This window comes from Bacillus sp. 03113, assembly GCF_006546985.1.
GTDB lineage: Bacteria > Bacillota > Bacilli > Bacillales > Cytobacillaceae > VATK01.
This window is the reverse complement of sequence record NZ_VATK01000004.1, coordinates 1-115,343: the sequence shown is the minus strand read 5'-3', so window position 1 is coordinate 115,343 and position 115,343 is coordinate 1. Positions and strand designations below refer to the sequence as shown.

The window sequence follows — 115,343 nt, the reverse complement described above, 5'->3', positions numbered from 1 at the left end:
GAAGTCCATAGAGATTAAAAAGAAATGGCCTAATACAGTCATCATTAATGTTACAGAATTTAGAAAAATGGCATATGTAATTAAAGAAAAGCATTACATGCCTGTATTAGAAAATGGGAATATTTTAACCGAAGAAAAAATCAGTGCGGTACCTGTGAATGCTCCTATACTATTTAATTTTTCCGAGGGCTCCTATACAAAAGAAATGATTAATGCATTAAAAAAATTACCTGTTGAAATAGCTAACTCTATATCTGAAATTCACTATGCTCCTAAAAAAACAGATGCTTATCATATCACACTTTTTATGAATGATGGGTATGAGGTCAGCGCAACAATCAGAAGCTTTTCTGAAAAAATGTCTTTATATCCTTCCATCGTTAGTCAGTTAGATCCGAAGGAAAAGGGAGTTATTGACCTAGAGGTAGGTTCTTATTTTAAAGCATATGCGAATGATGAAACAAAAAAGGATGAAGAAGATCGTGAAGAGTAGCTATATCATCTTCTTCTTTATTTTCCTTTTGCTCGGTTATATGATTGCCTTTTCGTATCAAGAGGTAAAACAAACGAAGAAAAACACAACGATGTCAAATAGCCAATATGAAAGAGACTTAATCTTACGCAATGAATTAATAGATCAAGAACAACACAACCTAGAGTTACAAAAGGAACTGAAAAAGAAGCAGGATCAAGTATTCAAAAATGAAAAAGAACTTTCAAATGAGGCACATGCATATTCTAAGCTTGTTGAGGAAGCTGAGCGATATAGAATGTACTTAGGAAAGGTTAAGGTTAAAGGAGAAGGGATTCAAGTTACATTGGAGGATGGAAACTATAACCCTGAAAAAAACGCAAATCAATATATTGTTCACGAGCAGCATGTTTTTAAAGTAGTTAATGAATTATATATTTCAGGGGCAGCTGCAGTTGCTATAAATGGGCAAAGATTGTCTCACAGCTCTTATATATTATGCAACGGTCCTGTAATTGAGATTGATGGCTTTATGCACCCAGCTCCATTTGTCATTACTGCTATTGGAGATGCAAATGTCCTATCTTCTGCTATAAATATCCCAGGAGGGATTAAAGACTCCATAGTAAACGACAATATTCAATTTACTGTTGAGAAAAAAGATGAAATCGTTCTTAATCCTTTGTTAGCAAATTAATTTATTGATAAGGTTCCTTTTTGGAGATGCTATGTTAAATAACCTTGTTGATTATTGAATCATTCGTGGGAAACTTGTTCCCCACGAATGATTCAATAATCGCTTTTATCAACAGTACTCTTTAACAAAGCCTTTGGAGAAAATTCATTTTAAGGTAAATTGGACGAGTTCTTAACGAGTGTCGATTAACTTTGAGTTCAGAATAAGGTGAAGTACGTGAATCAAAAAAATATTAGCATGATGTTCATTCTATTAATCATTGGCTTTATGTTAGCCATCCAGTACAAAACAGTAAAGGAACCAGAGGTAAGAGATACTCGAGATAGTTGGGAACTTAGGGAAGCGTTAACAAAGGAAAAAGAACGTCAAATGAAACTAATAAATGAAATTAGCTCTACTGAAGAAAAACTTGCCCAATATGATACGAAGCGTGCACAAAGTAAAGAGCAGGCATTAGCCGATACATTAGAGGAATTAAAAGTAGAGGCGGGCTTAAAAGATATACATGGACCTGGAATTATATTATCGATTCAATCAGCTGATGAAGAGCAGTTAATGGGGCAATCGATCATTCAAGTCTCACCTGATTTGTTAAAGAGACTTGTTAATGAATTAAACCTCTATGGTGCAAAAGAAATCTCTATTGAAAATCTACGATATATAAATACAACTGTTATCCGAGATATAAACAATGAAACAAAAATGAATGGGCATTCACTTAATAAGCTTCCTTTGGAAGTAAAGGTCATAACAGACACAATTGAAGCAGCGGAAAAGCTGCAAAAACAGATGCAGGTATCAAAATCAGCTGATGAATTTTTTATGGAGAATTTAAGGATATCAGTGTCCGCACCTTTATTAGAATTAACGATTCCAGCTTTCCAGGACTCTATTCGAATACGAAATATGAAGCCAGTGGAACTAGACAAAGGAGGAAAATCATAATGTGGCTTCCTCTATTAGGATTGGTCGTTGGAGTTGTTTTAGGAACACTAACCGAGATAAAAATTCCGGAAGATTATGCGAATTATTTTTCCATTGCGATTTTGGCTGCTTTCGATACGCTTTTCGGTGGCATTAGAGCAAAGCTTCAAAATATATATGAAGAAAAAGTGTTTGTTTCTGGTTTCTTTTTTAATATATTATTAGCTGCAAGTTTAGCTTTTCTAGGCGTCCATCTTGGTGTAGACTTGTATTTAGCGGCAGTGTTTGCCTTTGGAGTAAGGCTTTTTCAAAATATTGCAGTTATCAGAAGAATCCTCCTTACGAAATGGACAAGCAGCCGAGAAAAAAATAAAGAAAAAATTAACTCATAAAAAAGGGAATAAATTAATTTTGACGAATAATTTTAAAATAATCTAAAAATATCAATATTATTTATTTCTCTAAAAAGAAGAGTGATTTATTTGTTGTTCAATAATTGTTTAGTTGCTAAAGGAGGTGCCAAAGAATGAACAGCAATGAAATTTTTGTAAGTCTAGACATCGGTACATCCAATGTAAAAGTAATCATTGGTGAAATGGTTAACGATGCTTTAAATGTCATAGGTGTTGGCAGTGTGAAATCAGAAGGGTTAAGAAAAGGGTCTATTGTTGATATAGATGAAACCGTTCATTCAATTAGAAAGGCAATTGAACAAGCTGAAAGAATGATTGGAATGGAAATTAAACAAGTGATTGTCGGGATTACCGCAAACCAAGTTTATTTACAATCTTCTCACGGTGTAGTAGCCGTATCAAGTCCTAATCGAGAAATCACATATGAGGATGTTTCACGAGTAATCGATGCAGCTCAGGTTGTATCTATAGCTCCGGAGAGAGAAATTATTGATGTCATTCCTAAACAATTTATTGTTGACGGCTTGGATGAAATTAACGACCCGCGCGGGATGATCGGTGTCCGACTTGAGATGGAAGGCACGATCATTACAGGTTCAAAAACACTTTTACATAATACACTACGCTGCGTAGAAAGAGCAGGACTCGAAATATTAGACATAACCTTGCAGCCATTAGCAGCTGGAGCATTTGCATTATCTAAAGATGAAAAAAATCTTGGTGCAGTCATTATAGATATTGGCGGGGGCTCAACTACCATTGCTATTTTTGAGCAAGGAGTATTAAAAGCCACATCCGTTCTTCCTATCGGCGGAGATCATATTACTAAAGACTTATCCATCGGTCTTAGAACAACAACTGACGATGCAGAAAATATAAAAATTAAATATGGCTGTGCCCTATACGATCAAGCTTCTGAAGAAGAGGTGTTCAGCGTCCCAATTATAGGAAGTGACCAACACCAACAGTTTAATCAGCTGGAAGTTGCAGATATTATAGAAGCTAGATTGGAAGAAATTTTTGAATTAGTTTTAAAAGAAACAAAGTCATTTGGTATATATGACCTGCCAGGAGGAATCGTTTTAACTGGTGGTGTAGCGAATACCCAAGGAATTCTTGAGTTAGCGCAAATGGTGTTTCAAAATCGTGTTCGAATTGCCATTCCAGATTATATTGGAGTGAGAGAGCCACAATTCACGACAGCAGTTGGTCTCATAAAATTTTCATATAAAAATGCAAGAATTCAAGGAAAGAAAATGGAAAGTGTAGCAGTAGCTAGTGAAGGTAAAGATAAGCAACCAAAAAAACAATCTCAACCTAAAACGAAACAAGATAAACATCCAGATGAAAAAATGAAATCTAAATTTAAGAAATTCATAGGATACTTTTTTGAATAGCTTGTTAAATTATTTTGAAAGATAGATAGCTTCTTAGAAGATGAATGGAACGCATTCCTTTCTTTAATCGTTTATATACTTTTTTCAGAGTAGGGTTTTCCATTGTCTTTTTCTCTTTAGCTACGCTATCAATATATATTGTTAACAAATTAGTCCGAGTTGTAGTGCTAGCACGAATAACGACGAATTAGGAGGATTTGTCATGTTGGAATTTGATACAAATTTAGATACATTAGCTACGATAAAGGTCATAGGAGTAGGCGGTGGAGGCAACAATGCTGTAAATCGTATGATTGAACATGGTGTACAAGGCGTAGACTTTATCGCTGTCAATACAGATGCTCAAGCGCTGAATCTTTCAAAGGCTGAAATAAAAATGCAAATTGGCGCTAAGCTAACAAGAGGTCTTGGTGCTGGTGCAAATCCTGAAGTTGGGAAAAAAGCAGCGGAAGAAAGTAAAGAACAGATAGAAGAAGCTTTAAAGGGTGCTGACATGGTTTTCGTTACTGCTGGAATGGGAGGCGGTACAGGCACAGGGGCAGCACCAGTCATTGCTCAGATTGCTCGTGATCTTGGAGCGTTAACTGTTGGCGTTATCACTCGTCCATTTACTTTTGAAGGTAGAAAACGTGCTACTCAGGCCGCTGGAGGTATTGCCTCTATGAAGGAAGCGGTGGATACCCTCATTGTTATTCCAAACGACCGTTTGTTAGAAATTGTGGATAAGAGTACACCAATGCTTGAAGCATTTAGAGAAGCTGACAATGTCCTTAGACAAGGTGTTCAAGGTATTTCAGACTTAATTGCTACTCCAGGTTTAATTAATCTAGACTTTGCAGATGTGAAAACCATTATGTCGAATAAGGGTTCTGCACTAATGGGAATTGGTGTAGCGGCAGGAGAAAATCGTGCTGCTGAAGCTGCAAAGAAAGCAGTTTCTTCTCCATTACTCGAAACATCTATTGATGGAGCTCAAGGTGTATTAATGAATATTACAGGCGGATCAAACTTAAGCTTGTATGAGGTGCAAGAAGCAGCTGACATTGTAGCATCTGCATCCGATCATGATGTAAATATGATTTTTGGCTCAGTTATTAATGAGAGCTTAAATGATGAAATCATTGTGACCGTCATCGCTACAGGTTTTAAGGAAGAGGTCGCACAACCAAAGCCTAGCAATAGACCGCAATTTGGGCAAAATAAGCCGAATACCGGGGCGGTTAAACGTGAACCAAAAAGAGAAGAAGCTACTGTTCAAGAACAACCAGCTAGAGGTAACATATCTCAAGAAGACACACTAGATATCCCAACTTTCTTACGAAACCGTAATCGTAAAAGATAAAGGAAGAGTGTTAGAAGCTCTCATCCTTAGACTTTAAGTCTATGGATGAGAGCTTTTTTTGTTAGTTAAATAGTGACAAAAACTGAAAGGAAAGGTGAAAAAAATCTCCAAAATGAATTACAGAAAGTGACACACATTTCTAGGGGATAACGTTATACTTTTTCCTAACAGATTACTAGAATATGGTTTGACCTTATGTGAATGGAGGCTATTTTTACAATTAAACTGAAGATGGAGGCGGAGAAGTTTGATTGTTTATTTAGATGTTATTTGGGTGCTGAATTTGTTATTTGACTGTTTCCTCCTTTACCTAACAGCCATTATCTTAAAGCGAGATATCCGGATATGGAGACTATTACTCGGAGGATTGATTGGCTCTCTCATTATTTTATTAGCAGTTACTCCTTATTATATCTATACCAGCCATCCTATATCAAAATTACTATTTTCAGTTCTGATGATATTTATTGTATTTGGATATAAAAGACTATCTTATTTTATCAAAGGATTAATCACTTTTTACTTTACAACCTTTTTAGTAGGTGGTTCGTTAATTGGTATACATTACTTTATGAAATTTGATGTCAATCTTTCTTCATCCGTTCTGTTGGCTAGTGTAAAAGGATTTGGGGATCCGATTAGCTGGTTATTTGTTTTGCTTGGATTTCCAGCTGCCTTGCTTTTTACCAAAAGAAATATAGATGCGATTGAAGTTACAAAAATACATTATGATCAAATAGTGAACATTTCAATTTCCATGAATGGATTTACACTTCAATTGAAGGGATTAGTAGATAGCGGGAACCAGTTATATGATCCAATCTCAAAATCGCCTGTTACGTTTGTTTCTTTAAAAAGCGGATATGAGAATGTCCCAGAAGTGATTCGGAGAATTGCTGAGGATCCAGATTACTTGATATTAGGTAAAAATTATGATGGGGCAAGTCTAGAATATAACATGCGTATTATTCCATATAAAGTAGTTGGTCAGGATCACCAGTTAATTATTGCTTTTAAGCCCGATCAAATCTATATCGAACAAGAGGATAGTTTTGTTGAAGTAGAAAAAGGACTCATATCATTTACAATGCAACAGTTATCATCTGATGATCGTTTTCAATGTATCGTCCACCCTAAAATGCTATCAGGTAAAAAGGTACTGAAGGATGTTGTCAGCTAATATTAATGTACTCAGTAAAAGAACCTTTTAGAAGGAGGACAAATAATGAAAAAATTAAAACTTCGCATCACTTATTATTGGTATAAATTACTAATTAAATTACGTTTAAAATCGGACGAGATTTTTTACATTGGTGGTAGTGAAGCTTTGCCGCCTCCTTTAAGTAAGGAGGAAGAACAAATATTATTAGAAAAGCTTCCTAAAGGTGATAAAACGGCTCGTTCCATATTGATTGAAAGAAATTTACGATTAGTCGTTTATATTGCAAGAAAATTTGAAAATACCGGAATAAATATTGAGGATTTAATTAGTATTGGAACAATAGGTTTAATTAAAGCTGTCAATACTTTTAATCCTGAGAAAAAAATAAAATTAGCTACATATGCCTCCAGGTGCATTGAAAATGAAATTCTTATGTACTTAAGAAGAAATAATAAAATTAGATCAGAGGTTTCGTTTGATGAGCCGCTAAACATTGATTGGGATGGAAATGAACTTCTTCTTTCTGATGTTTTAGGGACAGAAGACGATATCATTACAAAGGACCTTGAAGCTAGTGTGGATAAAAAGCTTTTGATAAAGGCTTTACATCAGCTTTCAGATCGTGAAAAGCAGATAATGGAATTGAGATTTGGTCTTGGATCAGAGGATGAAAAAACGCAAAAGGATGTAGCGGATATGTTAGGCATCTCTCAATCCTATATATCTCGTCTTGAAAAACGCATTATAAAAAGATTAAAAAAAGAATTCAATAAAATGGTTTAAAAAATGTTGCGCGATAGATAATAAAAAATTTTTTTCAATAAAAAATAGAATATACTTGAGTGTTCATGACTTTTTGATACATGTAGGTTTGAATGATCAAATTGTCCATGCATATTTTTCCTTGCAGGGGAGATACTGTTTTTTGTACAGCAGCTCCTGTGAGGAGGGAATGGATTGACTCGAAATAAAGTAGAAATTTGCGGAGTGGATACATCAAAGCTTCCAGTACTAAAAAATGAAGAAATGAGAAAACTCTTCAAGCAAATGCAAAGTGGGGACATATACGCACGGGAAAAGCTTGTAAATGGCAATTTGCGTCTTGTGTTAAGTGTAATTCAACGATTTAACAATAGAGGCGAATTCGTAGATGACTTATTCCAGGTTGGCTGTATCGGTCTCATGAAATCTATTGATAATTTTGATCTAAGTCAAAACGTGAAATTTTCCACCTATGCTGTTCCAATGATCATTGGAGAAATTAGGCGTTATCTACGTGATAATAATCCAATTCGAGTATCAAGATCCTTGAGAGATATTGCATACAAGGCTTTGCAGGTAAGAGAACGTCTGATGAGCAAAACTTCACGAGAACCAACGGCAGAGGAAATTGCAAAAGAGTTGGATGTTACTCATGAAGAAATAGTATTTGCACTTGATGCGATTCAAGACCCTGTTTCACTTTTTGAACCGATCTATAATGATGGGGGCGATCCTATTTATGTGATGGATCAGCTCAGTGATGAAAAAAATAAAGATATTCAATGGATTGAGGAGCTCGCTTTAAAAGAAGGAATGAGAAGACTCAATGAACGTGAAAAATTGATTTTACGTAAAAGATTCTTTCAGGGGAAAACCCAAATGGAAGTAGCAGAAGAGATCGGCATTTCACAAGCACAAGTCTCTCGTCTAGAAAAAGCAGCTATTAAACAAATGAATAAAAACATTCAAAGTTAAAAGAAAAGCGGAAAGTGCCTGTCACACTCTAATAAAGAGGTGGCGGGCATTTTTCTTTTGTCCTTCTTTTTCTGTAATTTTATGTAGTTGCTTACATACATATTAAGTATGAACCTTTTGTGGGAGTGATTACAGATGGTGAAAATCTCTGATTTTCAAATAAAGGATATTGTAAATGTTGCTAATGGAAAAAAGCTTGGGAATATTGGTGACATCGAAATTAATATTGTAACAGGGAAAATCGAAGCGATTATTATTAATGGTGCAGGTAAGGTTTTGGGTTTTTTTGGACGCGAAGAAGATATCGTCATTCCTTGGAATAACATATTAAAAATTGGAGAAGACGTTATTCTTGTTCGTTACAAGGATAATTTTGATTTAACTGAAACTGAAGAAAAAGAGTAGCACTCACATGTTTGTAGTTCCCTTTCATTATTTCTATGGTAAACTATATAAAAGCGCTTAAACCTTGTTGGAATATGGTAAAAAAGGTCAGGATGAATATTACATGTTTATCACAAAATAGAAGCTAACCTGCTTTTTGATTACTCATGTTTAAACTTAAAAAAGGGCACCAGGTAACAATTATTCTAAAAAGCAATGAGGTTTAATGTATATGGAACCATTTAAGTTAACTCATAACCAATATTTCAGTATAAATGATTGGGAAACTCGATTTCCTGGATTAATAGCAGGATTTACGACAAAAAATGGAGGCAAAAGCACAAATGCCTTTTCGAGCTTAAATGTCGGTTTTCATGTTCATGATTCTACAGAAAAGGTCTATGAAAATCGTCAAATTCTTGCAAATTTACTTGATATGCCATTAACTAATTGGGTAGGGGCTGAACAAACCCATTACATTCATATTCAGCCAATTACGAAAGCTGAAAAAGGAAAGGGTGCGTCTAGATACGATCAATCCTTTAAGCAGACAGACGGATTTTTTACCTTTGACAAAAACATTCTTCTGACTTTATGTTTTGCCGACTGTGTTCCTTTATACTTTATCCATCCAAAATCAAAGGCGATTGCAATCGCACATGCAGGCTGGAAGGGAACAATTCAAGGAATTGGCAGAGAAATGGTCCAACAATTCAACAAAAATGGAATCCATGCAACAGAGCTTTTAGTGGTTATAGGTCCTTCTATATGTGAGAAATGTTATGTTGTAGATGATAATGTCATTGATTTAGTCCGAAATAATCTAGCAGATGTCGAAAAAAAGCCCTATACTTTCATAAAGGAACATGAATACCTTTTAGATTTAAAGGAGCTAAATAGACAAATTCTTTTACATTCGGGCGTCTTAAAAGAAAATATCGTAAAAACGCAATTTTGTACCAGCTGCCATCAAGAGTATTTTTACTCTCATCGGAGAGATCGAGGAAACACCGGAAGAATGATGAGCTTTATTGGCTGGAAGGAGGAAGAATCAGTTTAAATGAAAGTGAAAGATAATCTTGAAAAAATTAAAGCAAAAATAAAAGAAGCATGTGAGAAAGCGAATAGACAGCCTGATGAAATTACCATCATTGCTGTGACTAAATATGTTACTACTGAAAGGGCGCTTGAAGCTGTTGAATCAGGGGTTACTGATTTAGGAGAAAATAGAGATGAGGGTTTACTTTCTAAGTGGGAAGTTTTAGAGGACAAGCCAAAATGGCATTTTATCGGAACGCTCCAGACGCGGAAAGTTAAGAATATTATTGATAAGGTTCAATATATTCATTCTTTAGATCGATTTTCTCTTGCGCAGGAAATTAATAAGCGTGCAAAAGACCGAATCAAATGCTTTGTTCAAGTAAATGTGTCGCAGGAAGAGTCTAAGCATGGATTATCTCCAGAAAAAGTGATTGATTTTATTGTATCCTTAAAGGAATTTTCTAATATTGAAATTGTAGGATTCATGACGATGGCACCACTAACAGAGGATGAAAACAAAATACGTGCTTGTTTTCGCAAGTTAAAAGAAATACAGATGCAAGTACAAAAGCTAGGACTTACATATGCACCTTGTCATGAACTTTCTATGGGAATGTCAAATGATTTTATGATTGCAATTGAAGAAGGAGCCACAATGATTAGGGTTGGTACAGCTTTAGTTGGAAATGACCAATAGGAGGTTCAGATAGGTATGGGAATTAAATCGAAAATTAAAACATTTTTTTTCCTTGATGATGACTATGAAGATCAAGAAGAGGAAACGATGGAAGAAGAATTGGAACCAATTAAAACGCATAAACAGTCAGTTCCAAAACAAAATGTTGTAAGCTTGCAAAGTGTTCAAAAATCTTCTAAAGTTGTATTATCAGAACCTCGTGTGTACGCTGAAGCACAGGATATTGCTGACCAATTAAAAAACCGTAGAGCGGTTGTTATTAATCTGCAGCGCATTGAACGAGATCAAGCTAAGAGAATTGTAGACTTTTTAAGTGGTACCGTTTACGCTATAGGGGGAGATATTCAAAAAATTGGTTTAGATATTTTCCTTTGTACCCCGGATAATGTTGAAGTTTCGGGGAATATATCACAAATGCTACAAGAGCAAGACTTTGAAAATTCGAGGTGGTAAGTTTTTTATGGATATCCTTTTTAGTATTATCGTGCAACTCCTTTATTATTACTCATGGGCATTGATTATTTATATATTATTGTCATGGTTTCCAAATGCGAAGGATTCAGCCATTGGACGGTTTTTAGCAAGAATTTGTGAGCCGTATTTAGAGCCGTTTAGAAGAGTAATCCCGCCAATTGGAATGATTGATATTTCGCCAATCGTTGCGATCTTTGTCCTTAAATTTGCATCTACTGGGCTTCGTCAGTTATTTTTTTGGATATCGTAAAGAGGATAAGGGAGCTTAAATAGTCCCTTTTTCTTTTTTCTCGTATATAGTGTTGTTGAAGGAGCAGAAGCATGTCTATTTATCAGCATTTCCGACCGGAAGAAAAAGAATTTATTGACCAAGTCATCCATTGGAAGGACTATGTTGATCACAAGTATACTCCTAAGCTAACTGATTTTTTAGATCCTAGAGAACAAAGAATCGTAGGAATGATTATCGGTCAACAAAATGTAAAATGGGAGCTAAATGGAGGAAATCCATTGGCTGAAAGAAAGCGAGCTCTAATTTTTCCAGATTACTATGAACCGAATGAGGATGATTTTCAAATCAGCTTGTATGAAGTTGAATATGCAAGTAAATTTGTGAAGGTTGAGCACCCTCATGTTTTAGGAAGTTTAATGTCGCTTGGACTTACTAGAGGAAAATATGGGGACATTTTAAAAAATGGAGATCGAATCCAGTTTTTTATAGCAGCTGAGGTGGAAGACTATGTTAAAATGCAATTGGATTCAATAGGGAAAGCAAAGGTCAGCTTGCAAAAAATTTCCACTTCAGATACGATCATTTCAGATATAATTTGGAGCGAAACAGCTACAACAGTGTCTTCATTACGATTAGATACGATAGTAGCGGCTATTTTTAACCTTTCCCGTCAAAAATCTCAAGCTTTAATAAGTCAAGGTGTAGTAAAAGTAAACTGGACGAATATAGAAAATCCTTCCTTTGAATGTCAAGAGGATGATATACTATCTGTTCGCGGACATGGAAGATCAAAACTTTTGTCCATTGAAGGAAGAACAAAAAAAGATAAATGGCGAATCATTATAGCAAAACAAAAATAATTTAAAAATTTTGCAGGATTTTTACAGATTGTGTCGAATAGGTGTTTAAGTACATAATGAAAAGCTTAAACTTTGAGCATGGGAGGTGGCATAAATGCCATTAACACCGTTGGATATCCATAATAAGGAATTTAGTAAAGGGTTCCGTGGATACGATGAAGATGAAGTAAATGAATTTCTTGATCAAGTAATTAAAGATTATGAGATGGTTATTCGTGAAAAAAAGGAACTTGAAGAGAAATTGCGTGATTTGAATGAACGAATAGGTCATTTTAATACAATAGAAGGTACCTTAAATAAATCCATTATCGTTGCGCAAGAAGCTGCGGAAGAAGTGAAAAGAAATGCCCAAAAGGAAGCAAAGCTTATTATTAAAGAAGCAGAGAAAAATGCGGACCGAATTGTAAATGAATCACTCTCTAAAGCACGAAAAATTGCGTTGGAAATTGAAGATTTGAAGAAGCAATCGAAAGTGTTTCGTACCCGTTTTAAAATGCTGATCGAAGCGCAATTAGATTTGTTAAATAATGATGATTGGGATCATCTTCTTGAGTATGAATTAGATTCTTCAGAATTAAAATCTGCGAAAGAAGAAGATACATTCGCTTGACGAAAACAAAACTTATGAATATAATTTCATATATCATAAGTACATAGTATGTATACGGTGAGAGGGACAGTACAATTTTTAATGCTTTTAGCAGCGATCCAGGGACGGTGTAAGCTTGGAAAAAGCGAAAAATTGGAAAATCACCCTTGAGTACTTCGTTGAACGTTTTAACAGACTATTAAACGATAGCGAGTCATTCACGTTATGGAATGCTTAAGCGGATAGATATATCTATCTATTAGGGTGGTACCGCGGGATTTTAAAACCTTCTCGTCCCTTATTGGGATGTGAAGGTTTTTTTGTATTTAACCGGAATATGCCAACTCTATTCAAGAATAGAATCAGGAGGAAATCAAATGGATTACAAAGATACGTTATTAATGCCGAAAACAGAGTTTCCGATGCGAGGAAATCTTCCGAAGCGTGAACCGGAAATTCAAGAAAAATGGGCAGAAATGGATATTTATAAAAAGGTTCAAGAACGAACAAAAGGCCGTCCGATGTTCATTCTTCATGATGGACCTCCCTACGCAAACGGAGATATTCATATGGGGCATGCGTTAAATAAAATATTAAAAGATATGATCGTTCGATACAAATCAATGACGGGTTATCATGCTCCTTATGTTCCTGGATGGGATACGCATGGTTTGCCAATTGAGCAAGCATTAACAAACAAAGGGGTAAAGCGCAAAGAAATGACTGTTGCTGAATTCCGTACACTTTGTAAAAAATATGCTTATGAACAAATCGATAATCAAAGAACGCAGTTCAAGCGTTTAGGCGTCCGTGGAGATTGGGAGAATCCATACATCACTTTAAAGCCCGAATACGAAGCACAGCAAATTAAAGTGTTCGGAGACATGGCGAAAAAAGGATATATTTATAAAGGGAAAAAACCAGTTTATTGGTCTCCATCAAGTGAATCAGCTCTAGCTGAGGCAGAAATCGAATACCAGGATAAGCGTTCCCCATCTATTTACGTTGGATTTAAGGTGAAGGATGGAAAAGATGTTTTAGAAACAGATGTGCAAATTGTTATTTGGACAACAACGCCTTGGACGATTCCAGCAAACCTTGGAATTGCTGTACATCCTGACTTGATTTACGTTGTAATTGAAAACGAAGGAGCAAAATATTTAGTAGCGAAGGAGCTATTAGAAGCTGTTTCGAAAGAAATTGGATGGGAATCGGCCCATGTTTTAAAAAGTGTTAAGGGTAGTGAGCTAGAATATATAGTAGCAGAGCACCCAATTTATAAGCGCGATTCACTAGTCATTCTTGGTGATCACGTTACGACAGATGCAGGTACAGGCTGCGTTCATACTGCTCCTGGACATGGTGAAGATGATTTCTATGTAGGCCAAAAATACGGACTTGATGTTTTATGTCCAGTTGATGACAAAGGTGTATTAACCGAAGAGGCTCCTGGTTTTGAAGGTTTATTTTATGATCAAGCGAATAAGCCAATAGCAGAAAAGCTTGAAGAGGTTGGCGCATTGTTAAAGCTTAACTTCTTTACTCACTCTTATCCTCATGATTGGAGAACAAAGAAACCTGTTATCTTTAGAGCAACAGCTCAATGGTTTGCGTCTATTAAAGATTTTAGAGAAGACCTTTTAACCGCTATTAAAGAAACAAAATGGGTACCTGCATGGGGAGAAACAAGATTATTTAATATGGTTCGTGACCGTGGAGATTGGTGTATCTCAAGACAGCGTGCATGGGGCGTACCGATTCCGGTATTTTATGCGGAAAATGGAGAGGCTATCATCACAGATGAAACAATTGATTACGTTTCTGAGCAATTTCGCCAGCATGGTTCAAATATTTGGTTTGAACGTGACGCAAAGGATTTATTGCCGGAAGGCTTTACACATCCAGGAAGTCCGAACGGTACTTTTACAAAAGAAACGGATATTATGGATGTTTGGTTTGATTCAGGCTCTTCTCATCAAGGTGTGCTTGAAGAACGAGAAGATCTTGTTCGACCAGCTGACTTATATTTAGAGGGGTCAGACCAATATCGAGGCTGGTTTAACTCATCTCTTTCTACAGGTGTTGCTGTCACAGGAAAAGCTCCTTATAAAGGCGTTTTAAGTCACGGTTTTGCTCTTGATGGTGAAGGAAGAAAAATGAGTAAATCACTGGGGAACGTTGTTGTACCTGCAAAGGTAATGAATCAATTAGGAGCTGATATCCTTCGCTTATGGGTGGCTTCTGTAGATTATCAATCAGACGTTCGTGTGTCAGATCCTATATTAAAGCAGGTTGCTGAGGTTTATCGTAAAATTCGTAATACATTCCGTTTCTTGCTCGGAAATCTTGATGATTTTATTCCTGAAAAGGATGCAATCGCCTATCAAAATTTAAGAGAAGTGGATCAATTTATTCTTGTTAAGCTTAATAAATTGGTAAAGCAAGTCAGAGAAGCGTATGAAAACTATGAATTTGCCACTATTTATCATTTAGTGAATAACTTCTGTACACTTGATTTGAGTGCGTTTTATCTTGATTTTGCCAAGGATGTTCTTTACATTGAAGCGAAAGATCATCAAGATCGTCGCGCCATCCAAACGGTTTTATATGAGAGCTTACTTACATTAACGAAATTAGTAGCACCAATCTTGTCACATACGGCTGATGAAGTATGGAGCTATATTTCTTCTGTTAAAGAAGACAGTGTTCAATTAACGGATATTCCTGAATATCAAGAACTAGAAAACGCTGAAGCTCTTGTAGAAAAATGGTCCGCTTTTATGAGCCTAAGAGATGATGTGTTAAAAGCATTAGAAACAGCCCGTAATGAAAAGGTGATTGGAAAATCGTTGACAGCTAAAATTACTTTATATGCAAATGAAGAGACAAAGAATCTTCTTGATTCCATTCAAGAAGACTTAAAGCAGCTCTTTATTGTGTCTGGATTTGAAGTAGCTGGAGCATACAATGAAGCTCCAGAACAGGCTGTAAAATTAGAATGTGCAGCAATTGTAGTCTCAAAAGCATTGGGTGAAACATGTGAACGCTGCTGGATTGTAACACCTGAAGTAGGTAAATCTGAGGATCATCCAACCCTATGTCCTCGTTGTGCAGAAGTTGTAAAAGAAAATTATAAGCATCTTGTATAATCGCTTTCGTATAAAAAAAGAGAGATCGACCCTAAACATTTTTTCGGGTTGATCTCTTTTTCATCTTTAATATATTAGAGCGAATCACAAAACAAATATTAATAAATTCCACCTTCACTATTTCTTGATTTTATTGCTAAATGTTTATTGGTTTTTCATAACCATCCTTCGTAAATACTATTTAAAAACAAACGCGGAGTGTGATGCTTGTGAATACAGATGAAGAAAAGTTTTTTTCAGAGCTGTGTGTCATGAAAAAGGAGCTAAAAGAAAGTTTAAATATTCATTCAGGATCACAGAAAATCAAGCATTTGATTATAGAGGAACTTCTAGACGTTGAATTAAGCATGGATAAATTAACAAATGGTGAATATGGAATATGTGAAAATTGCGGAGAACCTATGCCCTTGGGTGTGTTAGAAATGATCCCAACGTTAAAATCAATGAAAGACATTGAACAAGTTGAAGGCTTTTACCGAAAACAAATATATACGTAGGACATGATCTTGTATTGGATGGCTGTAGTTTTTATGCCGATTATGTTAAAATTCAAAAGGTACTTATTTGAAAAGTGGGGGGACCTTTGTGCTTTATTACATAATCGCTTTATTTGTTATTACCTTAGATCAGCTTACAAAATGGTTAATTGTAAAAAATATGGAAATTGGAGAGAGCATAACGATCATTGACCATTTTCTTTACATCGTATCTCATCGTAATCAAGGGGCTGCTTGGGGGATACTTCAAGGGAAAATGTGGTTTTTCTATCTGATAACGGTTGTGGTTATCATTGGAATTATTTATTATATTCAAAAAGCAGCCAAAGGGAAACGTCTTTTAGGAGTTGCTCTTGGAATGATGCTAGGGGGAGCCATCGGTAACTTTATTGATCGTGTCGTTCGAAAAGAAGTAGTAGATTTTATTAATACATACATTTTTGGGTATGATTTTCCCGTTTTTAATATTGCAGATTCATCTTTAGTTATTGGTGTAGGACTATTAATGATTCAAATGTTAAAAGAAGAGAGGGAAGCGAAAAAGGAGAAAAAATAATGGAGAAAATTGAACATATTGTAACAGAAAATGAAAAGAATGAACGAATTGATAAATTGATTTCTTCGATCAATGGTGAATGGTCAAGAACACAGGTACAGCAGTGGATTAAAGATGGCTATGTGTTAGTAAATGAGAAATCAATTAAAACAAATTATAAAGCGAATATAAATGATCATATCTCTATTTCAATTCCAGAACTAGAAGAACTAGATGTGGTTGCTGAGGAAATGGATCTAGATATCTATTATGAAGATAAAGATGTTTTGGTCGTGAATAAACCAAAGGGGATGGTTGTTCACCCGGCTCCCGGTCATACAACTGGAACATTAGTAAATGGGTTAATGGCTCATTGTAAGGACCTTTCGGGTATTAATGGAGTTATGCGTCCAGGGATCGTCCATCGAATTGATAAAGATACTTCAGGACTTCTTATGGTTGCAAAAAATGATGCTGCACACGAAAGCTTAGTTAATCAATTGGTAGAGAAATCGGTTACTCGTAAATACAAAGCTGTCGTTCACGGTACGATTCCTCACGATCATGGAACTATTGACGCACCTATTGGACGTGATCCTAAGGATCGACAAAGCATGACTGTAGTTGATCATGGGAAAAATGCTGTTACTCATTTTCGTGTCTTAGAGCGTTTTAATGATTTTACATTTATTGAATGCCAATTAGAAACAGGAAGAACTCATCAAATTCGTGTCCATATGAAATACATTGGGTTTCCATTAGCAGGAGATCCTAAATATGGCCCGAAAAAAACGATTGATTTTGGAGGACAAGTTTTACACGCAGGTGTACTTGGTTTTATTCACCCAAGAACATCTGAGTATCTAGAGTTTGAAGCACCTCTACCGGAAGATTTTCAAAAATTACTACGTACACTATAGAAAAGCGGCCGATTAAATACGCCACATCCTGTGGCAACATCGCCACTAGTACTTCCTGTACGTCGGAAGTGGCTTGATCAGCCCTGAAGAAAAATGTTCATTTGGCTCATAAAGCGCTTTTTGCTTTAAGAGACAAAGGGTTATTTTTCACAAGGGCTAGACACTAAAGCTGGACAAATAGAAATAGATCATTGACAAAAAGACCATTCTGCATTAACATTATTTTAGTTTAATAAGTCCTTTAAGAGCAGTCCCGTGAGGCTGGGAAGGAAACGGATGACCATTTTTTGGAAATGGTATAAAAATATGGAATTCGTCTACCCTCTCAACCTTCTCGGTGAGAGGGTTTTTATTCGCTTAAATACCAGTCTATTTCCAATGTTGTTCTTATCAAAAAAAAGGGTGAGTATGTTGTTACAGAAAGCGATTGTCCTAGATGAACAAGCAATGAGAAGAGCACTAACAAGGATAGCACATGAGATTATTGAAAAAAATAAAGGAATCGAAGACTGTATGCTTGTAGGCATTCGAACAAGAGGGATTTATCTCGCCACTCGTCTGGCAGAGCGAATTCAGCAGATTGAAGGCAAAGAAGTATCAGTTGGGGAGTTAGATATAACGTTATATCGAGATGATTTAACAATAAAGACAATAAATCAAGAGCCTGTTGTTAGAGGAACGGATATTCATAAGGATATAAAAGATTTGAAAGTCATCTTGGTTGATGATGTTCTTTACACAGGAAGAACAGTTCGAGCTGCTTTAGATGCTCTCATTGATATCGGTCGACCATCTTCCATCCAGCTTGCTGTATTAGTCGATCGTGGTCATAGAGAGCTGCCAATAAGAGCAGACTATGTAGGGAAAAACATTCCAACATCAAGCTCTGAAAAAATTGTCGTTGAGCTGAATGAACTGGATCATATTGATCAAGTAAGCATTTATGAAAATTAGGCTAATGATACACAATAAAATAGGAACGCCTTTTAAAAAAGTCCAGAGAGGCTTTAAGGGTGTTGAAAGTAGAGGGCATTGCATGGCAATGTCGAAGATTTTGTACGTCTTCATACCAAGTCTACTACATGTTCTTTTCAACACCTTGAATTTCGGATCAAGGTGTTTTTTTTACACATAATTAGAAAAGTATAACTTTCTGAAGGTAGACTAATGTCTAGCTTCAGCGCCCAGCCCCTAGAGTCATAAGCCAAATCACTCCAGAAATCAGGATTTCCTGCGTGATTCGTCTTATGCTTGTCGGGGATGAACAGGGCGCTTACGCATTTCTTATAAAAACGATGAGGAGGCAATATTATGAAAAATTTATTAACAACTTCACAATTGTCCATCCAGGAAATAAAAGAAATATTAGCAGATGCTGAACTTTTTATGAATGGTCATCGTTGGACCCCGAATGAACAAACCTTTGTAGCAAACTTGTTTTTTGAACCAAGCACAAGAACAAAATGCAGCTTTGAAGTAGCAGAAAGAAAGCTTGGCTTGAGTGTCATTCCATTTGAAACAAATGCATCTAGTGTATTAAAAGGGGAAACCTTATATGATACAGTTAAAACGTTGGAAGCAATCGGCGTAAATGCGGTTGTCATTAGAGATAAGCAAGATCGTTATTTTGATGAGCTTGTCGGCAGCATTAACATTCCAGTTATCAATGCAGGAGATGGCTGTGGACATCATCCAACACAATCGTTATTAGATATATTAACCATTCAACAGGAATTTGGAACCTTTGAAGGAATTAAGGTGGCCATTATTGGTGATATCAGGCACAGTCGAGTCGCTCATTCGAATGCGGATACATTAGGAAGACTTGGAGCAAATGTTGTCTTTTCAGGTCCAAAGGAATGGTTTGAAGAAGATATGTTGAACAATGGGCAATATGAAGAAGTGGATCAAGCGATTGAAACAGCTGATGTTGTGATGCTGCTTCGCATTCAGCATGAAAGACACGCAGTGAAAAAGAGAGGAACAGCTGAGCAATATCATCAGGAATTTGGCTTAACGATTGAACGAGAAAAAAGAATGAAGAAAGGCAGTATCATCATGCATCCAGCGCCAGTCAATCGGGATGTAGAAATTGCAGATTCTTTAGTAGAATGTGAACGATCACGAATATTTAAACAAATGGAAAATGGTGTTTATATTCGAATGGCTGTACTAAAAAAATCAATTGAATCAATTCAAGGGGGACAAAAGGATGTCGTTAATCATAAAAAATGGCCAATTGCTTACTGAAAATGGTGAACAGGTCCGTGCAGATGTATTGATTGAAAATGGTAAAATTACGAAAATTGATCAAGAGATTCAAATTGAAGCAAATGAAATTATTGATGCAAAAGGTTTATTGATTGCACCAGGTTTCATCGATTTACATATCCACCTTCGTGAGCCTGGTGGTGAGAAAAAGGAAACAATTGAGACAGGTACGAAAGCAGCGGCAAAAGGTGGTTTCACAACGGTTGCAGCGATGCCAAATACAAGACCGGTGCCGGACACGAAAGAACAGCTTGAATGGCTCCAAAACCGAATTAAAGAAACAGCTTCCGTAAATGTGCTACCTTACGCCTCCATAACGGTTAGACAGCTTGGAGAAGATCTTACGGATTTTGCCGCTTTAAAAGAAGCTGGTGCTTTTGCTTTCACAGATGACGGAGTTGGTGTTCAATCGGCAGGTAAAATGCTTGAAGCGATGAAAAAAGCAGCCGAACTGAACATGGCTATTGTCGCTCATTGCGAAGAAAACACGTTAATTAACAAAGGTTCTGTACACGAAGGGAATTTTTCAAAAGAGCAAGGCTTAAATGGTATTCCTTCCGTCTGTGAGTCTGTGCATATCGCAAGAGACGTACTGTTGGCTGAAGCAGCTGGCTGTCATTACCATGTTTGTCATATTAGTACAAAGGGATCCGTACGTGTCGTGCGTGATGCTAAAAAAGCAGGTATTCGTGTAACTGCTGAGGTAACCCCTCACCATTTATTATTAAATGAGGATGACATCCCAGGTCTTGATACAAACTACAAAATGAATCCTCCATTAAGAGGAAAAGAAGATCATGCCGCTTTAATAGAAGGTTTATTGGATGGAACGATCGACTTCATTGCAACAGACCATGCCCCGCATACGGAAGCGGAGAAAAGCGAAGGGATGCAGCTTGCACCATTTGGGATTGTTGGATTAGAAACAGCTTTTCCGCTTTTATATACTCATTTTGTACAAAAAGAAATAATTAGCTTAAAGCAATTAATCGACTTTTTAACAAAGAAGCCGGCTCAAGCCTTTGGATTAAATAAAGGGAAATTAGAAGAAGGAGCCGTTGCGGATATCGTGATCTTAGATCTAGAAACAGTAGAAAGCATTAATAAAGAAAACTTCCTATCTAAAGGGAAAAACACTCCATTCAATGGCTGGGAATGTGCTGGCTGGCCAGTTACAACGATTGTTGAAGGGAAAATAGCATGGAAAAAAGGACGTGTACAAGCATGAAAAGACAATTAATTCTGGAGGATGGAACTGTTTTTGTTGGAGAAGGCTTTGGCAGCACTGAGGCAACTGCTATCGGTGACGTTGTCTTTAATACTGGGATGACTGGTTATCAGGAAATTCTCTCAGACCCATCCTACTGCGGTCAAATTGTTACCTTAACGTATCCTTTAGTAGGAAACTATGGTATTAACCGAGATGATTTCGAATCCATCACACCTGCTATTCAAGGTTTTGTAGTAAAAGAAGTGTGTGATTTCCCTTCAAACTGGAGAAATGAATTATCTCTTGATGAATATTTTAAAATCAAGAATATTCCTGGAATTGCAGGGATTGACACGAGAAAATTAACTAGAATTATTCGTCAGCATGGGGTCCTTAAAGGAACGATTTGCGGAATGGAAGTAAATGTTGACGAAATCGTAAATCAATTAAGAGAACATAAAATATTTAATGAACAAGTAAAGCGAGTTTCAACAAAAACACCTTATCCAAGTCCTGGAAGAGGTCATAGAGTAGTCATGGTTGATTTTGGAATGAAGCATGGTATTTTACGAGAATTAAACCAAAGAGATTGTGATGTAATTGTTGTCCCATACAATACAACAGCTCAAGAAGTATTAAATTTAAGTCCAGATGGAGTCATGCTTACAAACGGACCTGGGGATCCAAAGGATGTACCAGAAGGAATCGAAATGATAAAAGGAATCCTTGGAAAAGTACCTGTTTTTGGGATCTGCCTTGGTCACCAACTGTTTGCTTTAGCATGTGGAGCAGATACTGAAAAAATGAAATTCGGTCATAGAGGCTCAAACCATCCTGTTAAAAACCTTCAGTCTGGAAAAGTGTTTTTAACTTCTCAAAACCATGGCTATACGGTTCAAGTAGAGTCTATTAAAAATACTCGTCTTGAAGTAACGGAAATTGCGTTAAATGATGGGACGATCGAAGGACTTAAACATGTAGATGCAAAAGCTTTCACTGTTCAGTATCATCCAGAAGCTTCACCTGGACCAGAAGATACAAACTATTTATTTGACAGCTTTATTGAAATGATTGAAACGGAGAAAAAAGAGAAACAGGAAGGTGCAAGCAAATGGCAAAGCGTACAGATATAAATAGCATATTAGTAATTGGATCAGGTCCGATTATTATTGGTCAAGCAGCAGAATTTGATTATGCAGGCGCCCAAGCTTGTATCGCATTAAAGGAAGAAGGATATCGTGTTGTTTTGGTTAACTCAAACCCTGCGACGATTATGACAGATACGGAAATGGCAGATGCTGTCTATATTGAACCACTTACACTGGAGTTCGTAAGCAGAATTATTCGTAAAGAACGCCCAGATGCCATCCTGCCTACACTTGGAGGTCAAACAGGATTAAACCTAGCTGTTGAACTATATAAATCTGGTGTATTAGAAGAATGTGGAGTTGAAATTCTAGGAACGAAGCTTTCAGCGATTGAACAAGCAGAAGACCGTGATCTTTTCCGTAATTTAATGAATGAATTAGGTGAACCGGTTCCACCAAGTGATATTATTCATACCCTTGATGAAGCTTATACTTTTGTTGAAAGGATCGGATACCCTGTCATCGTTCGTCCTGCTTTTACACTTGGCGGTACTGGCGGCGGAATTTGTCATGATGAGGAAGAATTAATTGAAATCGTGACAAGTGGATTAAAAAATAGCCCTGTAACGCAATGTCTCCTTGAGAAAAGTATTGCTGGCTTTAAAGAAATTGAATATGAAGTAATGCGTGATTCAAACGATAATGCGATTGTTGTTTGTAATATGGAAAATATCGATCCAGTTGGAATCCATACAGGAGATTCGATAGTTGTAGCTCCAAGCCAAACATTAAGTGATCGTGAATACCAAATGCTTAGAAATACTTCTTTAAAAATTATTCGTGCATTAAAGATTGAAGGCGGATGTAATGTCCAGCTTGCCCTAGACCCTGATAGCTTTCATTACTACATTATCGAGGTAAACCCGCGTGTAAGCCGTTCTTCAGCCCTTGCGTCAAAAGCAACTGGATATCCAATTGCCAAGCTTGCAGCGAAAATTGCTGTTGGATTAACATTAGATGAAATGCTAAATCCTGTAACAGGTAAAACATATGCATCCTTTGAACCTGCTCTTGACTATGTTGTGTCAAAAATTCCACGATTCCCGTTTGACAAGTTTGAGTCAGCGAAGCGTAATCTTGGTACGCAAATGAAGGCGACTGGGGAAGTTATGGCAATCGGCCGCACATTCGAAGAATCATTATTAAAAGCTATTCGTTCACTTGAAGCAGATGTGTATAAGTTTGCTTTAACAAATGGAGAACAATTTAGTGATGAGCTTGTTGAAAAAAGGATTCGTAATGCAGGGGATGAGCGCTTATTTTATGTCGCGGAAGCTCTTAAAAGAGGCGTTACCATCGAAACGATTCATGATTGGAGTAAAATAGATCTTTTCTTCTTGAAAAAAATGGAAAGTTTAGTTCTTTTTGAAGAAAAGTTATCTGCCTATCCTTTTGATAAAGAAATCGGTAAAAAAGCAAAAGAAAAAGGCTTTGCTGACAAGCAAATCGCAGAGCTTTGGAATTCAACAGAACTTGAAGTCTATCAATGGCGCAAGGAAAATGGAATTGTTCCTGTGTACAAAATGGTTGATACGTGTGCGGCGGAATTTGAATCTGAGACACCTTATTTTTATGGAACGTATGAAGATGAAAATGAGTCGATTGTGACAGACCGCAAAAGTGTTGTTGTTCTAGGATCTGGTCCAATTCGAATTGGTCAAGGAATAGAATTTGACTATGCAACAGTACATTCAGTTTGGGCTATTAAAGAAGCTGGTTTTGAAGCAATTATCGTTAATAATAATCCTGAAACAGTCTCAACTGATTTTAGTATCTCGGATAAATTATATTTTGAGCCACTTACGATTGAAGACGTTATGCACATTATTGATTTAGAGCAGCCAGAAGGAGTAGTCGTTCAATTTGGTGGACAAACAGCGATTAACCTTGCTTCTCAATTAGTGGAGCGTGGAGTGAAAATTCTAGGAACTTCACTAGAAAACTTAGACCGTGCAGAGGATCGAGATAAATTTGAACATGCTCTAACTGAGCTAGGTATCCCTCAGCCAAAAGGAAAGACAGCTTTATCAGTTGAAGAAGCTGTTGAAATTGCTACAAATATTGGATACCCGGTTTTAGTACGTCCATCCTATGTATTAGGTGGAAGAGCGATGGAAATTGTCTATAAAGAAGAAGAACTGCTTCATTATATGAAAAACGCTGTAAAAATCAATCCTGAGCATCCAGTATTAATTGATCGCTATTTAACTGGAAAAGAGATTGAAGTAGATGCGATATCAGATGGTGAAACTGTTGTGATTCCAGGGATCATGGAGCATATTGAAAGAGCAGGGGTCCATTCAGGAGATTCAATTGCTGTGTATCCGCCTCAAAGCCTTTCAGATGAAATTAAAGAGAAGTTGATTGACTATACGCAGCGATTAGCAAAAGGCTTAGGTATCATTGGTTTATTAAATATCCAGTACGTTATTTCTAAAGGAGAGGTTTACGTTATTGAAGTAAACCCACGTTCAAGTAGAACAGTTCCATTCCTAAGCAAAATTACAAATGTTCCGATGGCTAAAATCGCAACGAAAGTAATCTTAGGTCAATCATTAATTCAACAAGGCTATCAAACAGGGATGGTTCCAGAGAAAAATGGAGTCTATGTTAAGGTTCCGGTATTCTCCTTTGCAAAGCTAAGACGTGTAGATATTACGCTTGGCCCTGAAATGAAATCGACTGGTGAAGTAATGGGGAAAGATTTAACGTTAGAAAAAGCTTTGTATAAAGGCTTAGTAGCTTCGGGAATGAAGATTCAAAAGTTTGGAACAGTTTTACTAACAGTAACGGATAAAGATAAAGAAGAAGCACGCCAGCTTGCAAAGAGATTTTCAAGCATCGGTTATCAAATTATGGCAACGAGCGGTACAGCTCAATATTTAAAAGAAGAAGGCATTCCAGTTGAAGTAGTAAATAAAATTGGTGCAGCTGAACCAAATCTTTTAGATGTCATTCGAAATGGCGAGGCTCAATTTGTTATTAATACTTTGACAAAAGGAAAGCAGCCTGCACGTGACGGCTTTAGAATAAGACGCGAATCTGTTGAGAATGGCATCCCTTGCTTAACCTCACTAGATACAGCGGAAGCTATTTTACGAGTAATAGAATCGATGACATTCTCAAGTGAACCAATGGAACAATCGACTCAAATTGAGGAGGTTATTCATTCATGATTAAAAATGAACTATGCACGGTTATTTCTCAAAAAGAAATTGCAGCATCTATTTACGAGCTCACCTTAAAGGGTGAGCTTGTTCATGAGATGAAGGAGCCTGGTCAGTTTGTTCATATAAAAGTTGGCAGTGGAATGGATCCACTTTTGAGAAGACCAATCAGTATTGCTAATATTGATAAAGATAAAAAAGAATTTACCATGATCTACCGTAAAGAAGGAAGGGGTACTTCCATTCTCTCTGAAAGAAGTGAAGGAGAAGAAATTGACGTACTTGGACCACTTGGAAACGGTTTTCCGATTAGTGAAGCATCTGCAGGAGACGTTGCTTTATTAGTAGGAGGAGGAATTGGTGTTCCGCCACTTTATGAACTTTCAAAGCAGCTTACTTCAAAAGGCGTAAAAGTGATCCACGTACTCGGATTCCAAACGAAATCAGCAGTGTTTTATGAAGAAGAGTTTGCAGCACTTGGGGAAACCTATATTGCCACAGTTGATGGAACTTACGGGACAAAAGGTTTTGTTACAGATGTTATTAATCAAAACGAAATCGATTTTCACATTCTTTATTCATGTGGACCAACGCTTATGCTAAAAGCTTTAGAAGCATCCTATGGTCATAAAAAAGTTTATCTATCTTTAGAGGAAAGAATGGGCTGTGGAATTGGTGCTTGCTTTGCATGTGTATGTCATACAGGCGATGATCCAAATGGATTTACGTATAAAAAAGTGTGCAGTGACGGACCAGTCTTTAAAGCAGGGGAGGTTGTATTATGAGCATGCTAAAGGTTGAATTACCCGGACTATCTTTAAAAAACCCAATTATGCCTGCATCCGGCTGCTTTGGATTCGGTAGAGAATTCAGCAATCTCTACGATTTGAGTCAGCTTGGTGCGATTATGATTAAAGCGACTACTTTAGAACCTCGTTTTGGCAATCCGACCCCGCGTGTTGCTGAGACGTCTGCTGGGATGTTAAATGCAATTGGTTTGCAAAATCCAGGTCTAAAAAAAGTGATGTCTGAAGAACTGCCATGGCTTTCACAGTACGATGTTCCAATTATTGCGAATGTAGCGGGTTCGCTTGAAGAGGATTATGTAGAGGTTGCAAAAGAGATTTCAAATGCGCCAAATGTCCATGCTCTTGAACTTAATATATCCTGTCCTAATGTGAAAACGGGTGGGATTCTTTTTGGAACCATTCCGGAGGTAGCAATGGACTTAACAAGGAAAGTAAAGGAAGTCTCTCAAAAACCTGTGTATGTAAAGCTATCTCCTAATGTAGCAAACATCGTTGATATGGCGAAAGCAGTAGAGGAAGGCGGCGCAGATGGAATTACGATGATTAATACATTATTAGGAATGCGCCTAGATTTAAAAACGGGAAAACCAATACTAGCAAATAAATCTGGCGGTCTTTCAGGTCCAGCTGTTAAGCCAGTAGCTATTCGAATGATTTATGAAGTAAGTCAAAAGGTTTCCTTGCCGATCATTGGAATGGGAGGCGTCCAAACCGCTGAAGATGTTATCGAATATTTGTATGCAGGAGCAAGTGCTGTAGCAGTTGGTACAGCGAATTTCGTCGATCCATTTGTCTGTCCGAGAATTATTGAAGAACTGCCAGTCCTCTTAAAGAAATTAGGGTATGACCATGTTTCGGAATGTGTAGGAAGGAGCTGGAAAGCAAATGAAAAACTCACTCATCATCGCGCTTGATTTTGCCAATCGAAATGAAGTCTTTCAATTTTTAGATCATTTTCATGATGAAAAACTATTCTTAAAAGTTGGAATGGAATTATTCTATCAAGAAGGACCATCCATTATCCACGAATTGAAAGAAAAAGACCACAATATTTTTCTAGACTTAAAGCTGCATGATATTCCCAATACCGTAAAAAGTGCGATGAAAGGATTAGCGCGCTTAGGTGTGGACCTTGTTAACGTGCACGCAGCCGGTGGAAAAATCATGATGGAAGCCGCGTTAGAAGGCTTAGAAAGCGGAGTTGCTGCAGGAAAAAGCAGACCGTATTGTATTGCAGTCACTCAATTAACGAGCACCTCTGAGGAGCAAATGAAACGAGATCAATTAATCCAAACATCTCTTCTTGATTCTGTCTTACACTATGCAAAATCAGCTAAAGAATCAGGCTTAGATGGAGTCGTTTGCTCGACGCATGAAGCAGGACAAATTCGACGTGCACTAGGAGAGTCATTTTTAACAGTTACACCTGGCATTCGTTTGAAATCTGATGATGTTCAAGATCAAAAACGTGTTGCGTCTCCTGATGAAGCGAAGGCGGCTGGTGTTTCTTCGATTGTTGTTGGGCGCTCCATTACAAGGTCTGAAGATCCATTCAAAAGCTACCAAATTTTTAAAGAGAAATGGGAGGGCATCTTGTTATGAAAAGAGATATAGCAGGATTATTATTAGAAATTAAAGCTGTTTTTTTACAGCCAAATGATCCGTTTACATGGGCATCAGGAATGAAGTCGCCGATTTACTGTGATAATCGCTTGACACTATCTTTCCCTCATGTTCGTAAAGCGATTGCTAGTGGATTAAAAGATATTGTATTAGAAAAATTTCCTCAAACGGAAGTGGTTGCAGGTACTGCAACAGCAGGGATTCCACATGCCGCTTGGGTTAGTGAATTATTAGATTTGCCAATGTGCTATGTACGTTCTAAGCCAAAGGGTCATGGTAAAGGGAATCAGATCGAAGGAAAAGCGGAGAAAGGTCAAAAAGTCGTTGTGATTGAAGATCTGATTTCAACAGGCGGAAGTGTAATTACAGCTGTGGAAGCTTTAAGAGAAGCGGGTTGTGAGGTAGTAGGTGTTGTATCGATCTTTACATATGAATTAAGCAAGGGTAAAGAGCTATTGAAAGAAGCAAATATCGAAAGCTATTCCTTAACAGACTATACAACTCTCGTTGATGTAGCAAAGGAAAAAGGCTATATTCAAGAAGAAGATTTGGATAAGCTGACGAATTGGAAGAAGAACCCTGCAGAATGGGGAGCAACAGTAAATTAATAACTAAATGGTCGCACATGTGCGACCATTTTTTTGAAGGTAAGTATGGATCTCATGCTTACCTTTTTTATCTTATAAGCTAAATGCAATTTTTAGGAGTATAATAGTTTGAGAGAGCTCCAGATGATTTGGAAAAAGTAAAAATCGTTACATACTATAATGATTAGGAGAAAGGTTGTTGCCAGATGATTCAATCAAATTCCGTAAAGCTCACTTCATTATCCTCAAAAGGAGGATGTGGCTGTAAAATTGGGCCGGCAGATTTAGCAGAGGTGATCAGAATGCTGCCCCCAACAACGCTGAATTCAGATTTACTTGTTGGACTTGATACAAGTGATGATGCAGGGGTATATCGACTTAACGATGATTTAGCATTGGTGCAAACTGTTGATTTCTTTACTCCAATTGTAGATGATCCATATTCATTTGGCCAGGTGGCAGCAGCCAATGCGATTAGTGATATATATGCGATGGGTGGTAAACCACTTACTGCTCTTAACATTGTTGCCTTTCCTATCGCCACTTTAGACAAACATATTTTGGCGGATATATTGCGAGGTGCTGCTGATAAGCTAAAAGAAGCAGGCGCAACTCTCGTAGGGGGCCATTCAATAGATGACAAGGAGCCAAAATTTGGACTTGCTGTTACAGGTCTTGTTCATCCTCAAAAGATAAGAACTAATACAGGTGCAAGACCTGGAGACAAGCTTATTTTAACAAAACCTATTGGTGTCGGTATTTTAACTTCCTCCATTAAAAAAGGCTTGCTTACAAGCAAGGAAATTGCCAGAGTTACAGAAGTGATGGCGACATTAAATAAAAAAGCGGCAGAAACAATGGAATCGTACGATGTTCATGCGTGCACAGACGTGACAGGATTTGGTTTACTTGGTCATGCTTTAGAAATAGCTAAGGGAAGTGGTGTAGGCATACGAATGATCCAAAAACAAGTACCTATACTTGAGAAGGTAAGAGAGCTTGCAGAAAAAGGGGTCATTCCTGGTGGTACAAAAAATAATTATGCACACATAAAAGGATCGGTGTCTTTTCCAGAAACCATGGATCAAGTTGATCAATGGGTTTTATGTGACGCGGTTACATCAGGTGGACTATTAATCGCTGTAGAAGTAGAACAAGCTGAAAAGCTTTTATCAGAGCTTCATCAAGTAGGGGTTGAGGCTGGTTTAATTGGGGAAGTAATTGAAGAAGAAGCTGGACGTATTGTTGTAATATAAGGATCTTTTTCATAATGGTTGAGAGGTGGAAAAACAATTGTTCAAGGATATTACCATTCATCAATTATTGCATTTAAAAGATAAAAAAGAGATGGTGCTGATTGATGTAAGGTCGCCATCAGAATACAAGGATTCCACGATACCTGGAAGCATGAATATTCCATTGTTTAATGACGAAGAAAGAGCAGAAATTGGTACTATTTATAAGCAGATTAGTGTCCAGGCAGCGAAAGAACGCGGTCTTGAGATCGTATCTGCTAAGCTACCTAGTTTTATTAAGAAATTTGGTCAGATTGAAGCGGAAAAGACGGTATTTTGCTGGCGAGGAGGGATGCGAAGCAGGACAACGGCGACCGTCCTTGATTTAATGGGGATACATGTTTATCGACTAGAAGGCGGGATCCGTGAATATCGGAAATGGATAGTGGAACAACTAGAAAACTTGGAGTTTCAGAAGAAAGCTTTCGTTTTAAACGGATTCACTGGGACGGGAAAAACCTTGATTTTACGGAGACTACAAGAGAAAGGATATCCAGTTCTTGATTTGGAGAAAATGGCTAACCATAGAGGCTCTATTTTTGGACAAATTGGTTTAGTGCCATATAATCAGAAAACTTTTGAATCCCTCTTTGTAAATTGCTGGCTCCCTATCCGAAATTCACCTTATGTCCTATTTGAGGCTGAAAGCAAAAGAATTGGAAAAGTTGTTCTCCCTCCTCTGCTTATTCAAAAAAAGGAGAAAGGGATCCAGCTCATTGTTGATATGCCAATAGAAGAAAGGGTTCAACATATTTTAGAGGACTATCAGCCTTGGGAGCATCATGCTGAATGTATTGAGGCTTTTCTGAAAATAAAAAAGCGAATTCATACACCAGTTGCGTCTCAAATTATTTCCGATCTCAAATTAGGCCATTTTGCATCAGCAGTTCGATTATTACTAGAATATTACTATGATCCATTATATAAATATACAGAAAATCAATTTTCTGAAAATCAAAGAGTCATTTTGAAAGTAAAAAATGTGGATGAAGCTGTCCTTCTGATCCAGGATATTCTCAAAAATGAAGAAACCAAAATAAGGTGAAAGTAAAGCTAAAACCAAAAGGATAGAAAATAGTTTACTATTCCTATCCTTTTGGTTTTAGCTATTGTTTCAAACTAATAACAGTTTCCTCATCAGGTGTTACATAGATCGTTTGCTGATGGTCATAAATGACAAATCCAGGCTTAGCTCCGCTTGGCTTTCTTACATATCGTACAAGTGTAAAGTCGACAGGAACGGAGCTTGAGCTTCGTGCTTTACTATAATAAGAGGCTATTTTTGCGGCCTCTACAATGGTTGCATCATTTGGTTCTTTACTGCGAATAACAACATGTGAGCCAGGAATGTCTTTTGTATGCAGCCAAATATCATCACGGGCAGCCAATTTATTCGTTAAATAATCATTTTGTTTATTGTTTTTTCCGACCAATATTTCTGTTCCGTCCGTTGCAATATAGCGATCAAGGATTGGTTTTTGATTTTGCTGCTTTTTATTTTGGCGTTTTTTTCGATCCTTTAAATAGCCGCCTTCCACTAACTCCTCTCTTATTTCAGCAATGTCCTTCGGTGAAGCGGCAATAACCTGCTGCAATAGCGCCTCAAAGTAACGAATTTCTTCTGCAGCAATCCTTATTTGTTCTTGTACAATATCGATTGCATGCTTCGCTTTTTGATATTTTGTAAAGTATTTTTGAGCATTCTCTGATGGAGTTAGCCTCGGATCAAGAGATATAATGACGCTGCTCCCATTCTCGTCATAATAATTAAATACTTCTATTTCCTTCATTCCTTTTTGAACGGCAAAAAGATTTGCTGTTAAAAGCTCACCCATTAGCTGATATTGATCAGCGTTTTTAGCATCCTTCAAGGTGAGATTTAACTTCATTATTTTCTTTTCATTTTTCTCTTTCTCATTTCGAATATAACGCTCAAGATCGCTTGATTGCTGCTTTACTCGATCTCTTTCAGCTTTTCCAAAATAATAGCGGTCAAGCAGAGCACTTAAAGTTGGGTAGGTCTTCACTTCTCCTTGAATATGCTCTAAAGGATAGAGATAAAAACTTTCTTTGTTTGGTGAAATCGTAATAGCTGGTGAATATTCATGCTTTTCGATTTGTTTCATTATGGAAAAGAAAGCTTTTGGTAAGGTAATTCGATTTGCTATACCTGCTCGTGCGATAATTTCTTTAGCCATTAATGGTGACATCCCGGAAAAATGCTCTACAAGTTGTCTATCTAGTTTACCGCCGTTAAAATCCAGTATGCTTAATAAATCATCCTCTGTGAGTTGAAGAGGATTTTTTTTATGCTGCTTAGGAGGGGAAATATATTCATGCCCTGGAAGAATCGCTCGATGACTGTTAATAGAAAAAGAAATATGTTTAACGCTATCAAGAATCATGTTTCTCGTTTTATCAACCAAAATAATATTGCTGTGCTTTCCCATAATTTCAACGATCAACTGTTTATAGGAAGGATCACCAATTTCATTTCGACCTCTCACTTCAAAAATAATGATTCGATCTAATTCATCTTGATAAATTTGATCAATAAAATATCCCTCTAAATGTTTCCTTAAAAGCATACAAAACATAGGCGGTTCATTTGGGTTATCGTATGCTTCCTCCGTAAGTTGAAATCTAGCATAGCTGGGATGAACAGAGAAAAGAAGCTTATGATTTTTTCCTTGTGCCCGTACAACCAAGACGATTTCATTTTTATAAGGCTGGTGGACTTTATTGATTCTGCCTCCACTAAGTGTATTGGCTATTTCATTGGTCATTGCTCTTGTAAATAAACCATCAAATGACATGTTAATACATCCTTTACTAAATATCTAAATGTGCTTCTTAGCTGCCTGAGAGGATAGAGAAGCCTATCTTTTCTTTTATTATCATAGCATTTTTTTATTTATGGTTGAATAAGCTTTCTTTAGAGCAAGGGTTGGACAACTTTCCTTACAGTCCATCTACATTAACCATAACGAAGAAAAGTTTATTTTATCATGAGTTTGCTTTCACGCAAAAGTTGTTTATTTTCTTCGTACATATATTTATATAAAGGAAGTGAACCGTCCGAATGAAATTCCATGAAATGGATATCAATGAAGTGGAAAATGCCTTACAAACTAATTATGCAGCAGGATTAACGGAAGAGGAAGTACGAATTCGGAGGAAAGAGTTTGGCTATAATGAATTGGATGAAGGGGAAAAGCAATCTGCATTGCTCTTGTTTTTTAGTCAATTTAAAGATTTTATGGTTCTTGTTCTTTTAGCAGCAACTTTAATATCTGGATTATTAGGTGAATATGTTGATGCAATTGCCATTATTGCAATCGTTGTTGTAAATGGCTTTCTTGGTTTTTTTCAAGAGAGAAAGGCAGAGAAGTCGTTGGAAGCCTTAAAAGAATTATCTGCTCCTCAAGTGTATGTTCTAAGAGATAATGAATGGATAAAAATTCCATCTAAAGAGGTTGTTCCTGGTGATCTTATTAAATTTTCTACTGGTGATCGAATAGGTGCTGATCTTAGATTAGTAGATACAAAGAGCTTAGAAATTGAAGAGTCTGCATTGACTGGAGAGTCGGTTCCGGTTCAAAAGAGCACAGGAGCTATTTCTCTTTCGCATATTGAACTAGGTGATATGGAAAATATGGCATTTATGGGAACAATGGTGACAAGGGGAAGCGGTGTTGGGGTAGTCATTACGACTGGTATGAAAACGGCGATGGGGCAAATCGCAGGGTTGCTTCAAAATGCCGAAGCAACGGTTACTCCGTTGCAAAGACGGTTAGAACAGCTTGGCAAAATATTAATTATTGTCGCGATACTATTAACGATTTTAGTTGTTGTTGTTGGGATCCTCGGTGGTCACGAAATGTATACGATGTTCTTGGCTGGGGTCTCTCTAGCTGTAGCAGCGATTCCAGAAGGATTGCCTGCTATTGTAACGGTCGCTTTATCTCTTGGTGTTCAACGGATGATAAAGAAAAATGCGATTGTTCGAAAGCTCCCTGCTGTTGAAACACTCGGATGTGCTTCAGTGATTTGCTCAGATAAAACAGGTACGATGACACAAAATAAAATGACTGTTACCCATTTATGGAGCGGGGGGAAAACTTGGACTATTGATGGTATTGGCTATGAACCAAAAGGATCTTTTTATCAAGGAACAATTCGGACTTCCCCTTCAAATGAAAAAGCCATTTTACAAATGCTAATGTTTGGAATGCTATGTAATCATGCAGAAATCAAGAATAGGGAAAATGAATATATCATTGATGGAGATCCAACAGAGGGGGCTTTGCTCGTTGCCGCAATGAAAGCTGGATTAAATCGGGAGAATCTAGCTACGCAATATGATATCATTCATGAGTTTCCTTTTGATTCAACGAGAAAGATGATGAGTATCATTGTAAAGGATCGAAATGGACGGCAATTTGTTATTACAAAAGGTGCACCAGATGTACTGCTAGATCGAAGTAAATTAATTCTTTGGGATAATAAAAAACAGTCGATATCAAAAGACAATAAAGGTGAGATACAAGCCGCTATTCACCAGCTTGCTTCACAGGCATTAAGAACGATTGCGATCGGATTTAAAGAAATTTCTTCGCAATTATTTATTATGGATGAAGGAGAAGCTGAAAAGGATTTAGTTTTTCTTGGCTTACAAGGAATGATTGATCCTCCAAGGCCCGAGGTAAAAAAGGCCGTTAAGGAATGCAGGGCGGCGGGAATTAAAACGATTATGATTACCGGTGATCATGTGATTACTGCTCAAGCAATTGCTAAGCAGCTAGGGATTCTGCATCAACATTCAAAGGTGATTGAAGGTAAACAATTATCAAAAATGTCGGTGGACGAATTGGAAAATGTAGTGGAAGAGGTGTCTGTTTTTGCGAGAGTCTCACCTGAGCATAAATTGAAAATAGTAAAAGCGCTTCAAAATCGAGGACATGTCGTTGCAATGACTGGAGATGGAGTTAATGATGCACCTGCGATTAAATCTGCTGATATCGGTGTTGCAATGGGGATAACAGGAACGGATGTTGCAAAGGAGGCTTCTTCTTTAGTTCTTTTAGATGATAATTTTGCTTCTATTCAAGAAGCCATAAAAGAAGGAAGGAATATTTATGAGAATATTCGAAAGTTCATACGATATTTGCTAGCCTCCAATGTAGGTGAAATTTTAGTAATGTTTTTTGCGATGTTGCTTGCTTTACCGCTGCCGCTCGTACCGATTCAAATATTATGGGTCAATTTAGTTACAGATGGGTTGCCGGCAATGGCTCTTGGATTAGACAAACCAGAGGAAAATGTCATGCAGAGAAAGCCTCGAAGTCCAAAGGAAGGAGTCTTTGCTAGAAGTCTAGGCTGGAAAGTGATTTCGAGAGGCTTTCTAATCGGGATTGCTACTTTATTGGCTTTTATAATCGCTTATAAAGCTCATCCTGATCAATTAGCTTACGCCCAAACTGTCGCCTTTGCTACTTTAGTTTTAGCGCAGCTTATTCATGTATTTGACTGTAGAAGTGAGAAATCAGTCTTTTCTAGAAATCCGTTTGGCAATATATATTTAATTTGGGCAGTTCTTTCTTCATTATTACTCATGTTCATTGTCATCTATCATCCAGCCTTACAGAACATTTTTCATACCGTTCCGATACGGACAAAAGATTGGCTATTGATTACTGGGTTAGCAGCTATTCCAACTTTTTTACTAGCTGGATCATTTTTCGCAAGAAAAACAAATTGAAGTATGATATAATCCAAAAGGTAGTAGGGAAAAATCTCTATTACTTTTCTTTTGTTCGTCTAGCTTCGACGTACAGGACGTACTAGTGCCGATGAAGACATGCGGATGTGGCGTTTTTTAATCGGCCAGAGCCCAGCCCCTCGAGTCATAAGTCAAATCACTCCAGAAATCAGGATTTCCTGTGTGCTTCGCCTTATGCTTGTCAGGGCTAAACAGAGCACTTGCGCTTTTGTTCTAAACTTAGCAGTGATAGAATGAAAGGAAAGTGAACACCTTTGGGCACGACTTTTTTCAAGATTGGAAGTGAAAGAAATGGTCGTAAGCATGACAGGATTTGGAAGGAGCAAAAAAGAGTCAGGTTCTTGTTCCGTAATCGTTGAAGTGAAAACGGTTAATCACCGCTTTAGTGAATATCATTTTCGAATGCCAAGACAATTTTTGAAAATGGAAGATAAGCTAAAGAAGAAGCTTTCAAATTTCATACATAGAGGAAGAGTTGAAGTTTTTGTAACAGTTGAAGGTGAAGGCTTGGTTCACCAAAAGGTAAAGGTTGATTGGGATCTGCTGCAAAAATATGTGGAAGCAGTAACTGCGATTAGAGAAAAATTCCAGTTGAAAGACAACGTTTCTTTACATGAATTACTAAACAGAGATGATTTAATTCATATAGAAGAACAGGAAGAGGATAGCCCTGAGCTGAATTTGCTCCTACTTGAAGCAGTTGAAGAGGCAGCTAAACAGCTGAAGAAAATGAGATTGATTGAAGGGGCACATTTAGAGAAAGATATTTTACTTCATCTACATACACTGGAAAAAGGAATTGAAACTTTAAAAGAATTTTCCCCGCAGGTTATTTTACAGTATGAAGAGAAGCTAAGAAAGAAAATGAATGAGTTTTTAGATGAGATGGTTGATGAGGCAAGAATTTTATCTGAAGTTGCTATTTTTAGCGATAAAGCAGACATAAATGAAGAGTTAACAAGGCTTCTTAGTCATATTAAGCAATTTTCAAATACGCTATTATTAAATGAACCAATTGGACGTAAAATGGACTTTCTTTTACAAGAGATGAATCGAGAGGTCAATACAATTGGGGCGAAAGCAAATCATGCCACGATTGGAAATGAAGTCGTAGAAATGAAAAGCTTACTAGAAAAAATGAAAGAGCAAGTGCAAAATATCGAATAAAAATCGTTTAGAATTAGAAAGACAGGGTCAAAATAAGGATCTAATGACTGGAGGGCGGCTATGCCAATTAAGCTTATTAATATCGGATTTGGCAATATTGTTTCAGCCAATCGAATCATTTCAATTGTTAGTCCTGAATCAGCACCAATTAAGAGAATTATTCAAGACGCAAGAGATCGTGGTACGTTAATAGATGCAACGTTCGGAAGACGTACCAGAGCAGTCATCATCATGGATAGTGATCATATTATTCTCTCAGCGGTTCAGCCAGAAACGGTTGCTCACCGGCTAAACGATCGGGATGAAATCTTGGATGAAGGGTAGGATTAAGGAATGCACGAAAAAGGTTTACTAATCGTTTTATCTGGGCCTTCTGGAGTGGGGAAGGGAACCGTTAGAAAAGCAATATTTTCACAAAAAGATTTAGCATTTGAATATTCCATTTCAATGACGACAAGAAAGCCTCGTGAAGGAGAGGTTAATGGAGTCGATTATTTTTTCAAAACAAGAGAAGAATTTGAGCAGCTAATTAAACAAGGTAAGCTGCTGGAATATGCTGAATTTGTTGGAAATTATTATGGGACGCCTGTTGATTACGTTCGGGAGACTTTAGATAGAGGGAAGGATGTTTTCCTTGAGATTGAAGTTGAGGGTGCGAAACAGGTCCGTGAAAAATTCCCTGATGGCTTATTTATCTTTTTAGCGCCGCCGAGCTTATCCGAGTTAAAAAACCGTATCGTAACAAGAGGGACGGAAACAGAGGATGTCATTAAAAATCGTATGACTGCGGCAAAGGAAGAAATCGAAATGATGCATTTATATGATTATGTCGTTGAAAACGATCGTGTAGAAAATGCATGTGAAAAAGTAAAGGCCATCGTAATTGGTGAGCACTGCCGCAGAGAACGAGTTGAACCAAAATATAAAAAAATGCTGGAGGTTGATTAACGATGTTAAATCCATCAATTGATTCTTTATTAACAAAAATAGATTCCAAATATTCATTAGTTTCTGTCGCTGCAAAGCGTGCGCGAAAGCTTCAACTGAATGATAAGCAATTGTTAAATAAATATATTTCCCATAAAAATGTGGGAAAAGCTCTTGAAGAAATTAATGCAGAAAGACTGTATTATAGATTGGCAGATCGCAAAGAGGATGGAATAGAAGAATAATGAAGGGGCTGACTTTGTCAGCCTTTTTCTTGCACATAATGATAGGTTAGTTGTAAAAAAGAGATAAGAGTTTTGATCATAGTGGGAGATGGTCTGAAAATGCTGACTGGAAAAAAGATATTACTATGTGTCACAGGAGGAATCGCTGTTTATAAGGCTGCAGCATTAACTAGCAAAATTGTTCAAGCAGGTGCTGAAGTGAAAGTGCTATTAACAGAAGCAGCTGCTAAATTTGTCCCTCCGTTAACGTTTCAAGCCTTATCGAAAAATGATGTTTATATTGATACGTTTGATGAGAAAAATCCAAAAGTCATTGCGCACATTGATTTAGCGGATTGGCCGGATTTAATAGTAGTCGCTCCAGCTACTGCTAATACGATTGGGAAGCTTGCAAATGGAATCGCGGATAATATGGTTTCTACCACCTTGCTTGCTGCGACAGCCCCAGTTTGGATCGCACCTGCCATGAATGTGCACATGTATGATCATCCAGCTGTGAAAAAAAATATTCAGACATTATATGAATATGGCTACCGTTTCATTGAACCAAGCGAAGGATATTTAGCCTGTGGCTATGTTGGAAAAGGGAGACTTGAGGAACCAGAAAACATTGTTTCTATACTACAAGATTTTTTTTCAAGTTCTCCTATTGATTTATCTGGACAAACGGTATTGATTACAGCGGGTCCTACAAGAGAAAAGGTCGATCCTGTACGATTTCTTACAAATCATTCAACTGGAAAGATGGGCTATGCCATTGCAGAGCAAGCGAAAAAGGCAGGAGCGAAGGTGATCCTTGTAACTGGGCCGACTACCATTTTACCTCCTGCCGATGTAGATGTTATTCAAGTCGAAAGTGCTGAGGAAATGTATCAAGCTGTTATGAATCATTTTGAGCTAGCAACGATTGTCGTGAAAACTGCAGCTGTAAGTGATTACCGACCAAAAGTAACATTCACACACAAGGTAAAAAAAGAACCAGGAGATAAGCTGCTTGAGCTTGAAAGAACGAAAGATATTTTATTAGAGCTGGGGAAGCGCAGGGATCATCAATTATTAATTGGATTTGCTGCAGAGACGGATCATGTAGAGGAATATGCGAAAGAGAAATTAAGGAAAAAGAATGCTGATATGATTGTTGCTAATAACGTTAATTCCAATGGAGCAGGCTTCGAAACGGATACGAACATTGTGACTATTTATAAGCGAGATGGGCAAATCATAGAACTTCCTATTCTATCTAAAAAAGAGGTTGCATGGAACATATTGAACGAGGCTGTAAAATGGATTGAGGAGCATCAGAAATGAGAGTAGCTCAAGTTATTGTTGATGTTCCAACCAAGCAAACGGATAAACCTTATGATTACCTCATTCCAGTGCATTTTGAAGATACCATTCAGCCTGGAATGAGAGTCATTGTTCCCTTTGGCCCGCGAAATATACAGGGCTTTGTTGTTTCAGTAACCGAATCTTCGACTTTTAATAAACTAAGAGAAATCATTGAACCCATGGACTTGGTGCCCATATTAAATGAGGAGCTTTTGTCCTTAGGAAATTGGTTAACAGAGCAAACGATGTGCTTTAAGATCTCTTCTTTTCAAGCAATGCTGCCAGCTGCATTAAAAGCAAAGTATGAAAAGAAAATAAAACTTGTTCATCCCGATGCAATAGCTTCACTGCCGAAGGAGTTAGGACATTGGTTTAAAGAAGCTCATACGAGATCTTGGGAGGAAGCTGTTAACGCTGATTATTTACACTTACTACAAAAGGAAGCTAAGCGTGGAAAAGTCGAGGTTCTTTATGAGGTAAGGGAACGTGTAAAGAAAAAAATGAAAAAGCATTTACTCCCTGCTCTTACAGTAGAGGAGTTGATAGAAAAGAAACGCAGCCTTTCCCCTCAAGCATCCAAGCAACATATGGTCCTCGATTTTTTTATCATTCATCATCAGCCTATTGAGCAAAGTGAGCTTCTCTCCACTCTTATGATTACCACTTCTGTTATTAAAGGGCTTGTTCAAAAAGGCATTCTTATTGAAAACGAGCAAGAAGTTTACCGAGATCCTTTTGCTAATCGACTATATGAAAAAAAACAGCCGTTAGAGTTAAGTAAACCGCAAAATGAAGCAATAACACCTATATTAAGTTGTATTGACAATCATCAGCACAAAGTCTTTCTTTTATATGGGGTAACAGGCAGTGGAAAGACAGAAGTTTACCTGCAATCGATCCAAAATGTTTTACAAAAAGGCAAGGAATCGATTGTACTGGTACCTGAAATCTCTTTAACTCCACAAATGGTCACAAGATTTAAAGAAAGGTTTGGAGATTTAGTCGCTGTTCTACACAGTGGATTGTCAGCAGGTGAAAAATATGATGAATGGAGAAAGATTCATAGAAAAGAAGTAAAAGTAGTTGTTGGAGCAAGATCTGCTATATTTGCTCCATTTGACAATCTTGGAATTATTATTATTGATGAAGAACATGAAACAAGCTATAAGCAAGAAGAAAACCCAAAATATCATGCGAGAGATGTAGCGATAAAACGGGCGATAAGTCATCAATGTCCGGTTGTGTTGGGAAGTGCTACTCCTTCTTTAGAATCTTTTGCCCGCGCAAAAAAAGGAGTTTATGAACTTTTAACACTTTCGAATAGAATAAACAATCGGGCTCTTCCAAATGTTGAAATCGTTGATATGAGGGAAGAGCTTCGAGAGGGAAATCGATCCATGTTTTCTCGCTCTTTATTAGAAAAGCTAAAACTTCGTATAGACAAAAAAGAACAGACGGTTTTGTTTTTAAATAAAAGAGGTCACTCATCTTTTGTCATGTGCAGGGATTGTGGTCATGTTGTCAATTGTCCACATTGTGATATTTCGTTAACGTATCATCGGTTTCAGGATCAAATGAAATGTCATTATTGTGGGTATGAAGAAAGAGTACCAAGTATTTGCCCTATTTGTAATAGCGAGCATATACGTTATTTTGGAACAGGTACTCAAAAGGTGGAAGAGGAGCTTGGAAAGATACTTCCTGAAGCGAAGGTCATTCGAATGGATGTCGATACCACCACTCGTAAAGGATCCCACGAACGATTATTGAATGAATTTCAAAAGGGAAATGCAGATATCCTTTTAGGGACACAAATGATTGCGAAAGGGCTTGATTTTCCAAATATTACACTGGTCGGTGTTTTATCTGCAGATACGATGCTTCGACTGCCAGATTTTCGCTCCTCAGAAAAAACATTTCAGTTATTAACTCAAGTAAGCGGACGGGCAGGCAGGCATAAGCTTGCTGGAGAAGTTGTTATCCAAACATATTCACCAGAGCATTACAGTATCGAGCTAGCAGCTGATCAAGATTATGATCTCTTTTTTGATAGAGAAATGATGATGAGAAAGGTTCATAAATATCCTCCTTTTTATTATATTTCACTTATTACGGTTAGCCATGAACAACTTTTAAAAGCTGTATCTGTTACAGAGAAAATTACAGCATTTGTACGTTCTAAGCTATCAGAACAAACGGTTGTGTTAGGACCAGTGGCATCGCCGATTTCTCGGATAAAAAATAGATATCGATATCAGTGTTTGATAAAATACAAGCATGAACCTGATCTTGCAAAAGTGCTTAAAAGCATTGTCGATCATTATCAAAACGAATTTACGACAAACGGATTGCAAATCTCAATAGATGTAAATCCTTATCTATTAATGTAAGTTATTATAGGTGGATGATCGGGAGTATGAGGTAGATTTCTACTCCACTGATTTTGAATCACATCTGTAAGAAAATGAGATATAGTAGCCGTACTCACTAAAAAGGCTACTCAAATGTTTTCATCTTAGGAGGTTAAACCAATTGACTGTTAAAAAAATAGTCACCTTTCCAGCTACGATCCTTCAAGAAGTTTGTGATCCAGTTACGGTTTTTGATCGAAAGCTGGGGAAACTATTAGACGATATGTATGATACCATGATTGAATTTGATGGAGTAGGATTAGCAGCACCACAAATTGGGATAAAAAAAAGAATTGCGATTGTCGATATTGACGATGAATCTGGAACGATTGAATTAATAAATCCTGAAATCATCAAAACAGAAGGAGAACAAACAGATCCTGAAGGATGTTTAAGTTTTCCAGGTTTATATGGTAAAGTGTCAAGACCTAACTACGTCAAAATTAAAGCTCAAAATCGAAAAGGGAAGAGCTATACTCTTGAAGCAGAAGGATTTTTAGCAAGAGCCATTCAGCATGAGATGGATCATTTAGAAGGAATTCTTTTTACATCAAAGGTTATTCGATATATTGAAGAAGAAGAGCTAGAAAGGTTGGAAAATGAATGACACGAATCGTCTTTATGGGTACACCTGATTTTTCAGTTCCCGTTTTAAAACAAATTATTGAGGATGGCTTTGAAGTTATTGCTGTAGTGACTCAGCCTGATCGACCGGTTGGGAGAAAAAAAATCCTTACTCCGCCACCTGTAAAGGTAGAAGCATTAAACCAAGGAATTCCTGTCTATCAACCAGATAAAATTCGAGAAAAAGCTGAATTGGAAAAGATTATCGCTCTAGAGCCCGACTTAATTGTAACAGCTGCTTTTGGACAGATTTTACCAAATGAGCTATTGGAATATCCAAAATATGGTTGTATTAATGTCCATGCTTCTTTGCTTCCAGAGCTAAGAGGTGGAGCGCCAATTCATTATTCTATCCTTCAAGGAAAAGAAAAAACAGGGATTACGATTATGTACATGGCTGAAAAACTAGATGCTGGTGACATATTAACACAGGTAGAAGTACCGATAGAAGAAAGAGATACTGTGGGAATTTTGCATGATAAATTGAGTTTGGCTGGTTCTAATCTTTTATCTGAGACATTGCCAAAGCTATTGGCAGGACAGTTAACAGCAATTAAGCAGGATGAAGAACAGGCAACCTTCGCTTCAAATATTAAAAGATCAGATGAAAAAATTAATTGGTCAAGATCTGGAGAAGAGATATATAACCAAATTAGAGGCTTAAATCCATGGCCGGTAGCCTATACTACTCTTCATAAAGGAATTGTAAAGGTATGGTGGGCAGAAAAATCACATACTTCAGCAAATCTTTCTCCAGGAACGATTATAGACATTGATGAAGAGAGCTTCACGGTTGCAACTGGGAATGATACAGCTTTGAAAATTATAGAGCTACAACCATCTGGAAAGAAAAAGATGACAGCCGCAGAATTTCTTCGTGGGGCTGGCTCTCAGCTAGCGATCGGAGATCAGTTAGGAGATCTAAATGAATAAGAAAAAAAACAATGTTCGAGAAACAGCACTAGATCTTCTAGAAACGATAAGTAAAAATCAATCATACAGCAATTTGTTATTAAACAATGCTATTAATAAACATAAGGTGGATGCAAAAGATATTGGTTTATTAACTGAACTTGTTTATGGTACGCTGCAAAGAAAAATGACACTTGATTTCTATTTACAGCCCTTTCTAAAAAAGAAGAATAAAATAGAGAGCTGGGTTTTAAATTTATTAAGATTAACCCTTTATCAAATGGTTTACTTGGATAAAATACCGGATAGAGCGGCTGTTTTTGAAGGGGTAGAAATTGCTAAGAGAAGAGGACATAAAGGGATTACATCCATGGTAAATGGTGTGCTTAGGTCCATTCAAAGAGAAGGTCTTCCTTCATTAGAAGATGTGAAAGATCCAATAGAAAGGCTCTCAATTCGTACAAGTCACCCTAGCTGGCTTGTAAAGAGGTGGGTCGAACAGTTAGGATATAATGAAACTGAAAAAATGTGCGAACTGAACTTAACTGCACCTTTTCAGACAGCAAGAGTCAATGTGACGAAAATATCAAGAGAGAAATGTTTAGAAAAACTAATAGAAGAGGGCTATCAAGTAGAACCAAGTCCTATTTTGAAAGAAGCGATTAAGTGTTTAAAAGGAAATTTAGCTCATTCACAAGCTTTTAGGGAAGGACTGTTGACGATCCAGGATGAAAGCTCTATGCTTGTAGCTTATGCTCTTCAATTAGACCATTCTTATGCGGTTCTAGATGCATGTGCAGCCCCAGGAGGGAAGTCCACTCATATAGCAGAGAAAATGAATCGAAATGGACAGGTTATTTCATTAGATTTGCATGATCATAAAATAAAACTAATTCGTGAAAATGCCGAGCGGTTAGACCTTCCCAATATAATAACGAAGGCATTAGACAGCCGGAAAGCGAAGGAACAATTTGAAAAGGAAACCTTCGATCGAATTTTATTAGATGCACCATGCTCAGGCTTAGGTGTTATGAGAAGAAAGCCTGATATGAAATATACGAAACAAGCAGAAGACATTTTTCAATTACAAAAGATACAGCTAAGTTTATTGGAATCCGTTTCCCCTTTGCTAAAAAAAGGTGGTATTCTTATTTACAGTACTTGTACGGTAGATCGTATAGAAAATCAAGATGTCATAGAGCAGTTTTTAAGCAAACATACAGAATTTGAAGAGGATCGATCAATGCCACTTCGTTTACCTGATAGCATCCGACCACTCGCCAAAGAATTCGACATGCAAATACTTCCGCAGCACTTTGGATCAGACGGCTTTTATATAGCTGCTATTAGAAAAGTGGAGACGCCTTGATCAGCCCTGAAGAAAAATGTTCATTTGCCTCAAAAAGTGTTCTTTACTTTTAGAGGCAAATGGTTATTTTTCACAAGGGTTAGGCGCTGAAGCTAGACAAAGAAAAGTGGCCGATTAAAAACGCCACGGCCTTATGCCTTTATCGGCACTAGTACTTCCTGTACTTCAAAACTAGATAATAAAAGAAAGAAGGTGTAAGATAATGGAACAAACAACCAAAAACGAAAAGATTAAAACGATCGCATCAAAACCTTCCATCTATTCTTTACAACTACACGAGCTTAAAGAATGGTTAAAGGAGCAAAATGATAAAGCTTTTAGAGCGGAACAAATTTTTGATTGGCTTTATAAAAAGCGTGCGCATTCGTTTCAAGATATGACGAACCTGTCTAAAGGATTAAGAGAAAAATTAGAAGAAAGCTTTACTATTACAACTCTTAAAACTATTGTGCAGCAAACATCCTCTGATGGAACCATCAAATTTTTATTTGAATTACAGGATGGCTATTCGATAGAAACTGTTTTAATGAGACATGAATATGGGAATTCTGTCTGTGTAACGACCCAGGTTGGGTGTAGAATTGGCTGTACATTTTGTGCATCTACGCTTGGTGGTTTAAAAAGAAACTTGGAAGCTGGAGAAATTGTTGCTCAAGTAGTGAAAGTGCAGCAAGCTTTAGATGAAAGCAATGAACGTGTTAGCTCCGTTGTTATTATGGGAATTGGAGAACCTTTTGACAATTACGATCAAATGATGTCATTTTTGAAAATTATTAATCATGATCAAGCATTAAATATTGGTGCTCGCCACATTACCGTATCGACGAGCGGCATTATTCCGAAAATTTATCAATTTGCAGATGAAAAGCTGCAAATCAATTTTGCTCTATCTCTTCATGCTCCAAATTCAGAGTTGCGAGGAAAGCTTATGCCGATTAACCGTGCTTATAAACTCCCAGATTTAATGGAGGCAATCCGTTATTATGTCAATAAAACTGGAAGAAGAGTAAGCTTTGAATATGGATTATTCGGTGGTGAAAACGATCAAGTTGAGCATGCAGAAGAGCTTGCGCAGTTGATAAAAGGGATAAAATGTCACGTTAATTTAATCCCAGTAAACTATGTACCTGAAAGAGATTATGTGAGAACACCTAGAGAGCAAATCTTTTTATTTGAAAAAACATTGAAAAACCACGGGGTAAACGTAACCATTCGCAGAGAACAAGGTCACGATATTGATGCAGCATGCGGTCAATTGCGAGCAAAGGAGCGTAAAGAAGAAACGAGGTGATAAAATGAAGGCGGTTTTTATGACTGACCAAGGGAGAATTCGTCAGCATAATGAAGATAATGGTGGTATTTTCAGTAATCAATATGGACAACGCCTTGCCATTGTAGCAGATGGCATGGGCGGCCACCGTGCTGGAGATGTTGCAAGTGAAATGGCTCTATTAAATATGCAAGCTTTATGGGAAAAAGCAGACAAGATTGAAACGGCAGAACAAGCTGAAGTTTGGTTAATGACTAGCATACAAAATGTAAATAAAATTTTATTTGACCATGCAAAAACCCATACGGAATGTGAAGGAATGGGGACGACCATAGTCGCCGTCATATGTACAGATCATTTTGCAACGATTGCCAATATTGGAGACAGCAGATGCTATCTGTATAATGAAGATGGTTTTAAACAAGTTACTGAAGATCATTCGCTGGTGAATGAGCTTGTTCGATCTGGTCAGATTACGAAGGAGGATGCAGAACATCATCCGCGCAAAAATGTTTTATTGAGGGCATTAGGGACGGAACAATCCGTCGATATGGATATTAAAACGATTATTTTTGAAGAAGGTGACCTTCTTTTATTATGCTCAGATGGATTATCAAACAAAGTTGCGGACGCTAATATGGTCGAAGTTTTGAAAACAGATCTTTTGTTGAATGAGAAAGCATCGATTCTGATTAAATTAGCAAACGAAAACGGAGGAGATGATAATATCACCATTGTCATTATCGAGTTTGTTGATGGGCAGCAAGCAGGTGATAATTTATGATGATTGGCAAAAGAATTAGTGGCCGATATCGAATTTTAGATATGGTTGGCGGCGGTGGAATGGCGAACGTCTACCTTGCACATGATATGATTTTAGATCGTGATGTAGCCGTTAAAATGCTTAGATTAGACTTTGCCAATGATGAAGAGTTTATTCGTCGTTTTCATAGAGAAGCACAGTCTGCGACAAGTTTAGTTCATCCAAATATTGTGGGTATTTATGATGTTGGAGAAGAAGATTCTATTTATTATATTGTCATGGAATATGTTGATGGCCAAACACTAAAACAATACATACAGCAAAATTCACCGATAAACATTGATGAAGCACTTAACATCATGAGACAGCTTACATCTGCTATTTCTCACGCTCATCAAAATCACATTATTCATCGAGACATAAAACCGCAAAATATACTTATTGATCATAATGGCAATGTGAAAATAACGGATTTTGGGATCGCCCTAGCACTCAGTGCGACAAGCATAACTCAAACAAATTCTGTTTTGGGATCTGTCCATTATTTATCCCCAGAGCAAGCTAGAGGGGGAATGGCGAACAAAAAGTCAGATATATACTCACTTGGGATTGTCATGTTTGAGCTGTTAACAGGTCGATTACCGTTTTCAGGAGAATCGGCAATCTCCATTGCTTTAAAACATTTACAATCAGAAACCCCTTCATTAAGAAGGTGGAACCCATTAATACCACAAAGTGTAGAAAATATTGTGTTAAAGGCAACAGCGAAAGATCCATTTCGCCGCTATACAAGTGTTGATGAAATGGACGAGGATTTATGGACTGCTCTAGACCCTAGTAGGATGGATGAAGAAAAATTCATAGTTCCGATCGATGATGAGGTAACAAAAGCTGTTCCAATTATTACCAATGATCAAGAGTATCCGAACCTTGATGAAACGATTGTCCATGGTAAAGGAACAAAACCGTTTAAGCCATACCAAGGGGAATCTAAAAAAAGTCAACAAGAAAAGAAGCCAAAAAAACGGAATAAAATGCTTATTATTTTATTTACAAGTTTACTAATAGTAGCTACTTTATCCTTACTGGCTTTTACGTTACTCCCTGAAATCATGGCACCAAAAGAAATAAAAGTCCCAGATGTTTCCCATATGACAACTGATAAAGCCATTACAAAACTGCAATCAAACGGATTTATTATAGGGAAAACCATTCAAATGAATGATGAATATATCGATGCAGGGAAAATTATTAGGACAAACCCGTCAGCAGGAAAATTTGTTGATGAAGGTACAGAAATTAGCTTGTACGAAAGCAAAGGTAAAGAAAAATTTGAGCTTTCTGATTATCGGAGCAGACAATTTGAGGATGTTGAAGCTTTATTAGATGAGCAGAATTTTAGATCCATTCGAACAAAAGAAGTATTTGATGAAAATCAATCTCCTGGGACTATTCTTGAACAAAGCTTTTCAAAAGGGGATCAAGTTGTTCCAGAGGAAACCGATCTTGAATTTACTATTAGCAAAGGGCCTGAGTTAATAAGACTGAAGGATTTAAAAGGAAATTCAAGGCAAGCCGTTAATGAATATGCCAATTTAACAGGTTTAAATATACGTATTGCTTCAGAGGAATATAGTGATCAAATTTCTGAAGGATTTGTTATTTCACAATCTCCTGAGCCTGGAACAAACTTAAAAAAAGGATCTGATGTCTCTGTTGTTATTTCCAAAGGAAAAAACAATCAACCTAAACAAGTTAATGAAGATATCACGATCCCTTATGAGCCTTCTGTTGAAGGTCAAGCACAACAAGTACAGATTTTTATCGAAGATGCTAATAGGGACATTACTGAGCCAGCTGAGACGTTTACGATAACTGAAACGACCCAAAAAAGAATTCAATTAACGATCCCATATGGAGGTCAAGCTGAGTATAAGGTCATTCGTGATCAAAATGTCATTATTGATAAAGTCGTTCAATATCAAGAATAAAGCAAGGAGCGTTGCTATGCCAGAAGGCAAAATTATTAAAGCGTTAAGCGGCTTTTACTATGTTTTTAGTGAGAATAAAGTGACTCAATGCCGAGGCAGGGGTGTATTCCGCAAAAAAAAGATTACCCCACTAGTTGGAGATGAGGTCGTATTTCAAGCTGAAAATGAAACAGATGGATATATACTCGAAATCAAGGAAAGAAAAAATGAATTAGTACGTCCGCCTATTGCCAATGTAGATCAAGCAATTCTTGTTTTTTCTGCTGTTGAACCAGATTTTAGCACGACTTTATTGGACCGATTTCTTGTCTTGGTAGAGTTTAATCATATCCGGCCTATCATTTGTATTACGAAAATGGATTTAGCTAGCGTTGAGCATTCCATGCAGATTGAACAATTTGCAGCTAATTATAGACAAGCTGGGTATACAGTTTTACTAACTTCATCAAAGACCGAGGATGGAATAGAAGAGCTTTCTCCTTATTTAAAAGGAGTCATTTCCGTTTTTGCAGGTCAATCAGGTGTCGGTAAATCGTCGTTATTAAATGCTTTACGTCCTGACTTAGAGCTGAAAACAGATGATATATCTTCTTATTTAGGAAGAGGGAAGCATACGACAAGACATGTAGAGCTGATAGAAATAGGAAACGGTTTAGTAGCTGATACACCAGGTTTTAGCTCTCTTGAATTTATTGATATGAATGCAGAGGATTTAAACGAATGCTTCCCTGAAATATTAGAAGAAAGCGAAAAATGTAAATTTAGAGGCTGCCTTCATCTTTTGGAACCAAAATGTGCTGTGAAAGAGGCTTATACGAATGGAAGTATCCCTTCCTATCGTTATGAGCATTATAAAGATTTTCTACAAGAAATTAAAGATAGAAAGCCGAGGTATTAGAAATGGTTAAAATTGCCCCATCCATATTATCTGCTGATTTTTCAAAGCTTGGTGAAGAAATAAAAGATGTTGAAATTGGGGGAGCGGATTATATCCATGTTGATGTGATGGATGGTCATTTTGTACCAAACATTACAATTGGGCCATTAATTGTAGATGCGATCCGCCCTGTGACAAAACTTCCGTTAGATGTTCATTTAATGATTGAAAATCCTGATCAATACATTGAAGCATTCGCAAAGTCAGGTGCGGACTATATTACTGTTCACGTTGAAGCCTGTCCTCACTTACACAGAACGATCCATTTAATTAAATCCTACGGAGTAAAAGCAGGTGTGGTTTTAAATCCAGCTACTCCTGTTGAATCCATTCAACACATTATTGAAGATATTGATATGGTCCTCTTAATGACCGTTAACCCGGGTTTTGGTGGGCAATCATTCATTACTTCCGTTCTTCCTAAAATTGTTAAGGTGAAAGAGATGGTTCAAGAGCGAGGTTTATCAGTTGAGATTGAAGTTGATGGTGGAGTTAATAAGGAAACAGCTAAAGCTTGCATCAAAGCAGGTGCAACTGTTCTTGTTGCAGGCTCCGCTATTTACAACGAAAAAGACCGACAAAAAGCAATTGCAGAATTAAGAGGATAATAGATTTAATAAGAATTGGCTTTCTGTTCTAGCCACCTTAAGAATGATAAAATAAAGGTGTCTAGAACAGAATATTTTTTTTGGAGTTGTTTCTCATGGATATACATATCGTTGGTAGTGGACCAGAAGATTTAATGCCAAAACTAATTGATTTTCATCATGAAGATTGTATTTGGGTTGGAGTAGATCGAGGAGTCAAAACCATTTATCAAGCTGGGATTATTCCTGAAATTGCTTTTGGTGATTTCGATTCCATTTCTGCAGAGGATTTAAGTAAATTAGAACAGCAGCTAAAATCGATAAAAAAATATAAATCGGAGAAAGATGAAACCGATATGGAGCTGGCATTAAATTGGGCTTTAGATCAAAATTCATCCTGTATTCGACTCTTTGGAGCTACAGGTGGACGAATTGATCATTTCTTAGCAAATATTCATTTAATGCTAAAGCCTCTTTTAGCTGGAAACTCCAATAAAATTTATATGATTGATCAAAAAAACATCGTTTATCTTGTCGGTCCAGGAACTTATTCTATTTTAAAGAACGATGAAAAGAAATATATTTCATTTCTCCCTATTGCATTCAATATTAAAGGTCTCACTTTAAAAGGCTTTAAATATCCACTTACTGATAGTCATATTCCAATAAGTTCAACACTATGTATTAGTAATGAACTAAAAAATGATTCTGGTACTTTTTCATTCGAAGAGGGCATATTAATGGTTGTAAGGAGTCAAGACTAAACAATTGTTAAAAAAAGAACTTATGAACATCATTTGAATATGTATGGAAGAGGAAGAAGGATGTGTAAGGAGGGACATCATTCATGAAATTTTATACGATTAAACTGCCAAGATTTATTGGAGGACTTGTCCGAGCAATGTTAGGTGCTTTTAAAAAATAAATAATACATTATTTAGAGATGAGGGTTATCCAAAAGTGGTGATCCTCCATTTTTTTAAACAATGAAAAAGGGTGCCCAATCGTATTTCTGTTTGGGCACCCTTACTCATGTCTAGATCCAGCGTCCAGCCGTTCTAATCAACGTACTGGAGCTTTTTCTAAATTAAACTCGCTCTACTTTTCCAGATCTTAATGCTCTTGCAGAAACCCAAACACGCTTAGGTTTACCGTCTACAAGAATACGCACTTTTTGAAGGTTTGCACCCCATGTACGTTTATTTGCGTTCATCGCATGGGAGCGTGCATTACCTGTAGTTGTTTTTTTACCAGTTACAACACATTTACGTGGCATAATAATTCCCCTCCTTATAAACAAAGCTGAATTCAGCTTCAAGCTTTCATTTCAATTGTCAGATTACCCAATCTGAGAAACGTGAAAAACAATCAAAGGAAGTTTTTCTACATTAAAAGATACTTTAATAATTTATCATACTACTCATCCTATTGCAATAGGAAAGCATAAGCTTTCAAGAATAATTACTTGACATCTTCTTTACGACAAAATGGATGGAAATAGAATGGCTTTCAAAATAAAAAGCGTTATAGTAAAATGTCTTTAGCAAAGGAGCAATTTCCAAAGGGGGAACGACTCATGTCCATTGAACTAAAAACGGCATTCGGACAAATTGATATATCAAATGAAGTAATCGCAATACTTGCAGGTGGTGCTGCTGTAGATTGCTATGGAATCGTCGGAATGGCCTCAAAAAATCAAATTAAGGATGGCCTTACAGACATACTGAGAAAAGAAAACTTTACTCGAGGTGTGATCGTTCGTCAAGAAGGTGAAGAGGTCCATATTGACATGTATATCATTGTTAGCTATGGAACGAAAATTTCAGAAATCGCTCATAATGTACAATCGAAGGTGAAGTATACGCTTAATAAAACCGTTGGGCTTTCGGTAGAATCAGTTAATATTTTCGTTCAGGGAGTTCGTGTAACGAACCCATAATTAGGGAGGTAAGCGTTGTGTCTATAACTGTCTTAGATGGAAAGCGTTTCGCTGAAATGATTATTCAAGGAGCAAACTACCTATCCTCAAATGCTAAATACGTTGATGCATTAAACGTATTTCCGGTTCCAGATGGTGATACAGGAACTAATATGAGCTTGTCCATCACTTCAGGAGCAAAAGAGGTTCAAAATAATGTTCAAAATCATATAGGTGCAGTAGCAAAATCACTTTCAAAAGGATTGCTTATGGGAGCAAGAGGGAATTCAGGTGTGATTCTCTCCCAATTATTCAGAGGTTTTGCAAAAGCTATTGAGCAGAAATCGGTTCTTAATGGAAAGGAGTTTGCAAAAGCTTTACAGGGTGGAGTTGAAACGGCATATAAAGCGGTTATGAAGCCTGTAGAAGGAACGATCCTAACAGTTGCTAAAGATTCTGCACGGGCAGCTGTTAAAGCGGCTGAGAATCAAGATGATATCATTTATATTATGGAAGAGGTTGTGAAAGAAGCAAAGGCATCTTTAAATCGAACGCCTGACTTGCTCCCTGTGCTAAAAGAAGTAGGGGTCGTTGATAGCGGGGGTCAAGGGTTGGTTTTTGTTTATGAAGGTCTTTTAGCAGAGTTAAAAGGGGAAGAGCTTCCAGATGGAAAGCTTTCTTTATCTTCCATGGATGAGCTTGTGAATGCTGAACACCATAAAAGCGTGCAAAGCTTTATAAATACAGAAGATATTGAATATGGCTATTGTACAGAATTTATGGTTCGGTTTGAAGAGAAAAAACTTAATAATCATCCTTTTAATGAGGAAAAGTTTCGTAATGAAATGAGCAAGTATGGTGATTCTTTGCTTGTCATTTCGGATGATGAGATTGTTAAAGTACATATTCACTCAGAGCAGCCAGGTGAAGTATTAAACTACGGTCAACAATATGGCAGCCTTATTAATATGAAAATTGAAAATATGAGAGAGCAACATTCAACCATTGTTGGAAAGCCATTAATAGAAGCCCCTGTTCCGGCCCAATTAGAAGAGCAGGAATATGGAATTATTGCTGTATCAATGGGAAGCGGGATTGCTTCACTGTTTAAAAGTATGGGAGCTCATGTGATCATTGAAGGCGGGCAAACGATGAATCCTAGTACTGAGGATTTTGTGAAAGCGATTAAAAATATTAAGGCAAAAAAAATCATTATACTACCAAACAACAAAAATATTATAATGGCTGCGGAACAAGTAGCAGAAGTATTAGATGAAGAAGTTGCTGTTATTCCAGCAAAAACGGTTCCTCAAGGGCTTTCTGCATTACTATCTTTTCATCCTGACCTTGGTATGATAGAGAATAAAGAGGCGATGACAGAGGCTATTAAGCATGTTAAGTCCGGCCAAATTACTTTTGCCGTTCGAAACACTTGCATTGATGGTTTGGAAATTGAAAAAGATGATTATATGGGGATTGCTGAAAACAAAATAATCGTGAAGAATAAAGATAAAGTACAAACTGCCTATGAGCTATTAACGAAAATGCTAGACGAAGATTCTGAAATCTTAACCATCATTAAAGGGGAAGATGCATCAGAAGCTGAAACAGCCGAATTGATTAAGAGAATTGAAGATGAGTATGCTGAGCTTGAGATTGAAACACATGCAGGCAATCAGCCGCTTTATTCATTTATTTTTTCTGTTGAATAACATTGTTAAACGAAATAGAAGGGGCATCCCTTCTATTTCCTGCTATCTATAGCAATTTAACGAGGCTTACAAAGTAATACTAAGGGAGGCTTGGGATGAAATTTAAGAGTGTTTTTGATATTATCGGCCCTATTATGATTGGCCCATCAAGCTCACATACAGCAGGTGCAGCACGAATCGGAAGAGTGGCAAGAAGTTTATTTGAACGAGAACCAAAGTGGATTAAAATCTCATTTTATGGTTCATTTGCAAACACATACAAAGGTCATGGAACAGATATTGCCATTGTTGGTGGACTGCTTGATTACGATACGGATGATGAAAGAATCATACAGGCTATTGAAATTGCAAAACAAAAGGGGATTGAGGTCACCTTTTTGATCGAAGATGCGATTATGGATCACCCGAATACAGCTAGAATTCAAATGGGGGATGAGCGTGGTGAACTTGAGCTAGTGGGAATTTCTATTGGAGGTGGAAAAATAGAGATTATAGAATTAAACGGCTTTCAATTGAAGTTATCTGGGAATCATCCTGCTCTGCTCATTGCTCATAACGATCGATTCGGTACCATTGCCAAAGTATCCAATGTTCTAGCAAAATATGAAATCAATATCGGACATATGGAGGTTTCAAGAAAAGAAGAAGGAATGCAAGCGCTGATGACCATTGAAGTTGATCAGAATGTAGAAGATTTTTTATTAAGGGAATTAGAAGGGGTAGAAAATGTGTTAAAGGTCACCAAGATTATTGATTAAGGATAGGAAGAGTACTTGTGTGAATTTTAATCAAAAAAAAAGAGATGATTTGGAGGGATGATTACGTGTTTCGGAATGTAGCAGAGTTAGTAGAACTTGCAAATCTAAGAAAGAAGAAAATCTCAGAAATTATGATTGAGCAAGAAATGGAATTAACGGGGCGATCGAAAGAAGAGATTTTAGCGCAAATGGAGCTGAATTTGACTATAATGGAGCAAGCTGTTGAAAAAGGCTTAAGGGGTGTTCAATCCCACTCAGGCTTAACGGGCGGTGATGCAGTTCTTTTACATGAATATATTAAAAAAGGGCAATTTTTGTCTGGGGAAACCATATTAGATGCAGTTAGCAAGGCTGTTGCAACAAACGAAGTAAATGCTGCAATGGGGACCATCTGTGCAACACCAACAGCTGGCTCTGCTGGTGTTGTTCCCGGAACTTTGTTTGCTGTTCAAAATAAACTGAAGCCATCCCGGGAGCAGATGGTCTCTTTCTTATTTACAGCAGGAGCATTTGGATTTGTTATGGCAAATAATGCATCAATTTCAGGGGCAGCAGGAGGGTGTCAAGCAGAAGTAGGATCCGCTTCTGGGATGGCAGCAGCAGCTATTGTTGAAATGGCAGGGGGAACACCCGAACAAAGTGCTGAAGCAATGGCGATAACACTAAAAAACATGCTTGGTCTCGTTTGTGATCCTGTTGCTGGTCTTGTAGAAGTGCCGTGCGTCAAAAGAAATGCGATGGGAGCTGCGAATGCAATGATCGCGGCTGATATGGCGCTTGCAGGGATTACAAGTAGAATTCCGTGTGATGAAGTAATAGAAGCCATGTATAAAATTGGCCAAACAATGCCTGTTGCATTAAGGGAAACTGCACAAGGAGGTTTAGCGGCAACACCGACTGGCCGATCGCTTGAAGCGAAAATATTTGGTGTTTCGCAAAGTTAGGGTGAAAGTGAATTTATCGCAATCCATTACAAATTTAAGTGGAGTTGGTATTGAAACAGCAGAAGCATTTGCTGCGATGAATATCCATACCATTCATGATTTGCTAGAATATTTTCCTTTTCGCTATGAGGATTATCGCTTAAGGGATTTGGCAGAGGTAAAGCATGATGAAAAAGTCACGGTTGAAGGAAATATACACAGTGAGCCTGTCTTGATGTATTACGGTCGAAAGAAATCTCGTTTAACATTTCGATTATTAGTCGGAAGATATTTAATTCAAGTGATCTTTTTTAATCAGCCTTATATAAAAAAGAAATTATCTATAAACGACGCAATTACAATAACTGGAAAATGGGATCAACATCGACAAACTATCACGGCAAATGAATGGCAACAAGGATCGAATACAAAGAGCAATGATTTTGAGCCGGTTTATCTCGTAAAGGGGAAGTTAACAGTTAAAGGAATTCGCCGATTCATTAGTCGAGCTTTGTCCCAATATGGGGAAGAAATCGTAGAAGTTCTACCTGTATCGCTCTTATCTAAATATAAATTATTAAATCGTAAGGAAGCATTAAAATATATTCATTTTCCTGAGGGGCAGCAAAGCATCAAACAGGCTAGAAGAAGGTTTGTGTATGAAGAATTTTTAATGTTTCAACTTAAAATGCAAGCATTAAGGAAGTATGAAAGAGAACAAACAAAAGGGATTGGTCAAGATTATCAACTTGAAAAGGTGAAGGATTTTATTGATCACCTTCCTTTTCCGTTAACAGGTGCACAAAAAAGAGTAGTAAATGAAATACTAAAGGATATGAAAAGTCCTTTTCGAATGAACCGTTTGCTGCAAGGAGATGTTGGATCTGGAAAAACTGTTGTAGCTGCAATTGCATTATATGCAAGTGTAACTTCAGGCTACCAGGGTGCATTGATGGTGCCAACTGAAATTTTAGCAGAGCAGCACGCCTCCTCTTTAAAACAATTACTAGAACCTTTTGGTCTAATCTGTGTGCTTTTAACAAGCTCCGTTAAAGGGAAGAAGAGAAAGGAAATCTTATCACAATTAAGACTTGGAGACATTCATATCATCATTGGAACGCATGCGCTTATTCAGGATGAAGTGGAGTTCAAACATTTAGGATTGGTGATCACGGATGAGCAACACCGTTTTGGGGTAGAGCAAAGGAGAATTCTCAGAGAAAAAGGCGAGCATCCTGATGTATTATTTATGACTGCTACACCAATTCCTCGAACATTAGCAATTACAGCCTTCGGTGAAATGGATGTATCGATTATCGATGAAATGCCGGCTGGGAGAAAAATCATTGAAACCTATTGGGCAAAGCATACGATGCTCGATCGGGTATTAAGTTTTATGGAGAAAGAATTGCAAAAAGGGAGACAAGCTTATGTCATTTGTCCTTTAATCGAAGAATCTGAAAATCTGGATGTTCAAAATGCCATCGATGTTCACCAAACGCTCAGTCACTATTTTCAAAATCGATTTAATGTTGGATTAATGCATGGGCGACTTTCTTCCTCTGAAAAAGAACTAGCCATGAAAGAGTTTAGCCAAAATGACACTCAAGTGCTTGTTTCTACCACCGTTGTTGAGGTAGGTGTTAATGTTCCTAATGCTTCTGTTATGGTCATATATGATGCAGAAAGATTTGGGCTTTCTCAGCTTCACCAGCTTCGAGGAAGGGTTGGCAGAGGCAGTGAACAATCCTATTGTATTTTGTTAGCGGATCCCAAATCAGAGGTTGGGAAGGAAAGAATGAAAATTATGACTGAAACAAACGATGGATTTTTATTAAGTGAAAAAGACTTAGAGCTAAGAGGACCAGGAGATTTTTTTGGCAAAAAACAAAGCGGTCTTCCTGAATTTAAAATAGCTGATATGGTTCATGATTATCGGGCATTAGAAACAGCGAGAAATGATGCTGCTGCTCTTATCCAATCGAAAGTGTTCTGGGAATCAAATGAATATTCTTATTTAAGAACAATGTTAGAGAAATCAGGTGTCCTAAGAGGAGAAAAATTGGACTGATTTTACCAAAAAAATTGAATAAAAAATATTTGCTCTCTTCATAACCGCAATTTACATTTATTAAAGAAGGGAGATTACAAGATACAATCGTGTCTTGCAATCTCCTTTTTTTAATTATATACTACTATTAGTACCTAGTCTTAATAGCTCGGACGGTGTATATAATATGAGAAAAAACAAAAAAGAGCGTCAAAAATTATTAAAGGAAACGATCAAAACGAATCCTTTTATCACGGATGAAGAATTAGCGGAAACCTTTTCAGTAAGTGTTCAAACGATTCGATTAGATCGATTAGAATTATCGATCCCTGAATTAAGGGAAAGAATAAAGAATGTTGCTGAAAAAAGGTTTGAAGATGAGGTTAGATCCTTGCCTTTAGAAGAAATTATTGGAGAAATCATTGATATAGAATTAGATCATACAGCCATCTCCATTTTTGATGTAAAGGAAGAGCATGTTTTTAAGAGAAATCAAATTGCTCGAGGGCATCATTTGTTTGCACAAGCTAATTCTCTAGCTGTAGCAGTTATAAATGATGAGCTAGCATTAACAGCGAAAGCAACGATTCAATTTACACAGCCTGTCAAAGAAAACAATCGAGTTATTGCAAAAGCAAAAGTGTTGAAAATTGATCATTTGCATGGGAGAACGCTTGTAGAAGTCAATAGCTTTGTCAATAATGATTTAGTTTTTAAGGGTGAATTTGAAATGTATCGTTCAAAAAAGTAAATTCCCTTAATGCTTTGCTTTTAAAACTTCTTAGCTCTATTTGTCCTTCTTTTTGAACATGTTCTATTAAAAATAAATGGTTGAGGGTGAGACAAAATGAAAATAGCCATTGATGCAATGGGCGGGGATCATGCCCCAAAGGAAATCGTTCTTGGTGCGATGAAAGCTGTCAGCGCTTTTGACGATGTACATATAACACTCGTAGGAAATGAAGAACAAATTAAGCCTTTTTTAACAAATACTGAGAGAATAAGCATTTTACATACGGATGAAGTTATTTTAGGAACAGATGAGCCTGTAAGAGCTGTGCGAAAGAAAAAAAATTCATCGATGGTATTGAGTGCTCAGCAAGTAGCAGATGGTAAAGCAGATGGATGTATTTCTGCAGGAAATACAGGTGCACTTATGGCAACAGGACTATTCGTAATCGGACGTATTAAAGGAATAGAACGACCTGCGTTAGCTCCTACACTACCGACAATTGGGGGAGAAGGCTTTTTATTATTAGATGTTGGTGCTAACGTTGATGCAAAGCCTGAGCATTTGCTCCAATATGCTATGATGGGTTCCATATACGCAAATAAAGTTAGAGGCATTTCTAATCCAAGAGTGGGTCTTTTAAATATTGGTACTGAAGAAAAGAAAGGCAATGAATTAACAAAAAAAGCATTTGAGTTATTGGAAAGTTCGGATTTGCAGTTCATCGGAAATATAGAAGCTAGGGATCTGCTAAATGGCGTTTGTGATGTTGCCGTTACTGATGGCTTTACTGGAAATATGGTTCTGAAAACTGTTGAAGGTACAGCGCTATCGATGTTTAAAATGTTAAAATCAGCCTTAACGAGTAGCTTGAAGAGTAAATTAGCAGCAGCAGTATTAAAGCCCGATCTGTTGAAATTAAGAGAAAAACTAGACTATTCTGAGTACGGTGGGGCAGGCTTATTCGGTTTAAAGGCTCCTGTAATTAAGGCACATGGATCATCTGATGCCAATGCGATTTATAATGCCGTTCGGCAAACAAGAAATATGATTCAAGCTCAAGTGTCTAGTACAGTACAATCTGCAGTAGAAAAATCTTCTGAAATGTTCATTAAATCAGATATAGAAGTGAAAGGTGAATGAAAATGGGGAAAATAGCTTTTTTATTTCCAGGACAAGGTTCTCAAGCAGTTGGGATGGGACAATCCCTTGCTGAAGCAAATAACGACTCAAAAGAAATTTTTGAAAAAGCAAATCAAGCTTTAAATATAGATTTATCAAAGCTGATCTTTGAAGGTCCAGCAGAAGAATTGACCATTACGTATAATGCACAGCCAGCCTTGTTGACAACAAGCATCGCTGTGTTAGAATATTTTAAGCAATTTGATATAAAGCCTGATTATGTAGCTGGTCACAGCTTAGGGGAGTATACAGCACTTGTTGCTGCAGGTGTTTTCTCTTTTGAGGATGGGGTAAAGGCTGTCCGAAAAAGAGGAGAGTTAATGGATGAAGCTGTTCCTAATGGGGAAGGTGCCATGGCTGCAGTTTTAGGGTTAGACCGAGACACACTTCGATCTATAACAGATGAAGTAACAGAAGATGGACATTCAGTTCAACTAGCGAACCTAAATTGTCCTGGTCAAATTGTCATATCAGGAACAAAACAGGGAGTTGAGGATGCATCTGAAAAAGCTAAGCTAAAAGGGGCAAAACGAGCTATTCCACTACAAGTTAGCGGACCATTTCACTCAGAGCTGATGAAGCCTGCTGCAGAAAAATTTAAAAACGTATTAAATGAAATATCGCTTCAAAATGCGAATATACCAGTCATTGCGAACGTGACAGCTTCTATTATGTCTGATGCAGTTGATATCAAAGTAAAATTAGTAGAACAGCTCTATTCTCCAGTATTATGGGAAGACTCTGTCCAAAAAATGCTTGAGCTGGGCGTTGATACCTTTATTGAAATTGGCCCTGGTAAAGTATTAACGGGGTTAGTGAAGAAAGTGAATAGATCGGTTAAAGTTTACAATGTATCAGATATCGAAACATGCCAAGCAGTCGTAGAAGCCTTTAAGGAGGAATTAAAATGAGACTTGAAGGTAAAACAGCTCTTGTAACTGGGGCTTCAAGAGGAATAGGAAAAGAAATAGCGCTAGAGCTTGCAAGACAAGGGGCAGATGTAGCTGTTAACTATGCTGGAAGCGAAGCCAGTGCTTTACAGGTTGTAGAAGAAATTAAAGGCCTAGGAAGAAATGCTTTTGCAGTGCAATGTGATGTTTCTAATAGTGATTCTGTTTCGAATATGGTAAAAGAAACGATTGATACTTTTGGAAAGCTTGATATACTCGTTAATAATGCAGGGATTACGAAAGATAACTTATTAATGAGAATGAAAGAGGAAGAATGGGATCAAGTCATTAATATTAATTTAAAAGGCGTTTTCTTATGCACAAAAGCCGTTACAAGACAAATGATGAAACAAAGAAGCGGAAGAATTATAAACATATCTTCAATTGTAGGTGTGAGCGGGAATGCAGGGCAAGCTAATTATGTTGCTGCAAAAGCCGGGGTTATCGGACTTTCTAAAACTTCTGCAAAAGAACTTGCATCTCGTGGAATCACAGTAAATGCTGTGGCGCCTGGTTTTATCACTACAGATATGACGGATAAATTAACCGATGAATTAAAAGCAGAAATGCTAAAACAAATACCGCTTGCACGACTTGGAGATCCTGCTGATATCGCTCAGGCAGTTGTCTTTTTAGCGTCTGATGAAAGTCGTTATATGACAGGTCAGACTTTAAACATTGATGGCGGAATGGTCATGTAAGCGAATAAGAAAAAATTTATAAAGATCATTTATTAATTTGAAGAAATCATCTATAATGTCCCATGAGGGGAGGTGAACGAGAATGGCAGATGTATTAGAACGTGTAACGAAGATCATCGTTGACCGCTTAGGTGTTGAAGAATCACAGGTTTCTCTTGAAGCTTCATTTAAAGATGATCTTGGTGCTGATTCCCTTGACGTAGTAGAACTTGTTATGGAATTAGAAGATGAGTTTGATATGGAAATCTCTGACGAAGATGCTGAAAAAATTGCAACAGTGGGTGACGCTGTTAATTACATAAAAGGTAGTCTTTAATCGTTGGATCCGAATGAAAAGAGAGGGAGACCCTAACAAAGTATCTAACACTCCAATGGCCTGTATAGTTTTCAAAAAACAGTTTGAACACTATATTTATTAACATTAGGAGGATGTAGGTGCCATGGGTCGCCCTCTTTCTTCTGTTATTTGTACTTGGTGAATGAACGCATTTACCAAGTTTCTTTGCATTTTTATAAATGATTACGTACACTTAAATGGATGGTAAATTAAAGCAAGGTGGATGCATGATGCGAGGGAATGGAAAAGAAAAAAAAATCAACCGTTCAAATGATAAATTGTTAAAAGATTTGCAAGTGAAAATAGATGTTCACTTTCATAATATAAAATTATTGAAACAAGCTTTTACTCATTCATCCTATGTGAATGAGCATCGTAGAAAGCCTTATGAAGATAATGAAAGGCTGGAATTTTTAGGAGATGCTGTACTAGAACTCACTGTTTCTCAATTTTTGTTTAAAAAATATCCGATGATGAGTGAAGGAGAATTGACTAAATTAAGAGCAGCTGTTGTTTGTGAACCTTCCTTAGTTTCCTTTGCAAATGAACTCTCTTTTGGAGAATGTGTTTTACTTGGAAAAGGTGAAGAAATGACTGGAGGAAGAGAAAGACCTGCTTTGCTTGCGGATGTTTTTGAAGCTTTTATTGGTGCTCTTTATTTAGACAAAGGAATAGAGACAGTTGTTCATTTTTTAGAAATAGTTGTTTTTCCAAAAATTAATGCCGGTGCTTTTTCTCATGTGATGGATTTCAAAAGTCAGCTCCAGGAGCAGGTGCAAAGAGACGGGGCTGGTGTGCTTGAATATGAAGTAATATATGAAAAAGGACCTGCACATAACAGAGAATTTGTTTCAGTTGTGTTATTAAATGGAACGAAGCTCGGATCTGGCAAAGGCCGTTCGAAAAAAGAAGCTGAACAGCACGCAGCACAAATGGCACTGTCAATGTTAAAATCTCATATTCAAGACATAACCAACAACGAGTAATAACATACTTAGAGAATAGGGGGACTTAGAAGAGTGTTTTTAAAACGATTAGAGATTATCGGTTTTAAATCCTTTGCTGAGCGCATTGACGTTGATTTTGTCCCTGGAGTTACGGCTGTCGTAGGACCGAACGGAAGTGGGAAAAGTAATATTATTGATGCCATAAGATGGGTACTAGGTGAGCAGTCAGCAAAATCTTTACGTGGAGCAAAAATGGAGGATATTATTTTTGCTGGCAGTGACTCTAGAAAGTCTCTTAATTTTGCAGAGGTCTCATTAATACTAGATAATGAAAAAAAATTGCTGCCAATTGAATATAATGAAGTAAGTGTGACAAGAAGAGTCTATCGATCAGGTGATAGTGAATTTCTAATTAACAAGCAAAATTGCAGGTTAAAGGATATTGTTGATTTATTTTTAGACTCGGGCTTAGGGAGAGAGGCATTCTCCATTATTAGCCAAGGAAAAGTAGAAGAAATCCTTAATAGTAAGGCAGAAGAGCGAAGAACGATTTTTGAAGAAGCTGCAGGGGTCCTTAAATATAAAACAAGAAAGAAAAAAGCTGAAAGCAAGCTTCTGGAAACACAGGATAATTTAAATCGTGTACAAGATATCCTTTTTGAGCTTGAAGGGCAGGTGGAGCCTCTTAAAATCCAAGCTTCGATCGCAAAGGATTATCTTGAAAAAAAAGAAGAGCTAGAGAAAATCGAAGTGGCTTTAACTGTCTATGAGATAGAAGAGATTCATGGAAACTGGGAAACATTATCTAAACAGTTTGAGCAGCATAAAAAGGATGAAGAAAATCTTTCAGCGAGACTTCAAGAAAAAGAAGCTAAGATCGATGAAGCAAGAGATCAAATAAAAATCCTTGACGAATCTATTAGTGACATGCAAAATGTTTTACTGCATGCTAGTGAAGAGCTTGAAAAACTAGAGGGCAGAAAAGAAGTTTTAAAAGAAAGAAAAAAGAATGCTTTTCAAAACAAAGAACAGCTTCAGCAATTGATTATTGATGTAAAGAAAAAGGTAGATTCATTAATAGAACAAAAAAAGTTCGAAGAGGCTTTAACAGAAAGGCGTACATTTGAAGCAAATGAATTAAGATTTCAATTAAAGAAAAAAGAAGAGCAGTTCCAGCTATTAAGCGAGAATTTGGAACAAAAGATTGACTCATTGAAAAGTGACTATATCGAACTCCTAAATGAACAGGCAGCATCAAAAAATGAATTAAGAAATATTTGTCTCCAATTAGATCAGCAGCAGGTTAAATTTACGAAGCTTGAAGAAACAAATATCAGATATGTTGATGAGCGGGAAAAAATTGTTGATAAGAAAAATATGATTAAGAATAAGCTGAAGAGTGCTCAAGAGAAAATCGAAAAGCAAATTCATCTTTTTCAGTCGGAGCAAGCGGAAATAGAAAAATCAAAAGCTCGTTATCAAAAACAAGAAACAGCTTTATATCAAGCCTATCAATATTTACAGCAAGCAAAATCAAGAAAAGATATGTTAGAAGAGATGGAAGAGGACTATTCTGGCTTTTTCCAAGGAGTGAAAGAAATCCTTAAAGCTCGTTCAGGGAAGCTGCAAGGGATTGTTGGTGCTGTTGCAGAACTAATTCGTGTTCCTAAAACATATGAAACAGCCATTGAAATTGCACTTGGTGGAGCAACTCAGCATATTGTTGTAAATACGGAAGAAAGCGGAAGAAATGCCATTCAATATTTAAAGAAGCATTCATATGGACGAGCTACCTTCCTCCCATTAACTGTTGTCAAACGTAAAGCTATTTCTTCTCATCAATTAGCCGAAATCAAACAGCATCCTTCCTTTGTAGGCATCGCTGCTGACCTTATTCAATATGATGCACAATTTATTGAAATCATTCATAATCTTCTTGGATCCGTTGTCATTGCAAAGGATTTAAAAGGGGCAAATGAGATGGCTAAGCAGCTTCTTTATCGATGCCGTTTCGTTACGCTTGATGGTGATATTGTCAATCCTGGTGGATCGATGACTGGGGGTGCCATGAAACAAAAATCATCCTCTTTGTTATCGAGAAAAGGAGAGCTAGAAGAGTTAAAAGGTAAGCTTGAAGAAATGAAGGATAAAACCGTTTTACTTGAAGATAAAGTGAAGCAATTAAAAAAAGATATCCAAAGTAAAGAAGATGAAATAAATACGTTGAGACAAACAGGCGAAGAACTGCGGATACAGGAGCAATCCTTCTTGGGAGATTTAAAGGAAGTTGAAATTGAAGAAAGAAATATAAATGAACGATTGTCTATTTATGATATGAACACAGCTGAATTCAAGGAAGAAAATGAAAAATTAAAAGATCGTCAAAATGAGTTAGAAATCCTTCTAAAGGAAAAAGAAAGTCAAATTTCTACTTTAGATATGGAAATAAATCGATTCATTGAGCAAAAAAACAACCAAGAGCTTTCAAAGGAATCACTTTCATTAGAAATCAGTGAGCTAAGAGTGCAATCAGCTGCAAAGAATGAACAATTCATCCATGCTCAAGAAAAATTAGCTTTGATAAAAAATGAATTAGAAGAACAAGAGTCAAAGTTCTCAATCTTGGAGGAAGATCTTGAATTACTTTCTAATGAAATGTCTGACAGCACTTCTGGGGAAGAGTATTTAGAGAAAGCTGCCAAACAAAAGCTGCATGATAAGCAGGAGACAACGGCATTTATTTCAAATAAAAAAAATAACCGTGTTCATTTACAGGAAGTACTTGGGCAGCTTGAGCTAGAAACGAAGGAGCTTAAAAGGCAGCATAAAGGAATGCTGCAAAATTTAACGGATGAAGAAATAAAAATAAACCGATTAGATGTTGAGCTGGAAAATCGTTTGACTCATTTAAGAGAAGAGTATTTGCTGTCCTATGAAGGGGCAAAGGAACAATATCCTTTAACAATTCCAGTAGATGAAGCACGTAAAAAGGTTAAGTTAATCAAACTTGCCATTGAGGAATTAGGAACGGTTAATTTGGGCGCAATTGAAGAATATGAAAGAGTATCTGAAAGATTTGAATTTTTATTAGAGCAAAAAACGGATTTACAGGAAGCTAAAGATACTTTATTTAAAGTGATTGATGAAATGGATATTGAAATGAAAAGACGTTTTGAAGAAACCTTTAAAGGCATTCAATACCATTTTGAATCTGTATTTCAAGCCTTATTCGGCGGTGGAAGAGCAGATTTAAGGCTGACAGATCCAGACGATTTGTTGCGAACGGGTGTTGAAATTGTAGCTCAGCCGCCAGGGAAAAAGCTTCAAAATCTTGGCCTGCTTTCAGGTGGAGAAAGAGCACTTACAGCAATTGCTTTGCTTTTTTCGATCCTTAAGGTTCGCCCAGTTCCATTTTGTATTTTGGATGAAGTGGAAGCAGCTCTCGATGAAGCCAATGTTGTTCGTTTCAGCCAATATTTAAAACATTATAGCTCTGAGACGCAGTTTATTGTCATTACTCATAGAAAAGGTACGATGGAGGAAGCAGATGTGCTGTATGGTATAACCATGCAGGAATCAGGAGTTTCCAAAGTAGTATCAGTTAAGCTTGGAGATACAAATGAGCTCATTGCCCAATAGAAATAGAACAAATGAAGGAATGTGTTATTGAGAACAAAGGATGTGACAGGATGAGTTTTTTTAAAAAACTAAAAGATAAAATTTCACAGCAAACGGATTCGGTTTCAGATAAATTTAAGCATGGCTTAACGAAAACGAGAGATAATTTTGCCAGCAAAGTAAATGAGCTTGTAGCAAAATACCGTAAAGTGGATGAGGACTTTTTTGAAGAGCTTGAGGAAATCTTGATTCAAGCGGATGTTGGTTTTGATACCGTCATGGAACTAGTAGAAGAGCTAAAAAAGGAAGTCAAGCTAAAAAATATTCAAGATCCAAAAGAAGTACATTCTGTTATTTCTGAAAAGCTCATCTCGATTTATGAAGGTGGAGACTCTTCAAGCTCCAACATCAATCTTCAACCAAAGGGGTTAACCGTTATTTTGTTTGTTGGAGTAAACGGTGTAGGGAAAACGACGACTATTGGGAAGCTTGCCCACAAATACAAAAATGAAGGAAAAAAAGTTCTATTGGCAGCAGGAGATACGTTTCGAGCAGGAGCCATTGAACAACTAGAGGTATGGGGAGAGCGATCTGGAGTCGATGTCATCAAGCAGGAAGCTGGAACTGATCCAGCTGCAGTTATGTTTGATGCGATACAAGCGGCTAAATCAAGAGAAGCAGACATTTTACTTTGTGATACAGCTGGCCGATTGCAAAATAAAGTGAATTTAATGAAAGAACTAGAAAAAGTAAAGCGGGTCATTCAGCGTGAAGTACCTGATGCACCCCATGAAGTTTTGCTCGTTCTAGATGCGACGACAGGTCAAAATGCGCTGATACAAGCAAAAACCTTTAAGGAAGCGACAAATGTAAGTGGAATTGTGTTAACAAAGCTGGATGGAACAGCAAAGGGTGGAATTGTTATCGCCATCCGCAATGAATTAAACATTCCAGTAAAATTTGTAGGATTAGGGGAAAAAATGGATGATCTTCAAGCCTTTGATGCAGAAAAATATGTTTACGGACTTTTTGCAGATATTATAGAAGAAACTGAGGATTAAGGGAGACTTTAATAGGATAAAGGTGATAATCATGCAAGATTATTTACATCAAAAGGATGGGATATTTCCTTCTGTATGCTCACTTGATTGTCCAGACCAATGTGGGTTACTCGTTCATAAGCAAAATGGGAAAATCATAAAGGTAGAAGGGGATCCGAACCACCCGGTTACTAAAGGGAATATTTGTAATAAAGTAAGGAATATGGCTGAAAGAATTTATGATCCGAATCGTCTTCAATATCCAATGAAACGAGTCGGCAAAAAAGGGGAAGGCAAATTCGAACGAATTAGCTGGAACGAAGCCGTTTCAACGATCACAAACCGCTGGAAGGAATTGATCGAGGAATATGGGCCAGAAAGTATTCTGCCTTATAGCTTTTACGGGAATATGGGGGTATTAAACGCTGAAGGGATGGATCGGCGCTTTTTCCATCGACTTGGTGCAAGCAGGTTAGATCGCACCATTTGTCAAGCAGCGGGTTCGATAGGCTATAAATACACAATGGGTGACAGCATCGGGATTGACCCTGAAGAAACAACCGATACAAAGCTGTTTTTGTTTTGGGGAATTAATGCAGTCAGTACAAATATGCATCAGATGACAATCGCTCAAAAAGCAAGAAAAAATGGGGCGAAAATCGTCGTTATTGATGTTCATAAAAATCATACGGGTCGGGTAGCGGATTGGTTTATTCCTATTTTACCAGGAACGGATAGTGCACTTGCATTAGGACTTATGCATATTCTATATGCAGAAAATATGGTGAATAGAGATTTTTTAAATGAATATACGGTTGGAGATCATGAATTACAAAAGCATGTCCTGCAATATGATCCTCAAACCGTATCGGGCATAACAGGAGTGCCAGTCGAAGATATTTACAAGCTTGCGCGGATGTATGGGAAGACATCTCCTTCTTTCATAAGAATTGGCAATGGGCTGCAGCATCATGACAATGGGGGAATGTGCGTAAGAACCATCTCTTGTCTTCCTGCTTTAACTGGTCAATGGCTTGTTAAGGGAGGCGGGGCTATAAAATCAAATTCAGGGTATTTAGCTCAAAATACAGATGCTTTGCAAAGACCAGATTTATTAAAGAACCAGCAAACTCGAATAATTAACATGAATCAAATTGGGCAGGAATTGCTGCAAAACGATCAGCCAATTCGATCCATGTTTGTGTATAGCTGCAATCCTGTTGTAGTGGCTCCCAGTGCGAATAAAGTAAAAGAAGGATTAATGAGAGATGATCTTTTTACCGTTGTCCATGATTTATTCTTCACAGAGACGGCTGCATATGCAGATATTGTTTTGCCGGCAACGTCAGCATTTGAAAATATGGATATTTATACTTCTTATTGGCATCAATATATGCAAATTCAACAACCAGTTATCGAAAAGTACGGTGAATCAAAATCAAACGTTGAAGTGATGCGTCTATTAGCAAATGGAATGGGTTATACGGATTCCGTTTTTCTAGATTCAGAGGAAGAAATGATTGAACAGGCGCTTGATTATGAAAATAATCCATATATTGAGGGGATTACATTACAAGCACTGCTTGAAAATCAATATGTAAAAGCAAGCTCAAAATCCTTATTTCCACTTAAAACACCAAGTGGGAAAATTGAGCTTTATTCGAAAAAAATGGAGGAAGACGGGTATCCTTCCCTTCCTACCTATATTCCGCTTGAAGGTGAAACGGATGGAACTTATTTGTATATCCCAGCACCAAATCACAACTTTTTGAATTCAACCTTTTCAAACAATGAAAAGCATGTCTCTATGGAGAAATATCCAAAGCTATTTATGAACGTTCAGGATGCTAGTCTTAATGGCATTGAAAATGGTGACCTAGTCAAGGTGTGGAATGACCGAGGAGAGTGCGAAATCATTGCATCCGTAGGTGATAACGTCCTGCCTGGAGTGGTTGTAACCCAAGGCTTATGGGCAGATGAAAAAGACAAGAAGCAGCTCGTGAACAGCCTTACTCCTGACAGAATTGCTGATATGGGCGGCGGAGCAACCTTTTTTTCAGGTAGAGTAAATGTGAAAAAAGTGCACAAAACGATATAATTTCATGAAAAAAATATGAACCTTTATAAAACAAGAGAGTGTCAAAACCAAAAATAATGACATTCTCTTGTTTTTTTTACATTTTCTGTAGGGATTAATTCGTTCTATTTCGTCTAATTATCTATAGAAGGAAGTAGTAGACTTTCGTCAAATAGTATACATAGAAAGAAAAGGGGGAATTTTTTTGATCAAGAGTATAAAGATCACAATCTTAAGTATGCTAGCTCTGTCATTTTTTTTATGCTTAATGACAGATATGGCAACAGCAGAAAACAACCCAATGATTAAAATTAAATTAGAGGCTGGAGTAAATGGAAAGGTTTCACCTGGAGTAGGATTTCCTGTTCAAGTATCCATTGAAAATGATGGGCCTTTATTTAGAGGAGATCTCACTATTGATTTTTATCCATCCTATCAGACTGGAGGCTCCAAAGTTATCCAGATTGAACTGCCCGAAAAAAGCTCCAAAACTTTTCACATATCTTTACCGGGGGTTACGGAAGATCATCCTTCTTTATATCAAAATAAACCTACCATTCACTTATATAAAGGAAGCTGGAAGGATAGGGAGGAAGTTCCGTTTACAGGGGATAAGTCATTAAAGGTTAGTTTTATTACGAGTAATTCCTTAGGGATTCTAAGCAGCCAATATGATCAATTAAAAGAGTTGAGGATTCTTCCTGATGCCACAATTGAATCCATGCAATTGAAAAAAGATACCGTTCCTTATGAGTCTCAAGGATTAAAAATGTTTGATTATCTGATAGTTGATCAATTTTCATTAGCCGAATTAGATAAAGAAAAGCAGAAGGCAATCGAGGATTGGATAAAAGAAGGCGGTGTCTTAATAGCTGGAGCTAGCTCAAATGCAAGCCAAGCCTATGGAGATTTATACTCCTTATTGCCAATGAAGCCAGAAGCCGAAATGACTGTGTCTACCGATTTTTTAAAGAATGGAAATAAACAGCCTTTAGAAAAGAATATTCATATATTCACAGGATCAATTGATTCTTCTAGTCAAGTTATTGCAATGAGTGACTCAACGCCCGTTATTTTTAGTAAAAAAATAGGAGAAGGACAAATTATTCAAACGGCCTTTTCATTAAGTGATCCTGCTATTTCTACATGGGATGGATACGGAGGCTGGTTTGAACAGCTTCTTAATCAAAATAGTTATGTGGAAATAAATAGTAATAAATATAGTGGGAATTTATTAGATGACCTATACTATCAATTTGCGGAAGTGAATGAATACTTTCCAGGAAGTCAATTCTCTATTGGTCTTTTTATTTTAATACTTACGGTCTATTTAATTTTAATCGTGCCAGTTCTCTATTTTGTGCTAAGAAAAATAGATAAAAGAGAGCATGCATGGTGGTTAATTCCTTCATTCGCTTTACTTGTATCCGTTGTAATGTTTGGCATTGGGGCGAAAGATCGCTTAGGAAAGCCACAATTGAATCAGTTAGGAGTATACTCGGCGAATCAAGGATATCTCTCAGGCTATCAAGCTACAACCTTGCTTTCCAATACAGGAGGTAATTATCAATTAAGTGTACCTAAGAAAGATTTTGAAGTTATTCCATTGACGAATGACCAAACAAGTAGTAAGAAAGCTGTCATTTCTGAAAATCGTAATGACTATTTTATTTCTCTCCCAAAGGTTGAATATTGGTCGACGCGAACGTTATATGGAAAGTCCCATAAAAAAATCTCTGGGCAATTTGAAACAAATTTGTCAATTGAAAATCAAACGCTTAAAGGCAGTGTTACAAATAAATATCCAATTGACTTCTCAGAAGTATTTATTTGGTCTGGGGATGAGAGGATATCACTAGGAAATGTAAAGGCAGGAGGAACGATTCATGTAAATCATAAAATGAAAAGTGCTTATTTACATAGTCCTTCGTATAAAGAATGGATGGGCATGAATGGTCCTCATGCAAATAAAGATTTTTCAAAAATGAAAAAAGAAAGCTTAGAAAGTGCTGTGAGCTCTTTATTATTGTCAAAGCTGCAAAATAGTAATGATCCTGTCATTTCTGGCTATACAAAGAGCCCAGTTGTAGATGTAAAAGTAATTGATAAAGAAGCGAAGAAGGAAAGTTTAAATCTTATCATCTCTCCGCTACAAGTATCTGGAAATTATACAGGTCCTTTTACATTGAAAAGTGAAGAGCTGCAAACACACATTAATGTAGTAAAAGGAGCTATTATTGAAAAAATGGCTGGACCAAAGAATGAGATGCTGCTCGAGGACGGGGAATATGATTTCAGCGTTGCACTTCCAAAAACGTTCAATGTGGGTAAGCTTTCGTTAAATGAGATTCGCATTAGCCTAAACGGTTCATTTATTGACAGTCAATTGTACAATCCTACAACAGGTGAATATTTAAACGTTGAAAGTAATCGATTGATATTAGAAGCAGAGGACAACCCGCAGCAATACTTATCAAAAAATGGTGAGCTAATCTTAAGACTTAAAAAAGAGTCAAAGGGTGACGATCCATATGTCCAAATGCCAACGATTACGCTAAAAGGAGAGGTGTCACCATGATTGAAATCTTAAATTTAACAAAAAGATATGGAAAATTTACAGCGTTAGAGTCATTGAATTTGCAGATTGAAAAAGGAACTGTCTTTGGTTTTGTTGGCCAAAATGGTGCTGGAAAATCTACTACCTTTTCCATTTTAGCAACTTTGCTCTCTCCAACCTCTGGAACAGCATATGTAAATGGCTATGATATTTTAAAAGAACCAAAGCTTGTTCGTAAGCAAATAGGCTATATGCCTGACTTTTTTGGTGTTTATGATCAGCTTAAAGCAGAGGAATATTTGGATTTTTATGGGGCTAGTTATGGAATTAGTTCATCAGAAAGAAAGAGACTTATTCCTCAGTTGCTTGAGCTTGTTAATTTATCGCATAAAAAAGATGCTTATGTTGACTTGCTTTCAAGAGGAATGAAGCAAAGGCTATGTTTAGCAAGAAGCTTAATTCATGATCCGGAAGTCTTAATTTTAGATGAACCAGCATCAGGTCTTGATCCAAGAGCTAGAGTTGAAATGAGAGAAATTCTGAAGGAATTAAAAAGTATGGGAAAAACGATCTTGATTTCATCGCATATATTGCCTGAACTCGCAGAAATGTGTGATGTGATCGGAATTATTGATGAAGGAAAATTAGTAGCAAAAGGAACAGTTGCTGATATTCAACAGCAATTAAGAGCGGAAAAAACGATTACGGTTAAAACAATCGCGGATGTTGAGAAGGCAGTCTCCTTTTTTGAGGATGATCATCTCGTCATAAAAGCAACGATTATGGATGAAGCCAACACATGTCAATTTATTTATCAAGGAACACTTGAACAGCAAAGGGAGCTTCTAAAAAAAGCTATTCTAAACGATATTTCGATCATCAGTTTTTCTGAAGAAGAAAGCAATTTAGAAGATGTGTTTATGGAAATTACAAAGGATCAATAAAATAGTAGGCAAATTTATAGACAAATAGATCGAAAAGTGGTCACTTGTCTTTTCGATTTATTCTATTTTATTGCTCTCCACCCTTAGTGAGTGTGAAAAGTTGAAAAATTTCTTGCGTGATGAACTACGTTGATAAGTCAGGTAAACACACACCCTCGGATGTTCTCGTCAGTCCGTTGCTCTGTGAGTGCAAAGGAAGAAACTATACTCATGACCTGTATAGACAACACCAACACACATGTCCTCTTATTGACATTGGGTAGACGAATGATACTCCGAAAGGAAGGTTAGTCAGAAATGGCTGTCTATTGTTTTGTATTAGATCAAAATGGAAAACCATTAAGTCCTACTAAAGAAAACAAAGGTTGGTACTTAATAAGAAAAGGAAGAGCGATTCTTGTCAAAAAATACCCAATGGTGATTCAACTCAAAAAAGAAGTAACCGATAAAGAACAAGGCAAATCGGAATTTGTTTGTGGAATAGACGACGGTTCCAAATATGCGGGAATTGCAATTGTACAAAAAGGAAAATCAAAGAATATCGCGGTATTCAAAGGGATTATTGAACAGCGTCATGATGTCAAAAAGTTAATGGATGTTCGAAGAGCATATAGACGGTACAGAAGGAGTCATAAAAGGTATCGTCAAGCAAGGTTTCAGAATCGTTCTTCTTCTAAACGAAAAGAAAGAATTGCTCCTTCCATTAAACAAAAGCGAGATGCTATATTGAGAGTTGTTCAACAATTAATGAAATGGATCCCCATTCACCAGTTTAGATTAGAAGATGTACTACTCGATGTGCGAAAATTGACAGAAGGTAGAACGCTTTATAAGTGGCAATATCAAAAATCTAATCGTTTAGATGAAAACCTTCGTAAAGCAACGTTATTAAGAGATCAATTTCAATGCAAAAAATGCGGGGCAAAAGAATGTAGATTAGAAGCCCATCATATTACACCAAAAAGATTTGGCGGGGCAAATACAATCAGTAATTTAATCACACTATGTTCAGATTGTCATTCTTTTATAGGGAATCATGAAATGAACTATGCAGATGAATTTTATTCGATAATCAAGGGAAAAAACATTCGATTCGATTATGTCCAACATGTGATGCAAGGGAAAACCTATTTAAGAAATGAACTTTCAAAACGAGCAAGCTTAGAATTGACAACAGGATGCGATACAGCGAATAAAAGGATTGACTATGAAGTAGAAAAGACACATTCAAATGATGCGCTAATGATTGCAAATTTAAATGGAAATAACGTGGATATTAAAGAGTACAAAATTCGGCCGATGAGAAGAAAAAGGCAGGGAAAAACAAAAGAAGTAAAGGGCTTTAATCATAGAGATATTGTAAAATACACAAAAAGGAATGGAGAATTTTATATAGGCTGGATTACTGCTTTATATCCAGACAAAAATCAGTGTAATATCACTACTTTTAATGGAGAAAAGTTGAAAAGATACGGCATGAATAGATTAAAACTATTATGGAAATGCAATAAGATTCAATGGTTTGTATAGATTTTTTTATAAATTAACATATTTTTGGTAGGAGGTTGAAACTTCTTGAAAAATCAATTGATGAATCCGGTGTTAAATAAAGAATTTAAATTGCGATTTCGGTCGGGAAAGAGCTTTCTCGGAGTTTTATTTTATATATTAGCTTTTAGTATTTTTATTATCGGCTTTATCTCCTTGGTGATGGTTGCAAGCGGGCAGCGATTTTTTAAGCCAGAGGAAAGCAGAACGATGTTTATGATTCTTTCTTATTTACAGCTTGGATTAATTTTATTTATAACTCCAGGATTGACGGGTGGAGTAATAAGCAGTGAAAGAGAAAGACAAACGTTGAACATTCTTCTCACAACCACACAAAGCTCAACAAATATTATCATAGGCAAGCTTGTTTCTTCTCTCTCATATCTTGTTCTTCTTATGCTTGCGAGTTTGCCTTTATATAGCTTTGTGTTTTTATTCGGCGGGATCTCACCTGGTCAGGTGCTAATGACTTTAGGATTTTTCATTTTTACCATCCTAGTATATGGTAGTTTAGGTGTTCTGTTCTCTACTTTAATAAGAAAAACAATCGTTTCGATGGTTACTTCCTATAGCATGACTCTTTTTCTTGCGGGTGGGACAGCCATCTTAACCTTAATACTTATGCAATTAACCCAAGGGTTTTCAGGTACACAAGTGACGTCACCCTTTCCATATTTTACTGCCATGCTGAATCCGCCTATGATTATGACAATGCTACTGCAGCCAGAATTTTCGGAGGAATTTGTTCGGTTAACAGGTATTCACTTTCCAGTGTGGCTAGCTTATTTGGTATCTTACACGTTGATCTTCGCCGCAGCTTTATTAATCAGTATTCGAAAATTAAGGCCTATAATGAAAGCAAAGAAAATATAGATTCATTTAAATGATCAAAGGATTGAAGGGAGAAATATGGACGAAAAGAAACAATTTTATTCTCTGCTCAAGCCAATTCAAAGAGAATTATTTTGGGAGCAATTATTAAAGGAAGTGCAACTCCTGCTAATGATAGCAGGAGGGTTGTTCCTTATTATGCGATTAATAGCTAGTGTATGGATCATTCCCTTTTTTTTCACCTTCTTTTTCATTGGCTGCATCCTTCTTATCGGCTTCATCTGTTTCCGTCTATGGTACAGTCGCCCTGATGTCTCAGCAGCTGCTCATGTCTTTAATGGATTTGTAGAGGAGGATGATGTGGTTACGGCATTTTCGTTCTTAAATCGAAATGGGGCAATGGAGAGACTTCAATTATTGAAAACCGTACGTTTAATGAAAAAACAGATGCCACTCGTTTTACAACGAAAAAAAATATATTTTTATCCGAAGTGGATTGTTCTTTTTTTCCTTTTCCTCTTCTCATCCACACTATTGCATCAATTTTCCTTTGAAAAATGGGACTTGGCCAAGAAAAGAGAAACTGAGATCGAACTCTTGTCAGACGCAAAAAAAGAGTTAAAAAAAGAAATGAAAAAAGTAAAGGAGCCCTCAGTTAAGGAAGAGCTGGCAAAAACAGTTCATGAATTGAATCAGGCAAAGACACCGCGGGAAGCTCTAAAGACAATGGAGAAACAAGTCAAGCAGCTGGAGTTAAAACAAATAAAAGAGCAAGAAAACAAAAAGAAATGGAATTCGTTTCAACCTGTGCTCAATGATAAAGAATTTCAAAATCTTTCCGAATCATTAAAAAGTCAAAACATCTCTGAGATCGAAAATGCATTAAGAGAGGCAAATAAAAATTGGAATCAATTCTCTGATCATCAAAGAAATTCATGGAAAAATCTTACGAATCAAAACCGTTCCTTAACGGAAAAGGAGCTTGAACAGCTTGCAAAAGAATTAAAAGCAGCGGCTCAAGCAGACAGACAAGTACAAGAGCTGGCTCAAGCGGAAACAAGCTTAAAAAATTCAGCTCAAAATCTACAGGAGCAAATGGCTGCAAACGGTCTTGAATCATCTTCACTAGCCCTTTCGAATGCAAATGGATCACAAGAAGGCGGTCAAGCAAGCTCTGGTCAAAGCAATAATCCTTCTAATTCTAGCGGAAATCCGTCAACAACGCCTAACACTAGTAATAATGGCGGAAACACAAGCGAAAACCCTAATAGCAGTAATAATCAGAATGGGCAAGGAGCAGGAAATGGAAGTAGTAACAGTAATGGTACAGGTCCAGGCAACAGTGGCAATGGTTCAGGAACGGGAAGTGGATCAGGTTCAGGCGGCAGTGGTAATGGTTCGGGATCTGGAAACGGGAATGGCTCTGGAGCAGGGCTTGGGTCGGGCTCTAGAGAGTTGCTAACGATTCCTGAATATGCAAAGGGAGAAAATCGAACCGAACAGGATACTGGCGAGCTAGGTGCAGGGACTCAAGGCCAACAAATGGATGGAGATGGCCTCGTGCTTAAAGGCAGTATCAGACCGTATCAAGAAGTGTATGGTGAATATGAAAAGGCATATCGTGAAAGTACAGAAAGATATAAACTTCCGACAGATTTAGAAGATATGGTTAAAAATTACTTTTCAAATATAGATCCAGATAAGGAGTAGGTATGGTATGAAAGATGAGGTACAACTAGAACAGGATATTTTAAATGCTTATGAAAAGCTGCAATTAATAAAAGAAGAAATTCACACATTTATTGTCGGGCAAGAAACGGTGATTGAACAGGTGTTGTGGAGTATTCTGTCAGGTGGACATGTTCTGTTAGAAGGACTGCCGGGATTAGGAAAAACGATGCTTATCCGTACCCTTTCCGAAGTATTAGATTTATCGTTTTCGAGAATACAATTTACACCTGATCTTATGCCATCCGATATTACTGGGACGATGCTCCTGCAGCCTAGTCTGGATGGAAAGCAAAGCTTTGTTTTTCATCCAGGTCCCATTTTTGCGAATCTTGTGTTAGCGGATGAAATCAATCGGGCAACACCGAAAACACAGAGCTCCTTGCTTGAGGCAATGGGAGAGAAAACGGTTACCGTTATTGGGGATACAAAAAAAATAGAAAGCCCCTTTTTTGTAATGGCCACCCAAAATCCAATTGATATGGAGGGAACCTACCCGCTTCCAGAAGCACAAATGGATCGATTTCTTTGTAAGGTGAAAATGGTTTATCCTTCAAAAGCTGAACTTAAAGAGATTATTAACAGAACGACTGGAACGAAAAAAATTGATCTACGAAAAATAGTCGATTCAACCGAAATCAATCACTACCAACAGCTAGCAAAAAAGATTCTCGTTTCCGATGAGGTTTTGCAAATAGCCGTGAATATTATTTCTGCAACTCATCCTAGTTCAGAAGAGTCTTCAGAGGATGTAAAAAATTATGTTCAGTATGGAAGCGGTCCAAGGGGTTTGCAAAGCATGATCCAAATGGCTAAAGCTAGAGCTTTATCTCAAGGAAGATACCATATTTCAACAGGTGATTTAAAGCAAGTATCCATTCCAGTTCTAAGACATCGTATCTGGCTTAATTTTGAAGGAGAGGCAAGCGGAATCACAGTAGAAGCATTGATTAAAGAGATCGTAGAAAGATCGACTTCTTTAGCGGCAGGAAAAAGACGATGAATCAGCCTCATTACTTGCTTAGTAAACTTCAAAAGAAAAGACTCATAGTGAAAAAGAAGCAAACGGGCTTGCACAAAGGGCTGCGGAAATCGACTTCTTTTGGTTCTTCATTGGAGTTCTCTGATTTTCGTGTCTATCAGCCTGGAGATGATGTAAGACAAATTGATTGGAATGTATTTGGAAGAACGCAAAAGCATTATATAAAAAGATTTTTAGACGAACAAGAAATTTTTGTATCCATTTTTTTAGATGCAACATCTTCAATGAGAGCTATACAGTCAAAATGGATGATGGCCAAACAACTAGCTGCAGCTTTAAGCTTTATCACTCTCCATCATGAAGATCGGCTATCTTTTTTTCCTATCAGTTCTCCAAGCTCTTACCCAATACAGAAACAAGGAGCCAATCAAAGCAGGAAGGTATACCAACAAATCATTCAGCTTACAGAAACCATGAATACAGAGGGTTTTTCAGAAAATACCAAACAGAAAATAGGGAAGAATCAACAATTATCAATTCTTATCACTGATGGGATGGAAAAAATAAATGAGATTGAGAGTCTATTAAAAAAGGTAGGTTCAAGGATACAGGATGTTTGGTTTCTCCAAGTAATGAGTCAGCAAGAACTTTTACCTGATTTTTCTGGAGATGTAAAACTAAAGGATAGTGAAACAAATGCGGAAGTAAATGTTAGTGTCAATCAAAATTTAATTACAGCTTATCAGCAACGTCTTCAACAGCATAATAAAAAGCTTGAGCTACTTTGTTTAAAGTACGGCATTACCTACCTTCTAGTTGAAGACTCAAAGGAACTATCCCATTTGTTTTTTCATGAATTTCCTTCCAAAGGCTTATTGAATTGAGGTGATTTCATGCATTTTGCTTTTCCATTCTATTTTTTATTTACTATTTTCATTGGTGCTGTGATCGTTTTCTATTTTTTTCGAAAGCAATATAAACAAGTCCCCATTTCATCTAACATGCTTTGGAAGGAAGTCTTAAATGAATGGCAGGCTTCTCCATGGCTGAAAAAACTACAGCATAATCTATTATTTTGGCTGCAAATTTTGGCTTTATTACTTCTTATGCTTGCATTAGTTAGACCATTTTGGCATGTAGAAGGATTGAAAGGAGAGGAGATCATCTTTATAACAGATACTTCTGCTTCAATGTCTGCCCTCCATCAAAATCGAAGTCGATTAGAGATGAGCAAGGAAAGCATGCTCGAAATGGTAGATCAATTAAAAGAAAACCAAACAGTAACCATTATCGAAGCATCAGAAAAACCAAACATGATTTTAACAGGAGAAAGTGATCTCAAAAAAATCAGAAAAAAAATAGAACAGCTTCACTTATCTTATGGTCATGAAAACATGAATAAGTCTTTGCAAATGGCTTCTTCTCTTTCAAATGGAAAAGAGACAAGCATACATGTATTTACTGATTCCGTATCAAAGTCGGATGTTTCATCTGTTATTCGAAATCGATATATTGAAATACATACTGATGGGGAGAAGGAGGACAATTTTTCTATACTATCTTTTGGAGTAAGTGAACAAAAGGGAGTCATTTCAGGAGCTGCCATGATTGAAAATCAGTCGGTAGATGAACAATCAGTTCTATTACAAGTAATAAGTCAAAAGAATATACTATTTGAAAAAGTTGTCACCCTTAAAGCACATGAAAAACAATTTGTGCATATTCCAACGTTAATGAAAGAACCTTATTATGAATTGACGATTAAGGCAAAAGATCCATACGAAGCAGATAATCATCAAATTGCCCTTTACCAAGAAAAGGCATCAAAATTATATACACTTCAAAACACGAACCCATTCGTCACAAGAGCTTTACAAACGATAGGTGCTGATCTTATTCAATTACCATCAGATAGCCAAGAGCTCCTCGAAACAGATGGTGTTTTAGTAGGAGAAGGCTCTTCTATTTCTTCGGATTTAAAGCATCCGCTGTTATTTTTTAATCAGAATAAAGCTTCGAAAATAACATTAAAGGAACCGCTAAAGATGGAAGAGGATCCGATATTACAGTATGTAAATTTGGCACCTATTTACATTGATTCAGCTTCACAGGAGATGAAAGGTGATTGGACAACACTTGTCCACAGCGGGAATATTCCGTTAATACAGAAAGGATTCATTAACGGACAGCCAGTGATCGTTGTTAATTTTTCGGTTGAACAAACAGATTGGCCGCTTTCACCGAGCTTTCCGATTTTTTTATACAATAGCTTTCAATGGTTATCGGAACGTTCAGATTTCCTAGGAAACTTTGAACCTGGGGAGAAAAAATGGCTAAATTTAGACTCTGCTTCTACGAATTGGGAAATTTTTGATCATGAAGGAAGTTTAATTGACTCATATCATTCTGAGAAAGAGAATTTTACAGCTCCTTTAAAACCAGGATTATATCAAGCAGTCTCGAATGACCAGGTAAGATATTTTTCCGTAAGCTTAGATGAACGAGAAAAAAATATTGATGTAAAACCTTCTTTCCATCTCAATGATCAGAAGCAACAAGAAAAAAATCTTGTTCAAAAACAAACAGATTTTATCTGGATCTGGTTAGCCAGTCTAGCATTAATTTTATTATTCATTGAATGGGAGGTGTATCGACGTGGATATTGAGTTTGAATTTCCGTATCTCCTCCTTTTATTTATACCTGCATTGATTTCTATTTTTTTCTTTTTGAAAAAAAGAACTCAAAAGAGCTCGCTTGAAACTTATCTTATTGTTCTTCTTCGATCTCTAGTATTATCATGTTTAATATTTTCTTTAACAGTTCCACAAATATTATCTCCTATTAAAGAGGTTCCTGTTATCTTTCTTGTTGACCATTCTGCAAGCTTAAAAGGAACAGAGGAGGAAATTTATAAATGGATTGAAAAAAGCATTGCATACAAAAATGAAAAGGATCCATATGGGATCGTTACTTTTGGAGAAAATGCTGTCGTTTACCAGTCATTAGCATCAGATCGTGGAATGATTGGGAGATTTGAAAATGTAGTAGGGAGAAACGAAACAGATGTTGAATCTGCCATTCAATTTGCCTCTGCACTATTTCCGAATCAATCTAGCGGGAGAATTGTCCTGCTAACAGATGGAAATGAAACGATTGGTGAGGGAACGAGCGCCATAAAATTATTAAAGAACCAGCGAATTGAATTGGATACGTATCCTGTGAAAAAACGGAAACAGATAGATATGGCCATAACAGAGCTTTCCGTACCGCCTGCGTTATATAAAGGAGAAAATGCTAATATTCAGCTGAAAATAAACAGCAATATAGCTCAAAAAGCAACTGTCCGTATTACAGAAAATAATAAAGAAATCATTAATAGTGAAGTGGATGTAAAAGAAGGACAAAATATGTTTTCCTTTTCCCACATAGTAGATGAAACTGGCTTGATTCAATTCCAAGGAGAGATCATTACAAATCAGGATGCATATAGTGAAAACAATACACTTCAGACGATTACAAATGTGAAAGGGACTCCTAAGATCTTACTTGTCCAACAAGATGATGATCCAAGAATTAAATCTATTTTAGATGAAGCAGGCTTTCTTACGGACCTATATACTCCAGAAAAGCTGCCTACTGCTTTAACAGGATATCTATCCTATCAAACTATATTATTTAATAATGTCCCTGGAACATCCATTACAGACGATCAAATGAATATCATGGAGAAGGCCGTTAAAGATTTTGGTGTCGGTTTTATTATGGCAGGTGGTCAAGACAGCTTCGGTTTAGGGGGCTATTTTAAAACACCAATTGAAAGAATTTTACCTGTAGATATGGAGATAAAAGGAAAGAAGGAGCTGCCTTCCCTTGGTTTAATCATCGTTCTTGATCGATCTGGGAGTATGAGCGGGAATAAGCTTATTTGGGCAAAAGAAGCAGCTGCGAGATCAGTCGATCTATTGCGTGAGGAAGATACTCTTGGTGTTATTGCTTTTGACGATCGTCCTTGGGTGATTGTAGAACCAGACCCCCTTAAAGAAAAAACGAAAGTGATGAAGAAGATCCGTTCCATATCACCTGGAGGTGGAACAGAAATTTATTCTTCTTTAGACAAGGCGTATGAGCTGCTTGATGGTTTGAATGTACAAAGAAAGCATATTATTTTGCTTACGGACGGACAATCTGCAACAAATTCAAACTATGAGGATCTAATTGAAGATGGAAAAGAAGATAAAATAACATTATCTACTGTTTCCATTGGTATGGATGCTGATCGAAGGCTTCTTGAGGAGCTTGCTGAGGTTGGATCGGGAAGATATTATGATGTAACAGATGCTTCTGTTATTCCGAGTATTCTCTCAAGAGAAACGGTAATGGCCTCACGAACCTATATTGAGGATCAGCCTTTTTTCCCTGTCATTCAAAATCCATATGAGTGGGGGAAGCTCTTCCAGGATGGTATCCCGCAAATGAATGCTTATGTAGCAACGACTCCAAAGCCTCAAGCAAGTGTATCCATCAGCAGTGAAAAGAAGGATCCGATTTTTGCTGAATGGCAATATGGAATCGGAAAAGGGATAGCTTTTACATCCGATTTGTATGGAGCATGGTCTGGAGATTGGGCCAGATGGAGTCATTGGTCGACGTTTATTAATGAAATGGTAACAAGAAGCCTGCCGCAATATGATCAAGAGCCTTACCGCATTTCTGTTGAAAAACAAAACGGGAAAAGAGTATTATCCATTCAAACGGATGAACAAATTAGCTTGCCCTTGGACATGACAGTTATATCCGAGGAAGGCAAGAATGTAAATACATCCTCTAAATTAGTTGCACCTGGTCAATACGAATTAGACATAAATAATAAGCCAGGAACTTATTTTGTAAGTATTAAGAAGACCATGGAAAATGGGCAATCCACTGTGTATCAATCAGGATTCACGATTCCTTATTCAGAAGAATATTTACAGAACGGTGAAAATAAAGAAATGCTGAAAAAATGGGTAAAGCTTTCATCAGGTGAAGAGCTTACGAGTGAAAAACAAGTCTTTCGTCCATTAAGAGAAAATGCTTTTCATAAACAGGATATTAGCAATTGGCTAATCTGTGCAGCCTTTCTTTTCTTATTTGCAGAAATTGCAATTCGCCGCTTTGGGATAGGAAAATGGAGGGTTAGACAAATCCACTCAAAGGGACAAGCAAAAAGCCTGTCTGTTCATAGGCATGTAAAACGAAAAGAAGATCATCTAAAAGCAGATAAAATAATTGAACAGCATGATGAGAAAAATACGGCAAAAGCAAATACGTTAACAAATGAAAAAACCGCAAGAAAAAACTTATCTCAGTCAAAGGTATCACAATCTTCAAATCGAGAAGAGAATCTTGAACGCTTGCTGCTTGCAAAAAAAAGAAAGGATTCCTAAGAAAAGCGGAAGGAATATCTTGAAATAACCAGTCAATGTTTTGTTATGTCATTGGATTAGAGTCGTTCAAACCTTGACATGCTAAGGATTTCTGTGTAAACTATCCATTGTAAAGGCTTTTCACTTAACATGGGGGTAAAGATCGATGCTTGAAAAAACAACGCGTATGAATTATCTTTATGATTTCTATCAGTCGTTGTTAACACCGAAGCAGAGAAGCTATATGTCTCTTTATTATTTAGATGATTTTTCTCTCGGAGAGATTGCTGAAGAATATGATGTGAGCCGTCAAGCGGTGTATGACAATATCAAGAGAACAGAAAACATGCTTGAGGAATACGAAGAAAAGCTTGCGTTATTAAAAAAATTTCAAAAGCAAAGCCAGCTGATTGCCAAGATCAAGGAAAGATTACAGAACGAAGACTCTCCATTGGCAGATTTTTTATTTGATGCTATTGCAGAGCTTGAGAAATTAGATTAGGAGGCGGCGTTTATGGCATTTGAAGGATTAGCCGACCGACTTCAGAATACGATTCAGAAAATTCGCGGCAAAGGGAAAGTTAATGAAGCAGATGTAAAGGAAATGATGCGTGAAGTTCGTCTTGCCTTACTAGAAGCGGATGTTAACTTTAAGGTTGTTAAAGAATTTGTTAAAAAAGTAAGTGAACGAGCGGTTGGACAAGAAGTATTAAAAAGCTTAACACCTGGCCAGCAAGTTATTAAGGTTGTTAAAGAAGAACTAACAAACCTGATGGGGGGAGAGCAAAGTAAAATTGCTGTAGCTTCTCGCCCGCCTACTGTTATTATGATGGTCGGACTACAGGGTGCTGGGAAAACGACAACAACTGGTAAGCTTGCAAGCTTGTTAAGAAAAAAATATAATCGAAATCCAATGCTCGTCGCAGCAGATATTTATCGCCCTGCTGCGATCAAACAGCTAGAAACGTTAGGAAAACAACTTAGCATGCCTGTCTTCTCCTTAGGAGATCAAGTAAGCCCAGTTGAGATATCCAAGCAAGCGATTGCTTTCGCAAAGGAGCAGCATCACGATTATGTACTAATTGATACAGCTGGACGACTCCATGTCGATGAAGACTTAATGGGAGAGCTAAAACAGATTAAGGAATTAGCAAACCCAGAAGAAATCTTTCTAGTTGTAGACGCAATGACGGGTCAGGATGCTGTGAATGTAGCACAAAGCTTTAATGAACAGCTTGGTTTAACAGGAGTTGTTCTTACTAAGCTTGATGGAGATACGAGAGGTGGAGCTGCGCTTTCCATTCGATCCGTAACGAACACACCTATTAAATTTGTCGGTCTCGGAGAAAAAATGGATGCTCTTGAGGCGTTCCATCCAGAACGGATGGCTTCAAGAATACTTGGGATGGGCGATGTTCTAACATTAATTGAAAAGGCTCAAGCTAATGTTGATGAAGAACAAGCTAAAGCATTAGAAGCAAAGCTGCGAAATGCAACTTTTACTTTCGATGATTTTTTAGAGCAATTGAGTCAAGTTAGGAAAATGGGTCCGCTCGATGAGTTATTGAAGATGATGCCGGGTGCAAATAAAATAAAAGGGCTTAATAATCTTCAGATAGATGAAAAACAAATAGCACATGTTGAAGCGATTATTAAATCCATGACCAGCAAAGAAAAAGCTCAGCCTGAAATCATAAATGCTAGTCGCCGAAAGCGTATTGCGAAAGGGAGCGGTAGAACTGTTCCTGAAGTAAATCGTTTATTAAAGCAATTCGAAGACATGAAGAAAATGATGAAGCAAATGTCTAACATGGGACAAAAAGGGAAGAAAAGAGGCGGATTTAAGCTTCCTTTTAACCCTTTCTAATCTGTTTTTTCATGGGTAACCCCATTAAATTTTGGTAAATATTTAAAAAAACAAGTGACAAGAAAAAACACTTTACAAACCAATCAAAAATCTGATATTATACTATCTTGTGTGAAACTATTCGGAGGTGCTTATTTAAAATGGCAGTTAAAATTCGCTTAAAACGTATGGGAGCAAAAAAATCTCCTTTCTATCGTATTGTTGTTGCTGATTCTCGTTCTCCTCGTGATGGACGTTCAATCGAAACAGTTGGAACTTACAATCCTGTAGCTCAACCAGCTAAAGTAGACATTAATGAAGAGCTTGCATTAAAATGGCTTCAAAATGGAGCAAAGCCATCAGATACAGTTCGTAACCTTTTCTCTAAACAAGGCATTATGGAAAAATTTCATAATGTTAAAAACGGTAAGTAATATCCATTAGTGATGAAAGAGCTTATCGAAACGATTGTGAAGCCCCTTGTAGATTTTCCTGATGATGTTCAGGTAACAATTCTTGAAGAGAAAGATCGCGTTACCTATAAGCTTTCTGTCAACAAGAGTGACATGGGCAAAGTAATTGGAAAGCAAGGGCGCGTTGCAAAAGCGATTCGAACTGTTGTGTATGCGGCAGGTGCTTCAAAGTCAGAGACGGTTTATTTAGAAATAAATTAGTGAATAAATTTCAAGCATTATTCTTCTTTTTATTAGAAGGCTTTGTTAAACGATAATGTTGATTTTGGAAGGAAATTTGCGAGACTCCTGCGGAAAAACGGGTTGGAAAGACCCCGCAGTGAGGTACGAGCGAGGAGGCTTGCCAGTTCGTCCGCGGAAAGCGAGTGAATTTCCTGACGGTTATAAATCAACACTGAAATTTAACAGAGCCTATTAGAAAGAAAGGATTGTTTGAAAAACGTCTTAGAGAAGGAGGGGAAACCCTCCTTTTTTTACAAGAAAAGATTTGAGCTTTTCCTTTCAATTATTGGGGAAGAATTGTTTGGAGGGACGCTTATATGAAAATACTTCAGACAGTGATTGTCAAACAAGTATTAACTGAAAAGAGTAAGCAGGAGCTTTTAGAGAAATATGAGTACAATAAGATCCAAATGCAAAAAGAATGCGACCAGCTCCGCTTTGAACTTAAACGGCTGGAAAAAATGAAAAAAATCCCCTCTTCTAATTTATTAAAGCACTTTGAAAAAGAAATAGGGATGAGACAGGAAAAAAGCAAATTATTAGATTTTCAGATCGAACAATTACATATGCTACCTATAGGCAGTGAATTAAAGGAAAAGGAACTTCAAGGCATTGTGGAAATATCACTAGGAGACTTGTGGGAGGATGTCGAGAGTTCAAAAACAATTGTCATAAAAGACGGAATCGTCGTGGAAATCCGTTAGAGGTGAGATGAAAAACATGGAAAGATGGTTTAATGTAGGGAAAATTGTTAATACACACGGAATAAAAGGTGAGGTAAGGGTCATATCAAAGACGGACTTTGCCGAAAAACGCTACAAAATTGGAAATCCCTTATATTTATTTATAGGCAATGAAAGCAATCCGTTACAGCTAGTTGTTAAATCGCATCGTACACATAAATCCTTCGACCTGTTAACATTTGAAGGCTTTGAAGATTTAAATGTTGTTGAAAGGATGAAGGGCGGTATACTTAAAATCCCTGAAAATATGCTTGACGAGCTTGAAGAGAATGAATTCTATTTTCATGAAATTATAGGCTGTGCAGTTTATACAATGGATGGAGAAGAACTTGGAAAGATCATTGAAATATTAACACCAGGGGCTAATGATGTTTGGGTAATAAAAGGTGCTGGCGGTAAAGAAATATTAATTCCGTATATTGAAGATGTGGTAAAAAAAATAGATGTAAAAGATAAAGTAATCCTTATTGATCCGATTGAAGGGCTGCTATCATGATGAAAATTGATGTTCTTACACTATTTCCGGAAATGTTTGCAGGAGTATTAAATCACTCTATATTAAAAAAAGCAGCGGATAAAAATGCTGTTCAATATAATATTGTCAACTTTCGCGGATACTCAGATAATAAGCACCAGACTGTTGATGATTACCCTTATGGAGGCGGGGCAGGAATGGTATTAAAGCCGCAGCCTATTTTTGATGCAGTCCATGATTTACAGGATAAATCAAAAACGTCTCATCCCCGCATTATTCTTCTATGCCCACAAGGAGAAAGATTTTCACAAAAAAAAGCAGAAGAACTATCATCAAACGAGCATCTGATCTTTGTATGCGGTCATTATGAAGGATATGATGAAAGAATTCGAGAGCATCTCATTACGGATGAAATTTCGATTGGTGATTATGTATTAACAGGAGGAGAGCTCGGTGCCATGGTTATCATTGATAGCGTGGTTAGATTGCTTCCTGAGGTTTTAGGAAATGAAGAATCGCATAAACAGGATTCCTTTAGTACTGGTTTACTTGAGCATCCACACTATACACGTCCTGCTGATTTCCGAGGAATGAAGGTGCCAGATGCTTTACTATCTGGGAATCATTCAGTAATCGAGGAATGGAGAAAGAAAGAGTCGTTAAAGCGAACCTATCATAGACGTCCTGATCTATTAGAACTATATCCATTAAGTGACGAGCAAAAGAGATGGTTAAAGGAATTTGAAAATCAACGCGAATAAGTATTGAAGTCCACTTTGAATTGTGTTAAGATATCTTTTGTGGCTTAGGCTAGTATAAATAGCTATAGCCTTATAACGATGTTCCGCTGCTATTTTAAATATTTATTCTGCATGAGCGTCTGTTGGAAGGAGTTGAAAACGATGCAAAAATTAATTGAAGAAATCACAAAAGAACAACTTCGTGCAGATCTTCCTGCGTTCCGTCCTGGTGACACTGTACGTGTACACGTTAAAGTTGTTGAGGGTACTCGTGAGCGTATTCAGGTATACGAAGGTGTTGTGATTAAGCGTCGTGGTGGTGGAATTAGCGAAACTTTTACAGTACGTAAAGTTTCTTACGGAGTAGGCGTTGAACGTACTTTCCCTGTTCATACACCAAAAATTGCGAAGCTTGAAGTTATTCGCCGCGGTAAAGTTCGCCGTGCTAAACTTTATTACTTACGTAACCTACGTGGTAAAAAAGCTCGTATTAAAGAAATTCGATAATGTATGTAGAAAAAGAGCTTGTGCAAACAAGCTCTTTTTTATAGTTCGATGCAGTTCTTTTGTAGGAATTAGGTAAATATACAGTATTAATAACGGCTATTCTTATTATTTCTCCTTTGTATGATATATAATAAGAATGAAATAATAGAACCTATTACTAGACACGAAGCATTTATGTGGCGGAATGGTGGGAAACAAAATGGCAAAAAAGAAAAATGAACTTTGGGAATGGATTAAAGCCCTTGTTATTGCAGTAGTTTTGGCGGCAGTTATCCGTTATTTTTTATTTGCACCAATCGTAGTTGATGGCTTGTCTATGATGCCAACCTTACATGATCAAGATCGGATGATCGTAAATAAAATAAATTATAAAGTAAGAGAACCGAAAAGATTTGACATCATTGTCTTTCATGCTCCAGAAAAAAAGGACTACATAAAAAGGGTCATAGGTCTTCCAGGCGATCGGATTGAGTATAAAAATGATACTTTGTACGTGAATGGAAAGGCATATAAAGAACCTTATTTAGACGATTATAAAAAACAGGTGATCGACGGTCCGTTAACTGCGTCCTTTAAATTAGAAGAAACTCCAGTTGGACAAGAACGGGTACCAGATGGTGAGTTATTTGTGATGGGTGATAATCGTCGATTTAGTAAAGATAGCAGACATATCGGAACTGTGCCAATGGATAAGGTGTTAGGAAATACGAGTGTTATTTATTGGCCTCTTAACGATATTCGTAAGGTTAAATAACTCGCTATTATAGGTAGAAATAAAAATTAAAAAGATAATGGTTCTTAAATAATTAAGGAGGTGACCTGCCTTGACAATTCAATGGTTTCCAGGACATATGGCAAAGGCAAGAAGACAGGTTACTGAAAAGCTTAAACTCGTTGATTTGATCTTTGAGCTTGTTGATGCCCGATTGCCATATTCATCACGTAATCCAATGATTGATGAAATTATTCAGCATAAACCTAGGCTAGTATTGTTAAATAAAGCAGATATGGCTGACAAAGAGATAACAAGAGAATGGATTCAATATTTTCAAGCACAAAATATACAAGCTCTGGCGATTAATGCACAAGCTGGTTCAGGTTTAAGGGAAATCGTTACTGTTTCCAAAGAGATCTTAGCTGAAAAATTCGACCGTTTAAGAGCTAAAGGAGTAAAACCAAGAGCGATTCGAGCAATGATTGTCGGCATTCCGAATGTTGGGAAATCTACGTTGATCAATCGACTTGCGAAAAAAAATATTGCCAAAACTGGCAATACTCCAGGCGTTACAAAAGCACAACAATGGATTAAAGTAGGAAAAGAGTTAGAGCTGCTTGATACTCCAGGGATTCTTTGGCCTAAATTTGAAGATCAAGAGGTGGGCTTGAAACTTGCGCTTACAGGTGCTATCAAAGATACCATCCTTAATTTACAGGATGTAGCTGTCTATGCTCTGCGGTTTCTTGAAAAAGAATATCCAGGACGTTTGAATGAACGGTATAATCTTCAGCATATATCTGATGATATCGTAGAACTTTTTGATAATATTGGAACTGCAAGAGGTTCTCTAATGAGCGGTGGAGAAGTAGATTATGACAAGGTAGCTGAGCTTGTAATTAGAGAAATAAGATCAGAAAAGCTAGGCGCACTGTCATTTGAATCTCCTGCACAAATTCTTGTCAATAAAGAATAAGGATTTCTTAAGTTAGCTCATATAAGCTTTAAAAATTAGGCTGTTTTCGTATAGATTGTTGCTTTTAAACGCGCAGCCTGCATACACTTCGCTTTCCGTGGGCGAGCGTCAAGCCTCCTTGTCGAATACGCTCCTGCGGGGTCTCGCCTTTCTCGCATTCCCACAGGAGTCTACGTGTATGCAGGCTGCTCCGAAACGTTTCTCCCAATTTTTTTATGTCAAAAGCAACAAACTTTGAGAAAACAGCCAAAAATTATTAGAGGATGCCTCTTCAATTGAGTCACCCTCTTTCTTTGTTGTTACGTAAAAATTAGAGGTGCAAAATGACAAAATTTACGATTCATGAAATTGAAGATAAGCTCATGACTATACAAGATCTAGATCATACCTTCGTTAAAGAATTAAGGATGGATGAACGAAAAGGAGTCCAAAGGCTTCTTATTAAATGGGAAAGAGAAAAGGAACAGGCGAGAAAATTACATAATCGGTTTGTTGAAATGACTAAATTAGAGCAAGAATTTCGTAAGAAGGGCTTTTACTATATAGCAGGAATTGATGAAGTTGGAAGAGGGCCGCTAGCAGGTCCAGTTGTTGCATCAGCAGTTATTTTGCCAGAAACCTTTTATTACCCTGGTGTTGATGATTCAAAGAAGTTAACAGAGCAAAAAAGGGAAGAGATCTTTTCGATCATCCAACGTGAAGCAATAGCGATTGGAATAGGCGTCATCTCAGCGGAAGAAATTGATGAAATCAATATTTACGAAGCCACAAAAAAAGCAATGCTGGCTGCAATTATTGATTTATCAACAGCTCCAGATTTTTTGCTGATTGATGCTATGAAGCTGGATACCCCTTATCCTTTTGAAGCTATTATTAAAGGTGATGGTAAAAGCATTTCCATTGCTGCAGCTTCCATTGTTGCAAAGGTCACCCGTGACCGAATGTTATCTAAAATAGGGGAACAGTATCCGGAATATGGGTTTTCAAAAAATATGGGATACGGAACGAAAGAGCATTTAGATGCAATTGAGAAATACGGCATTACTCCTTATCATCGAAAAAGCTTCGCACCAGTTAAGAATTACATAACTAAATTCTAATTGGAGGGCTATAATGAAAATTATCAATGATATGCTGTCTCTTTTTAATCAACAAACGAAAAAGATTCTTTCATTTCAAGAAGGTCAGGTCATTACTGGCAAAGTAATAAAGTTGTTTCCGAAGCAAACGGCTGAAATTCAGTTTGGGGCAAACAAGGTTTTTGCTCAACTAGATGTTCCTCTAAATACGAATAAACAATATTGGTTTCAAGTCCTGTCTGGGGAAGGGAGGATCCATTTAAAAATGCTCTCTTTGGATGAGCAGGACTTACAAGACTCAAAATATACGGTAGAAGGGATTGCCAAGCATTTTTCTATACATCCCAGCAAGGAAAATATTGACCTCGTACGTTTTTTTATAAAAGAAAAACTACCAATGTCTGCAGAAAATATCAATCTGACTGAAGAATGGTTGAAGAGTATAGAATCCGTACAGGATGGACAGAAGGCTATCAAGCATATGCTAACAACCAATCTTCCATTTACGAAAAACGTTTTTCAATCTGTCTATACAGTCATGACGGATGATTCTCTGCTATCGTTGATTAATAAAGCCATCCTTTTACTGCAAAAGCAAGACCTCACTGAGAATGGACAAAGACTTAATGCTTTTTTGAAAGGAATCATGAAGCTAGATCTCTCTTCAATTAATGGAGAGAGCGAATCGACGATGTTAAAAGATGAATTTTACGGTCTGAAGGAAGGCGGAAATGAATTAAAAACAATCATACGCAGCATTGGTTTTTCTCATGAATTTGATGTGATAAAATTAATAAACAATCCAGAAAATATACAAACGTCAAATGATGAGACGTTAAAATCACTTTTAATTCGTTATTTACAAGACGATCCTCCTATAGAGCAGAAAACGATTTTTGAGCAGCTTGTACATAAGATCACAGGATATCAAATCCTTTCTAACGATCATGGACCGGTATATTCTTACTTGCTGCAAATCCCCTTATTAGTTAAAGAGCAATTGATCGAATTAACGATGCAATGGAATGGGCGTAAAAAAGAAAATGGAACAATGGATCCTAATTATTGTCGTATCCTCTTTTATTTAGAGCTTGATCAATTAAAAGAAACGATTATAGATATGCAAGTGCAAAATCGCATTGTCCCAGTCACAGTTATCAATAAGATGAATGAGTTGAAAAAAATTGCTAAGCCATATATCCCTATTTTAAAACAAAATCTTTTCAGTCTTGAATATACTCTTTCATCTGTAAATTTTCGAACTTTAGAAGATTACTTACCCTTTCAGGCTTCGAAACTACCGTTAGATCATTCTCAAAATTCCCCTAATTATCGAGGAGTTGATTTAAAAATATGAAGAAAATGAACGGCAAGAAGATAAATGCTGCTGTTGCTTTATGCTATCATCAAACACAGCAGACGGCCCCTATTATTACCGCAAAAGGAAAAGGCATTACAGCTGAAAATATAATAAAAAAAGCAAATGAACATCAAATCCCGATACATGAAGATCCTTCATTAGTGGAGATATTAGGAAAGCTAAATATTGCAGAAAGTATACCTGAGGAGCTTTACCAAGCAGTGGCAGAGGTATTTGCATTTATTTATCGAGTCGATAAATCAAGGACAAATGCGGAAGCGCCTTGATCAGCCCTGAAGAAAAATGTCCTATGACTCAAAAAGTGTTTTTTGCTTTTAGAGGCATGAGGTATTTTTCGCAAGGGCTAGGCGCTGGCCAATTAAGAGCGCCACGTCCTGTGGCAACATCGGCACTCGTACATCCTGTACATCGCTGAACGTGGATACATTTATATCAAAGTATCGACATCAAACTATTTTGTAGTTTCCTTTATAATAAAAAATGACCTGCTGATGGAATTGAAAGGGTTTTAATATTCCTATCCCTATTGGCATGTTGTGGAAACGATGATATACTTTATATAATCTTCTGCACTCCCATCTACTATTATTTATAACTACGAATTTTTCTCTCTACCATTTCAGCTTAAATTATTATTATAATTTCCCTGAATAAAATTCAAAATATTTGAAAAAGTACAATATTCAAGTCGAATTGTTAGACAATGAAAGCGCAATTATATAAAATGAAAGCGCAGTCTATTGCAAAGGAAAACGCTTTTTCGGAACTTCGACTGGTGTCTAGCTCCAGCACCTAGCCGCTCGGATCATAAGCCACGATACTCCAAAAATCAGGTTTTTCTGCGTATCGCGTCTTATGTCTGTCGCGGCTGATCAAGGCGCTTCCGCTTTGCTTTTAAAATCAGATCTTATAGGGGGATGGGAAATGAATATCCATGAGTACCAAGGAAAGCAAATCCTTAGACAATATGGGGTAGCAGTTCCAAATGGCAAAATTGCTTTTACTGTTGACGAAGCGGTAGAAGCTGCAAAGGAATTAGGTAATGCTATTTGTGTCGTAAAAGCGCAAATACACGCTGGAGGACGAGGTAAAGCAGGTGGGGTAAAGGTTGCAAAAAACATGGATGAGGTCCGTACATATGCGAGCCAAATATTGGGGAAAAAGCTTGTAACGCATCAAACTGGATCAGAGGGGAAAGAAGTAAAGCGGTTACTAATTGAAGAAGGCTGCGATATTAAGAAGGAATATTATTTAGGCTTAGTATTAGATCGTGCTGCTTCTCGAGTGGTTTTAATGGCATCAGAAGAGGGTGGAACAGAAATAGAAGAAGTAGCAGAAAAAACACCAGAAAAAATTTATAAGGAGCAAATAGATCCTGTAGTTGGTTTAACTCCTTTTCAAGCTCGAAGAATTGCTTTTCACATTAATATCCCTAGTAAACTAGTAGGTCAAGCGGTAAAGTTTATGCTGAACCTATATCAAGTGTTTATTGAAAAGGATTGCTCGATCGTTGAAATTAATCCTTTAGTTGAAACCAGTGATGGGAAAATCATTGCTTTGGATGCAAAATTAAACTTTGATGACAACGCATTATATAGACAAAAAGACATACTAGCATTTCGTGATTTAGATGAAGAAGATCCAAAGGAAGTAGAAGCATCAAAGTATGATCTTAGCTATATTTCTTTAGATGGAAACATAGGATGTATGGTAAATGGGGCTGGGCTTGCAATGGCAACAATGGATATAGTAAAGCATTATGGCGGAGAACCTGCAAATTTTCTTGATGTCGGAGGCGGTGCGACAGCAGAAAAAGTAACAGAAGCTTTCAAAATCATTTTATCAGATCCTCATGTAAAAGGAATTTTTGTTAATATCTTTGGAGGGATTATGAAATGTGACGTTATTGCAGCTGGCGTCGTGGAAGCGGCAAAGCAGATTGGGCTTGAGGTACCGCTCGTTGTAAGATTAGAAGGAACAAACGTAGATTTGGGAAAAGACATATTACGAAATTCAGGTATAAATATTGTTGCAGCTAAATCCATGGCAGATGGAGCTCAAAAAATCGTTTCATTAGTATGAGAGTGAAAGGAGAATAACAATGAGTATTTTTATAAACAAACATACAAAGGTGCTTGTTCAAGGAATAACGGGCTCTACTGCTCATTTTCATACAAAACAAATGCTGGATTACGGGACAAAGATTGTTGCTGGTGTAACGCCTGGAAAAGGGGGAACGGAAGTAGAAGGAGTTCCTGTGTATAATACGGTACAAGAAGCGGTGCAATCTACAGGAGCAACCGCATCTGTCATTTACGTACCCGCTCCATTCGCTGCAGATGCTATTATGGAGGGTGTGGATGCAGAACTTGATCTTGTGATCTGCATCACGGAGCATATACCAGTATTAGACATGGTAAAAGTAAAACGATATATGCAAGGAAAGAAAACGCGCCTTATTGGTCCGAACTGTCCGGGAGTTATTACACCTGATGAATGTAAGATCGGAATTATGCCTGGATATATTCATACAAAAGGCCATGTAGGGGTTGTATCACGGTCTGGAACTTTAACATACGAAGCGGTACATCAGTTGACAAAAGCTGGATTAGGTCAAACCACCGCTGTTGGAATAGGTGGAGATCCAGTAAATGGTACAAATTTTATTGATGTTTTAAAAGAATTTAATGAAGATCCAGAAACTTATGCGGTCATTATGATTGGTGAAATAGGTGGTACTGCTGAAGAAGAAGCTGCTTTATGGGTAAAGAAAAATATGACAAAGCCTGTGATTGGATTTATTGGAGGCCAAACAGCGCCTTCTGGAAAACGAATGGGTCATGCAGGTGCCATCATATCAGGTGGAAAGGGTACTGCAGATGAAAAAATTCGCATTATGAATGAGTGTGGGATTAAAGTAGCAGCGACTCCGTCTGTAATGGGGGATACATTAATCAAAGTATTAAAGGATAAAAATTTATTTGAAAAATGTGCAGTTTATTAAGGTGATAAGTCGAATTAATGTCAATTAATTAGAGACTGACCACACCTTCAAAAACCTTCATCATTCATCAAAAAATGGAGGTAAAGGTCAGCCTCTTTTGCTATGATCTTTTTTTGTCGATTTTTGACACCTTGTAAATCGTTGTTTTCGCATAGCAGTGTATTTTGTTGTAAAAATTTATGTATTTACAAACAAATGTTTTAATATAGTTCGATAAAAAAGGGAGCATGATGAATGGATGATTTTAAAAGAAAATTAATTCAGCTGCATCACAGTCGAGATGTTGGCTGGAAAAAAATTTATGAATTGTTAAAAAGAGATCCAAAGCTTGATACCCTCACTTGTTATCCTCAAAGAGAGAATTCCACACAATCCATTCTTTCTTCACAAGCATTAAAAGACTTCCATTCCACCTATATTCAAGAACAAATACGTCAGTACTCTAACCAAGGAATTAAAGCTATTACCATCTTTGATGAAGAATATCCTGAATTATTAAAGCAAATCTATCAGCCACCTTGGGTACTCTATGTAAAAGGAGATCTATCCTTATTAACTAAGAATCCGAAGCTTGCGGTTGTAGGTTCAAGACAAGCTTCCCAATACAGCCACAAATCTATAGATATTCTTTTTCCAGAACTTATAAAAAAGGATATTATCATTGTAAGCGGACTTGCTTCAGGGGTTGATACAATTGCTCATCAGAAGGCTATTTATTATCATGGCCAAACAATTGGTGTAATAGCAGGGGGATTCTATCATATATATCCTAAGGAAAATAAAAAATTAGCATCTGAAATGATGCAGCGTCATCTTGTCATGTCAGAATATCCTCCTCATTCTAACCCTGAAAAATGGCAATTTCCAATGAGAAATAGAATCATTAGTGGAATGAGTCAAGGAACATTAATTGTGGAAGCGAAAAGAAAAAGTGGTTCATTAATAACAGCAAACTTTGCTGTGAATGAAGGTCGAGATGTATTTGCTCTGCCTGGAAATATTTTAAGTCCATTGTCTATAGGAACGAACGAATTAATACAGCAAGGAGCAAAGCTCGTTATCCATCCAAATGACATACTTGAAGAGTTTTTTTAAAAATAAAGCTGTTTTCGTATAGATTGTTGCTTTTAAACGCGCAGCCTGCATACACTTCGCTTTCCGTGGGCGAGCGTCAAGCCTCCTCGTCGCATACACTCCTGCGGGGTCTCGCCTTTCTCGCATTCCCACAGGAGTCTACGTGTATGCAGGCTGCTCTAAAACGTTTTTCTCAATGTTTTTTATGTCAAAAGCAACAAACTTTGAGAAAACAGCCAAAAATAAAAAACACTTTTTAAGTCATGAGAACATTTTTCTTCAGGACTGATCAAGTCGCTTGCACTTTTCTTTATAATGTTTTAAAAAAAGGTTGAATCTTTTTTCAATATGTTATACATTGTGGAGCGAAAGTCTTAAAAATCGCTTTTATCAAAAATATTCTTGAAAAAGGCTATTGGATAAAAAAATTCTGCATTTTTTTATTGAAAAATAGCATATTTTCTATATAAAAACCATGCTCCAGTTTTAGTGAAAACGGTTTCTGATTATTATAATGTTTGACAAGGATGAGTAAATTGTACAATAATAATGAATATTTCATAATTCCTCTTAGGGAGGCTTGTTAATGTCAGAATTTCTTGTGATCGTTGAATCACCTGCAAAGGCTAAAACGATTGAACGTTACCTAGGAAAAAAATATAAAGTGAAAGCATCTATGGGACATGTAAGGGATTTACCTAAAAGTCAAATGGGTGTTGATATAGAAGAAAAATTCCAGCCAAAGTACATAACCATTCGTGGGAAAGGTCCAATTTTAAAGGATTTAAAAACAGCTGCAAAAAAAGCAAAGAAAATCTATCTTGCGGCTGACCCTGATCGCGAAGGAGAGGCTATCGCTTGGCACTTAGCACAAAGCTTAAATATGGACATTCATTCTGATTGCCGAGTGGTTTTTAATGAAATTACAAAGGATGCTATTAAAGAATCATTTAAACATCCGCGGCCAATCAATATGGATTTAGTTGATGCACAACAAGCTCGGCGAATTTTAGATAGGCTTGTAGGATACAATATTAGCCCTTTGCTTTGGAAAAAAGTTAAAAAAGGCTTGAGTGCTGGTAGAGTTCAATCCGTGGCGGTTAGGCTCATCATTGATAGAGAAAAAGAAATAAAAGAGTTTGTGCCTGAAGAGTATTGGTCCATTGACGGAAGTTTTTTGAAGGAAAGCAAAGAATTCGAAGCTGCTTTTTATGGAATTGGATCTAAAAAGTTAGAATTAACATCTGAAAAACAAGTTCAAGATGTATTGAGTCAGCTGAAAGGAAATAAGTTTATCGTCCATTCTGTATCAAAAAAAGAAAGAAGACGAAATCCAGCTCTTCCTTTTACAACTTCATCATTGCAGCAGGAGGCAGCACGTAAATTAAACTTCCGTGCAAAAAAAACGATGATGCTTGCTCAGCAGCTATATGAGGGTATCGATTTAGGAAAAGAAGGTACCGTCGGTTTGATTACCTATATGAGAACTGATTCCACACGTATATCTGAAGTAGCTCAAAAAGAAGCAGCTGATTACATTAAGCAGCATTATGGGGAAAAGTATATAAAAGAAGAAAATAGGAAAGAAAAGAAGAACACGAACGCTCAAGATGCCCATGAAGCGGTAAGACCGACAAGCACATTGCGTGAACCGAGTTCGTTGAAGGAATTTCTAGGAAGGGATCAGTTGCGCTTATATAAGCTTATTTGGGAACGTTTCGTAGCAAGCCAAATGGCGCCAGCAATTATGGATACAATGAGTGTGGATCTAAAAAATGGGGATGTTACATTTAGAGCTACTGGTTCGAAAGTAAAATTTCCTGGTTTTATGAAAGTATATGTAGAAAGCACTGACGACCAAGCAATTGAGAAGGATCGACTACTTCCTGATTTACAGGAAGGTGATGAGGTATTCAAAAAAGATATTGATCCGAAGCAGCATTTTACACAACCACCACCTCGCTATACAGAAGCAAGATTAGTTAAAACGCTTGAAGAGCTTGGAATCGGCAGGCCATCTACCTTCGCTCCAACATTAGATACGATACAAAAAAGAGGGTACGTTGCGTTAGATAATAAACGCTTCGTGCCTACGGAGCTAGGTATGATCGTATTAGAATTAATATTAGAGTTTTTCCCTGAAATATTAAATGTCGAGTTTACAGCAAATATGGAACAAGAGTTAGATAATATTGAAGACGGAAAAGTGGAATGGGTTCAAATTATCGATCAATTTTATAAAAGCTTTGAACAGCATTTAGAAAAAGCTGAAAAAGAAATGCAAACAGTAGAAATAAAAGATGAACCAGCTGGCGAGGATTGTGAAATTTGTGGTAATGAGATGGTTTTCAAGATGGGAAGATACGGGAAATTTATGGCTTGCAGCAATTTTCCTGATTGTCGAAATACAAAACCTATCGTAAAAGATATTGGAGTTAAATGTCCTAAATGTAAGGAAGGTAATATAATAGAAAGAAAAAGTAAGAAAAAAAGAATTTTTTATGGCTGTAATCGTTTTCCAGAATGTGACTTTATTTCTTGGGATAAACCATTGCCGCGAAGTTGTCCTAAATGTGATAATCTTTTAGTGGAGAAGAAGCTAAAAAAAGGTGTCCAAGTTCAATGCGTTGAATGCGATTATAAAGAGGAGCCTCAAAGCTAAGAGTGGGCATTTGCTCACTCTTTCCTATTGTTAAACAATTTATTCCTAAAGGTATCGCTAATTTTATATAATACGGAGTGAACAAAATGAGTGAAATAGTTGTCAATATCATTGGTGCAGGTCTTGCGGGTAGTGAAGCAGCATGGCAGGTTGCAAAAAGAGGCATAAAGGTTCGATTATACGAGATGAGGCCTGTGAAGCAAACGCCAGCTCATCATACAGGTCAGTTTGCAGAACTTGTATGCAGCAATTCATTAAGAGGCAATTCATTAACAAATGCCGTGGGTGTATTAAAGGAAGAAATGAGAATTCTAGATTCTGTTATCATTCGTTCAGCTGATGAATGTGCCGTACCAGCAGGAGGTGCATTAGCTGTGGATCGGCATGAATTTGCCGGGAGAGTTACAGAATTAGTAAAAAATCATCCGAATGTAACAGTTATAAATGAAGAAGTAAATGAAATCCCTGAAGGTCCAACGGTGATTGCTACTGGTCCGCTTACTAGTAGGAATTTGGCTGATAAACTTAAAGAATTAACAGGGGAAGAATATTTATATTTTTACGATGCCGCAGCCCCAATCATTGAAAAAGAAAGTATTGATATGGATAAGGTTTATTTAAAATCTCGATATGATAAAGGGGAAGCTGCTTATTTAAACTGCCCAATGACAGAAGAAGAATTTGAACGTTTTTATAACGCTCTGATTTCAGCAGAAGTAGTACCTCTTAAGGAATTTGAAAAGGAAATATTTTTTGAAGGTTGCATGCCAATTGAAGTAATGGCTAAGAGAGGGAAAAAAACGATGCTTTTTGGACCAATGAAGCCGGTTGGTTTAGAAGACCCTCGGACTGGAAAAAGGCCTTATGCGGTAGTTCAGCTTCGTCAGGATGATGCGGCAGGAACCCTATATAATATTGTCGGCTTTCAAACTCACTTAAAATGGGGGCCGCAGAAGGAAGTATTGAGCTTGATTCCAGGCTTAGAGAATGCTGAAATTGTTAGATATGGAGTCATGCATAGAAATACATTTATCAATTCTCCTAAGGTATTAAAGCCAACCTATCAATTTTGTAATCGTGAAGATTTATTTTTTGCTGGACAAATGACAGGAGTAGAAGGGTACGTTGAATCAGCAGCAAGCGGCTTGATAGCTGGATTAAATGCAGCTCGTTTTGTGAATGGAGAGGCTCCACTTGTATTTCCTGCTGAAACAGCTATTGGCAGTATGGCACAATATATAACAACAGCAAATTCAAAAAGCTTTCAACCGATGAACGCTAATTTTGGTTTGTTACCTGAATTACCTGAAAGAATCAAAGTGAAAAAAGATCGTTATGAGAAGTATGCTAATAGAGCATTAGAAACAATTCAGAAATTTGTGAAAAATATGTAAATTTTATTGCAACGTTCATTAAAGTATGTTAGTATTTAGTAGCCTTTGTGAGGTGAGCGAAGTGGATCAATTAGGCAATGTTTCTTTAAAATCATTTATCGAATATTTGCAAATAGAAAGAAATTATTCACCCTATACCATTGAACACTATCATCAAGATATAAAAGAATTTCTACTATTTTTAAACGAGCAAGCCATAGAAGATGAAACCGAGGCAAAATACTTGGATGTTCGGATCTATTTAACTAAGCTTTTTGAGAAGAAGCTTGCAAGAAAGTCCATTGCAAGAAAAATTTCAAGCTTACGTAGCTATTATAAATTTCTTCTCAGAGAAAAGCTAGTACTTGAGAATCCATTTTCTCTTGTCTCTATTCCAAAAATTGAAAAGCGTTTACCTGAGTTTTTTTATGAGGAAGAGATGCAGCAATTATTTAATGCTTGTGAAACTAATACACCAATTGGTCAAAGGAATAAAGCACTTCTGGAATTACTTTACGCTACCGGAATGCGAGTTGGTGAATGCAGTCAAATTCGCTTAAATGATTTAGATTTATTTTTATCAACAGTACTAGTAAGAGGAAAAGGAAAAAAAGAACGCTATATCCCTTTTGGGAGCTTTGCTCATAATTCGATAGAACTTTACATACAAAAAGGTCGTAAAGAATTGATAGAGAAACATAGTTCACATGATTACTTGTTTGTAAATTATCGCGGAGGCGCGCTAACTGCACGAGGTATACGAAAAATCTTAAATAAAATGATTGATCAATCCTCATTAAATGGAAAAATTCATCCTCATATGATTCGTCATTCATTTGCGACTCATCTGTTAGCAAATGGTGCAGATATGAGAACTGTGCAGGAATTGTTAGGTCATGCTTTTTTATCGTCAACTCAAATATATACTCATGTAACAAATGAATATTTAAGAAAAACATATATGTCCCATCATCCAAGGGCATAGTCCAAAAGGGAGACCAGATCATGTCGGAATTACCTCAATTTCACGCGACTACCATTTTTGCTGTCCAGCATAAAGGAAACTCAGCTATGGCAGGCGACGGGCAAGTAACCTTTGGCAATGCGGTAGTAATGAAACATACTGCTCGAAAAGTGAGAAAGCTTTTTAATGGAAAGGTATTAGCTGGGTTTGCAGGGTCGGTTGCTGATGCATTTACTCTATTTGAAATGTTTGAAGGAAAGCTTGAGGAATTTAACGGGAATCTTCAAAGAGCAGCAGTAGAATTGGCAAAACAATGGAGAAGTGACAATATACTGCGTAAATTAGAGGCCATGCTTATTGTGATGAATAATACGGATCTTTTACTTATATCTGGAACAGGTGAAGTCATTGAGCCTGATGACGGCATATTAGCAATTGGCTCAGGGGGAAATTATGCTCTTTCAGCTGGAAGATCTTTGAAGAGGTATGCAGGTGAACACCTGACAGCTAAGGAAATAGCGAAGGCTTCACTAGAAATAGCTGCTGAAATTTGTGTATATACAAATCAGAACATCATTGTTGAAGAGATATAGAGAGGAGTATGTATAGATGGAAATCACTACAAATCTTACACCACGTCAAATTGTCGACCGTCTTGATCAATATATTATTGGTCAAAAGGATGCCAAAAAAGCAGTGGCTGTTGCTCTTAGAAATCGATATAGAAGAAGCTTATTAGATGAAAGACTAAGAGATGAAATAAGCCCAAAAAATATTTTAATGATCGGCCCAACAGGTGTCGGAAAGACTGAAATCGCAAGGAGAATGGCGAAAATTGTAAATGCTCCTTTTATAAAAGTTGAAGCAACTAAATTTACAGAGGTCGGTTATGTTGGACGAGATGTAGAATCAATGGTAAGAGATCTAGTTGAATCTTCAGTGCGAATCGTCAAAGAAGAAAAGATGCAAAAGGTTAAAGAAAGAGCAGAGAAAAATGCCAACCGTCGACTCGTTGATATACTAGTTCCATCAAATAAAAAAACAACGAATTATAAAAACCCATTAGAAATGCTGTTTGGTGGCAATACTTCTCAAACGGAGCAAGAATCAACTTTAGACGATGAAAGTAAGCAAGATAAAAGAAAATTGGTTAAAGAAAAGTTAGCACTAGGTGAATTAGAGAATGAAATCGTTACGATAGAGGTAGAAGATCAACAGCCATCGATGTTTGATATGCTACAAGGCTCTGGAATGGAACAAATGGGTATGAATATGCAAGATGCATTAAGCAGCTTTATGCCTAAACGCAGAAAGAAAAGAAAGCTAACTGTCCGTGAAGCAAGAAAGGTTTTAACAAATGAAGAAGCTCAAAAACTCATCGATATGGATGAAGTGACACAGGAAGCAGTTAATCGTGCCGAACAAATGGGGATTATTTTTATTGATGAAATTGATAAAATCGCTAGTAAAAATAGTGGTGGCTCTACAGCTGATGTGTCTAGGGAAGGCGTTCAAAGGGATATCCTTCCTGTTGTGGAAGGGTCGAATGTTGTAACGAAATATGGTTCAGTTAAAACAGATCACATATTATTCATTGCCGCTGGAGCTTTTCATATTGCAAAGCCTTCTGATTTAATACCAGAGCTTCAGGGTCGTTTCCCTATTCGGGTTGAGCTCACAAAGCTTACTGTAGAAGATTTCTTTAAAATATTAATAGAGCCTGATAATGCATTGATTAAGCAATATATAGCATTACTGGAAACTGAAGGTATTAAAATTGAATTTTCTGACGATGCTATTCGTAGAATAGCTGAAGTTGCATTTGAGGTCAATCAAAATACCGATAATATCGGTGCTAGAAGATTGCATACCATTTTGGAAAAACTTCTTGAGGATTTATCTTTTGAAGCTCCTAACATAACTTTAGAAAAAATTGCAATCACTCCACAATATGTAGAGGAAAAATTAGGAGCGATTTCAAGAAATAAAGATATAAGTCAATTTATTTTATAAATATCATCAAAAACAATTATTTACAACAAAACTGTAAATGATTAACTCATAATCGTATTATTTAAAACTGTCATTATTTTTGGTTAGAGGAAATTGGAGGAAGAACGAATGAATTTATTAACAAAAACAAGAAAAATAAATGCAATGCTCCAAAGAGCTGCTGGAAAGCCAGTTAATTTTAAAGAAATGGCTGAAACATTAAGTGAAGTAATCGAAGCAAATGTATTCGTTCTAAGCAGACGAGGAAAGCTTTTGGGGTTTGCTGCAAATCAATTGATAGAAAATGAAAGAATGAAAAAAATGTTAGAAGATCGTCAATTTCCTGAACTTTATACAAAGAGTTTGTTTAATGTACAGGAAACTTCATCAAATCTTGATATTGAAAGTGAATATACAGCATTTCCAGTAGAGAACAAAGATTTGTTTAAAACGGGATTAACAACAGTTGTCCCAATCATTGGCGGCGGAGAAAGACTTGGAACTCTATTGCTAGCAAGACTAACAGAACAATTTCGTGATGAAGATTTAATATTAGCAGAGTATGGTGCAACAGTTGTAGGTATGGAGATATTACGTGAAAAAGCAGAAGAAATTGAAGAAGAAGCACGTAGTAAAGCAGTTGTTCAAATGGCGATTAGCTCGTTGTCATACAGTGAATTAGAAGCAATTGAACATATTTTTGAGGAACTAAATGGAAATGAAGGGCTTCTAGTGGCATCCAAAATTGCTGATCGTGTAGGGATTACTCGCTCAGTGATCGTTAATGCTCTCCGTAAACTAGAAAGTGCAGGTGTCATTGAATCGCGTTCGCTTGGAATGAAAGGAACGTATATAAAAGTATTGAATGACAAATTTTTACTAGAATTAGAAAAACTAAAATCAAATTAAACAGAAAAAAACCTTAGCAAATATTTATTTGCAAGGTTTTTTTTAATTTTAGAAATATAAATTAAGATAGTCAACAAGCTTAAATGTCTTTTTATCTTAGTCTTTTTGTTCTGTGAATATTGAACTATTTGGTAAATCATCATTATTTTTGTTACGTCAATGTAATAATTTAAAACAAAGATGAAATGATTTTGTAAAATTAATTATTCGTACATAGACATAATATTGCATATTTATTACAATAAAGATTAAGATCTCTCCTTTTTCGTCTAAAATCAACATTATTTTACAAAATATTTTCATTCTTAATATCATTTTGTACGAGGTGGAAAAATAAAATTGTTTTCTAATACAATGTCGTTAATTGAAAGTGCTCTTGGCTATTCTTCTTTAAAACAAAAAGTAATCTCGCAAAATATTGCAAACATTGACACGCCTAACTATAAAGCGAAAAATGTCAGTTTTAAGGAAATTTTGCAGAAAGAAACTAGTCAAAATTTAGTAGCAAATCGTTCAGACCAAAGACATATATCCTTTGAAAATAACCAAAATCAAATGGGTTCGGTCGTAAGGAGAAATACTACATATAATCATAATGGGAATAGTGTTGATCTTGATCAAGAAATGTCAGATCTAGCAAGTAATCAAATATATTACAATGCGTTAGTTGAAAGAATGAATGGGAAATTTTCAACATTGCAAAATGTAATAAGAGGGGGTAAATAGATGTGAGTATATTTTCTGCCATGAATAATACTTCCTCAGCACTTACTGCTCAAAGGCTTAGAATGGATGTTATTTCATCGAATATGGCAAATGTAGACTCAACAAGAGCCAAACAAGTAAACGGTGAGTGGCAGCCGTATCGCAGAAAAATGGTTGTAATGTCACCAACAGAAAATTCATTTTCTGCGATATTAAATAATGAAATGAATAAGGATAAACTTGAAAATGGAGTAAAAATCACAAAAATAATCGAAGATGATACTCCTTTTAAGCTTGTTTACGACCCTGCTCATCCTGATGCAAATAATGAAGGATATGTTGAACTTCCTAATGTTGATCCACTTAGAGAAATGACAGATTTAATTAGTGCAACAAGATCGTATGAAGCAAATGTTACAGTTTTTAATGCTACAAAAGGTATGATGATGAAAGCATTAGATATTGGTAAATAGAAAGGTTGATTGTTAGTGAATCATGTTACCATGCCATTAATGGCAGGTTCTATTTTAGAAAAGACAAGTAAGCAGACTCATCCTAATACACCATTCGAAGCACAAAAAAGTTTTGCGTCCGTCTTAAACAAAGCAATTCAAAACGTGAATAACACTCAACTACAGTCAGATAAGATGACAGAAAAATTAGCTCTTGGTGAAAATGTAGATTTACATGATGTCATGATAGCTTCTCAAAAAGCAAGCATCACACTTCAAGCATCCTTAGAGGTTCGCAACAAAGTGATTGAAGCTTATCAAGAGATGATGAGAATGCAAGTTTAATAAGAAAAGCGCAAGCGCCCTTGCTAACACTCGTCGATGTTCAAAAATTTACACTTTCTTAACTTGGAAGATTTTTCTAGCCCTTAATAAATCTATAGTAAAGCGGTTATTAGCTGCTGTTAGACTTAACTTAATAACCGGAGGAAAAAAATGAATGAAACGCTTTTAAAAATGACTAGGAAGTTAAAAACTTATTGGCAAAATCGAAAAAAAGGCCAAAAAATAATTTTAGTTGCCAGTATCGTTTTTCTTATCACCATCACATCTCTGATCGTTTTTCTAACAACAAAAACAACTCTTGTTCCACTTTATAGCAATTTGTCTCCATCAGAGACAGGTTCTATAAAAGAAAATTTGGATGGAAGAGGTATTCAATCAGAAATTACAGATGGTGGTACTACGATAAAAGTTCCCGAGCAAATGATGGATTCATTAAAGGTAGAACTAGCAGCTCAAGGCATTCCTAAATCAGGTAATATTGACTATTCATTTTTTGGTAAGAATGCTGGCCTTGGAATGACGGATAATGAATTTAATGTTTTAAAATTAGATGCTATGCAAACAGAGCTTGCAGATTTAATTAAAGGTATTGAAGGTGTTAATGATGCACAGGTAATGATAAATATTCCAGAGAAAGGGATATTTGTCTCGGATGTTGAAGAAAAGGCATCTGCTTCAATCGTCTTAAATACGAAATCTGGATATCAGTTCGAAAATTCTCAAATTAAAGCACTATACCATTTAATTTCAAAAAGTATTCCAAACCTTCCTACAGATAATATCGTCATAATGAATCAATATTTTGAGTACTTTGATTTAGAAAATAGTGAAAATTCTTCGAGCAATCTTTTTGCTGCTCAAACCAATATGAAGAAACAAGTAGAACGAGATATTCAGAGACAGGTTCAAAATATGCTAGGAACTTTGATGGGACAAGATAAAGTAATTGTTTCGGTTTCTGCAGATATTGATTTCACAAAGGAAAATAGGGAAGAAAACCTTGTTACTCCTGTAGATGAAGAGAATATGCAAGGGATCGCCATAAGCGCCCAAAAAATCACAGAAGCATACACAGGAAATGGAGAACAGACAGGAGGAGTCCCACAAGGAGAAGATCCGGCTGACTCTCTAGGTTCATCATATGTTCAAGGGAATAATTCAAATGGTGATTATGAAAAATTAGATGATAAGATCAATTATGAAGTCAATCGAGTTAGAAAGGAAATTGAGGAAAGCCCATATAAAATAAGAGATTTGGGCATTCAGGTCATGGTAGAGCCCCCTGAGCCTGATAATCCTAGCTCTCTTCCTCAAGATCGAGTAAACGATATAAATCAAATATTAGCTACGATTATCAGAACAACAATAGATAAAAACGAAACAAATCAGCAAATTACAGACGAAGATTTACAAAATAAAGTAGTCGTGTCTGTTCAGCCGTTTAATGGGAAGATAAAAATGAATGAAGAACCAAAAGCGCTGATACCTTGGTGGATATATGTTATTGGAGTGATATTACTAGCTATTATTGCCCTTTTTATTTTCCTATTTCTCCGTTCAAGAAAGAAATTGAAAGGTGAAGATCCATATCAAGAAATAGAAACATTCAAAATTCCGGATGAAAAAATAGAGCTAGAAACGGAAAGCACTTTACAAAGAAAGCAAATTGAAAAAATGGCAAAAGAAGATCCAGAAGAGTTTGCAAGACTTCTTAGAACTTGGATAGCAGATGAATAGGGAGAGTAGACAATGGCACGGAAAGATCAAAACACATTAACTGGTAAACAAAAGGCAGCCATACTTTTAATATCATTAGGCCAAGATTTGTCTGCTTCTGTTGTAAAACACTTGAATGAAGAAGAAATTGAAAAGATAACATTAGAAATATCTGGCATGAAAAAAGTGGGAGCATCGGCGAAAGAAGAAGTTCTTGATGAATTTCATCAGATTGTATTAGCTCAAGACTATATTACCCAAGGTGGGATTGGGTATGCCAAGACAGTTCTTGAAAAAGCGCTTGGAACTGAGCAAGCAGATGTTATTATTAATCGACTAACTTCATCATTACAGGTTCGCCCTTTTGATTTTGCACGGAGAGCAGAGCCTGGACAAATATTGAACTTTATTCAAAATGAGCATCCTCAAACCATTTCATTAATATTGTCATACTTGGATCCCTCTCAAGCTGGACAAATATTATCTGAATTGCCTCAAGGAATGCAAGCAGAAATTGCAAAAAGAATTGCCGCTATGGATAGTACTACTCCAGAAATCATTAATGAAGTAGAACAAATATTAGAAAGAAAACTATCCGCTTCTGTAACACAGGACTACACTCAAACGGGTGGAATAGAAACAGTTGTTGAAGTTTTATCTGGTGTTGATAGAACAACTGAGAGAACAATTCTGGAAGCCCTAGAAGTCCAATCACCTGAGCTTGCTGAAGAAATCAAAAAGAGGATGTTTGTTTTTGAGGATATTGTGACGTTGGATAATCGAGCGATACAACGGGTTGTAAGAGAATGTGAGAATGAGGATCTTATCCTTTCACTTAAAGTTTCTAGTGAAGAAGTGAAAGAAATTGTCTTTAAAAACATGTCTACTAGAATGGTAGATTCATTTAAAGAAGAGATGGAATATATGGGACCTGTCAGGTTACGTGATGTAGAAGAGTCACAATCTCGTATTGTAGCGATTATTCGTCGATTAGAAGAATCAGGTGAAATTGTTGTAGCCCGAGGGGGAGGAGATGATATCATTGTCTAAATTTTTTAAAATAAATGAAGCATTGCCTATACAAGCAGGTAAAAAGATAGTGGCCATTAAAGAATTTTCTACAGCCTTCGATAGCTTGGAGCAGGCATCAGCAGTAAATGAATGGAAAGACAATATTATCATCAAAAAAGCAAAGCTCGAGGCTCAAGAAATCATTTCCAATGCTCAAATTCAAGCAAATGAGATGTATAAACAGCTTCAGAATGAAAGAGAAGCCTGGGTGCAGGATAAAATAGCTCTTGAAGAAAGAGCCTATGATGATGGTTTTAGGCAAGGACAACAAGAAGGAATGGATAAAGGGTATCAAGAATACCAAAAGTTAATAGCACTTGCGAAGGATATCATAGCCACCGCTAAAGATGATTGCCAAAAACATATACATACTTCAGAAAAAATCATACTACAGCTAGGAATGGCAACTGCAGAAAAAATTATCGGCGAAACTCTAAGTGAACGAGAAGAAATCATCCTTCCAATTGTAAAAAGGGCACTAAATGAAGCAAGAGATTGCGTTATGGTTGAACTATTCGTCCACCCGAAGCATTATCATTTTTTACGTTCGGAATCGGAAAATCTAATGTCTGTTTTTCCTAAGGAATCAGACTTATACATTATTCCCGATGATAAACTGCAGCCAGACAACTGTATTATTGAAACTGAATTGGGAAGAATTGATGCTAGCATTGATACACAATTAAATCAAATAAAAACAAGGTTATTTGAGCTTTTGGAGAGTGAATGAATGAAAACTTCCGAATTAGTTCATCATATTGATCCAATTGATACCTTTAAGCGATTTGGAAAAGTAAAAAAAGTAATTGGCTTAATGATAGAATCCCTCGGCCCCGAAAGTTCTATTGGTGATGTTTGCTATATTTATATAGATAAAGAAAAGAAAAAAAAGATTCAAGCTGAAGTTGTTGGCTTTAAGGAAGAAAGTGTTATTTTAATGCCATATACTTCAATAAATGAAATCTCTCCTGGCTGTTTGGTTGAAACGACGTCAAAGCCTCTGAAAATTAAAATAGGAATGGAGCTTTTAGGAAGTGTTGTAGATTCATTAGGCATGCCGTTAGATGAATCTCCATTACCAAAAGGATTGCATTCCGTTCCAACTGAACAGGATCCGCCAAACCCGCTCCTAAGAAAAACAATCACAGAGTCTGTTGAAGTTGGGGTACGGCTGATTGACTCTTTACTTACGGTTGGAAAAGGACAGCGGGTTGGGATTTTTGCAGGCAGCGGTGTTGGGAAGAGTACGTTACTTGGGATGATTGCTCGTAATACAAATGCGGATTTGAATGTCATTGCATTAATCGGAGAACGCGGAAGAGAGGTCCGGGAGTTTATTGAACGAGATCTCGGTCAAGATGGATTAAAGCGATCTATCGTGGTTGTAGCAACTTCTGATCAGCCGGCTTTGATGCGTATAAAAGGCGCGATGACAGCAACTGCCATTGCAGAATATTTTCGTGATAAAGGCTTAAATGTCATGCTTATGATGGACTCTGTTACTCGGTTTGCCATGGCACAAAGAGAAGTTGGTTTAGCAGTTGGTGAACCACCAACAACAAAAGGATATACCCCTTCAGTCTTTGCCGTTCTTCCTAGGCTTCTTGAACGAACTGGGACAAATCAACACGGATCCATTACTTCCTTTTATACCGTTTTAGTTGATGGAGATGATATGAATGAACCAATTGCTGATACGGTCCGAGGAATTTTGGATGGACATTTTGTACTTGATCGAGACCTGGCAAATAAGGGGCAGTTTCCTGCGGTAAACATTCTTAAGAGTGTTAGTAGAATAATGAATCATATTGTTAGTGTCGAGCACATGAAATCTGCAGAGAAACTGAGGGAGATTATAAGTACATACTTAAATTCAGAGGATCTTATTCAAATTGGAGCATATAAAAAAGGGACTTCCTTTGAAATAGACAAAGCGATTCAACTGTATCCAAAAATTCTTTCTTTTTTAAAACAAGATACAGATGAAAATATGTCAATTGAAGAAAGTGTTAATCAATTAATGAATTTAATAAAGTCAGGTGATTCATGATATGAACTACCATTATAAATTTGAAAAAGTACTTACTATCAGGCAAAAGGAAAAGGATGAAGCGTTAACCTTTTACCAACAGGCTGTTCAAAAATTTGAAGATGCAGCTCATAAACTTTATGAGTTAATTAAGAAAAAAGAAATATTTGAAGAGCAGCAGTTTTTAGATTTGCAAAAAGGCTTACAGATTCAGGAGATAAAGAGCAACCAACTTTTTATCAATAATCTAGAAAAAATTATTCACCATTATCAAACTGTAGTATCAAATACAAGAAATCAAATGAACTATTATTATGAGATATTATTAGAGAAAAATGTTGAAGTGAAAAAATATGAAAAATATAAAGAAAGAGACCAACTTAGATATGAGGAAGAATTAAAGGTACTTGAAAACAAGCAAATGGATGATGTTTCTATTCAGTATTTTTCATATAGAAGAAATTAGGTGAACAAATTGGAAAATACAATCTCAACGCAAGAAAGAAAAAAAAAGCCTCGCTTAATGAGGTTATTACTAGCTTTGTTCGTAAGTCTAGTCATTTTGTTCATTGCCGCCATATTTATTCTAAAGACTTTTGGTAAAGAGATGCCTTCACCACTGAAAAACTTTACAAGTCAAATTCCATTCCTTTCTTCTTCTACAAGCAATGCAGTAAATAAGGTAGCAGAACAGGGTCAATCTTCGATTTATGACTTAAAAGGACAATTAAAAGATAAAGAAATTCAAATTGCCCAGCAAGAGGCGAAAATAAATGAATACGAAGAAGCCAATAAGAAAATTCAGCTGGAAAAAGAAACACTCCAAAAACAGATAGAAGAACTTTCAGTTAATCCAAAAGAAGAAAAGAAGATTGTTCAAGATATTATCAAAGTATATGAAACCATTTCACCAAAGGCCGCTGCTCCAATTATTGAAAAAATGGATGAACAACAAGCTTTACAGATCCTATCGAACATTCGACCTGAAGTGCTGGCAAGAATATTAGAAAAAATGCAGCCTGAAGCTGCTGCCACATATACAGAAAAATTGAACCAAAATAATAACAATTAAAGTTAGCTTGAAAGGTGGTGAATGAATGGAAATTGGCGGGGCAGAAAAAAAAGAATTTGCTTTAATGAATAAAACGATCAATAAAAGTAGCCCTGAAATTGAGCGAAAAGGAAATATATTTTCTAATATTTTAACTAGCTTACAAAATAATTTAGTGCAAGATGGGCAACAAATGGCAGGTGAAAGCCTGGGTGCTGGTAATCAAAAAAGATCGTTTCTTAAGTCAACATTTAATGAATATACATTGTTGAACAAATCTCTTGACCAGATAAGAAAAGATCCAGCAATTCAGCTTTTAAGCGATGAGAAAGAAGTGAAAGATCAATCAATCCCTGAGGAGTTGTTATGGAATGTTCAGGCTCTTTTGGGATTAAGTGAAGAAAAAGCTCGAACCATTTTAGAAATCAATGGAATAAACGAGAAAACAAATCTAGAGTCATTAAAAGATTCTTTTTCTTATCCATTATTAAAAATAGCTGATACAGATGAAATTGAATCCATTAACATTGCTCCATTTCTGGATCAAATGCAACTTCAAAATGATTATCCTGATGCTAATGTTTATCTACGGAATTCTATTCAAGAAAATAATAGGGGTTCCATTCAAACGAGTATATCGGAGCTTTTTACTGATTATAATCAACTTGAAACGAATGATACCATTCAAAATGTAAACTCTTATGTTACATACGAAATAAATGGTGGAATTATGGGGCAGTTAAAGTCTGATCATCAAATAGGGATTAATCAAAATATATGGATTGATTTTACATCAGCAAATTTGGATATAGTGGATCCTTCTTCTAGAATTGAGCCGTTTTCCATGAGTGAAACTGAATCTATAATAGTAGGATCTGCTAATCAATTAATTCAACAATTTGAATCTATCTTGTCTCATTGGAAGTTACTAAATCAAAATGAGGGCGACAAGATTAACATAAAAGTTTATCCTGATGGTTTTGGTGAAATTAATATTGAATTAATGCAAATTGATTCAAAGATGATTGCTACGATAGCTCACACACCATTAAATATAAACGGATTTAAAGAGAGAAAAGAAACTGCTATCATACAATTGGTAAGTTCAACGAAAGATGAGAAAGTAGTTGGAACGACAAAACATAAAGAAAATGGTAAGACGTTAATCAACCTAGACGGAAAAGAGTTTAATTTGAAAAGTAATGATTCACAAAAAATAGATTATCTTCAAAATGTTTTTCAAAAACTTTCAAAAGAACTAAATCAAGGAATGAAGGACAAGTTTGAGCTCGGTTACCAACAAATAAATGATCAAAATAATTGGATAGGTTCAATACCTATAGGAGTGAACCATTTAACAGGTTTAAAGCCATTTTCTGTTGGAGAAGTACAAACTTTAATAGCAGAAGCCCCAAACCAACTGTTTCAACCATATCAAGCTATTTTGACAAATAGCAAGCTGCTTCATCAAAATTCGAATCAGATACAAAATCAAAAGCTCCATTCAAATGATCCTATAGAAGTTAATATGGAACTCATTCAGAAGCTTTCAAATGGGACAATTGGAATTTTGAATACAGCCTTGAATACACAGGAATTAAAGAACAAAAATGATTTAGTTAACAGGGATAGCTTGCATGTGGAGAGTCATATCCAAGATGAAAATGCTCAAAGTGAAGGAGTAGATAATCCTATTCTTCAAAGACAAGGCGATTTCAAGTTTGCTTTACAAAATGAACAAATACAAAAAAACATTCGCCTTGGACATTTAACATTTACAGAAACCAAGGAATTCGAAATCGAGAGCAATTTTTTGTCATCACAACAAGAAGGAAGAGATCCAAATAGAGCGAAGGATTTTCCATCTATCGATCTATTAACATTGAATCCTTCGACAAAGTTTGAACCGTTTGTTTCTGATGTAAAGCATTCATCAACACCAGTAAATGTGAAACAATTGATTCAGCAATTTGAATCCATTTTGTCTAAAAGTAAGTTTTTAAAATCTGATGGAGTTCAAAAACTTTTTATTAAGCTTTATCCAGAACATCTTGGGGCTGTTAAAATTGAATTAATTCAAAAGGATTCAAATCTTATAGCTAAAATTCTTACCTCTACGGCTAGTGCAAAAGATGTCTTAGAGTCACAAATAAATAATCTCAAACAAGTATTTATTAGCCAAAATATCCAAGTAGAGAAGATTGATATTAATCAGCAAAACCTAGATCAGAATCGATTTTTTAACCGAGAGAATCCGCACAAACATGATCACGAAAGAAGGCAACACCAAGGCGAAAGAGATCGTTCCTCAAAGAAGGAGCAAGGTCATTTATTTGCAGATGAATTAATCAATTTAGAAATATAAAGGAGAGTGTTCATGGCAAATACAATTGATCCGTCGTTATTATTGTCTAACTATCAAAAGAAAGAATCTAAAACAGGTACAAATATTTTAGGAAAAGATGATTTTTTAAAAATATTGATGACTCAGCTGCAAAATCAAGATCCGTTGAATCCAATGGAAGATAAAGATTTCGTTGCACAAATGGCTTCTTTTTCAACACTAGAGCAAATTACAAATATGGGAAAATCATTTAGCGAATTTGTACAAACTGAAAAACAAACAAACCTTTTTACTTATAGTGAACTACTCGGTAAAAATGTCACATGGGAAAAACAAACTGAATCAGACTCAAAGTTAACAGGAAATGGAAAGGTTGTCTCAGTTCAGTTGAGTAACAATGAGGTACAGTATTTCTTAGAAGATGGCACTCAACTACAGCAAGAGAACATTTTACAAATTGATAATAGGGCAAAGGAAAATAGTCTTATTCAAGCAAGTGTATTAATTGGGAAAACAGTAAGCTATTTAACAGAAAATAATGAAGAAAAAACAGCTATCATCAAATCGGTTTCTAGTAAAAACGGAGAAATCCAATTTCAATTAAATGATGAATTAGAAACAAAAATTAATGCCTCTCGAATTACAAGATTGGAATAGGTTATGAGATTGATAAAGTCTTAAATTCTTTTATAGTCGATGACAAAATAAAATGAGTTACCATTAAAATAAAAAAAGATAATGTGTTAATTGAAAGGAGAAAGTCAGATGCTACGTTCATTGTATTCAGGTGTTAGTGGAATGAAGAATTTTCAAACAAAGCTAGATGTGATTGGAAATAATATTGCGAACGTTAATACTTATGGTTTCAAAAAAGGAAGAACAACTTTCAGCGACTTAATTAGTCAAACTGTTTCTGGTGCTTCTGCTGGAGTTAATGCAAAGCAAATCGGTCTTGGTGCACGTTTAGCTTCTATCGATACAATTCATACGGGGGGGAGTACCCAGGCAACGGGTAGACCTTTAGATTTAGCTGTTGCTGGAAATGGATATTTTATCGTTACTGATGGTACGTCCAATTTTTATACAAGAGCAGGTAATTTTTATTTTGATAATCAAAGAAATATTGTTAACTCAGATGGATTAGAATTAGCAGGAGCAGGCACTATACCCGCAAATGCCAGAAGCTTTAGTATTGGACAAGATGGACAAGTTACCTATATTGATGCAAATGGTGCTTTACAAAATGCAGGTCAAATTCAATTGGCTATGTTTGAAAACCCAGAAGGACTTGATAAAGTAGGAGGAAACCTCTATCAAGTTTCTAGTAACTCTGGTGCAGCCGTCCTTAATAATCCCGGAAGTGGTGGATCAGGAGATATTAACAGCGGATTCCTTGAAATGTCCAATGTAGATCTTTCAGAAGAATTTACAGAAATGATTGTGGCTCAGCGCGGTTTCCAATCTAATACAAAAATCATAACTACATCTGATGAAATCTTACAGGAATTAATGAATTTAAAACGATAATCCTTGAAGGAGCTATCAACAGCTGGTATAAAACCATAACAAATCGTAACAGTTGGTTTGTTGTGGAGGGTTGATTGCTCTCA

The 115,343-nt window shown here is 36.7% G+C and carries 107 protein-coding genes and 1 other annotated feature (1 of these 108 running past the window's edge); of the genes, 105 read left to right on the top strand and 2 right to left on the bottom strand.

The features are described from left to right. The 31 genes from FDO66_RS04755 to mnmH all read left to right on the top strand — a co-directional run. Nucleotides 1-493, top strand: the 3' portion of a protein-coding gene (locus FDO66_RS04755) for a cell division protein FtsQ/DivIB (RefSeq protein WP_141431280.1). It extends 293 nt beyond the left edge of the window; 493 of the gene's 786 nt are visible here — the last part of the coding sequence; the start codon falls outside the window, past its left edge; it ends in the stop codon at nt 491-493. Then, the gene (locus FDO66_RS04750; RefSeq protein WP_395939747.1) at nt 471-1,169 is read left to right on the top strand and encodes a DUF881 domain-containing protein; all 699 of its coding nucleotides are present in this window, start codon (nt 471-473) and stop codon (nt 1,167-1,169) included. The genes FDO66_RS04755 and FDO66_RS04750 overlap by 23 nt, the downstream gene beginning before the upstream one ends. Nucleotides 1,170-1,385: 216 nt before the next feature. After that, nucleotides 1,386-2,114 carry a DUF881 domain-containing protein gene (locus FDO66_RS04745; protein ID WP_395939746.1) on the top strand — a complete coding sequence of 243 codons (729 nt, stop codon included), beginning with the start codon at nt 1,386-1,388 and terminating at the stop codon, nt 2,112-2,114. Next, nucleotides 2,114-2,485, top strand: a complete 372-nt coding sequence (locus FDO66_RS04740; RefSeq protein WP_141431279.1) for a small basic family protein — start codon at nt 2,114-2,116, stop codon at nt 2,483-2,485. Before FDO66_RS04745 ends, FDO66_RS04740 begins: the two co-directional genes overlap by 1 nt. Nucleotides 2,486-2,619: 134 nt before the next feature. Further along, complete coding sequence (gene ftsA / locus FDO66_RS04735; RefSeq protein ID WP_141431278.1) at nt 2,620-3,903, top strand: cell division protein FtsA; 1,284 nt, start codon at nt 2,620-2,622, stop codon at nt 3,901-3,903. Between the two features lie 202 nt (nt 3,904-4,105). Next, complete coding sequence (ftsZ, locus tag FDO66_RS04730; protein WP_141431277.1) at nt 4,106-5,245, top strand: cell division protein FtsZ; 1,140 nt, start codon at nt 4,106-4,108, stop codon at nt 5,243-5,245. A gap of 247 nt (nt 5,246-5,492) precedes the next feature. Beyond that, nucleotides 5,493-6,425 carry a sigma-E processing peptidase SpoIIGA gene (gene spoIIGA / locus FDO66_RS04725; RefSeq protein ID WP_141431276.1) on the top strand — a complete coding sequence of 311 codons (933 nt, stop codon included), beginning with the start codon at nt 5,493-5,495 and terminating at the stop codon, nt 6,423-6,425. Nucleotides 6,426-6,470: 45 nt separating this feature from the next. Continuing rightward, nucleotides 6,471-7,190: an RNA polymerase sporulation sigma factor SigE gene (gene sigE / locus FDO66_RS04720; RefSeq protein ID WP_141431275.1), complete on the top strand. Its 720-nt coding sequence runs from the start codon at nt 6,471-6,473 to the stop codon at nt 7,188-7,190. A 174-nt stretch (nt 7,191-7,364) separates the two neighbouring features. Further along, nucleotides 7,365-8,144, top strand: a complete 780-nt coding sequence (gene sigG / locus FDO66_RS04715) for an RNA polymerase sporulation sigma factor SigG (RefSeq protein WP_141431274.1) — start codon at nt 7,365-7,367, stop codon at nt 8,142-8,144. Between the two features lie 135 nt (nt 8,145-8,279). Beyond that, nucleotides 8,280-8,549 carry a YlmC/YmxH family sporulation protein gene (locus FDO66_RS04710; protein WP_141431273.1) on the top strand — a complete coding sequence of 90 codons (270 nt, stop codon included), beginning with the start codon at nt 8,280-8,282 and terminating at the stop codon, nt 8,547-8,549. Between the two features lie 211 nt (nt 8,550-8,760). Then, nucleotides 8,761-9,588, top strand: a complete 828-nt coding sequence (gene pgeF, locus FDO66_RS04705) for a peptidoglycan editing factor PgeF (RefSeq protein WP_141431271.1) — start codon at nt 8,761-8,763, stop codon at nt 9,586-9,588. Beyond that, on the top strand, nt 9,589-10,266 hold the full coding sequence (locus FDO66_RS04700) for a YggS family pyridoxal phosphate-dependent enzyme (RefSeq protein WP_141431269.1): 678 nt from the start codon (nt 9,589-9,591) through the stop codon (nt 10,264-10,266). Between the two features lie 15 nt (nt 10,267-10,281). Then, entirely contained in the window at nt 10,282-10,719 is a 438-nt protein-coding gene (locus FDO66_RS04695; RefSeq protein ID WP_141431268.1) for a cell division protein SepF, read from the top strand. 7 nt (nt 10,720-10,726) lie between these two features. Continuing rightward, a complete protein-coding gene (locus FDO66_RS04690; RefSeq protein WP_141431267.1) occupies nt 10,727-10,990 on the top strand; it encodes a YggT family protein in 264 nt (87 codons plus the stop codon). 71 nt (nt 10,991-11,061) lie between these two features. After that, the gene (locus tag FDO66_RS04685; protein ID WP_141431265.1) at nt 11,062-11,832 is read left to right on the top strand and encodes a YlmH family RNA-binding protein; all 771 of its coding nucleotides are present in this window, start codon (nt 11,062-11,064) and stop codon (nt 11,830-11,832) included. A 94-nt stretch (nt 11,833-11,926) separates the two neighbouring features. Next, nucleotides 11,927-12,442 carry a DivIVA domain-containing protein gene (locus FDO66_RS04680; protein WP_141431264.1) on the top strand — a complete coding sequence of 172 codons (516 nt, stop codon included), beginning with the start codon at nt 11,927-11,929 and terminating at the stop codon, nt 12,440-12,442. Between the two features lie 48 nt (nt 12,443-12,490). Next, nucleotides 12,491-12,723 (top strand) — a binding site (T-box leader). A 75-nt stretch (nt 12,724-12,798) separates the two neighbouring features. After that, nucleotides 12,799-15,570: an isoleucine--tRNA ligase gene (gene ileS, locus FDO66_RS04675; protein ID WP_141431263.1), complete on the top strand. Its 2,772-nt coding sequence runs from the start codon at nt 12,799-12,801 to the stop codon at nt 15,568-15,570. Nucleotides 15,571-15,779: 209 nt separating this feature from the next. Continuing rightward, on the top strand, nt 15,780-16,067 hold the full coding sequence (locus tag FDO66_RS04670; RefSeq protein ID WP_141431262.1) for a TraR/DksA C4-type zinc finger protein: 288 nt from the start codon (nt 15,780-15,782) through the stop codon (nt 16,065-16,067). Between the two features lie 88 nt (nt 16,068-16,155). After that, on the top strand, nt 16,156-16,623 hold the full coding sequence (lspA, locus tag FDO66_RS04665) for a signal peptidase II (RefSeq protein ID WP_141431261.1): 468 nt from the start codon (nt 16,156-16,158) through the stop codon (nt 16,621-16,623). After that, nucleotides 16,623-17,522, top strand: a complete 900-nt coding sequence (locus FDO66_RS04660) for an RluA family pseudouridine synthase (RefSeq protein ID WP_141431260.1) — start codon at nt 16,623-16,625, stop codon at nt 17,520-17,522. Before lspA ends, FDO66_RS04660 begins: the two co-directional genes overlap by 1 nt. Nucleotides 17,523-17,933: 411 nt before the next feature. Further along, a complete protein-coding gene (gene pyrR, locus FDO66_RS04655) occupies nt 17,934-18,476 on the top strand; it encodes a bifunctional pyr operon transcriptional regulator/uracil phosphoribosyltransferase PyrR (RefSeq protein ID WP_181444456.1) in 543 nt (180 codons plus the stop codon). A 357-nt stretch (nt 18,477-18,833) separates the two neighbouring features. Then, nucleotides 18,834-19,772 (top strand): aspartate carbamoyltransferase catalytic subunit, encoded by a 939-nt coding sequence (locus tag FDO66_RS04650; protein ID WP_141431257.1) that lies wholly within the window; start codon nt 18,834-18,836, stop codon nt 19,770-19,772. Continuing rightward, a complete protein-coding gene (locus FDO66_RS04645) occupies nt 19,735-21,021 on the top strand; it encodes a dihydroorotase (protein WP_141431255.1) in 1,287 nt (428 codons plus the stop codon). The genes FDO66_RS04650 and FDO66_RS04645 overlap by 38 nt, the downstream gene beginning before the upstream one ends. Next, entirely contained in the window at nt 21,018-22,136 is a 1,119-nt protein-coding gene (locus tag FDO66_RS04640) for a carbamoyl phosphate synthase small subunit (RefSeq protein ID WP_141431253.1), read from the top strand. Before FDO66_RS04645 ends, FDO66_RS04640 begins: the two co-directional genes overlap by 4 nt. Further along, nucleotides 22,115-25,327: a carbamoyl-phosphate synthase large subunit gene (carB, locus tag FDO66_RS04635; RefSeq protein WP_141431252.1), complete on the top strand. Its 3,213-nt coding sequence runs from the start codon at nt 22,115-22,117 to the stop codon at nt 25,325-25,327. Before FDO66_RS04640 ends, carB begins: the two co-directional genes overlap by 22 nt. Continuing rightward, on the top strand, nt 25,324-26,103 hold the full coding sequence (locus FDO66_RS04630; protein ID WP_141431251.1) for a dihydroorotate dehydrogenase electron transfer subunit: 780 nt from the start codon (nt 25,324-25,326) through the stop codon (nt 26,101-26,103). Before carB ends, FDO66_RS04630 begins: the two co-directional genes overlap by 4 nt. Before the next feature lie 2 nt (nt 26,104-26,105). Next, nucleotides 26,106-27,041: a dihydroorotate dehydrogenase gene (locus FDO66_RS04625; protein WP_181444455.1), complete on the top strand. Its 936-nt coding sequence runs from the start codon at nt 26,106-26,108 to the stop codon at nt 27,039-27,041. Further along, the gene (pyrF, locus tag FDO66_RS04620) at nt 27,013-27,729 is read left to right on the top strand and encodes an orotidine-5'-phosphate decarboxylase (RefSeq protein WP_141431249.1); all 717 of its coding nucleotides are present in this window, start codon (nt 27,013-27,015) and stop codon (nt 27,727-27,729) included. Before FDO66_RS04625 ends, pyrF begins: the two co-directional genes overlap by 29 nt. Further along, entirely contained in the window at nt 27,726-28,358 is a 633-nt protein-coding gene (gene pyrE, locus FDO66_RS04615; RefSeq protein ID WP_141431248.1) for an orotate phosphoribosyltransferase, read from the top strand. The genes pyrF and pyrE overlap by 4 nt, the downstream gene beginning before the upstream one ends. A gap of 185 nt (nt 28,359-28,543) precedes the next feature. After that, complete coding sequence (gene selD, locus FDO66_RS04610; RefSeq protein WP_141431246.1) at nt 28,544-29,593, top strand: selenide, water dikinase SelD; 1,050 nt, start codon at nt 28,544-28,546, stop codon at nt 29,591-29,593. A gap of 37 nt (nt 29,594-29,630) precedes the next feature. Beyond that, nucleotides 29,631-30,677 (top strand): tRNA 2-selenouridine(34) synthase MnmH, encoded by a 1,047-nt coding sequence (gene mnmH, locus FDO66_RS04605; protein ID WP_141431245.1) that lies wholly within the window; start codon nt 29,631-29,633, stop codon nt 30,675-30,677. Between the two features lie 61 nt (nt 30,678-30,738). Here mnmH and FDO66_RS04600 read toward each other — a convergent pair whose 3' ends face one another. Next, nucleotides 30,739-32,448, bottom strand: coding sequence for an Rqc2 family fibronectin-binding protein (locus FDO66_RS04600; RefSeq protein ID WP_141431244.1), 1,710 nt, complete (start codon nt 32,446-32,448; stop codon nt 30,739-30,741). Between the two features lie 266 nt (nt 32,449-32,714). On the opposite strand from FDO66_RS04600, the gene FDO66_RS04595 reads away from it, so the two are divergent. The 17 genes from FDO66_RS04595 (at nt 32,715) to spoVM (ending at nt 50,871) form a co-directional block, all read left to right on the top strand. Continuing rightward, nucleotides 32,715-35,393 (top strand): calcium-translocating P-type ATPase, SERCA-type, encoded by a 2,679-nt coding sequence (locus FDO66_RS04595; RefSeq protein WP_141431243.1) that lies wholly within the window; start codon nt 32,715-32,717, stop codon nt 35,391-35,393. 312 nt (nt 35,394-35,705) lie between these two features. Beyond that, nucleotides 35,706-36,581, top strand: coding sequence for a YicC/YloC family endoribonuclease (locus tag FDO66_RS04590; RefSeq protein WP_141431242.1), 876 nt, complete (start codon nt 35,706-35,708; stop codon nt 36,579-36,581). Between the two features lie 60 nt (nt 36,582-36,641). Continuing rightward, nucleotides 36,642-36,905 carry an extracellular matrix/biofilm regulator RemA gene (remA, locus tag FDO66_RS04585; protein WP_141431241.1) on the top strand — a complete coding sequence of 88 codons (264 nt, stop codon included), beginning with the start codon at nt 36,642-36,644 and terminating at the stop codon, nt 36,903-36,905. Nucleotides 36,906-36,914: 9 nt separating this feature from the next. After that, the gene (gene gmk / locus FDO66_RS04580) at nt 36,915-37,529 is read left to right on the top strand and encodes a guanylate kinase (protein ID WP_141431240.1); all 615 of its coding nucleotides are present in this window, start codon (nt 36,915-36,917) and stop codon (nt 37,527-37,529) included. A gap of 2 nt (nt 37,530-37,531) precedes the next feature. Next, nucleotides 37,532-37,753 (top strand): DNA-directed RNA polymerase subunit omega, encoded by a 222-nt coding sequence (gene rpoZ / locus FDO66_RS04575; RefSeq protein WP_141431239.1) that lies wholly within the window; start codon nt 37,532-37,534, stop codon nt 37,751-37,753. A 99-nt stretch (nt 37,754-37,852) separates the two neighbouring features. Then, on the top strand, nt 37,853-39,061 hold the full coding sequence (gene coaBC / locus FDO66_RS04570) for a bifunctional phosphopantothenoylcysteine decarboxylase/phosphopantothenate--cysteine ligase CoaBC (protein WP_141431238.1): 1,209 nt from the start codon (nt 37,853-37,855) through the stop codon (nt 39,059-39,061). Next, a complete protein-coding gene (gene priA, locus FDO66_RS04565; protein ID WP_141431237.1) occupies nt 39,058-41,472 on the top strand; it encodes a primosomal protein N' in 2,415 nt (804 codons plus the stop codon). Before coaBC ends, priA begins: the two co-directional genes overlap by 4 nt. A gap of 142 nt (nt 41,473-41,614) precedes the next feature. Beyond that, nucleotides 41,615-42,100, top strand: a complete 486-nt coding sequence (gene def, locus FDO66_RS04560) for a peptide deformylase (protein ID WP_141431236.1) — start codon at nt 41,615-41,617, stop codon at nt 42,098-42,100. Continuing rightward, nucleotides 42,097-43,050 (top strand): methionyl-tRNA formyltransferase, encoded by a 954-nt coding sequence (gene fmt, locus FDO66_RS04555; RefSeq protein ID WP_141431235.1) that lies wholly within the window; start codon nt 42,097-42,099, stop codon nt 43,048-43,050. The genes def and fmt overlap by 4 nt, the downstream gene beginning before the upstream one ends. Beyond that, nucleotides 43,043-44,398, top strand: coding sequence for a 16S rRNA (cytosine(967)-C(5))-methyltransferase RsmB (rsmB, locus tag FDO66_RS04550; RefSeq protein ID WP_141431234.1), 1,356 nt, complete (start codon nt 43,043-43,045; stop codon nt 44,396-44,398). Before fmt ends, rsmB begins: the two co-directional genes overlap by 8 nt. A 202-nt stretch (nt 44,399-44,600) precedes the next feature. Then, a complete protein-coding gene (rlmN, locus tag FDO66_RS04545; protein ID WP_141431233.1) occupies nt 44,601-45,689 on the top strand; it encodes a dual-specificity RNA methyltransferase RlmN in 1,089 nt (362 codons plus the stop codon). A 4-nt stretch (nt 45,690-45,693) separates the two neighbouring features. After that, nucleotides 45,694-46,452 carry a Stp1/IreP family PP2C-type Ser/Thr phosphatase gene (locus FDO66_RS04540; RefSeq protein WP_141431232.1) on the top strand — a complete coding sequence of 253 codons (759 nt, stop codon included), beginning with the start codon at nt 45,694-45,696 and terminating at the stop codon, nt 46,450-46,452. Then, complete coding sequence (gene pknB, locus FDO66_RS04535; protein WP_141431231.1) at nt 46,449-48,422, top strand: Stk1 family PASTA domain-containing Ser/Thr kinase; 1,974 nt, start codon at nt 46,449-46,451, stop codon at nt 48,420-48,422. The genes FDO66_RS04540 and pknB overlap by 4 nt, the downstream gene beginning before the upstream one ends. Nucleotides 48,423-48,438: 16 nt before the next feature. Then, nucleotides 48,439-49,320, top strand: coding sequence for a ribosome small subunit-dependent GTPase A (gene rsgA / locus FDO66_RS04530; RefSeq protein ID WP_141431230.1), 882 nt, complete (start codon nt 48,439-48,441; stop codon nt 49,318-49,320). Between the two features lie 2 nt (nt 49,321-49,322). Beyond that, complete coding sequence (gene rpe / locus FDO66_RS04525; protein WP_141431229.1) at nt 49,323-49,967, top strand: ribulose-phosphate 3-epimerase; 645 nt, start codon at nt 49,323-49,325, stop codon at nt 49,965-49,967. A 95-nt stretch (nt 49,968-50,062) separates the two neighbouring features. After that, nucleotides 50,063-50,710, top strand: a complete 648-nt coding sequence (locus FDO66_RS04520) for a thiamine diphosphokinase (protein WP_141431228.1) — start codon at nt 50,063-50,065, stop codon at nt 50,708-50,710. An 83-nt stretch (nt 50,711-50,793) separates the two neighbouring features. Continuing rightward, nucleotides 50,794-50,871, top strand: a complete 78-nt coding sequence (gene spoVM / locus FDO66_RS04515) for a stage V sporulation protein SpoVM (RefSeq protein WP_141431396.1) — start codon at nt 50,794-50,796, stop codon at nt 50,869-50,871. 162 nt (nt 50,872-51,033) lie between these two features. Here spoVM and rpmB read toward each other — a convergent pair whose 3' ends face one another. Further along, nucleotides 51,034-51,222: a 50S ribosomal protein L28 gene (gene rpmB, locus FDO66_RS04510; RefSeq protein ID WP_007087786.1), complete on the bottom strand. Its 189-nt coding sequence runs from the start codon at nt 51,220-51,222 to the stop codon at nt 51,034-51,036. A gap of 300 nt (nt 51,223-51,522) precedes the next feature. On the opposite strand from rpmB, the gene FDO66_RS04505 reads away from it, so the two are divergent. The 57 genes from FDO66_RS04505 to flgG all read left to right on the top strand — a co-directional run bounded on the left by FDO66_RS04505 (nt 51,523) and on the right by flgG (nt 115,260). Then, a complete protein-coding gene (locus FDO66_RS04505) occupies nt 51,523-51,885 on the top strand; it encodes an Asp23/Gls24 family envelope stress response protein (RefSeq protein WP_141431227.1) in 363 nt (120 codons plus the stop codon). Nucleotides 51,886-51,902: 17 nt separating this feature from the next. Then, complete coding sequence (locus FDO66_RS04500; RefSeq protein ID WP_141431226.1) at nt 51,903-53,576, top strand: DAK2 domain-containing protein; 1,674 nt, start codon at nt 51,903-51,905, stop codon at nt 53,574-53,576. 95 nt (nt 53,577-53,671) lie between these two features. Beyond that, nucleotides 53,672-54,334, top strand: a complete 663-nt coding sequence (gene sdaAB, locus FDO66_RS04495; RefSeq protein WP_141431225.1) for an L-serine ammonia-lyase, iron-sulfur-dependent subunit beta — start codon at nt 53,672-53,674, stop codon at nt 54,332-54,334. A gap of 65 nt (nt 54,335-54,399) precedes the next feature. Beyond that, nucleotides 54,400-55,278 (top strand): L-serine ammonia-lyase, iron-sulfur-dependent, subunit alpha, encoded by an 879-nt coding sequence (sdaAA, locus tag FDO66_RS04490; protein ID WP_141431223.1) that lies wholly within the window; start codon nt 54,400-54,402, stop codon nt 55,276-55,278. 1 nt (nt 55,279) lies between these two features. After that, nucleotides 55,280-57,328, top strand: coding sequence for an ATP-dependent DNA helicase RecG (gene recG / locus FDO66_RS04485; protein ID WP_141431222.1), 2,049 nt, complete (start codon nt 55,280-55,282; stop codon nt 57,326-57,328). Between the two features lie 166 nt (nt 57,329-57,494). Then, nucleotides 57,495-58,058, top strand: a complete 564-nt coding sequence (gene fapR, locus FDO66_RS04480) for a transcription factor FapR (protein WP_141431220.1) — start codon at nt 57,495-57,497, stop codon at nt 58,056-58,058. Nucleotides 58,059-58,154: 96 nt separating this feature from the next. Then, complete coding sequence (plsX, locus tag FDO66_RS04475; RefSeq protein ID WP_141431219.1) at nt 58,155-59,180, top strand: phosphate acyltransferase PlsX; 1,026 nt, start codon at nt 58,155-58,157, stop codon at nt 59,178-59,180. Nucleotides 59,181-59,182: 2 nt separating this feature from the next. After that, entirely contained in the window at nt 59,183-60,130 is a 948-nt protein-coding gene (gene fabD, locus FDO66_RS04470) for an ACP S-malonyltransferase (protein ID WP_141431218.1), read from the top strand. Further along, nucleotides 60,127-60,870 carry a 3-oxoacyl-[acyl-carrier-protein] reductase gene (fabG, locus tag FDO66_RS04465; protein WP_141431217.1) on the top strand — a complete coding sequence of 248 codons (744 nt, stop codon included), beginning with the start codon at nt 60,127-60,129 and terminating at the stop codon, nt 60,868-60,870. The genes fabD and fabG overlap by 4 nt, the downstream gene beginning before the upstream one ends. Before the next feature lie 82 nt (nt 60,871-60,952). Continuing rightward, nucleotides 60,953-61,186, top strand: a complete 234-nt coding sequence (acpP, locus tag FDO66_RS04460) for an acyl carrier protein (protein ID WP_141431216.1) — start codon at nt 60,953-60,955, stop codon at nt 61,184-61,186. 251 nt (nt 61,187-61,437) lie between these two features. Continuing rightward, nucleotides 61,438-62,193 carry a ribonuclease III gene (gene rnc, locus FDO66_RS04455; RefSeq protein ID WP_141431215.1) on the top strand — a complete coding sequence of 252 codons (756 nt, stop codon included), beginning with the start codon at nt 61,438-61,440 and terminating at the stop codon, nt 62,191-62,193. A gap of 33 nt (nt 62,194-62,226) precedes the next feature. Further along, complete coding sequence (gene smc, locus FDO66_RS04450; RefSeq protein WP_141431214.1) at nt 62,227-65,793, top strand: chromosome segregation protein SMC; 3,567 nt, start codon at nt 62,227-62,229, stop codon at nt 65,791-65,793. A 50-nt stretch (nt 65,794-65,843) separates the two neighbouring features. Further along, nucleotides 65,844-66,833 carry a signal recognition particle-docking protein FtsY gene (gene ftsY, locus FDO66_RS04445; protein WP_141431213.1) on the top strand — a complete coding sequence of 330 codons (990 nt, stop codon included), beginning with the start codon at nt 65,844-65,846 and terminating at the stop codon, nt 66,831-66,833. A gap of 31 nt (nt 66,834-66,864) precedes the next feature. Continuing rightward, nucleotides 66,865-68,910 (top strand): molybdopterin oxidoreductase family protein, encoded by a 2,046-nt coding sequence (locus tag FDO66_RS04440; protein ID WP_141431212.1) that lies wholly within the window; start codon nt 66,865-66,867, stop codon nt 68,908-68,910. A gap of 184 nt (nt 68,911-69,094) precedes the next feature. Then, on the top strand, nt 69,095-71,467 hold the full coding sequence (locus FDO66_RS04435) for a DUF7408 domain-containing protein (RefSeq protein WP_141431211.1): 2,373 nt from the start codon (nt 69,095-69,097) through the stop codon (nt 71,465-71,467). Further along, nucleotides 71,464-72,390 (top strand): ABC transporter ATP-binding protein, encoded by a 927-nt coding sequence (locus tag FDO66_RS04430; RefSeq protein ID WP_141431210.1) that lies wholly within the window; start codon nt 71,464-71,466, stop codon nt 72,388-72,390. The genes FDO66_RS04435 and FDO66_RS04430 overlap by 4 nt, the downstream gene beginning before the upstream one ends. Before the next feature lie 297 nt (nt 72,391-72,687). Then, nucleotides 72,688-73,920: an RNA-guided endonuclease IscB gene (gene iscB, locus FDO66_RS04425; protein WP_141431209.1), complete on the top strand. Its 1,233-nt coding sequence runs from the start codon at nt 72,688-72,690 to the stop codon at nt 73,918-73,920. Between the two features lie 45 nt (nt 73,921-73,965). Beyond that, nucleotides 73,966-74,811 (top strand): ABC transporter permease, encoded by an 846-nt coding sequence (locus tag FDO66_RS04420; RefSeq protein WP_141431208.1) that lies wholly within the window; start codon nt 73,966-73,968, stop codon nt 74,809-74,811. 36 nt (nt 74,812-74,847) lie between these two features. Next, nucleotides 74,848-76,479 (top strand): coiled-coil domain-containing protein, encoded by a 1,632-nt coding sequence (locus FDO66_RS20720; RefSeq protein ID WP_181444447.1) that lies wholly within the window; start codon nt 74,848-74,850, stop codon nt 76,477-76,479. Nucleotides 76,480-76,486: 7 nt separating this feature from the next. Beyond that, nucleotides 76,487-77,500, top strand: coding sequence for an AAA family ATPase (locus tag FDO66_RS04410; protein WP_141431207.1), 1,014 nt, complete (start codon nt 76,487-76,489; stop codon nt 77,498-77,500). Then, the gene (locus tag FDO66_RS04405) at nt 77,497-78,363 is read left to right on the top strand and encodes a DUF58 domain-containing protein (protein ID WP_141431206.1); all 867 of its coding nucleotides are present in this window, start codon (nt 77,497-77,499) and stop codon (nt 78,361-78,363) included. The genes FDO66_RS04410 and FDO66_RS04405 overlap by 4 nt, the downstream gene beginning before the upstream one ends. Before the next feature lie 9 nt (nt 78,364-78,372). After that, on the top strand, nt 78,373-80,145 hold the full coding sequence (locus FDO66_RS04400; RefSeq protein WP_141431205.1) for a vWA domain-containing protein: 1,773 nt from the start codon (nt 78,373-78,375) through the stop codon (nt 80,143-80,145). Next, nucleotides 80,135-82,906: a vWA domain-containing protein gene (locus tag FDO66_RS04395; protein ID WP_141431204.1), complete on the top strand. Its 2,772-nt coding sequence runs from the start codon at nt 80,135-80,137 to the stop codon at nt 82,904-82,906. The genes FDO66_RS04400 and FDO66_RS04395 overlap by 11 nt, the downstream gene beginning before the upstream one ends. 145 nt (nt 82,907-83,051) lie before the next feature. After that, complete coding sequence (locus FDO66_RS04390) at nt 83,052-83,387, top strand: putative DNA-binding protein (RefSeq protein ID WP_141431203.1); 336 nt, start codon at nt 83,052-83,054, stop codon at nt 83,385-83,387. Between the two features lie 12 nt (nt 83,388-83,399). After that, nucleotides 83,400-84,752: a signal recognition particle protein gene (gene ffh / locus FDO66_RS04385; RefSeq protein WP_141431202.1), complete on the top strand. Its 1,353-nt coding sequence runs from the start codon at nt 83,400-83,402 to the stop codon at nt 84,750-84,752. A gap of 140 nt (nt 84,753-84,892) precedes the next feature. Next, nucleotides 84,893-85,165, top strand: a complete 273-nt coding sequence (rpsP, locus tag FDO66_RS04380) for a 30S ribosomal protein S16 (RefSeq protein WP_141431201.1) — start codon at nt 84,893-84,895, stop codon at nt 85,163-85,165. Nucleotides 85,166-85,177: 12 nt separating this feature from the next. Continuing rightward, nucleotides 85,178-85,405 (top strand): KH domain-containing protein, encoded by a 228-nt coding sequence (locus tag FDO66_RS04375; RefSeq protein WP_141431394.1) that lies wholly within the window; start codon nt 85,178-85,180, stop codon nt 85,403-85,405. Between the two features lie 338 nt (nt 85,406-85,743). Continuing rightward, complete coding sequence (locus FDO66_RS04370) at nt 85,744-86,130, top strand: YlqD family protein (RefSeq protein WP_141431200.1); 387 nt, start codon at nt 85,744-85,746, stop codon at nt 86,128-86,130. Between the two features lie 16 nt (nt 86,131-86,146). Beyond that, nucleotides 86,147-86,665 (top strand): ribosome maturation factor RimM, encoded by a 519-nt coding sequence (gene rimM / locus FDO66_RS04365; protein ID WP_141431199.1) that lies wholly within the window; start codon nt 86,147-86,149, stop codon nt 86,663-86,665. After that, the gene (trmD, locus tag FDO66_RS04360) at nt 86,665-87,405 is read left to right on the top strand and encodes a tRNA (guanosine(37)-N1)-methyltransferase TrmD (RefSeq protein WP_181444454.1); all 741 of its coding nucleotides are present in this window, start codon (nt 86,665-86,667) and stop codon (nt 87,403-87,405) included. The genes rimM and trmD overlap by 1 nt, the downstream gene beginning before the upstream one ends. Before the next feature lie 141 nt (nt 87,406-87,546). Next, nucleotides 87,547-87,891: a 50S ribosomal protein L19 gene (gene rplS, locus FDO66_RS04355; RefSeq protein WP_141431197.1), complete on the top strand. Its 345-nt coding sequence runs from the start codon at nt 87,547-87,549 to the stop codon at nt 87,889-87,891. Nucleotides 87,892-88,090: 199 nt separating this feature from the next. Next, a complete protein-coding gene (gene lepB, locus FDO66_RS04350; RefSeq protein ID WP_141431196.1) occupies nt 88,091-88,645 on the top strand; it encodes a signal peptidase I in 555 nt (184 codons plus the stop codon). 70 nt (nt 88,646-88,715) lie between these two features. After that, complete coding sequence (gene ylqF / locus FDO66_RS04345) at nt 88,716-89,582, top strand: ribosome biogenesis GTPase YlqF (protein WP_141431195.1); 867 nt, start codon at nt 88,716-88,718, stop codon at nt 89,580-89,582. Nucleotides 89,583-89,905: 323 nt separating this feature from the next. Then, the gene (locus FDO66_RS04335; protein ID WP_141431193.1) at nt 89,906-90,682 is read left to right on the top strand and encodes a ribonuclease HII; all 777 of its coding nucleotides are present in this window, start codon (nt 89,906-89,908) and stop codon (nt 90,680-90,682) included. A 13-nt stretch (nt 90,683-90,695) separates the two neighbouring features. Next, nucleotides 90,696-92,018, top strand: coding sequence for a hypothetical protein (locus tag FDO66_RS04330; protein ID WP_141431192.1), 1,323 nt, complete (start codon nt 90,696-90,698; stop codon nt 92,016-92,018). After that, nucleotides 92,015-92,308: an EscU/YscU/HrcU family type III secretion system export apparatus switch protein gene (locus FDO66_RS04325; protein WP_141431191.1), complete on the top strand. Its 294-nt coding sequence runs from the start codon at nt 92,015-92,017 to the stop codon at nt 92,306-92,308. Before FDO66_RS04330 ends, FDO66_RS04325 begins: the two co-directional genes overlap by 4 nt. A 658-nt stretch (nt 92,309-92,966) precedes the next feature. Beyond that, a complete protein-coding gene (sucC, locus tag FDO66_RS04320; protein WP_141431190.1) occupies nt 92,967-94,124 on the top strand; it encodes an ADP-forming succinate--CoA ligase subunit beta in 1,158 nt (385 codons plus the stop codon). Nucleotides 94,125-94,143: 19 nt separating this feature from the next. Beyond that, entirely contained in the window at nt 94,144-95,046 is a 903-nt protein-coding gene (gene sucD / locus FDO66_RS04315) for a succinate--CoA ligase subunit alpha (RefSeq protein WP_141431189.1), read from the top strand. 234 nt (nt 95,047-95,280) lie between these two features. Further along, nucleotides 95,281-96,141, top strand: a complete 861-nt coding sequence (dprA, locus tag FDO66_RS04310) for a DNA-processing protein DprA (RefSeq protein ID WP_141431188.1) — start codon at nt 95,281-95,283, stop codon at nt 96,139-96,141. A gap of 565 nt (nt 96,142-96,706) precedes the next feature. Next, nucleotides 96,707-98,782, top strand: a complete 2,076-nt coding sequence (topA, locus tag FDO66_RS04305) for a type I DNA topoisomerase (RefSeq protein ID WP_141431187.1) — start codon at nt 96,707-96,709, stop codon at nt 98,780-98,782. 86 nt (nt 98,783-98,868) lie between these two features. Beyond that, nucleotides 98,869-100,176 (top strand): FADH(2)-oxidizing methylenetetrahydrofolate--tRNA-(uracil(54)-C(5))-methyltransferase TrmFO, encoded by a 1,308-nt coding sequence (gene trmFO / locus FDO66_RS04300; RefSeq protein ID WP_141431186.1) that lies wholly within the window; start codon nt 98,869-98,871, stop codon nt 100,174-100,176. A gap of 61 nt (nt 100,177-100,237) precedes the next feature. Further along, entirely contained in the window at nt 100,238-101,140 is a 903-nt protein-coding gene (xerC, locus tag FDO66_RS04295) for a tyrosine recombinase XerC (RefSeq protein ID WP_141431185.1), read from the top strand. A 20-nt stretch (nt 101,141-101,160) separates the two neighbouring features. After that, complete coding sequence (gene hslV, locus FDO66_RS04290; protein ID WP_141431184.1) at nt 101,161-101,712, top strand: ATP-dependent protease subunit HslV; 552 nt, start codon at nt 101,161-101,163, stop codon at nt 101,710-101,712. A 16-nt stretch (nt 101,713-101,728) separates the two neighbouring features. Next, nucleotides 101,729-103,132 carry an ATP-dependent protease ATPase subunit HslU gene (hslU, locus tag FDO66_RS04285; protein ID WP_141431183.1) on the top strand — a complete coding sequence of 468 codons (1,404 nt, stop codon included), beginning with the start codon at nt 101,729-101,731 and terminating at the stop codon, nt 103,130-103,132. A gap of 108 nt (nt 103,133-103,240) precedes the next feature. Next, nucleotides 103,241-104,020, top strand: a complete 780-nt coding sequence (gene codY, locus FDO66_RS04280) for a GTP-sensing pleiotropic transcriptional regulator CodY (protein ID WP_141431182.1) — start codon at nt 103,241-103,243, stop codon at nt 104,018-104,020. A gap of 333 nt (nt 104,021-104,353) precedes the next feature. Next, entirely contained in the window at nt 104,354-104,746 is a 393-nt protein-coding gene (gene flgB / locus FDO66_RS04275; RefSeq protein WP_141431181.1) for a flagellar basal body rod protein FlgB, read from the top strand. A gap of 20 nt (nt 104,747-104,766) precedes the next feature. Then, the gene (gene flgC / locus FDO66_RS04270; RefSeq protein WP_395939750.1) at nt 104,767-105,198 is read left to right on the top strand and encodes a flagellar basal body rod protein FlgC; all 432 of its coding nucleotides are present in this window, start codon (nt 104,767-104,769) and stop codon (nt 105,196-105,198) included. A gap of 39 nt (nt 105,199-105,237) precedes the next feature. After that, nucleotides 105,238-105,522, top strand: a complete 285-nt coding sequence (gene fliE, locus FDO66_RS04265) for a flagellar hook-basal body complex protein FliE (RefSeq protein ID WP_395939749.1) — start codon at nt 105,238-105,240, stop codon at nt 105,520-105,522. 150 nt (nt 105,523-105,672) lie between these two features. Then, complete coding sequence (fliF, locus tag FDO66_RS04260) at nt 105,673-107,259, top strand: flagellar basal-body MS-ring/collar protein FliF (protein WP_141431180.1); 1,587 nt, start codon at nt 105,673-105,675, stop codon at nt 107,257-107,259. Between the two features lie 12 nt (nt 107,260-107,271). Next, complete coding sequence (gene fliG, locus FDO66_RS04255; RefSeq protein WP_141431179.1) at nt 107,272-108,288, top strand: flagellar motor switch protein FliG; 1,017 nt, start codon at nt 107,272-107,274, stop codon at nt 108,286-108,288. Then, on the top strand, nt 108,281-109,039 hold the full coding sequence (gene fliH, locus FDO66_RS04250; protein ID WP_181444445.1) for a flagellar assembly protein FliH: 759 nt from the start codon (nt 108,281-108,283) through the stop codon (nt 109,037-109,039). Before fliG ends, fliH begins: the two co-directional genes overlap by 8 nt. After that, the gene (gene fliI / locus FDO66_RS04245) at nt 109,040-110,359 is read left to right on the top strand and encodes a flagellar protein export ATPase FliI (RefSeq protein ID WP_141431177.1); all 1,320 of its coding nucleotides are present in this window, start codon (nt 109,040-109,042) and stop codon (nt 110,357-110,359) included. A gap of 1 nt (nt 110,360) precedes the next feature. Next, nucleotides 110,361-110,804, top strand: coding sequence for a flagellar export protein FliJ (gene fliJ, locus FDO66_RS04240; protein WP_141431176.1), 444 nt, complete (start codon nt 110,361-110,363; stop codon nt 110,802-110,804). A gap of 9 nt (nt 110,805-110,813) precedes the next feature. Then, nucleotides 110,814-111,410 (top strand): MotE family protein, encoded by a 597-nt coding sequence (locus FDO66_RS04235; RefSeq protein ID WP_141431175.1) that lies wholly within the window; start codon nt 110,814-110,816, stop codon nt 111,408-111,410. Between the two features lie 25 nt (nt 111,411-111,435). Further along, nucleotides 111,436-113,754 carry a flagellar hook-length control protein FliK gene (locus FDO66_RS21200; RefSeq protein ID WP_258535576.1) on the top strand — a complete coding sequence of 773 codons (2,319 nt, stop codon included), beginning with the start codon at nt 111,436-111,438 and terminating at the stop codon, nt 113,752-113,754. 12 nt (nt 113,755-113,766) lie between these two features. Continuing rightward, nucleotides 113,767-114,390 carry a flagellar hook assembly protein FlgD gene (flgD, locus tag FDO66_RS04225; RefSeq protein ID WP_141431174.1) on the top strand — a complete coding sequence of 208 codons (624 nt, stop codon included), beginning with the start codon at nt 113,767-113,769 and terminating at the stop codon, nt 114,388-114,390. 108 nt (nt 114,391-114,498) lie between these two features. Beyond that, entirely contained in the window at nt 114,499-115,260 is a 762-nt protein-coding gene (gene flgG / locus FDO66_RS04220) for a flagellar basal body rod protein FlgG (protein WP_141431173.1), read from the top strand. The last annotated feature ends 83 nt before the right edge of the window (nt 115,261-115,343 follow it).

Excerpts from the sequence above, each read along its gene's own strand:
- FDO66_RS04750 (WP_395939747.1), top strand. The coding sequence starts at position 471 with ATGAAGAAGATCGTGAAGAGTAGCTATATCATCTTCTTCTTTATTTTC.
- FDO66_RS04740 (WP_141431279.1), top strand. The coding sequence starts at position 2,114 with ATGTGGCTTCCTCTATTAGGATTGGTCGTTGGAGTTGTTTTAGGAACA.
- ftsA (WP_141431278.1), top strand. The coding sequence starts at position 2,620 with ATGAACAGCAATGAAATTTTTGTAAGTCTAGACATCGGTACATCCAAT.
- ftsZ (WP_141431277.1), top strand. The coding sequence starts at position 4,106 with ATGTTGGAATTTGATACAAATTTAGATACATTAGCTACGATAAAGGTC.
- sigE (WP_141431275.1), top strand. The coding sequence starts at position 6,471 with ATGAAAAAATTAAAACTTCGCATCACTTATTATTGGTATAAATTACTA.
- FDO66_RS04710 (WP_141431273.1), top strand. The coding sequence starts at position 8,280 with ATGGTGAAAATCTCTGATTTTCAAATAAAGGATATTGTAAATGTTGCT.
- pgeF (WP_141431271.1), top strand. The coding sequence starts at position 8,761 with ATGGAACCATTTAAGTTAACTCATAACCAATATTTCAGTATAAATGAT.
- FDO66_RS04700 (WP_141431269.1), top strand. The coding sequence starts at position 9,589 with ATGAAAGTGAAAGATAATCTTGAAAAAATTAAAGCAAAAATAAAAGAA.
- FDO66_RS04695 (WP_141431268.1), top strand. The coding sequence starts at position 10,282 with ATGGGAATTAAATCGAAAATTAAAACATTTTTTTTCCTTGATGATGAC.
- FDO66_RS04690 (WP_141431267.1), top strand. The coding sequence starts at position 10,727 with ATGGATATCCTTTTTAGTATTATCGTGCAACTCCTTTATTATTACTCA.
- FDO66_RS04685 (WP_141431265.1), top strand. The coding sequence starts at position 11,062 with ATGTCTATTTATCAGCATTTCCGACCGGAAGAAAAAGAATTTATTGAC.
- FDO66_RS04680 (WP_141431264.1), top strand. The coding sequence starts at position 11,927 with ATGCCATTAACACCGTTGGATATCCATAATAAGGAATTTAGTAAAGGG.
- ileS (WP_141431263.1), top strand. The coding sequence starts at position 12,799 with ATGGATTACAAAGATACGTTATTAATGCCGAAAACAGAGTTTCCGATG.
- FDO66_RS04660 (WP_141431260.1), top strand. The coding sequence starts at position 16,623 with ATGGAGAAAATTGAACATATTGTAACAGAAAATGAAAAGAATGAACGA.
- FDO66_RS04650 (WP_141431257.1), top strand. The coding sequence starts at position 18,834 with ATGAAAAATTTATTAACAACTTCACAATTGTCCATCCAGGAAATAAAA.
- FDO66_RS04645 (WP_141431255.1), top strand. The coding sequence starts at position 19,735 with ATGTCGTTAATCATAAAAAATGGCCAATTGCTTACTGAAAATGGTGAA.
- FDO66_RS04640 (WP_141431253.1), top strand. The coding sequence starts at position 21,018 with ATGAAAAGACAATTAATTCTGGAGGATGGAACTGTTTTTGTTGGAGAA.
- carB (WP_141431252.1), top strand. The coding sequence starts at position 22,115 with ATGGCAAAGCGTACAGATATAAATAGCATATTAGTAATTGGATCAGGT.
- FDO66_RS04630 (WP_141431251.1), top strand. The coding sequence starts at position 25,324 with ATGATTAAAAATGAACTATGCACGGTTATTTCTCAAAAAGAAATTGCA.
- FDO66_RS04625 (WP_181444455.1), top strand. The coding sequence starts at position 26,106 with ATGCTAAAGGTTGAATTACCCGGACTATCTTTAAAAAACCCAATTATG.
- pyrF (WP_141431249.1), top strand. The coding sequence starts at position 27,013 with ATGAAAAACTCACTCATCATCGCGCTTGATTTTGCCAATCGAAATGAA.
- pyrE (WP_141431248.1), top strand. The coding sequence starts at position 27,726 with ATGAAAAGAGATATAGCAGGATTATTATTAGAAATTAAAGCTGTTTTT.
- selD (WP_141431246.1), top strand. The coding sequence starts at position 28,544 with ATGATTCAATCAAATTCCGTAAAGCTCACTTCATTATCCTCAAAAGGA.
- FDO66_RS04600 (WP_141431244.1), bottom strand. The coding sequence starts at position 32,448 with ATGTCATTTGATGGTTTATTTACAAGAGCAATGACCAATGAAATAGCC.
- FDO66_RS04595 (WP_141431243.1), top strand. The coding sequence starts at position 32,715 with ATGAAATTCCATGAAATGGATATCAATGAAGTGGAAAATGCCTTACAA.
- FDO66_RS04590 (WP_141431242.1), top strand. The coding sequence starts at position 35,706 with ATGGTCGTAAGCATGACAGGATTTGGAAGGAGCAAAAAAGAGTCAGGT.
- remA (WP_141431241.1), top strand. The coding sequence starts at position 36,642 with ATGCCAATTAAGCTTATTAATATCGGATTTGGCAATATTGTTTCAGCC.
- gmk (WP_141431240.1), top strand. The coding sequence starts at position 36,915 with ATGCACGAAAAAGGTTTACTAATCGTTTTATCTGGGCCTTCTGGAGTG.
- rpoZ (WP_141431239.1), top strand. The coding sequence starts at position 37,532 with ATGTTAAATCCATCAATTGATTCTTTATTAACAAAAATAGATTCCAAA.
- coaBC (WP_141431238.1), top strand. The coding sequence starts at position 37,853 with ATGCTGACTGGAAAAAAGATATTACTATGTGTCACAGGAGGAATCGCT.
- priA (WP_141431237.1), top strand. The coding sequence starts at position 39,058 with ATGAGAGTAGCTCAAGTTATTGTTGATGTTCCAACCAAGCAAACGGAT.
- fmt (WP_141431235.1), top strand. The coding sequence starts at position 42,097 with ATGACACGAATCGTCTTTATGGGTACACCTGATTTTTCAGTTCCCGTT.
- rsmB (WP_141431234.1), top strand. The coding sequence starts at position 43,043 with ATGAATAAGAAAAAAAACAATGTTCGAGAAACAGCACTAGATCTTCTA.
- rlmN (WP_141431233.1), top strand. The coding sequence starts at position 44,601 with ATGGAACAAACAACCAAAAACGAAAAGATTAAAACGATCGCATCAAAA.
- FDO66_RS04540 (WP_141431232.1), top strand. The coding sequence starts at position 45,694 with ATGAAGGCGGTTTTTATGACTGACCAAGGGAGAATTCGTCAGCATAAT.
- pknB (WP_141431231.1), top strand. The coding sequence starts at position 46,449 with ATGATGATTGGCAAAAGAATTAGTGGCCGATATCGAATTTTAGATATG.
- rsgA (WP_141431230.1), top strand. The coding sequence starts at position 48,439 with ATGCCAGAAGGCAAAATTATTAAAGCGTTAAGCGGCTTTTACTATGTT.
- rpe (WP_141431229.1), top strand. The coding sequence starts at position 49,323 with ATGGTTAAAATTGCCCCATCCATATTATCTGCTGATTTTTCAAAGCTT.
- FDO66_RS04520 (WP_141431228.1), top strand. The coding sequence starts at position 50,063 with ATGGATATACATATCGTTGGTAGTGGACCAGAAGATTTAATGCCAAAA.
- spoVM (WP_141431396.1), top strand. The coding sequence starts at position 50,794 with ATGAAATTTTATACGATTAAACTGCCAAGATTTATTGGAGGACTTGTC.
- rpmB (WP_007087786.1), bottom strand. The coding sequence starts at position 51,222 with ATGCCACGTAAATGTGTTGTAACTGGTAAAAAAACAACTACAGGTAAT.
- FDO66_RS04505 (WP_141431227.1), top strand. The coding sequence starts at position 51,523 with ATGTCCATTGAACTAAAAACGGCATTCGGACAAATTGATATATCAAAT.
- sdaAB (WP_141431225.1), top strand. The coding sequence starts at position 53,672 with ATGAAATTTAAGAGTGTTTTTGATATTATCGGCCCTATTATGATTGGC.
- fapR (WP_141431220.1), top strand. The coding sequence starts at position 57,495 with ATGAGAAAAAACAAAAAAGAGCGTCAAAAATTATTAAAGGAAACGATC.
- plsX (WP_141431219.1), top strand. The coding sequence starts at position 58,155 with ATGAAAATAGCCATTGATGCAATGGGCGGGGATCATGCCCCAAAGGAA.
- fabD (WP_141431218.1), top strand. The coding sequence starts at position 59,183 with ATGGGGAAAATAGCTTTTTTATTTCCAGGACAAGGTTCTCAAGCAGTT.
- fabG (WP_141431217.1), top strand. The coding sequence starts at position 60,127 with ATGAGACTTGAAGGTAAAACAGCTCTTGTAACTGGGGCTTCAAGAGGA.
- acpP (WP_141431216.1), top strand. The coding sequence starts at position 60,953 with ATGGCAGATGTATTAGAACGTGTAACGAAGATCATCGTTGACCGCTTA.
- rnc (WP_141431215.1), top strand. The coding sequence starts at position 61,438 with ATGCGAGGGAATGGAAAAGAAAAAAAAATCAACCGTTCAAATGATAAA.
- ftsY (WP_141431213.1), top strand. The coding sequence starts at position 65,844 with ATGAGTTTTTTTAAAAAACTAAAAGATAAAATTTCACAGCAAACGGAT.
- FDO66_RS04440 (WP_141431212.1), top strand. The coding sequence starts at position 66,865 with ATGCAAGATTATTTACATCAAAAGGATGGGATATTTCCTTCTGTATGC.
- FDO66_RS04430 (WP_141431210.1), top strand. The coding sequence starts at position 71,464 with ATGATTGAAATCTTAAATTTAACAAAAAGATATGGAAAATTTACAGCG.
- iscB (WP_141431209.1), top strand. The coding sequence starts at position 72,688 with ATGGCTGTCTATTGTTTTGTATTAGATCAAAATGGAAAACCATTAAGT.
- FDO66_RS20720 (WP_181444447.1), top strand. The coding sequence starts at position 74,848 with ATGGACGAAAAGAAACAATTTTATTCTCTGCTCAAGCCAATTCAAAGA.
- FDO66_RS04410 (WP_141431207.1), top strand. The coding sequence starts at position 76,487 with ATGAAAGATGAGGTACAACTAGAACAGGATATTTTAAATGCTTATGAA.
- FDO66_RS04405 (WP_141431206.1), top strand. The coding sequence starts at position 77,497 with ATGAATCAGCCTCATTACTTGCTTAGTAAACTTCAAAAGAAAAGACTC.
- FDO66_RS04400 (WP_141431205.1), top strand. The coding sequence starts at position 78,373 with ATGCATTTTGCTTTTCCATTCTATTTTTTATTTACTATTTTCATTGGT.
- FDO66_RS04390 (WP_141431203.1), top strand. The coding sequence starts at position 83,052 with ATGCTTGAAAAAACAACGCGTATGAATTATCTTTATGATTTCTATCAG.
- ffh (WP_141431202.1), top strand. The coding sequence starts at position 83,400 with ATGGCATTTGAAGGATTAGCCGACCGACTTCAGAATACGATTCAGAAA.
- rpsP (WP_141431201.1), top strand. The coding sequence starts at position 84,893 with ATGGCAGTTAAAATTCGCTTAAAACGTATGGGAGCAAAAAAATCTCCT.
- FDO66_RS04375 (WP_141431394.1), top strand. The coding sequence starts at position 85,178 with ATGAAAGAGCTTATCGAAACGATTGTGAAGCCCCTTGTAGATTTTCCT.
- FDO66_RS04370 (WP_141431200.1), top strand. The coding sequence starts at position 85,744 with ATGAAAATACTTCAGACAGTGATTGTCAAACAAGTATTAACTGAAAAG.
- rimM (WP_141431199.1), top strand. The coding sequence starts at position 86,147 with ATGGAAAGATGGTTTAATGTAGGGAAAATTGTTAATACACACGGAATA.
- trmD (WP_181444454.1), top strand. The coding sequence starts at position 86,665 with ATGAAAATTGATGTTCTTACACTATTTCCGGAAATGTTTGCAGGAGTA.
- rplS (WP_141431197.1), top strand. The coding sequence starts at position 87,547 with ATGCAAAAATTAATTGAAGAAATCACAAAAGAACAACTTCGTGCAGAT.
- lepB (WP_141431196.1), top strand. The coding sequence starts at position 88,091 with ATGGCAAAAAAGAAAAATGAACTTTGGGAATGGATTAAAGCCCTTGTT.
- FDO66_RS04335 (WP_141431193.1), top strand. The coding sequence starts at position 89,906 with ATGACAAAATTTACGATTCATGAAATTGAAGATAAGCTCATGACTATA.
- FDO66_RS04330 (WP_141431192.1), top strand. The coding sequence starts at position 90,696 with ATGAAAATTATCAATGATATGCTGTCTCTTTTTAATCAACAAACGAAA.
- FDO66_RS04325 (WP_141431191.1), top strand. The coding sequence starts at position 92,015 with ATGAAGAAAATGAACGGCAAGAAGATAAATGCTGCTGTTGCTTTATGC.
- sucC (WP_141431190.1), top strand. The coding sequence starts at position 92,967 with ATGAATATCCATGAGTACCAAGGAAAGCAAATCCTTAGACAATATGGG.
- sucD (WP_141431189.1), top strand. The coding sequence starts at position 94,144 with ATGAGTATTTTTATAAACAAACATACAAAGGTGCTTGTTCAAGGAATA.
- dprA (WP_141431188.1), top strand. The coding sequence starts at position 95,281 with ATGGATGATTTTAAAAGAAAATTAATTCAGCTGCATCACAGTCGAGAT.
- topA (WP_141431187.1), top strand. The coding sequence starts at position 96,707 with ATGTCAGAATTTCTTGTGATCGTTGAATCACCTGCAAAGGCTAAAACG.
- trmFO (WP_141431186.1), top strand. The coding sequence starts at position 98,869 with ATGAGTGAAATAGTTGTCAATATCATTGGTGCAGGTCTTGCGGGTAGT.
- hslV (WP_141431184.1), top strand. The coding sequence starts at position 101,161 with ATGTCGGAATTACCTCAATTTCACGCGACTACCATTTTTGCTGTCCAG.
- hslU (WP_141431183.1), top strand. The coding sequence starts at position 101,729 with ATGGAAATCACTACAAATCTTACACCACGTCAAATTGTCGACCGTCTT.
- codY (WP_141431182.1), top strand. The coding sequence starts at position 103,241 with ATGAATTTATTAACAAAAACAAGAAAAATAAATGCAATGCTCCAAAGA.
- flgC (WP_395939750.1), top strand. The coding sequence starts at position 104,767 with ATGAATAATACTTCCTCAGCACTTACTGCTCAAAGGCTTAGAATGGAT.
- fliE (WP_395939749.1), top strand. The coding sequence starts at position 105,238 with ATGGCAGGTTCTATTTTAGAAAAGACAAGTAAGCAGACTCATCCTAAT.
- fliF (WP_141431180.1), top strand. The coding sequence starts at position 105,673 with ATGAATGAAACGCTTTTAAAAATGACTAGGAAGTTAAAAACTTATTGG.
- fliG (WP_141431179.1), top strand. The coding sequence starts at position 107,272 with ATGGCACGGAAAGATCAAAACACATTAACTGGTAAACAAAAGGCAGCC.
- fliI (WP_141431177.1), top strand. The coding sequence starts at position 109,040 with ATGAAAACTTCCGAATTAGTTCATCATATTGATCCAATTGATACCTTT.
- fliJ (WP_141431176.1), top strand. The coding sequence starts at position 110,361 with ATGAACTACCATTATAAATTTGAAAAAGTACTTACTATCAGGCAAAAG.
- FDO66_RS21200 (WP_258535576.1), top strand. The coding sequence starts at position 111,436 with ATGGAAATTGGCGGGGCAGAAAAAAAAGAATTTGCTTTAATGAATAAA.
- flgD (WP_141431174.1), top strand. The coding sequence starts at position 113,767 with ATGGCAAATACAATTGATCCGTCGTTATTATTGTCTAACTATCAAAAG.
- flgG (WP_141431173.1), top strand. The coding sequence starts at position 114,499 with ATGCTACGTTCATTGTATTCAGGTGTTAGTGGAATGAAGAATTTTCAA.